General features: G+C 46.3%; 77 protein-coding genes. 62 read left to right on the plus strand and 15 right to left on the minus strand.

All coding sequences use genetic code 11. The annotated features are described in order from the left end of the window. Window positions 1-161 precede the first annotated feature (161 nt). Both KNQ15_RS07870 and KNQ15_RS07875 read left to right on the plus strand, forming a co-directional pair. Complete coding sequence (locus tag KNQ15_RS07870) at window positions 162-1079, plus strand: ABC transporter ATP-binding protein (RefSeq protein ID WP_029340951.1); 918 nt, start codon at window positions 162-164, stop codon at window positions 1077-1079. Beyond that, a complete protein-coding gene (locus KNQ15_RS07875) occupies window positions 1057-1800 on the plus strand; it encodes an ABC transporter permease (protein WP_029340952.1) in 744 nt (247 codons plus the stop codon). The genes KNQ15_RS07870 and KNQ15_RS07875 overlap by 23 nt, the downstream gene beginning before the upstream one ends. Window positions 1801-1859: 59 nt before the next feature. On the opposite strand, the gene KNQ15_RS07880 is transcribed toward KNQ15_RS07875, so the two are convergent. After that, window positions 1860-2501: a YczE/YyaS/YitT family protein gene (locus tag KNQ15_RS07880; protein ID WP_029340953.1), complete on the minus strand. Its 642-nt coding sequence runs from the start codon at window positions 2499-2501 to the stop codon at window positions 1860-1862. A 170-nt stretch (window positions 2502-2671) separates the two neighbouring features. Between KNQ15_RS07880 and KNQ15_RS07885 the strand changes: the two genes are divergently transcribed. The 14 genes from KNQ15_RS07885 (at window position 2672) to KNQ15_RS07950 (ending at window position 16047) form a co-directional block, all read left to right on the plus strand. Continuing rightward, window positions 2672-3235, plus strand: a complete 564-nt coding sequence (locus KNQ15_RS07885) for a glycerol-3-phosphate responsive antiterminator (RefSeq protein WP_214728716.1) — start codon at window positions 2672-2674, stop codon at window positions 3233-3235. A 195-nt stretch (window positions 3236-3430) separates the two neighbouring features. Further along, window positions 3431-4255, plus strand: a complete 825-nt coding sequence (locus tag KNQ15_RS07890) for an MIP/aquaporin family protein (RefSeq protein ID WP_029340954.1) — start codon at window positions 3431-3433, stop codon at window positions 4253-4255. Window positions 4256-4285: 30 nt separating this feature from the next. Beyond that, a complete protein-coding gene (glpK, locus tag KNQ15_RS07895) occupies window positions 4286-5776 on the plus strand; it encodes a glycerol kinase GlpK (protein WP_029340955.1) in 1491 nt (496 codons plus the stop codon). Between the two features lie 133 nt (window positions 5777-5909). Beyond that, a complete protein-coding gene (locus KNQ15_RS07900) occupies window positions 5910-7565 on the plus strand; it encodes a glycerol-3-phosphate dehydrogenase/oxidase (protein WP_029340956.1) in 1656 nt (551 codons plus the stop codon). A gap of 144 nt (window positions 7566-7709) precedes the next feature. Continuing rightward, window positions 7710-8390, plus strand: a complete 681-nt coding sequence (locus KNQ15_RS07905; protein ID WP_029340957.1) for a DsbA family oxidoreductase — start codon at window positions 7710-7712, stop codon at window positions 8388-8390. A 38-nt stretch (window positions 8391-8428) separates the two neighbouring features. Then, window positions 8429-9418: a lipoate--protein ligase gene (gene lplA / locus KNQ15_RS07910; protein WP_023467375.1), complete on the plus strand. Its 990-nt coding sequence runs from the start codon at window positions 8429-8431 to the stop codon at window positions 9416-9418. Between the two features lie 50 nt (window positions 9419-9468). After that, window positions 9469-10356, plus strand: a complete 888-nt coding sequence (locus tag KNQ15_RS07915; RefSeq protein ID WP_214728718.1) for an SDR family oxidoreductase — start codon at window positions 9469-9471, stop codon at window positions 10354-10356. A gap of 124 nt (window positions 10357-10480) precedes the next feature. Continuing rightward, window positions 10481-12028 carry a fatty acid--CoA ligase family protein gene (locus KNQ15_RS07920; protein WP_047396260.1) on the plus strand — a complete coding sequence of 516 codons (1548 nt, stop codon included), beginning with the start codon at window positions 10481-10483 and terminating at the stop codon, window positions 12026-12028. A 67-nt stretch (window positions 12029-12095) separates the two neighbouring features. Continuing rightward, window positions 12096-12530 carry a methylglyoxal synthase gene (gene mgsA, locus KNQ15_RS07925; RefSeq protein WP_029340960.1) on the plus strand — a complete coding sequence of 145 codons (435 nt, stop codon included), beginning with the start codon at window positions 12096-12098 and terminating at the stop codon, window positions 12528-12530. A gap of 96 nt (window positions 12531-12626) precedes the next feature. Continuing rightward, a complete protein-coding gene (locus KNQ15_RS07930) occupies window positions 12627-12782 on the plus strand; it encodes a hypothetical protein (RefSeq protein ID WP_167507527.1) in 156 nt (51 codons plus the stop codon). 134 nt (window positions 12783-12916) lie between these two features. Then, window positions 12917-13579 carry a response regulator transcription factor gene (locus KNQ15_RS07935; RefSeq protein WP_023467381.1) on the plus strand — a complete coding sequence of 221 codons (663 nt, stop codon included), beginning with the start codon at window positions 12917-12919 and terminating at the stop codon, window positions 13577-13579. Then, window positions 13576-14958, plus strand: coding sequence for a HAMP domain-containing sensor histidine kinase (locus tag KNQ15_RS07940; protein ID WP_214728720.1), 1383 nt, complete (start codon window positions 13576-13578; stop codon window positions 14956-14958). Before KNQ15_RS07935 ends, KNQ15_RS07940 begins: the two co-directional genes overlap by 4 nt. Before the next feature lie 110 nt (window positions 14959-15068). After that, the gene (locus KNQ15_RS07945; RefSeq protein ID WP_029340962.1) at window positions 15069-15542 is read left to right on the plus strand and encodes a competence protein ComK; all 474 of its coding nucleotides are present in this window, start codon (window positions 15069-15071) and stop codon (window positions 15540-15542) included. A gap of 97 nt (window positions 15543-15639) precedes the next feature. Further along, window positions 15640-16047, plus strand: coding sequence for a hypothetical protein (locus tag KNQ15_RS07950; RefSeq protein ID WP_023467385.1), 408 nt, complete (start codon window positions 15640-15642; stop codon window positions 16045-16047). 43 nt (window positions 16048-16090) lie between these two features. Here the strand turns inward: KNQ15_RS07950 and KNQ15_RS07955 are convergent, their stop codons facing one another. After that, window positions 16091-16432, minus strand: a complete 342-nt coding sequence (locus KNQ15_RS07955; RefSeq protein WP_029340963.1) for a hypothetical protein — start codon at window positions 16430-16432, stop codon at window positions 16091-16093. A gap of 60 nt (window positions 16433-16492) precedes the next feature. Continuing rightward, window positions 16493-16870, minus strand: a complete 378-nt coding sequence (locus KNQ15_RS07960) for a truncated hemoglobin (protein ID WP_029340964.1) — start codon at window positions 16868-16870, stop codon at window positions 16493-16495. 138 nt (window positions 16871-17008) lie between these two features. Here KNQ15_RS07960 and addB point away from each other — a divergent pair, with 138 nt between their 5' ends. The 9 genes from addB to KNQ15_RS08005 all read left to right on the plus strand — a co-directional run bounded on the left by addB (window position 17009) and on the right by KNQ15_RS08005 (window position 32568). Next, window positions 17009-20440, plus strand: coding sequence for a helicase-exonuclease AddAB subunit AddB (gene addB / locus KNQ15_RS07965; RefSeq protein WP_214728722.1), 3432 nt, complete (start codon window positions 17009-17011; stop codon window positions 20438-20440). After that, window positions 20437-23988 carry a helicase-exonuclease AddAB subunit AddA gene (gene addA / locus KNQ15_RS07970; protein WP_214728724.1) on the plus strand — a complete coding sequence of 1184 codons (3552 nt, stop codon included), beginning with the start codon at window positions 20437-20439 and terminating at the stop codon, window positions 23986-23988. Before addB ends, addA begins: the two co-directional genes overlap by 4 nt. 206 nt (window positions 23989-24194) lie before the next feature. After that, window positions 24195-24572, plus strand: coding sequence for a response regulator (locus KNQ15_RS07975; protein WP_023467390.1), 378 nt, complete (start codon window positions 24195-24197; stop codon window positions 24570-24572). Then, window positions 24553-27096, plus strand: coding sequence for a HAMP domain-containing sensor histidine kinase (locus KNQ15_RS07980; protein WP_047396272.1), 2544 nt, complete (start codon window positions 24553-24555; stop codon window positions 27094-27096). Before KNQ15_RS07975 ends, KNQ15_RS07980 begins: the two co-directional genes overlap by 20 nt. Before the next feature lie 84 nt (window positions 27097-27180). Further along, the gene (locus KNQ15_RS07985) at window positions 27181-27561 is read left to right on the plus strand and encodes a DUF1516 family protein (RefSeq protein WP_029340968.1); all 381 of its coding nucleotides are present in this window, start codon (window positions 27181-27183) and stop codon (window positions 27559-27561) included. Between the two features lie 141 nt (window positions 27562-27702). After that, the gene (locus tag KNQ15_RS07990) at window positions 27703-28701 is read left to right on the plus strand and encodes a class I SAM-dependent methyltransferase (RefSeq protein WP_029340969.1); all 999 of its coding nucleotides are present in this window, start codon (window positions 27703-27705) and stop codon (window positions 28699-28701) included. 105 nt (window positions 28702-28806) lie between these two features. Beyond that, the gene (locus tag KNQ15_RS07995; protein ID WP_214728726.1) at window positions 28807-30297 is read left to right on the plus strand and encodes a phytoene desaturase family protein; all 1491 of its coding nucleotides are present in this window, start codon (window positions 28807-28809) and stop codon (window positions 30295-30297) included. Then, window positions 30294-31775, plus strand: a complete 1482-nt coding sequence (locus tag KNQ15_RS08000) for a phytoene desaturase family protein (protein ID WP_214728727.1) — start codon at window positions 30294-30296, stop codon at window positions 31773-31775. Before KNQ15_RS07995 ends, KNQ15_RS08000 begins: the two co-directional genes overlap by 4 nt. Next, window positions 31735-32568, plus strand: coding sequence for a phytoene/squalene synthase family protein (locus KNQ15_RS08005; RefSeq protein ID WP_214728729.1), 834 nt, complete (start codon window positions 31735-31737; stop codon window positions 32566-32568). Before KNQ15_RS08000 ends, KNQ15_RS08005 begins: the two co-directional genes overlap by 41 nt. A gap of 421 nt (window positions 32569-32989) precedes the next feature. Here KNQ15_RS08005 and KNQ15_RS08010 read toward each other — a convergent pair whose 3' ends face one another. The 7 genes from KNQ15_RS08010 to KNQ15_RS08040 all read right to left on the minus strand — a co-directional run bounded on the left by KNQ15_RS08010 (window position 32990) and on the right by KNQ15_RS08040 (window position 39690). Then, complete coding sequence (locus KNQ15_RS08010; protein ID WP_214728731.1) at window positions 32990-34462, minus strand: phytoene desaturase family protein; 1473 nt, start codon at window positions 34460-34462, stop codon at window positions 32990-32992. Window positions 34463-34477: 15 nt separating this feature from the next. Beyond that, entirely contained in the window at window positions 34478-35554 is a 1077-nt protein-coding gene (locus tag KNQ15_RS08015) for a glycosyltransferase family 2 protein (protein WP_214728734.1), read from the minus strand. Further along, window positions 35551-36252, minus strand: a complete 702-nt coding sequence (locus KNQ15_RS08020) for a lysophospholipid acyltransferase family protein (protein ID WP_029340975.1) — start codon at window positions 36250-36252, stop codon at window positions 35551-35553. The genes KNQ15_RS08015 and KNQ15_RS08020 overlap by 4 nt, the downstream gene beginning before the upstream one ends. Beyond that, the gene (locus tag KNQ15_RS08025; RefSeq protein ID WP_214728735.1) at window positions 36221-36976 is read right to left on the minus strand and encodes a carotenoid biosynthesis protein; all 756 of its coding nucleotides are present in this window, start codon (window positions 36974-36976) and stop codon (window positions 36221-36223) included. Before KNQ15_RS08025 ends, KNQ15_RS08020 begins: the two co-directional genes overlap by 32 nt. A gap of 136 nt (window positions 36977-37112) precedes the next feature. Next, complete coding sequence (gene pssA, locus KNQ15_RS08030) at window positions 37113-37859, minus strand: CDP-diacylglycerol--serine O-phosphatidyltransferase (protein ID WP_174316042.1); 747 nt, start codon at window positions 37857-37859, stop codon at window positions 37113-37115. Window positions 37860-37880: 21 nt separating this feature from the next. Continuing rightward, the gene (locus KNQ15_RS08035; RefSeq protein ID WP_047396293.1) at window positions 37881-38348 is read right to left on the minus strand and encodes an aminoacyl-tRNA deacylase; all 468 of its coding nucleotides are present in this window, start codon (window positions 38346-38348) and stop codon (window positions 37881-37883) included. Beyond that, window positions 38308-39690 carry an MATE family efflux transporter gene (locus tag KNQ15_RS08040; RefSeq protein WP_029340978.1) on the minus strand — a complete coding sequence of 461 codons (1383 nt, stop codon included), beginning with the start codon at window positions 39688-39690 and terminating at the stop codon, window positions 38308-38310. The genes KNQ15_RS08035 and KNQ15_RS08040 overlap by 41 nt, the downstream gene beginning before the upstream one ends. Before the next feature lie 194 nt (window positions 39691-39884). On the opposite strand from KNQ15_RS08040, the gene KNQ15_RS08045 reads away from it, so the two are divergent. Next, window positions 39885-40658, plus strand: a complete 774-nt coding sequence (locus KNQ15_RS08045) for an enoyl-CoA hydratase/isomerase family protein (protein ID WP_214728736.1) — start codon at window positions 39885-39887, stop codon at window positions 40656-40658. Between the two features lie 57 nt (window positions 40659-40715). Here the strand turns inward: KNQ15_RS08045 and KNQ15_RS08050 are convergent, their stop codons facing one another. Together KNQ15_RS08050 and KNQ15_RS08055 are read right to left on the minus strand one after the other, a co-directional pair. Then, a complete protein-coding gene (locus tag KNQ15_RS08050; protein WP_047396296.1) occupies window positions 40716-41867 on the minus strand; it encodes a cation:proton antiporter in 1152 nt (383 codons plus the stop codon). A gap of 143 nt (window positions 41868-42010) precedes the next feature. After that, the gene (locus KNQ15_RS08055) at window positions 42011-43798 is read right to left on the minus strand and encodes a glycoside hydrolase family 13 protein (RefSeq protein ID WP_214728738.1); all 1788 of its coding nucleotides are present in this window, start codon (window positions 43796-43798) and stop codon (window positions 42011-42013) included. Between the two features lie 455 nt (window positions 43799-44253). On the opposite strand from KNQ15_RS08055, the gene KNQ15_RS08060 reads away from it, so the two are divergent. From KNQ15_RS08060 to KNQ15_RS08090, 7 genes are all read left to right on the plus strand, one after another. Then, window positions 44254-45510: an extracellular solute-binding protein gene (locus KNQ15_RS08060; RefSeq protein WP_193749045.1), complete on the plus strand. Its 1257-nt coding sequence runs from the start codon at window positions 44254-44256 to the stop codon at window positions 45508-45510. Between the two features lie 126 nt (window positions 45511-45636). Further along, complete coding sequence (locus tag KNQ15_RS08065; RefSeq protein ID WP_214728739.1) at window positions 45637-46992, plus strand: carbohydrate ABC transporter permease; 1356 nt, start codon at window positions 45637-45639, stop codon at window positions 46990-46992. 1 nt (window position 46993) lies between these two features. Then, entirely contained in the window at window positions 46994-47827 is an 834-nt protein-coding gene (locus KNQ15_RS08070) for a sugar ABC transporter permease (protein ID WP_035409327.1), read from the plus strand. A 22-nt stretch (window positions 47828-47849) separates the two neighbouring features. Then, window positions 47850-49373, plus strand: coding sequence for an alpha-amylase family glycosyl hydrolase (locus tag KNQ15_RS08075; protein WP_214728741.1), 1524 nt, complete (start codon window positions 47850-47852; stop codon window positions 49371-49373). Window positions 49374-49407: 34 nt separating this feature from the next. Continuing rightward, window positions 49408-50439: a LacI family DNA-binding transcriptional regulator gene (locus KNQ15_RS08080; protein WP_214728743.1), complete on the plus strand. Its 1032-nt coding sequence runs from the start codon at window positions 49408-49410 to the stop codon at window positions 50437-50439. Between the two features lie 227 nt (window positions 50440-50666). Continuing rightward, a complete protein-coding gene (locus KNQ15_RS08085; RefSeq protein WP_214728745.1) occupies window positions 50667-52967 on the plus strand; it encodes a glycoside hydrolase family 65 protein in 2301 nt (766 codons plus the stop codon). Window positions 52968-53154: 187 nt separating this feature from the next. After that, window positions 53155-54006: a YitT family protein gene (locus tag KNQ15_RS08090; RefSeq protein WP_023467413.1), complete on the plus strand. Its 852-nt coding sequence runs from the start codon at window positions 53155-53157 to the stop codon at window positions 54004-54006. Between the two features lie 50 nt (window positions 54007-54056). On the opposite strand, the gene KNQ15_RS08095 is transcribed toward KNQ15_RS08090, so the two are convergent. Next, window positions 54057-54866, minus strand: coding sequence for a Cof-type HAD-IIB family hydrolase (locus KNQ15_RS08095; protein WP_029340982.1), 810 nt, complete (start codon window positions 54864-54866; stop codon window positions 54057-54059). 198 nt (window positions 54867-55064) lie between these two features. Here KNQ15_RS08095 and KNQ15_RS08100 point away from each other — a divergent pair, with 198 nt between their 5' ends. From KNQ15_RS08100 to KNQ15_RS08170, 15 genes are all read left to right on the plus strand, one after another. Beyond that, a complete protein-coding gene (locus tag KNQ15_RS08100) occupies window positions 55065-55259 on the plus strand; it encodes a YjzD family protein (RefSeq protein WP_023467415.1) in 195 nt (64 codons plus the stop codon). Window positions 55260-55322: 63 nt separating this feature from the next. Further along, window positions 55323-56456, plus strand: a complete 1134-nt coding sequence (gene iadA / locus KNQ15_RS08105; RefSeq protein WP_214728746.1) for a beta-aspartyl-peptidase — start codon at window positions 55323-55325, stop codon at window positions 56454-56456. A gap of 13 nt (window positions 56457-56469) precedes the next feature. Next, a complete protein-coding gene (locus tag KNQ15_RS08110) occupies window positions 56470-56958 on the plus strand; it encodes a thioredoxin family protein (protein ID WP_214728748.1) in 489 nt (162 codons plus the stop codon). After that, entirely contained in the window at window positions 56951-57730 is a 780-nt protein-coding gene (locus tag KNQ15_RS08115; protein WP_214728760.1) for a phosphatidylserine decarboxylase, read from the plus strand. Before KNQ15_RS08110 ends, KNQ15_RS08115 begins: the two co-directional genes overlap by 8 nt. Before the next feature lie 50 nt (window positions 57731-57780). Continuing rightward, on the plus strand, window positions 57781-59130 hold the full coding sequence (locus KNQ15_RS08120) for an ArsB/NhaD family transporter (RefSeq protein WP_195865607.1): 1350 nt from the start codon (window positions 57781-57783) through the stop codon (window positions 59128-59130). 136 nt (window positions 59131-59266) lie between these two features. Then, complete coding sequence (locus tag KNQ15_RS08125) at window positions 59267-59851, plus strand: YqeG family HAD IIIA-type phosphatase (RefSeq protein WP_029340987.1); 585 nt, start codon at window positions 59267-59269, stop codon at window positions 59849-59851. A 143-nt stretch (window positions 59852-59994) separates the two neighbouring features. Next, window positions 59995-61104: a ribosome biogenesis GTPase YqeH gene (yqeH, locus tag KNQ15_RS08130; protein ID WP_023467421.1), complete on the plus strand. Its 1110-nt coding sequence runs from the start codon at window positions 59995-59997 to the stop codon at window positions 61102-61104. Beyond that, the gene (gene aroE, locus KNQ15_RS08135; protein WP_214728750.1) at window positions 61104-61892 is read left to right on the plus strand and encodes a shikimate dehydrogenase; all 789 of its coding nucleotides are present in this window, start codon (window positions 61104-61106) and stop codon (window positions 61890-61892) included. The genes yqeH and aroE overlap by 1 nt, the downstream gene beginning before the upstream one ends. Window positions 61893-61894: 2 nt before the next feature. After that, entirely contained in the window at window positions 61895-62188 is a 294-nt protein-coding gene (gene yhbY / locus KNQ15_RS08140) for a ribosome assembly RNA-binding protein YhbY (RefSeq protein WP_023467424.1), read from the plus strand. Next, a complete protein-coding gene (gene nadD, locus KNQ15_RS08145; protein ID WP_029340989.1) occupies window positions 62185-62754 on the plus strand; it encodes a nicotinate-nucleotide adenylyltransferase in 570 nt (189 codons plus the stop codon). The genes yhbY and nadD overlap by 4 nt, the downstream gene beginning before the upstream one ends. Further along, window positions 62744-63319, plus strand: a complete 576-nt coding sequence (gene yqeK / locus KNQ15_RS08150; RefSeq protein WP_029340990.1) for a bis(5'-nucleosyl)-tetraphosphatase (symmetrical) YqeK — start codon at window positions 62744-62746, stop codon at window positions 63317-63319. The genes nadD and yqeK overlap by 11 nt, the downstream gene beginning before the upstream one ends. Further along, a complete protein-coding gene (gene rsfS, locus KNQ15_RS08155) occupies window positions 63316-63663 on the plus strand; it encodes a ribosome silencing factor (RefSeq protein WP_029340991.1) in 348 nt (115 codons plus the stop codon). Before yqeK ends, rsfS begins: the two co-directional genes overlap by 4 nt. After that, window positions 63663-64391, plus strand: coding sequence for a class I SAM-dependent DNA methyltransferase (locus KNQ15_RS08160; protein ID WP_029340992.1), 729 nt, complete (start codon window positions 63663-63665; stop codon window positions 64389-64391). The genes rsfS and KNQ15_RS08160 overlap by 1 nt, the downstream gene beginning before the upstream one ends. Window positions 64392-64619: 228 nt before the next feature. Continuing rightward, window positions 64620-65228: a helix-hairpin-helix domain-containing protein gene (locus tag KNQ15_RS08165; protein WP_214728752.1), complete on the plus strand. Its 609-nt coding sequence runs from the start codon at window positions 64620-64622 to the stop codon at window positions 65226-65228. Further along, window positions 65228-67390 (plus strand): DNA internalization-related competence protein ComEC/Rec2, encoded by a 2163-nt coding sequence (locus tag KNQ15_RS08170; protein WP_214728754.1) that lies wholly within the window; start codon window positions 65228-65230, stop codon window positions 67388-67390. Before KNQ15_RS08165 ends, KNQ15_RS08170 begins: the two co-directional genes overlap by 1 nt. A 36-nt stretch (window positions 67391-67426) precedes the next feature. Here the strand turns inward: KNQ15_RS08170 and KNQ15_RS08175 are convergent, their stop codons facing one another. Next, a complete protein-coding gene (locus KNQ15_RS08175) occupies window positions 67427-67588 on the minus strand; it encodes a YqzM family protein (RefSeq protein WP_023467431.1) in 162 nt (53 codons plus the stop codon). Between the two features lie 100 nt (window positions 67589-67688). Here KNQ15_RS08175 and holA point away from each other — a divergent pair, with 100 nt between their 5' ends. Beyond that, entirely contained in the window at window positions 67689-68690 is a 1002-nt protein-coding gene (gene holA, locus KNQ15_RS08180; RefSeq protein WP_023467432.1) for a DNA polymerase III subunit delta, read from the plus strand. 13 nt (window positions 68691-68703) lie between these two features. Continuing rightward, window positions 68704-69147 carry a GNAT family N-acetyltransferase gene (locus KNQ15_RS08185; RefSeq protein WP_251137637.1) on the plus strand — a complete coding sequence of 148 codons (444 nt, stop codon included), beginning with the start codon at window positions 68704-68706 and terminating at the stop codon, window positions 69145-69147. A 126-nt stretch (window positions 69148-69273) separates the two neighbouring features. Here KNQ15_RS08185 and rpsT read toward each other — a convergent pair whose 3' ends face one another. Continuing rightward, a complete protein-coding gene (gene rpsT / locus KNQ15_RS08190) occupies window positions 69274-69534 on the minus strand; it encodes a 30S ribosomal protein S20 (protein ID WP_023467434.1) in 261 nt (86 codons plus the stop codon). Window positions 69535-69766: 232 nt separating this feature from the next. Here rpsT and lepA point away from each other — a divergent pair, with 232 nt between their 5' ends. The 12 genes from lepA to rarD (KNQ15_RS08250) all read left to right on the plus strand — a co-directional run bounded on the left by lepA (window position 69767) and on the right by rarD (KNQ15_RS08250) (window position 83954). Next, complete coding sequence (lepA, locus tag KNQ15_RS08195) at window positions 69767-71590, plus strand: translation elongation factor 4 (RefSeq protein WP_023467435.1); 1824 nt, start codon at window positions 69767-69769, stop codon at window positions 71588-71590. A gap of 58 nt (window positions 71591-71648) precedes the next feature. Further along, the gene (gene hemW, locus KNQ15_RS08200) at window positions 71649-72794 is read left to right on the plus strand and encodes a radical SAM family heme chaperone HemW (RefSeq protein ID WP_214728756.1); all 1146 of its coding nucleotides are present in this window, start codon (window positions 71649-71651) and stop codon (window positions 72792-72794) included. Window positions 72795-73108: 314 nt separating this feature from the next. After that, window positions 73109-74143, plus strand: a complete 1035-nt coding sequence (gene hrcA / locus KNQ15_RS08205; RefSeq protein WP_029340999.1) for a heat-inducible transcriptional repressor HrcA — start codon at window positions 73109-73111, stop codon at window positions 74141-74143. Window positions 74144-74167: 24 nt separating this feature from the next. Beyond that, on the plus strand, window positions 74168-74725 hold the full coding sequence (gene grpE, locus KNQ15_RS08210) for a nucleotide exchange factor GrpE (RefSeq protein ID WP_029341000.1): 558 nt from the start codon (window positions 74168-74170) through the stop codon (window positions 74723-74725). Between the two features lie 48 nt (window positions 74726-74773). After that, complete coding sequence (gene dnaK, locus KNQ15_RS08215) at window positions 74774-76600, plus strand: molecular chaperone DnaK (protein WP_029341001.1); 1827 nt, start codon at window positions 74774-74776, stop codon at window positions 76598-76600. Window positions 76601-76732: 132 nt separating this feature from the next. Beyond that, window positions 76733-77839 carry a molecular chaperone DnaJ gene (dnaJ, locus tag KNQ15_RS08220; RefSeq protein WP_023467442.1) on the plus strand — a complete coding sequence of 369 codons (1107 nt, stop codon included), beginning with the start codon at window positions 76733-76735 and terminating at the stop codon, window positions 77837-77839. 25 nt (window positions 77840-77864) lie between these two features. Then, window positions 77865-78812, plus strand: coding sequence for a 50S ribosomal protein L11 methyltransferase (prmA, locus tag KNQ15_RS08225; RefSeq protein WP_029341002.1), 948 nt, complete (start codon window positions 77865-77867; stop codon window positions 78810-78812). 4 nt (window positions 78813-78816) lie between these two features. Further along, window positions 78817-79563: a 16S rRNA (uracil(1498)-N(3))-methyltransferase gene (locus tag KNQ15_RS08230; RefSeq protein ID WP_029341003.1), complete on the plus strand. Its 747-nt coding sequence runs from the start codon at window positions 78817-78819 to the stop codon at window positions 79561-79563. A 5-nt stretch (window positions 79564-79568) separates the two neighbouring features. Further along, window positions 79569-80903: a tRNA (N(6)-L-threonylcarbamoyladenosine(37)-C(2))-methylthiotransferase MtaB gene (gene mtaB, locus KNQ15_RS08235; protein ID WP_214728758.1), complete on the plus strand. Its 1335-nt coding sequence runs from the start codon at window positions 79569-79571 to the stop codon at window positions 80901-80903. Window positions 80904-81428: 525 nt separating this feature from the next. Continuing rightward, window positions 81429-82124, plus strand: coding sequence for a 23S rRNA pseudouridine(2604) synthase RluF (gene rluF, locus KNQ15_RS08240; protein WP_029341005.1), 696 nt, complete (start codon window positions 81429-81431; stop codon window positions 82122-82124). A gap of 47 nt (window positions 82125-82171) precedes the next feature. After that, window positions 82172-83053: an EamA family transporter RarD gene (gene rarD, locus KNQ15_RS08245; RefSeq protein WP_231925698.1), complete on the plus strand. Its 882-nt coding sequence runs from the start codon at window positions 82172-82174 to the stop codon at window positions 83051-83053. 16 nt (window positions 83054-83069) lie between these two features. Further along, on the plus strand, window positions 83070-83954 hold the full coding sequence (gene rarD, locus KNQ15_RS08250; RefSeq protein ID WP_029341007.1) for an EamA family transporter RarD: 885 nt from the start codon (window positions 83070-83072) through the stop codon (window positions 83952-83954). The last annotated feature ends 150 nt before the right edge of the window (window positions 83955-84104 follow it).

Consider the following 84104-nt stretch of genomic DNA (forward strand, 5'->3'; position numbering starts at 1 on the left):
TACGATACCGGGGTTTTCGCTTTTTTTCTATGTTCGATTTAAAATCCGATGGATTTTATGTGTCAACCACACCTTATGGTGATGAGCCAGAAATGAAACTTATCCTTTAAAATCACGTACACTAATAGCATAGACAAAATATGAATGAGGAGGAAGAGCAGATGTTAAAGATTGAAAATATCTCAAAGCGTCTCGGGAAAGAGCAAATTTTAAAAGACGTCAGTTTTGAGGTATCCCCAGGAGAAGTGTTCGGCTTCCTCGGACCGAACGGAGCAGGGAAGACGACGACGATTCGCATCATCACGGGACTACTCGAGCAGGATGCAGGGAAAGTCACGGTCAATGGATTTGATGTCGTAGAAGAGCGTTCGAAAGCGTTGACGCAAATTGGAGCAATCGTGGAGAATCCAGCGTTTTATCCTTATCTGACAGGAAAACAAAACTTGGTTCATGCAAAAAACCTCATTCCGGGACTCGGTCAAGTTGATTATGATGCACTAGCACGACTCGTTGGTCTCGAAGGAAAGCTTTCAAAAAAAGTCGGAGAGTACTCACTCGGAATGAAGCAACGACTGGGAATTGCTCGTGCCTTGCTACATAACCCGCGCGTCTTGATTTTAGATGAACCGACGAATGGTCTGGATCCATCCGGGATTGCGGAGCTTCGTGAATATTTACGCCAAATGGCGCGTGAACAAGATATCGCGATTTTAATTTCAAGCCATATGTTGAGTGAGATGGAACAAATCAGTGATCGTTACGCGATCATCGATCAGGGTGTCATCAAGTCGGTCGAGTCCGTTCGTAATGAAACCGGAGCGAAAATCGCTCTACGTGTCAATGCGGAAGCGATGACAGATGTACTCGATGCCCTTCGCGTCGCAAACTACCCATCAGAAGTACTCGAGAATAAAATCATTATCACCGCACCGGAAAGTGAATGTCCAGCTATCGCTCGACTCGTCGTGCCGATTGCCGATTTACATGAACTGACCGTTAAACGCTTGACGCTCGAAGAACAATTCCTGCAAGTAACGAAAAAAGAGGGGGATTCACATGCTTTCGCTCATACAAAATGAATGGATGAAATGGTGGACGACTAAAAAAGCGAAAATCGTTTTAGCGCTATATGTCGTTATTGCAGTTGGTATTATCATCATTGCAAAGACGAATGATTTTGAGTTCACACGTTATGATTATTATTCATTAACGTTCCTTTTACTGACATCTCTATTAGGAATCATTACGATTGTCTTCACGGCAGAAGCCATCGGGAATGAAGTACGTTATGACACGATGAAACACTTATTAATGAGTCCGTATTCCAGAATGACGATTTACTTCTCGAAATTGATCTTCTCGATTTTGATCATGTTATTTCAATTCGTGTTCATCGCTGCGATCGTCTACGCAGGCTCATTTGCGTTTTCAGAAGCAGGAGATCCAATTCTGTTCCGAGATACGATCGTCGAAGTTGTCAGTCCGATTTTTACAATATTCATGACGTTATTCTTCTCATTGTTATTCCGTTCTGTCGGAATGATCATCGGCTTCACCGTACTGGCTCAGTTCTTTACGAGCATTGCGGGTAACTTACTGATTGGCTTCAAGCCAGCAATCGCTAAGTGGATCATATTCATGCATTTAGACTGGTCAATGTATTTCAAGGATTCTATGACCTATGGTACGAGTGAAGCGATGGGAACATCTTTGACATTCTCCGTCTTGTTCGTATTGGCACACATCATCGTCTTGTTAGGTGCATCGATTCTTGTCTTCCAAAGAAAATCATATACGTAAATGAAAGAGCTCCTGCTGATAGATAAATTCGTCTATCAGCAGAAGCTCTTTTTCAGTATTCAAGAACTTGTTCGTTTAGGCGGACGTGCTGTAATCGGGAACAATTGCTGGAACCATTCGATTAGTGGACCGTTCAATAAGAGGAAAATGAAAGTTCCGACTCCGATGCCGATCAGTTCGCGTTCAATTAGTGAAAAGAGGCAAGCAATCACAAAAGGAATGCCGAGGCTGATCGTTGCTCCGAGCGATGTACTTTTAAAACGACTGATGAGTGACTTCATCAAGTAATCCGGTGGCATCAATACGAATCCGATTTGGAGATAGAGGGCGAGTCCAAGTGAAATCAACGGCATGCCGATCAACATGTACACGGCGCGCATCCACAATCCTTGTGGTGTATAAATCAATTGATGGATCGATAAGAAGAAATCAATCGCGGCGCCGAAAAGGACGACGAGTGCAAAACTAAGGACGATCGTCCACCAACTGAAGCGGCTTCCGAGAAAGAGTGTTGCAATCAAGGCGAGTACATGTAGGACGATGATCGCTAGTCCAACGGTTAACGGTGAGATTGCCGCGACGGCTTCACTCGCTGAAGTCCAAGGTGCACTCCCGATCGAGGCGGTCACCATGAAGCTGTTTCCTAAGGCGTTAATTAAAATAGAAAATAAATAGATGACAATCCGTTTTTGCTGACTCATTGACGTGCACAGACGGTAGGACTGCGCGTTCACCTCCTGAAAATAAATCGTTTCGTTAAGCTATACCCTAATCGTAGCGCTCTTTTCACTTATTTTCATGAAAAGAGCATTGCCTATTCCTTATGTTTCACGACATACTTAGGACACATTACGAATCAGGGGGAGAACGTATGACATATTTTGGACAGAAGATCCTGCCTTCCGTTAGAAAATTAGAAGACTTTGAAAAGATGCTGAAGAGTCCATATGAATATGGGGTCTTACTCGAAATGCACGTATCGCGTTTAAAAGCAGTCTACGAGATGGCGCATCGTTACGACAAAAAAATGTTTTTGCACATGGATCTCGTTCAAGGATTAAAAAATGATGAATACGCAACGGAATACGTCTGCCAAGAATTGAAACCGTATGGTGTCATTTCGACGAAGGCAAGCGTCATCTTGAAAGCACGTCAAAAAAAGGTCAAGACGATGCAACGCATGTTCTTACTCGATTCGAGTTCACTCGAAAAGAGTTATCAACTTATGGAACGGACGCAACCTGATTACATCGAAGTGTTACCAGGGTTAATGCCAAAGTACATTCAAGAAGTGAAAGAAAAGACGGGACGTCTCATTTTTGCAGGAGGACTCATCGATACGGTCGAGGAAGTTGAACAAGCGATTGAAGCAGGTGCCTCAAGTATCACGACATCGAATAAGGATTTGTGGCGTCATTTTGAACCACGCTCCTAATCGGGGTGTGAGGAAAATCATTCGGATTATTTGACAGCGTTTTCACTGGTTGTTATAGTGATATCAAGTTGATACAAAGTGACGGAGAAAAGGGAGATTCACGTGTGAGTCCTGCTTGAAGAAAATTCAAGCATGAACTGACGTGGATCTCCTTTTTATGTTGCTTTTTTCACATAACAAAAAGGAGGAATACACATGTCACCCTTACTAGCGGAATTTTTAGGTACAGCCTTGCTTGTCGCGCTTGGAAACGGTGTTGGTGCAGGCGTTAGTTTGACGAAATCGTTTGCGAAGGATGCAGGCTGGATCGTCATCACGTTTGCCTGGGGTTTTGCTGTGGCGATTGCAGCGTATGCCGTCGGTCAATTCAGTGGAGCACACCTTAATCCAGCAGTAACGCTTGGTTTAGCCTTTGACGGTTCATTTGCATGGGCGGACGTACCAGGCTATATCGTCGCTCAAATTGCCGGCGGGATACTTGGTGCAAGTCTTGTTTTCGTTCATTACTTACCACACTGGGCGGAGACGAAAGACCCAGCAACGAAACTCGGCGTCTTTGCGACGTCACCAGCGATTCCACATACATTTGCCAATCTAATGAGTGAAATGATTGCGACATTCTTACTTGTCATCGGGTTGTTATCGATCGGAGCGAATAAGTTCTCAGATGGTTTAAATCCATTGATCGTCGGTTTCTTGATCGTCAGCCTCGGTATGTCATTCGGAGGCACGACAGGATATGCGATGAATCCGGCGCGGGACCTTGGTCCACGTATCGCTCACTTCATCTTACCGATTCATGGAAAAGGATCTTCGAACTGGGGATACTCATGGATTCCGGTTCTCGGACCAGTTCTCGGTGGAAGTCTTGGCGGATTGTTTTATCGTTCGGTCTTCACAGGAAAAGATACACCGGCTTTTTGGGTTGTAGGACTTGTGACAATCGTCATATTAGGCTTATGCTATAGATTCGGTGTTCGTCCGAACAAAACAACGTCAGTGGAGTCAAAGTCAGCTTAACTTATTTAGATACAAAAGGATGGGGAAGAGATGGAGAACTACATTTTGTCATTGGATCAGGGAACGACGAGTACACGTGCGATCCTGTTTAATCGTGCCGGCGAGATCGTCCATTCAGCACAACAGGAATTCACGCAGTATTTTCCGAAACCAGGTTGGGTCGAACACAACGCAAACGAGATTTGGGGAAGTGTCCTTGCTGTCGTGGCGACTTGTCTGACGGAGGCGAACGTAAAGCCATCGCAGATTGCTGGTATTGGAATCACGAACCAACGTGAAACAGCTGTCGTCTGGGAAAAAGAAACAGGGAAACCGATTCACAATGCAGTCGTGTGGCAATCGAGACAAACGGCTGAAATCTGTGAAGCGCTTCGAGCAGCCGGTCATGCCGAGCTCTTCCGTGAGAAGACAGGTCTATTGATTGACGCTTATTTCTCTGGTACGAAAGTCAAATGGATTTTAGATCATGTCGAAGGAGCACGGGAACGTGCTGAACGTGGTGAACTATTGTTCGGTACGATCGATACGTGGCTCATCTGGAAATTATCCGGCGGAAAAGCACATGTGACCGACTATTCGAATGCAAGTCGTACGTTGATGTATAACATTCATGAATTAAAATGGGATGACGAGTTACTCGGCATCTTAGATGTCCCGAAAGCGATGCTTCCAGAAGTACGACCATCTTCTGAAGTGTACGCAGAGACAGCAGGGTATCACTTCTTCGGAGAATCAGTTCCGATTGCTGGAGCAGCGGGCGATCAGCAAGCCGCATTGTTTGGTCAAGCGTGTTTTGATACAGGAATGGCGAAGAACACATACGGTACAGGCTGCTTCATGTTGATGAACACAGGGGAAGAGGCTGTGAAATCAGATCACGGATTGCTGACGACGATCGCGTGGGGCGTCGATGGAAAAGTGGAGTATGCTTTAGAAGGAAGTATCTTCGTCGCAGGATCTGCGATTCAATGGTTACGTGACGGCTTACGTCTCATTGATGATGCCAAAGAATCAGAAGGATACGCAACACGCGTCACGTCTTCAGACGGTGTCTACGTTGTACCAGCATTCGTTGGTCTCGGTACACCTTACTGGGATTCAGACGTTCGTGGTGCCGTCTTCGGTTTGACACGTGGTACGGAAAAAGAACATTTCATCCGCGCGACACTTGAATCACTCGCTTATCAGACACGTGACGTCTTATCGGCGATGGAGCAAGATTCAGGGATTGAGATGAAAACACTTCGCGTTGACGGTGGAGCGGTTAAGAACGATTTCTTGATGCAGTTCCAAGGTGATATCATTCAAGCACCAGTTGAGCGTCCGGAAATCAATGAAACGACGGCGTTAGGCGCAGCGTACCTTGCAGGTCTTGCTGTCGGATTCTTTGAGAACCGTGAACAGATCGCGACGCAATGGAAAAAAGAACGTCGCTTCGAGCCAAGCATGGCGAAAGAAGAGACGGATGCGCTCTATGGTGGATGGCAAAAAGCTGTTCAAGCTACGATGTTGTTCAAATGATGTGAGATATGTTATAGTAAGGTCAAGTTAATAAATCGGTCGGAGAATATGGAGAGACCACAGCAGCAGTTGACATAGTCAGCGTGTTTGTTGTGGTCTCTTTTTTTTCGAACCTAAACAGGAGGAACTATTCATGGCTAACCAACCATTCTCAAGCAAAAACCGTGCAGATGTCTACAATCGATTAACACGTGAAGAACTCGATCTACTCGTCGTAGGTGGCGGTATCACAGGTGCGGGGATCGCCCTCGATGCGGCGTCACGCGGTATGAAGATTGGCCTCGTCGAAATGCAGGATTTCGCGTCCGGTACGTCTAGTCGTTCAACGAAATTAGTCCATGGTGGTCTACGTTATTTAAAACAATTCGAAGTTCAAATGGTCGCGGAAGTCGGTAAAGAACGTGCGATCGTTTACGAAAACGGACCACATGTCACGACACCAGAGTGGATGTTGCTTCCGATGCATAAAGGCGGTACGTTCGGACCATTCAGTACGTCGATCGGTCTTCGTGTCTATGACTTCTTAGCAGGTGTTAAACGTTCTGAGTGGCGTTCGATGTTATCTGCGAAAGAAACATTGGCAAAAGAACCACTCGTCAAACAACAAGGTCTTAAAGGTGGCGGATACTACGTCGAGTACCGTACGGATGACGCTCGTCTTACGATCGAAGTCATGAAAGAAGCGGTTGAACACGGTGCACGTGTCGTCAACTATACAAAAGCAGAAGAAATCATCTATGATGCTGGGAAAGTCGTCGGAATGCGTGTGACGGATCTTTTGACAGGTGACGTGCATGAAATCCGTGCGAAAAAAGTCGTCAACGCGACAGGTCCATGGGTCGATGAATTACGTGAAAAAGATGGCTCTAAAGTCGGGAAACAACTTCGTTTGACAAAAGGTGTCCACGTCGTCATCGATCAATCGAAATTCCCACTCAAACAAGCGGTCTACTTCGATACACCAGACGGTCGGATGATCTTCGCGATTCCACGTGATGGAAAAGCATACGTGGGTACGACAGATACGTTCTTCGATAAAGATACAGCACATCCGAAGTTCACAGTCGAAGACCAAGACTACGTCCTAGACGCGATTCACTATATGTTCCCAGAGGTTAAAGTGACAGCAGAAGACGTAGAATCAAGCTGGGCTGGTGTACGTCCATTGATTTATGAAGAAGGAAAAGATCCTTCTGAAATTTCTCGTAAAGATGAAGTTTGGCAATCTGAGTCAGGTCTCATCACGATTGCTGGTGGGAAATTGACTGGATACCGTAAAATGGGCGAGCACGTCGTTGATCTCGTCGCTAAACTTTTGAAAAAAGAAGAAAACGTCGCATACGCACGTTGTTCGACGAAAAACATGCCAATGTCTGGTGGACACGTCGGCGGAGCAAAAGGATTTGCTGAATTCCTTAAAGCTCAAACAGCAACGAATGGTCTAACGACAGAAGAAGTTCAATTCCTTGCAAAACGCTACGGTTCGAACTTACCGAAAGTACTTGAATATGCAGCAGCATACGATGCGGCAACGACAGCTCTTCCACGTTCTGTCTATGCACAACTCCACTACAGCATCGAACATGAAATGGTCGCTCGTCCGATCGACTTCTTCATCCGTCGTACAGGCGCTGTCTTCTTCGACATCGCGTGGGCTCGTACTCACAAAGACGCGGTCATCAAAGAGATGAAATCTGTCTTGAACTGGACTGCAGAACAAACAGCTGCTTACACGAAAGAACTCGATATCGAAATCGAAGATGCAGCGCATGCACTCGTGACAGAATAAGTTTTAAAATGGTAAAGAACCAAGATGCAATGTCTTGGTTCTTTTTTGTATGAAGTCAAGGAGGTCTTGGGCGGAAAGATTGCAACTCTGCCTAGAGGCGACTATGCTTAAAGTATGATATCGCACAAAAAGGAGAGAACACAGATGAAAGTAGAAGTATGGTCGGATTATGCATGTCCGTTTTGTTATATTGGGAAGCGTCGCCTAGAACAAGCGATTGCGAATGAAAAGTTGGATGTCGAGGTCGAATTTAAAAGCTTTGAACTCGATCCAGATGCACCAGCAGTACCAACGCAAGGATTATACGAAATTCTTGCTTCAAAATATGGAACGACTCTCGAGCAAGCACGGAATATGTCGCAAGGTGTCGTTGATACGGCACGTCAGGAAGGCTTGCACTATGAGATGGATCGTGTCATCCCAGCCAATACATTCGAGGCTCATCGCCTGACTCAATTCGCTAAAAAACATGGTAAGATGAATGCAGTATCAGAAGCCTTGTTCACAGCGTATTTCATGAATGGAGAAGATTTAAATGACCCAACCATTCTGACACGGATTGCAGTAGATGCTGGACTTGCTGAAGCAGACGTCACAGCGTTTCTCGCTTCAGAAGAACTGGCGACAGATGTTCGAGAAGAAGAAGCAATGGCGCAACAACTCGGTGTTCGTGGTGTACCGTTCTTCGTCTTCGACCGGAAATATGCCATTTCAGGCGCACAACCAGTAGAGGCATTCGAACAAGTCTTCGCGAAAATTCGCCAAGAACAAACACTTGAAGTCATCGCTGAAGGTGACGCATGTGGTGTTGACGGCTGTAACTGATCAATTATGATTCCATCACAAAGGAGCACGAAACCCTTATGAAATTCATCTTCCATCCTGAGATTCGCGATGCGCGAATCAATCTCGCTGTTGAAGAATTCATCTTGAACAACCTGAACGTCAATGAAGAAGACTATTTCTTGTTTTATATCAACGGTCCGTCGATCATCGTCGGAAAAAACCAGAACACGAACGAAGAAGTCAATCTGAAGTATGTTGAGGAAAACGGCATCCACGTCGTCCGTCGTCTTTCCGGTGGTGGCGCTGTGTATCATGACGAAGGAAACTTGAACTTCAGTTTCTTGACGAAAGATGACGGAGATTCGTTTAACAACTATAAAAAGTTCACGGAGCCGGTTGTACAAGCGCTGCATAAACTCGGTGTCGAAGCGGAGTTATCCGGACGAAACGATATTCATGTCGGAAGCCGGAAAATCAGTGGGAATGCCCAGTTCACGACTAAAGGGCGGATGTTTAGTCACGGGACACTGATGCTCGATTCAAACATTGAAGAAGTCGTCAATGCGCTTGTCGTCAGTGAAGAGAAGATGCGCTCTAAAGGCATTAAATCAGTCCGGAGCCGTGTCGCGAATATTTCGGAATTTCTGTCAGAACCATTGACGATGGAACAATTCGTCGATCATCTCCTTGCTTCGATCTATGAAGGGAAAGAGATTGAACGGTATATTTTGACAGAAGAGGACTGGGATAAAGTACGTGCCATCTCGGCAGAACGTTATGGCAACTGGGAGTGGAATTTCGGAAAATCGCCGAAATTCGATGTCATCCATAAAAAACGATTCCCGATCGGGACGATTGATTTCCGATTAAACGTTAAAAAAGGCATCATTGAAGAAGCGAAGATCTACGGCGACTTCTTTGGTGTCGAAGATGCGGAAGAAATCGCACGGGCGCTCGAAGGTTCACGTTATGACCGTGCGTCTCTTCGCGAAGTGCTCGGTCGCTATGAATTGAAAAAATATTTCGGGGCTGTCGAACTTGATGAGGTCCTAGACGTTTTAGCGTAAGTCTTTATGGGAAAACTCTTTCTATCAACTGCATAGGGGGAGTTTTTTTCATGGGCTATAATAAAGATAATTTTTTAGAAGGTTCGTTGACGGACTTTATTGATTTTGAACGGATTTCAGAAGGGTTACCAAAAACGGAGGATCAACAACCGTTACCATATTATGAGCGTGATGATTATAAGGCAGCAGGTAAACTGGAAGGAAAAGTAGCAATCGTCACAGGCGGAAACTCTGGGATTGGACGCGCTGTCTCGATTGCTTATGTCCGGGAAGGTGCAAAAGTCGTCATCGCTTTCTACGGTGATCAAGAGGGCGCGGAAGAAACAAAAGCACGTCTCGAGGAACTAGGAGGCGAAGTCCTGCTCTCTCAAGGGGATATCGGAGATGCGGAGTACTGTGAAACACTCGTCCAAAAAACAATCGATCGTTTTGGTCGCTTAGATATCGTCGTCAATAATGCGAGCATGCAAAAACCTGAAGATAGTCTGAAGGACATCACAGACGAGTCGATGGAAAAGACGTTCAAGACGAATATCTTCGGAATGATGCGTCTTGCACGTGCTGCGCTACCGTACCTTTCACTCGGTTCTGCCATCATCAATACGACATCGTCGACGGCATACGAAGGGAACGCGCTTTTAATTGACTATTCTGCGACGAAGGGAGCCATCGTCAGCTTCACGCGGAGTCTTTCAATGAACTTAGCGAAAGAAGGAATTCGTGTTAATGCCGTCGCACCAGGCCCAATCTGGACGCCGCTCATCACAGAAACGTTCCCACATGAATCGGTCAAGACATTCGGGAAGAATACACCGATGGATCGTCCGGGACAGCCAGCTGAAATGGCATCGGCATATGTCTTCTTAGCGTGTAATGATTCAAGTTATATGACAGGACAAGTTCTTCATTTAAACGGTGGCGTCATCGTCAACGGTTAAAAAGAAACTCGGTGAAAACGTTTCCAAAAAGTGTTACACTATCCATACGGTCGCTTTTGACTACGTATGGATTTTTTTTACGCAAAAAATGAATAGTCATTCATTCGAAAGGGGAATTTTGCTCATGCTTGGATTGATTCAATCCGTCGAAGAAACCGCTCGAACACATCCGGACTCAACCGCGTATGTGTTTGAGGACACGCAAATCAGCTATCGTGAGTTCGTCGAGAAGTTTCACCGGGCAGCCGGTGCGCTTGAAGCGAACGGAATCCGAAAAGGCGATCATGTCGCGCTGATCTTAGGGAATAGCCCAGCATTCCTAGTGGCATATTACGCCATCATGAAACAAGGGGCAATCGCGATTCCAATCAACCCTACATATACACCGGATGAGATCGGGTATATCCTGATGAACGGTGATGTGAAGGGGATTTTAGGCATTGCGCCGCTCGTCGAAGCTGCAAAAGATCGTCTCGTGCATTTACCGAATCTCAAGATTGTTGTCTCTGTTCCTTACGCGGATCAAGAAGGACCAAACGAAACACATCAACAAGTGACGTTCATCACGCTCGATCGCTGGCTCGAAATCGAACATCCATTGACAGAAGTGACGAATGAACTGGACGACATCGCTGTCATTCTCTATACGAGTGGAACGACAGGAAAACCAAAAGGTGCGATGTTGTCACACCGTAATCTGACATCAAATGCGCGCTCGATTGGAGATTATCTACATGTATCTAGTAGCGATCGAACACTTGCTGTGTTACCGATGTTCCATGTCTTTTGTTTGACGGTCGTCGTCAATGCTTCACTCGCACATGGAGCGTCAATCATCATCGCTTCTCGTTTCTCACCACAGGAGACGTTCGAGTTAGCGAAAAAAGAACAGGTGACAATCTTCGCGGGAGTGCCAACGATGTATAATTTCTTACTTCAAACCGTGAAGGCCCATCCAGAATATGCGACCTATTTTGAATCAACACGTTTGTTCGTCTCAGGGGGAGCGAGTCTTCCAGTGCCGCTTCTTGAAGCGTTTGATCGGACGTTCCAGTGTCATATCCTCGAAGGATACGGTTTATCGGAAGCATCACCCGTCACTTGTTTCAATCCGGTCAATGGTATTCAGAAACCAGGATCGATTGGTACGTCGATCGTCGATGTCGAAAACAAAGTCGTCGATGAACTCGGACAGGAATTACCAGATGGTCAAGTCGGAGAATTGATCGTTCGTGGACCGAACGTCATGACGGGTTATTACAAGATGCCGGAAGAGTCGCAAGCGACGTTACGCGACGGCTGGCTGTTTACGGGTGATTTAGCTCGTCGAGATGAGGATGGATACTTCTATATCGTTGATCGCAAAAAGGACATGATCATCGTCGGTGGTTACAACGTCTATCCACGTGAGGTCGAAGAAGTGCTTTATCAACATCCAAATGTCATCGAAGCAGCCGTCATCGGCATACCGGACGAGGAGATGGGCGAGGCTGTCAAAGCATTTGTCGTTGCCCGTGAGACGATGACAAAAGAGGAAACACAGGCGTTCTGTGCTACATCACTCGCAAAATATAAATGTCCGACACAGATTGAGTTCATCGATCAATTACCTCGTAATACGACCGGAAAGATTTTACGGACCGTATTGAAGAAACAACCGACGAATTCATGAGTGGAATCAAGAACTTCAGGTTTCTGAAGTTCTTTTTCTGTGCATAGACAAGAAGGAGGGGATACAGATGAACATCGCATTGATTGCACATGATGAAAAAAAGGATGAGATGATGGGCTTTACACGAGCTTACGCCGCATTCTTCAAGAAAAATACATTGTATGCGACAGGAACGACCGGACAACGAATCATGGAAGCAACCGACTTGCACGTCCATCGCTGTAAGTCAGGTCCACTCGGTGGTGATCAGGAAATTGGCGCTCTCGTGGCGCAAGGGAAAATCGATATCGTAATCTTCTTACGGGATCCACTGACGGCGCAACCACATGAACCGGACGTCTCGGCACTCATTCGATTATGCGACGTATACGATCTGCCGCTTGCGACGAATGTTGGAACTGCTGAAATTTTAATCAATGGACTCGAACAAGGACAATTCGATTGGAAGGAAATCATCCGAAAACGTCATGAACTGGAACAAAAAAAGTTTTTAGACGATTAATTTCATGAGAACGCTTCTCATTTTCGATTGAGCATGCTATAGTCAGTTTGAGGATGATACTGATTATCAATTGCGATGGAAAAGGTGGCGAAGAAAATGGAGATTCTATTAATGACGGGTGTAACGGTATTGCTAGGAGGCGGCGTTGGATTCTTGACGCACGTCGTAAAAATGGAACGTCGTCAACAGGCAACAACTGTGACTTCAAAGAACGAGCAAGTAGCGTATCCAGCGCTCCGTCTCGTCAAATAATAGAAAATTTACGACTTCGCCTTTCTTTTCTTTTGAAAAGAAAGGTTTTTTTGAATTATTATCCACTCTCCCATAATTTTGCGGAATTCCTTTGATACACTGAAACAAAGCACATTAGTCGAGGAGTGAGAGCCATGCATACAATCTATTTAGTTGATGATGAAGTGAACTTGAATCGTGTACTCGTGAAATATTTGGAGCAAGAAGGATGGCAGGTGAAATCGTTTACGTCTGGTGAGGCGGCAGCCTCTGCCATCGTTGAAAAGCCTGACTTATGGATTTTAGACATCATGCTACCGGATATGGATGGTTTTCAATTGATTAAACGGATCAAGGCACATGATGAGACGACACCTGTCATTTTCATCTCGGCTCGGGATGAGGATATCGATAAAATCATTGGTCTTGAGATGGGATCGGACGATTACATCGCAAAACCGTTCCTTCCGCGAGAACTCGTCATCCGCGTCAAAAAGATTTTGGCACGAACGTATGCGACACCAAAGAGTGGTGTCATCCAATACGGTGATTATATGATTTATCCAGAGAAACGAATCATCGAAGAGAATGGTCAAGAAATCGATTTGACGTCGAAAGAATACGATTTGTTGATTTTATTCGCCACACAAATTGGGACGCCGATGTCACGCGAGCAGATTCTCGTCAGCGTCTGGGGTGACGATTATTTCGGTTCAGACCGAGTCGTCGATGATCTCGTTCGTCGCGTCCGTAAAAAATTATCGAAGCTTGAGCTCGAAACGATTTACGGTATCGGTTATCGCTTGGTGTCTGCATGAAAAACCGCAGTCTTGGATTCCAGATTTGGGCGATGTTTCTGCTCGTCATCGTCACGCTTTCTGCGGTCATTCTCCTGGTCATCCGGTCATCGATCGGAAATTTCATCGATGAACAGGTCTATGCGACACTTGAGAATAGCGAAGTCTTCTTCTCGAAAGATGCTTCCGTCATCGAGATGCTTCAAGATAATCCGATTGAATTTGACCGCCGGAAACAGGAGTCCCGTTCTGTGAATATCCTACTTCTTTCTAAAAACGGAAAGCTCTATTACGGTGGAGCGCCACAACAGCTGATCAATCAGATGTACCGTGATGCGATTGATCAAAAAACAGTTACGGCAAAGTATACGACGCGTCTTGATAAAGAAGATGTCTACTACAGTATTCGAAAAATCGAGGATAGTGGTGAAACGTACTATCGTGTCTCCTATGTTTGGGATGCGTATCGACAAGAACTGATTACGCAGTTATTCTCGAAAATCGGATTCGTCGTCATCATCGGAAGTATCTTTACGCTATTCATTGCGTTTTGGTTAGCACGACGTTTGACACAACCACTCGTTGAAATCGAGGGAGCGGTCGGTAAAATCGCGGCTCAAAAATGGGATACACCACTTCCGCTTGACCGCGGGGATGAAATCGGACGACTCGCACGATCCGTCGATGCGATGCGGATGGATCTTGAAAAGCAGGATAAGGCACAAAAATCATTACTTCAAAACATCTCCCATGATTTGAAAACGCCAATCATGGTTATTCGAAGTTATGCCCAGTCCATCTCAGACGGGATTTATCCAGATGGTGATTTGACCGGATCCGTATCCGTCATTGATGAAGAGGCGGAGCGGTTAGAGAAAAAAGTCGCGGCTCTACTTTATGTCACGAAGCTCGACTATTTCGAGCTCGATCGTTCGACCTGGGACAATGTTGACATCGACCGGATGGTGCATCTGTTGAAAAATCGCTTTTCTGGAACGAAGTCACTGGAATGGCATGTCAGCGGAGAAGCAGGAATTGTTCTTGGTGAAGGAGAGCAGTTACGTGTTGCGCTAGAAAATGTCATGGACAATGCGATTCGTTATGCCGAAACACGAATCGATATCCGATTGTCCGGAACAGCGGATCAGGTGCATATCGAAATCGAAAATGACGGACCACCGCTTGACGCCTCCTCGCCACTGTTCCATCAATTCTCACGTGGCAAGGAAGGAAAGTTTGGGCTTGGTCTCTATATCGTCAAACGGATCGTTGAGCGTCATGATGGAACGGTCGCAATCGAAAACCGTTCTGCGGGAAATGGAGTCGGAAAAGTTTGTGTGATTTTTAATTTCCCACGTCATTTTATTGAGCAAGAGGAAAAAAAACCAAAAGAATTTTAAAAACGGGATCTTTGGATCTCGTTTTTTTCGTTAGGAAATAATCGTTCCGTTCATGCAAAGTAAAAGGAAGTTTGATATAACCAATATAATCCAGGAAGGGAGCGAAGGAGATGTCATACCCAATCACGGAAGAAACGTTAGCCTTGATCCCGCGATACGGTCAATACGGTGAACCGCAGACACTCGTCATCAAGGAACATTCTGAAAGTATTTTAGATGGTCATCCCATTAAGTTGATTGAAGAATCCTGTTTGTATTTTGGTTCGTCGATGCGTGGAAGAATTGAAGCAGCGCGGCATATTCTTGGTCCGAACCGAAAGACACCTGTTTTAGTGGATTGGCAAGCACAGACGATTTTCTTTCCAACGACCGCAAAAGAAAAGGCAGAATGTATTTGGATTAATTTTAAACAGATGAAGACTGTTCAGAAAAAATCGGGTAAAGTACAAGTCGAATTTCAGACCGGGCAATGTATCGATACCGATGCATCTGCGTACAGCATCGAGCGACAACGGATTAAAACGCTGGAACTGGCGTATGAAATGCAACGTCGTTTTCAGTTGCCGGAGTTTAAGAATCGGTGAAAAGTGGAAACACATAACAGGAATCTTACTTACGTAAGGAGAAACAGTAGAGAGAGAAATCATAGGGAGGTGAAGCGGTAACTTTTACCGCGACACGATGAATGAATCATACGAATGGTTAAATCGCCGAAAACTACAGCCTGGATTTGGTGCGACTGGAGGCAGACGCTTTATCAGTTCTCGTATCGTGCGTCCGGAAAATACACCGGGTAAACGAATCAAAGGAATTAAACGGGCACGACAATTGGTCGTCGATGATGCTGGAAATCGCCGTTGGGTAACGAAACGCATCGTCGTGACGGATGCTGCGAAACACGTCACGATGAACCGTCGGACATCTATCGCCTTGAAGGAGACGAATGAGTCGCGCCTTGAGCAAGTCAAACAAAAACTAGCATCTAACAAAAAGGTCTTATTACCGATTTTGGCGGCAACAGGGATCGCTGTCGCAGGTGGCGTTCTTGCTTACGTTCTTCGTCGGAAGAAAAAACAATCTGATCAATAAAAAATAAGCCGTTCTCCAATCGGAGGATGGCTTATTTCATGCATTATAAGAATCGTTTTCGTAAAGAAGTCGAGAGTGCTTTGTCTGCGATTTCTTCTAGTTCCGTCAAGTTTGTCGGATCAAAGCTATCATTGTAGAAACGACCTACGAAGTCGACACGATCGTAATCGAGTTCCTTGAAAATCAAGTGTTTATGGTCGTCATAAAAAACAACACGATAGTAATCAGATCCACGTTCAAGTGTTACGAGACCTTTGATATGATCCAATTTTTTTTGTTCTTCGGTTTGCTCTTCCTCGAGCGTGTCATCCTCGTTCGTCGATGCTTCTGCTTGCTCGATCGCATTCTTTACGAGTTCAGGTCGTTGTTCTTGTTCTTCCGTCATGTTTTATCGCCTCCAACTATTATTTTACATGGAAATGGACAGATGAGAAAGAAAAATCCCTCAGTCCATCTGGTGTGCTTCACAAACGCGTAGTACATTCATCGCGCCAATTCGTAATCGCTCAAGTAGTTGGAGTCGTGCTTCTTCATTTGGAATCGTATCAAGAGAAGCTACTTCCATCAGTTCCAACCAACGGATGGCATGTTCTTTTTGAATCGGTAATAACCGGTGAATCATCGCTAAACTCGCCGGCGGTTGATCCGGGTCGCGCGGTCCTCCTGTCAATTGGATCAAGAAGACGAGTTGTGCCTGTTCGACACGTTGTCGATCTTCAGGGAATAACGGTCGCAACAGTGAATCATGGTAGACTTGATGATAGAACGAGCGAACCAAGGATGTGAGTATATGCTCGCCTCCGATGGTTTCGTAAAGTGACAAGAAGCATCACCTGCCTTACATAGGATGTGTCCTGATTATAGCAAATTTATACTTAGAAGACATGCGCCAAAAACAGTACATTTGTTCTTGTTTGTGAGATACTGATAGTAAAGAAAAAACGAGGAGGAGGTTTTCTTGATGAACCATATGCATATTGGTCGTGCCGGTAGTGGGAAAACGACACAATTGATCGAGCGCGTCATACAAGAACTCGAGCAACGACCGCTAGGGGAGAAGATGTATTTCATCGTTCCGGATCAGATGTCATTTGAAATGGAGCGGCGGATTGCGACAGATGACCGGATAGCAGGTCTTGTTCGTCTTGAGGTCATGAGTCTACGGCGCTTTGCGTTTCATATCTTACGCGATTACGGGAATCAAGCGATTCCATTTCTCGATGAGACGGGGACACAGCTATTACTGCGACAGGTCGTCGAGGAATCAGAAGACGAACTGAAGATTTTTAAACGAACTAAAAACATGCCAGGATTTTTCCAAGGACTTGATGAGCTCATCGCGTCGTTTAAACGCTCGCTGATTGAACCAGATATGTTGCGTCAAGTGAGTGATCGTTCTCTCGAACGGTCACCGAAATTGAACGATCTTGCTTTGATTTATGAGCGCTTTACGGAACGCATCGTCGATAAAGCACTCCATGCGGACGATTACTATACGACGTTACTTGAATTACTTCCAAAAGCACGACTGGATCAAGCGACGATCATCGTCGACGGATTTTATGAATTTTCGCTTCAGGAACAACAAGTACTGCTCGCCTTGATGCAACAAGTGGCTGAAATGCATATTAGTTTTACGATGGACCCAACGGATCCTTATGCGAAACAAACCTCTTTTGGTGTGTCTCAGCGATGCTACATGCAGTTGATCGGTCAGATGCAGGAGCTGTCGATTCCATACGAAGAAATCTTGTACGATCAACCAATCAAGTTTCAATCAGAAGGGCTACGACATTTGGAGCAGGCCTTGTTGAAGCCGGGATATCCCGCTGTCGATCATGACGTTGACGGCTTTCAGATGACAGCTGCAGTTAACCGTCAAGTCGAAGCAGAATCAGCCGTGCGGAAAGCGATTCAACTCGTTCGACAAAAAGGGTATCGTTTTCATGAAATGGCATTCGTCGTGCGACATCTTGAGCCGTATGCGGATCACTTGGAACGAGCCTTCCACATGTACGATGTTCCGTATTTCTTGGATCAACGTGAGTCGATGGTTCATCATCCGCTCATTGACTTGATTCAATCTGCTTTAGACATCGTGACGTCGGGTTATCGGGAAGAAACAGTCTTTCGTTTACTGAAGACGGAGCTCTTGCCGATTCCAGCAGAAGATGCGCGTCTAGCGCTCGATCGTTTCGAGACGTTCGTGCTCGAACGCGGCATCAAAGGATCGATGTGGCAACAACCATGGCAATTAAAGCGACGCCTAGCAGAGGAAGTTCGCTTAACGGAAGAAGAGCTTGCGCAAGAAGAAGAACTGAACGATTTACGAATCTTCGTCGTCGACTTGATTGAACCATTGCACCGTCGGTTGAAGCAGGCAAAGACAATGAGCGCGTATACGAAAGGTCTTTATCAATTCCTTGAAGAACAAAAAATTGCAGAACGTTTAATGGAATGGCGTAAGCAGGCACTAGAGCAGGATCAGTTACTTGTTGCTCGAGAGCACGATCAAGTGTACGAAGCGATACTCCATCTATTCGAACAGCTAGAAGCTGCTGCGCCTGAGCATACCTTGTCAACGGAACTGTTTGTTCAGATGGTCGAGACAGGACTTGAGAGCCTTCGTTTTGCACTTGTTCCTCCATCGCTTGATCAAGTTATCGCGACGGACTATGTCCGTGGACGATTACAACGAGTGAAAGTCGTCTTTTTACTGGGAGCGAATGATGGTCTGATTCCGTTCGTTCAAGATCAATCAAAGTTACTGTCCGAAAATGATCATGACTTCTTACATGAACATGGTATTCCGGTTGGAAAAGCGTCTCTTGACGTGTTTGATGATGAGCTGTTTTACCTGTATCAAGGGATGATGGCTCCAAGTGAAGCATTGTATGTTAGTTACGCACTTGTCGATGAAGAAGGAAAGGCGCTTCAGCCGGCAGCGATCACAAAACAGTTAAAACGACAACTGTTGCTCGATCGTCCGATCAAAACACACTTTGCAGAAGCTGGAGAACATGCACCGCAAGAACAACTTGATTTCGTGACGAGCCCAGATCGCGCGGCAGCAGCGACAGCGATTGAACTCCGGCGTCTGCAACGACGTTATCCGATCCAGCCAATTTGGTTCGAAGTGTATAATACGCTTCTCGAAAACGGACAGGGACGTGAACGGATGGGATTATTCTCGAATGCCTTGTTCTATCAAAATCAAGCGGAAGCCTTGCCGGAAGGATTGGCGCATCGTTTATATGGTGAGTCACTGCAAGCAAGCGTTTCGCGTTTTGAGACCTATAATGCCTGTTCGTATAAGCATTTTGCACGATACGGCCTTCGTTTACGCGAGCGAAAACTGTATAAATTCGAAGCACCGGACATTGGGAATCTGTTCCACGGTGCACTGAATGATCTGTCGCTCAGTATTAAAGCTTCTGGACGACACTGGCGCGAGCTCGATGGCGAGACGTGCGGAACACTTGCGAAGGAAGCTATTGAAAAGGTGACACCTGAAATTCAGAATGCGATTTTGATGAGTTCGAGTCGGTTCGGGTATATCAAGAAAAAATTGACGGATGTCGTCGAACAAACAGCTAAAATGCTTGTTGAACAAGCAAAACGAACAGATTTTGAACCTGACTTATTTGAAATCAGTTTTGGGAACGCGACGTTCCCGCCATTACGCTTTACATTGCCGGATGGAACAGAAATTGAATTCACGGGTCGCATCGACCGGATTGATCAGGCGACGATTGGTGATCAGCTATACGTTCGAATCATTGATTATAAATCAAGTGCTCGAGGACTTGATTTTGCGGAAATCTATTATGGGCTTGCGATTCAGATGTTGTTGTATTTGAAGACGGTCGTGGAACAGTCGGAGCTGCTTTATCAACAGCAGGCAAAACCAGCTGGTGCGTTATATTTCCACGTCAAAAACCCCATGTTGCGGGGCGATTTATCGGCTGACGAAGAAGAACGCAACCGACTGTTACTCGAGTCCTATCAAATGCAAGGCGTCATCCTCGAGAATGACGAAGTACTACGAGCGATGGATCATATTGCGTACGATGAACGAAAAAAATCACCGCTTGTCAAAGTGACATTCACGAAAAACGGACTGCATAAGACGCAGACGAAAGGTGTCGTACAGGAGGAAGATTTATCAGCGCTGATGGATCATGCATGGGAGGCACTAAAAGACAGCAGTCAAGACATCTATGATGGGGATATCGCTATCAATCCATTTGATTATCAAGAGCGGACTCCGTGTAGTTTTTGTGAGTATCGTTCAGTCTGTCAGTTCGATGAATCGCTTGGGAATCAGTATCGCCCATTAAAGCCGATGTCTGAAAAAGAGGTACTGGAACGGTTGAAGGAGGAAGAAGAATGAGCGTGCGTTGGACGGAAGAACAACAACAAGCCATTTCAGCTAGAGGTGGACATATCCTAGTCTCAGCGGCAGCCGGATCAGGGAAGACAGCTGTTCTCGTCGAACGGCTGACGCAACGATTGATTGATCCCAAAGATGAGTTGTCGGCAGATCGAATTCTAGTTGCTACCTTTACGAATGCGGCAGCACGTGAGATGAAGACGCGGGTCATCGAGGTCATGGATCAGCGCATCAAAGAGGCACCGGACGATTTGTATTTGAAAAAACAGCGTCAATTGATGAACCGGGCACAAATTACGACGATTCATTCGTTCTGTTTGTCGATTCTCCGCGAAAATTATTACCGGATTGGTCTGGATCCTGCGTTTCGAATTGCCGATGAATCTGAATTACTGTTATTACAAGACGATGTCTTAGAAGCGGTCTTTGAGTCCTTTTATGCTTCTGAGGACCCGGGATTCTATGATTTGATTGATAGTTATACGTCAGATCGGGATGATCAAGCGATGCTGACACTGATTTCGAATCTCTATCGGTTTTCCCGTTCCTTACCGGATCCGGAAGCCTTTTATGCACATTTAATCAGTCAGTACGATCAGCCAATTGATCCGGATGATTCTCCACTTATGCAACGACTAGTCGAATTAGAGTGGGAAAGTCTCTCAAATGTATTGGGACGTTACCGAGAACTTGCTTTTGAGCTGGAGCAGTCTGGTTATGCGGAAATGGGAAACATGATGCGACAGGACATTGCTCCTTTTACCTCACTTGAGACGTCAGCACGCCAATGGTCGATGGTTGCGCTTGCTTTTCAAGCAGTAGAGTTCGGTCGCTGGAAGAGTCCACGTGGGGATGAAGGAATCAAGCCGTTTCAAGCAGAGCGGACGCGACTCGTAGCGGAGTTCAAGAAAATGAAAGAGCTATTCGTCCAAAAGACTGGTGTTGATTATTTAGAAGACTTACGATCGCAGCTTCGACATGTGGAAACGATCGTAACACTCGTACGTCAATTTGCAAGTGATTATCTTGAAGCGAAACAACAACGTGGTATCGTCGATTTTTCGGATCTTGAACATTTTGCATTAGAGATTTTGACGGACGAAGGACAACCGTCAGACGTGGCAAAACTTCTGAAGGAACGCTTCGTCGAAGTACTCGTTGACGAATATCAAGATACGAATGAGGTTCAGGAACGCATCATCCAATTGGTCTCGAAAACGGATGAGGCGACAGGAAATCTATTCATGGTCGGTGATGTCAAACAATCCATCTATAAATTTCGTCATGCAGAGCCAGGATTGTTCCTTGAGAAATTCAAACGATTCCAACAGACCGACGTGGGAACACGGATCGATTTAACAAAAAACTTCCGGAGTCGTCTTGAGGTGCTGGATGGAACAAATCAAATCTTCCGCCAAGTGATGGATGAGACCGTCGGGGAGATTGATTACGATGAAGCCGCGCACCTTCGACTCGGGAATCTGAATTATCTCGAATCGGAGCAAGTGGCGCCTGAATTACTCTTGATTGATCCACTTGATAGTGAAAAAGAAGAGGTTGAAGCACGAGCGATTGCAACACGAATTTTAGAACTCGTTGATTCGATGCATCCACATCTAATTTACGATGCGAAAGCAAACCGATTCCGGACCTGTGAATACCGCGACATCGTCGTCTTAGCACGGTCGCGTGGTAAGCGTGTCCAAGCGCTTGTCGAAGTGCTCGAACAGTATGAGATTCCGGTCTATGCGGATACGACGGGCGGATACTTCCAAGCGACGGAAATTCAAATCATGATGGCATTGCTCAAGACGATCGATAATCCACTTCAAGATATTCCATTCGCGAGTCTGTTACGATCGCCGATTTTTGGAGTGGCAGATCGAGATTTAGGACGGATTCGAGCAAAACAAAAAGAAGGAAGCTTTTATGAGGCAGCGCTAGCGATGGCGGCAGAGGAATCATCACTCGGGATTCGAATAGATGAAATCATCCGTCAGATTCAATCATGGCGAACTGAAGCGCGTGGGAGTGCTCTTCCGGCTTTCATTCGATCGCTCTTTGATCAGACCGGCTATTTTGAGTACGTCGGCTGTCTCGCCGGAGGAAAAAGTCGTCAAGCCAACTTGAACGCCTTATATGAGCGAGCGAAGCAATATGAGACGTCCGGTTATCGTGGATTATATCGTTTCCTTCGTCTGATCAATCGATTAATTGAACGAGGAGAAGACTTCGCAGAAGCCCGTTCGCTTGGAGAAGACGAGGACGTCGTTCGCATCATGACGATCCACCAATCAAAAGGACTCGAGTTCCCTGTGACGATCGTCAGCCAATTGACGAAGCAATTCAACAAACAGGATCAGATGCAAGCGATTCAGTTGCATAAGACGTATGGCATTGCCCTAGATGCGATTGATCCAATTCGTCGTTTAAGATCTGGGACCCTTCTGAAAGAAGTCATTCGCCGGGAAATGGATCGAGAGATGAAGGCGGAAGAGATGCGCGTCTTGTATGTTGCGATGACTCGAGCGAAGGAAAAGTTGATTCTCGTCGGCACAGTCAAGGATTTAGAAGATCAAATGGCGACTTGGCAGATGACGCCACCAGATGAAGTCTTACTACCTGAAAATGACCGGCGCCAAGCGAAGAGTTATGCAGAATGGGTCGTTCCGGCAGTTTTACGCAGTAGTTTACTACGTCCGGATGAGACGGATTGGTCGATTCGCGTGATGTCTTTAGAGGAGTTAACACCGTATCAAGAAATCTCAACACTCGTGGAGCAACTCGAACACGTCCAGAAGCTTGAAAAAATCGATGTGCCGATTAATTCGCAAGTCAAAGAAATCGTCGAAGCGGCATTTTCGTATCAGTATCCGCATGCGCTTGCGACAGAGACGGCAGCAAAACAGACCGTCACGGAACTGAAGCGAGCGGAACAGCTGGAACGTGCAGCATTTGAAACGACATATCGCCAGACGACCTATTACCGAACGCCTCAATTCCTCGGACCAGTTCTCAGTGGGGCGGAACGAGGAACGGTCTTACACTTAGCGATGCAATTGTATGAACCGGACGAATCGATTTCGCATCAAATTGATCAGTGGGAAGCAACGGAACGCATTACGCCGATTGAAGCGACGACGATGCGGGAAGCGACAGCACAGTTACAAGGGTTCCTCGACTCTGAAATCGGACAATTGTTCAGCGAACGATTACGGACGAACCACGTCTATCGTGAGTTGCCATTCACTTATAAGATCGGGGCATCGCGTTTCCGGAAAGATTGGACAGGTCCAGTGGATGACGCAGTCATGCAAGGAATCGTCGACTGTTTGATTCAGGATGGAGAATCATATATCTTGCTCGATTATAAATCGGATCAAATCGTTACGACGGAAGTCGGACAAACACCTGCAGACGTGTTACGTGAACGATATGCGACCCAATTGAATCTGTATCAAGAAGCGCTAGAAGCGATTCTTCATATTCAGATTACACGGAAGGTCATCTATGCGTTTGCTTTAGAAGAAACGATTGATTTAGTTTAATTTAATTTTGATACGATCGAGACCTTCCTCGTTCTCCTACTTAAGGTAGAGATGAGGGAGGTTTTAGTATAGGACGAAAGAGGGATGAGGAATAAGGAGACAAAATCAGTTTCTGAAGTGATTTCCGTTTCTTATTATGAAGGAACTGTGTAGAATAAAGAAGATATGTCACTTTAGTGGTGGATAATTTTGGGAGGTTTTAATAGATGGCACGTATTTTATTAGCAGAAGACGAAGATGTCTTACGAATGTTAGTACTCGATACACTAGAAGATGAAGGATATACGATCGACGAAGCGACAGATGGAGACGAAGCGTATCAAAAAATCATGAACGCTGAATATGATCTCGTTTTACTCGATTACATGATGCCTGGAATGACAGGGATTGAAGTCATCGAAAAAGTCCGACAACATCCGGATAAGCAACATCTAAAAATCATGATGTTGACGGCTAAAAGTCAACAATCGGACCGCGAACGAGCGGAAGAGATTGGTGCGAATTACTTTTTCTCAAAGCCATTTAGTCCGTTAGAACTGATTGATGTCGTGGGAGGAATACTGAGTGATCACCAAGTGGATTAATCGAAAAATCGGGCGCCAACTCATGGCTTCCTTTTATGTCGTATTAGCTACATTGATGATTTCATCATTGATCGTCTACAACTATACCGATACGAAACTGCAGGCGACTCGGGCGAAATTAGAAGATATCCGTGATCGGAGTGCACGTGCGGGTGCCTTATGGGAAGAGTGGCAGGATGTCCAGTTCAATATGCGTGGTTATGCCTTGATGGGGAATGGAGAATTGTACAATCAAGTCATGGCTCAGCAAGATAAGATTGATCAGGATACAGAATGGTTCGAAAAAAATGCGATTTATGATCAGGGAAAGGCATTCGCCCAGTCCTCGAGAGAATTGTATGGTTATTATTTCGATGCCATTTTGCCGCTTATTCAATCTTATGTCAAAGCGAAAGAATCCGGAGATGTCACGGAATCGTTCTTAAAAGGAACAACACTTGCTGAACTGCCACTTGGTCAGCGATTGTTAGCTGAAGGTAAGATTCAATTAGATGCTCAAGGAAACATTGATGTACTATCAGAGATCAATAAGAGCGAGCTAGCACTCGGCGGTTATCGTGAATTTTTAGAGGATTGGGCACAACGGACGAGCGCCCAGCTGGAACGGGAAATCCGGACGACACAGCTGATTTGGTTAGCGAATATCGTCGTCTTACTTGCCATCTTGATTTTCTTTATTTATCCGTTTATTCGCCGCATCACGATGGAATTATTATCTCTCGTCAAGAACAGTCAACGGCTTGCAAACGGTGAAGATGTTTCGAGCGTCAAAGTACCGAATCGTAAAGATGAAATCGGAATTCTGGCGTTATCCTTCAATCAGATGGCAAGTTCGATTTCCGAGAACAAGCAGCATTTATTAGCGAAAAATGAAGAATTACAGGCGCAACAGGAAGAACTGCAAGCCCAACAAGAAGAATTGCAAGCACAACAGCAAGAGCTTGAAGAAGCGTTAGAGCTGACGATGCGCAATGAACAGCATCTCCAGTACCGGAATGATTTAACCGAGACACTTGCGGCACGTGAGTCGTTGACCGCTTATCCCGAAATCATCGAGAAGCTCGTCACAATCACGGATTCGGAGATCGGTGCATTGGTGTTCGTGGATGAGGAAGATAGTTATTCTGTCGTCACTTATGGGATGACGGATGAACTGGCAGAACAGTTGCTCCAAAATGATGCGTCACTGTTGAAACGAGCAGAATCGCTTAAGACCCCAGTTCATTCTTCTAAACAAGTCGCGAGCAATCATCCATTACCGTATCCGTACTATATGTATGAAACGGCTGTGCCGATTCTCGATCCAACGGCAGATGATATCATCGCGTATATTTACCTTGTCCGCTACCGCGATCAGTTCACGAATGAACAGATGCGAGACGTCATGTCCTTCTCCCGTCAACTGTCACTATCACTCTTGCGAATGCGTTTATTTGACGAGATGACAAAAGAAAAAGCGAAAACGGAGCGAATTCTCGATTCGATTCGAGAAGCGGTCATCTATCTTGAACCTGGGAAAGAAGAGGTCTTCGTCAATCGACCGCTGTACGATCTGTTCCCGGAATTACGATATGGAGTCCACACGGAGCAAGAAACGCTTCAAACATGTCTTGAAGTCATTCGATCTGTCGTCGATGAACCAGAAGTCTTCAGCAGATACGTCGATTCAGTTCTCCGTGGAGAATTACCGACGGATAGTCTACAATTCTCGATTCGAAACGAGACGGTATTCATTCAATTTTATGTCGAGGTGATCCAGATTCATCAGGTGCATAAAGGAACGATGCTTGTCATGCGTGATGTGACGAAAGAGACCGAAATGGATCGTTTGAAATCGGAACTCGTTTCAACCGTCTCTCATGAACTTCGGACGCCACTCTCTTCGATTTACGGCTTTACAGAGCTCATGCTCAACCGGGACATCGAAGAATCGCGCCAAGATCGATATTTACGGACGATCCATTCCGAAACGGAACGCCTTGCGAATCTCGTCAATGATTTCTTAGATGTCCAGCGCATGGAATCAGGAACACAATCGTATAAAAAAGCATCGGTGAACGTTCATGCGATTGCCGAAGAGACGACACAGTTCTATGCAGCTTCGACACAAGCTCATCGGATTACGTTCCGTCACGAAGGAGATCAGTTACCCGTCATTGAAGCAGATGAAGAAAAAATCAGACAGTTGCTCAATAATTTATTGAATAATGCGGTGAAGTATTCACCATCTGGCGGTGCGATCGATGTCGTACTGACGACATCGCTTGATCAAGTCATTCTTCAAGTTCGGGATGAAGGAATTGGGATTCCAGAACAATCGCTCAGTCGTCTCTTTGAAAAATTCTACCGCGTCGACAACTCAGATAGTCGAAAAATTGGTGGTACGGGTCTCGGTCTAGCTATCTGTAAGGAAATCGTCACCGGTCATGGTGGAGAAATTCACGTGGAATCGGTCGTAAGGGAAGGAAGTCTCTTCACTGTCAAATTCCCACTCGTCCAATCCACACATGTGACAATCTCCTGAAAAAACCATATATCAACAAAATAACACTAGGTGTTCGTACGGAAATCAGATACGATGAGATAGGAAAAGAAAGGAGGAAATGAAATGCCAATCACAGCATTCGTTCACACACACGTCTTACTTTGGGTACTTTTATTGGTCACGTTCTTCGTCGCCTTTTCGATGTACAAGAACAATAAGAAAGCCGCAAAAGGCATTCATATGGCGTTCCGTCTTCTACTTTTATTGACGTTCGCGACAGGTCTTTATCTGTACATCAAAATCATGGGGATGTCTGAAAACCCAGATCCACTCTACCATGCGAAGATCACAGCAGGATTACTAACGCTCATCTTCGGAGAGTTGACACTTGTTCGGCTTAAAAAAGGAAAAGCTTATTCCGGTTTCGTCATCGGATTCGCCGTGCTCGTCCTTGTGACAGTATTCCTTGGTTATTCACTCCCATACGGTATGAAGTTCTTCTAAGTTCATACAGAATCAAAAGAGTCCTTTTCGACCTCATAGGTTGAAAAGGACTCTTTTTGTCATGTCCGTTAGTAATTTTTGTTTACAAGTGGTTGTTATTTGGGAAAAGGAATGTATTACACAGTAGAGAGGGGAACGCTTGTGGCACAGTTGAAGGAATGGACGAAGGTTTTCCGGGCACGGAAATGGATGAAACGCGCAGAACCGGTGTTACCACTTTGGCATGGGTATATCGGTTATAAATATGGATTATTCGATGCTCTTCAAACAGGAGCAACGCAAGCAGAGGCACAGCTACGGATGCAGCGTCCGCTGACACAGGAAGCGCTATCCCGCTGGTTCGAAGTCGGCGTCGCAGTCGGTCACTTGAAGAAAAAAGATTTACGCTATACAGCGACTCGCCATGTTCTTCCGGAACTCTCTCAATCAGACGACCGCAGTATCGGATTTATGTTATCGGAAATGATGGAGCTGCACTTACCAGCACTATTCTCTTATCCTCAATTCTTAGAAGAGGGTCAACAAAAGACCTTTAATGGAGAGGAACATGGAGACGTTGTAGCCGAAACTTCAGCTCTCGTTGAGACTGTCGCTTTCCCAGCAGTACGTCACATCATTCGGAATCGTAATCTAACTTCACTTCTTGATATTGGTTGTGCCTATGGCGGGTATCTCCGTAAAATTCACGAGGCATTGCCGGACTTACGACTCGCCGGAATTGATATTGAAGAATCAGTCATCGCCGAAGCAAAACGGCGAGATACGAGCGGAGAGATTGATTTTGTCGTCGGGGATATCAAAACGTTTGATGTCAAAGAGACATATGACGGTGTCATGATGAATAATATTTTGTATTACTTCCCGCAACCGGAACGACTTGCACTATTAGAAGGAGTTCGTCGTTTCGTCAAGGATGATGGAACAGTCATTCTCGTCACACCATTACGTGATAGTTCACATGGCGCACCTTTCTCAGCAGCATTCAATGCCTTTATGACGTTGCATGAGAATCTGTATCCATTACCGAGTAAGGAAGAATTGAAAGAAGATCTATCAAAAGCTGGGTTTGAAAACATTTCGATCACACCATTCTTAAAAGAAGGTGCCTGGTATATCGTCACTGCAAACGCCACTTCCTAAGCGAAGTCTGGCGTTTTTACAGTTGGAAGACAGTTCAAATTTGTCGCTTTTACTATGTGCTTAGTATAATAGTTGAAACGATGAGAGATAAAAGGAGAGATTTGGGTGAAGCGACGCGTAGCAGTGATAGGAGCAGGACCTGGGGGACTTGCATGTGCCTTGTTATTAGCAGGAAAAGGAGTAGACGTCACCGTTTACGAAAAACAAACGCAAGTCGGTGGACGAACTTCTGCCGTTAAGCTAGGTGACTATACATTTGATCGAGGACCAACATTCCTTAATATGCCGCATATTTTAGAAAACGTCTTTCACGAAGCCGGTTTACGGTTAGAAGACTATTTAGATTTAAAGGCACTTGATCCAATGTACACGCTCTATTTCAAAGGCGGAACGGAGCAGTTCACGATGACGACGGATCGGGACCGGATGAAAGAGACGATTGAACAACACTTCCCTGGAAACGGAGAAGGATACGATCGATTCATGGCAGAGCAAGCACTTAAGCTTGGAAAACTCATGCCCATCTTGCAGACACGTCACGATCGGCTGACGGATTACTTATCACCACGTGTCTTAACAGCACTTCCGCGTCTTTCGCTCGGTCGATCCCTCTATGACGTGTTATCCGATTATTTCACGAGCGAAGAACTGAAGTATTCTTTTACATTCCAAGCGAAATATTTAGGCATGTCAGCTTGGGAATGTCCAGGTGGTTTTTCGATCTTGTCTTATATGGAACATGCTTACGGTGTCCACCATCCGATTGGCGGGATGCATCAAGTACCGCTAGCAATGCAACGTGCGATCGAGGAGCTGGGCGGAACCGTACAGTTAGGTGCGGGCGTCGAACAATTGATCTTAAATGGAAAAACTGTCGAAGGAGTCATCCTTGAGTCAGGTCAACATGAGTTATTCGATGAAGTCATCATCGGTGCCGATTTCGCACATGCGATGAATCATTTGGTGCCGGAAGGGGTTTTGAAAAAATGGTCCCGACCAAAAATTGACCGTAAAAAATTCTCATGTTCGACGTTCATGTTATATCTTGGTGTCAACCGGACGTTTGATGCACCACACCACACGATTTATTTTGCGGAGGACTATGAGAAAAACGTTCGTGAGATGACACAGACGCTTGAGCTATCTGATGACTTTTCATTCTATGTCCAAAATCCATCCGTGATTGATCCAACGCTAGCACCTGAAGGCAAGTCTGCTATGTATGTACTAGTGCCGGTACCGAACAATTACTCTGAACTTGATTGGTCGATCGAAGGACCGAAACTACGTCGTCGTGTTCTTGACGCCCTTGAAACGCGTTCGCCGTATCAAGGGATTGAAGCAGCAATCGAAGTCGAAGAGATGTTCACGCCAGACGACTGGGAAGCGATGGGGATCCATCAAGGCGCGACGTTCAATCTCGGTCATCAGTTGACGCAGATGATGTATTTCCGACCGCATAATCAATTTGAAGAGCTCGATCATCTGTATCTCGTCGGAGGTGGCACACATCCAGGTAGCGGATTACCAACGATCTTAGAATCCGCGCGTATCACGGCAGAACTTGTGCTCAAAAAAGAAGGGGTGCGGACATGAAGATAGGATTCGTAGGAGCCGGTGTCGGTACACTGCATGCAGCGCTTTTGCTGACAGCAAGACATCCCGGAGTCGAGATTACGATTTTTGAAAAAGAAGCGCATGTCGGTGGTCGATTACGATCCGTCGATTTTGAATCAGGTGGCCGCATCGATGAAGGTCCGACGATCGTCCTGATGCCAGGCAAGTTAAAAGAGCAGTTGGCAGAAGCCGGCGTGACGGGAGTAGAACTTGAACGGGTCGATCCATTGTATGACCTTCACTTCGACGACGGTACCGTCGTCACGAAAGTAGCCGATGTCGTGGATCAAGCGATCGCAATCGAACGTCAATTCGGTGAAGGGCGTGGATTTTATGAATTCATGCATCAAAAAGAAAAGGATTATGAGACGAGTGTATCGAAATTTTTAGAACGTGGTTATCGTCGAAAGACAGAGTTGTTGCACCCAGACATGATGCGTCCATTATTACAGATGCATGCTCTAGAAACTGCACATGACCATTTGAAGCGATACTTCAAGAGTAAATATTTGCGCATGGCATACAGTTTCCCGACATTTTATATCGGCGGAAATCCTTATACAACACCATCGATTTACGGTTTGATTCCGTACCGGGAACAAGCAGAAGGTGTCTGGTATGTAAAAGGTGGCTATTTCTCGCTTGCTGAACGCATGTATGACACATTAGTCGAACGTGGTGTCCGATTCGTCTTCGAGGCACCCGTTGAACGAATCGTTGTCGACCAAGGACAGGCGAAAGAAATCATCTTACAAGATGGAACACATGAAGCCTTCGATCAAATCGTACTAAATGGAGAGTTTCCATTGATGGAACGTCTTGTGGAAGGTAAACAACCTAAAACCTATACGCCTTCAGGCGGTACGCTACTGCTGTATTTCAAAATGAAAGGGAAAGTCGATTTACCAGTGCATCGCTTTTTGATGCCAAACGACTTGGAACCGCTCATGACGAATATCTTTAAAAAGGGACGATTACCTGAACATCCGGCAGTCTATCTGTTCCATCCAAGTCAGATTGACCGTAGTTTGACAGGAACGGACGATAGCGTCGTCTATTCATTAATTCCTTCTCCACGTGGCTATGGTGTAGAAGATTATGAAAAAGTAGAGTTCGTTGAGACCGTACTTGAAAAAATCGAGCATCATCATCCGGGATTCCGGGAAAAGATACAAGAAATGAAGATTCGTACACCGAATGATGCACAGGCCTTTGGATTGTATCAGGGAGGGAGTTTTGGGATTGCGCCGACGATTCGCCAATCCGCTGCCTTAAAGACACAGGCAAAACCGTATCCGGATATCGATCGATTATATGCCGTCGGTGCATCGGTGCATCCGTGTGGAGGAGTACCAGTCGTCATGATGGGCGCAACGATACTTGTAAACCGAATGGAACAAGAGATGGGGTGGAAACATGAATTCAGTGACGATCCAGAACGCGTATATCAAATGTGAGGAAGTCATTCAGTCCGGATCTAAAACGTTCTATAAAGCCTTCTCACTCTTACCAAAAGCAGATCGACAAGCTGTTTATGCCATCTATACATTTTGCCGATTCCTCGATGATACCGTCGATGAATCAGAGACACCAAAAGAGAGCTTAATGGCTTTCTTGAATGAATTCAAACGATTCCGTAATGGCGAAGTACTAGATAAACCGTTATGGATTGCTTTAGCAGATGTATTTGAACGTTATGAAATGGATGAGACACCATTTCTTGAGCTCGCAGAAGGGATGCGTTGGGATATCGAGAAAAATCGTTATCAAACGCTTGAGGAGACAGAGCAATACAGCTACTACGTAGCGAGTACTGTCGGTTTGATGCTGTTACCCATCCTTGCACCGCAACAGCCTGATCTCCGTAAATCAGCTATCGATCTTGGAATCGCGATGCAACTGACGAACATTTTGCGCGATGTCGGTGAAGATGCAAAACGCGGCCGCATCTACTTGCCCCATTCATGGATGGAGACATACGGTGTCACAGCGGAGTCGTTACTCGCTGGTCGTCCTTCAGGAGACTTCATCGGTCTCTGGGAAGAGGTTGCCCTTCGAGCAGAGCATCTATATGACGCGGCGATTCCATCGTTTGAACGATATCCACGTGAGAGTCGGCGTGCTCTAAAAGCTGCTGCCTTCCTATACCGCGGTATTCTTGATGCAGCGCGGGATAATCACTATGACGTCTTTACGAAACGCGCGTACGTCAGCCGTTGGCAAAAAATGAAGTTACTTGCTACGATTTAATACATGACCATAGAAAAAAGACCTTGGCGGGGACCAAGGTCTTTTTTCTATGGTCTGAGACCGGGGAGTCTCAGATTACTTCTACACCAGAGCGAACATCTGGACTACGAGATAGGTCTGTTTCGACCACGGGGATGGTCTTTTCTTTATCGAGCTATCTGTGGACCATTCGGATGAGACGATCTAAGGGGGAACGTCGTAAGTCATGCGAATGGACACACGATGAGTCACGTGATGAAATGGGTGGGTCCCATTTGATTTCGCTGGTTAGAAAAAGTAAGTTCTTCAACGCTCTTGACTCGGGGAAGTCACCTTGCGCTTGATTGAGGATGTGGGGTCAATCACTACCTCTTGAACTCGAAGTAATCGTATCAAATCTTAGTTGTCCGTACAAGTGATTGATATGCAATTCACATAACGTTCACAGGGTAGCGGCGACAGCAGAGACGATTCGTTCACTTGCTAGTTTTCCTGAAAGCGTCACCATTGGACTACCGCCACCAGGATGCGTTGATCCACCGGCAAAAAACAAATTGTGAACATTCTTTGAACGGTTGCTCGGACGGAGGAAAGACGACCGGATGCCATTGGATGACAAGCCATATAACGAGCCGTGATAAGCAAAGAAGGTTTGTTCGATATCCTGTGGTGTGATCCGTTGTTCGAAGACGACATCAGATGAAATATCAATTCCAAATGACTGCAATCGTTGATTGATCAGTTGATCATACGTATCAAAATCAATCGCATGTCCAGTATCCGTTGCGGGTGCATTGACGAGCACGAATAAGTTGTCACCCGCTTGTCCCATTTCTGGTGCTGTGACGGAAGAATTCGAGATATAGATCGTCGGCTCCTCAGCGTAACGTTTTTCATCAAAGAGTGCCTTGAACTCAGCTTCGTAATCCGAAGAGAAGAAGACGTTATGATGAGCCAGTCCTTCGATCCGACGTGAGAGACCGATACATCGGACGTAGGCAGAAATTGATGGTTCGACTTGAGCAGGTGTCGGATTTTTAAAATCAGGTCGTGCCGTTTCTGAGATCAGGCGTGGATATTGTGTCAATAAATCGCCGTTCATGACGACGAAGTCGACCGGTAGATATTCCAAATGATTCAATTCGATTTCCGTTGCTTGTCCATCTACGACTTCGATCTGTGTCACCTCATCGCCAAGACGGAAGACGACACCTAGTTCTTTTGCACGTCGAGCGAATCCTTCTGCGATTGTTGTATTGCCGCCATTCGTGAAGTAGACGCCGTCATTTAGTTCTAAATGAGCGATGAGACTGAAGGTAGCGGGTGTTTGATAGGGACTACTCCCGATATAGGTCGCATAACGATCGAGTGCCTGAATCAACCCTTTATCCTTAAAGTAGTGCTTATGCAGCCCATGAAGGTTTTGGAAGGGATGCACTTTCAACATGTCTCGCCAGAGGGAGGGGCGGATGAATGAATCTATATTCGTAAAGAATTGTTGTTTTGCAATCGTATGCAACTTCGCCACTTCTTCTTGATAACCTGTAATATCGTTTTTCGCCAACTGACCGTTCGTGAAACGATCTACTTCTGTCCGCATCGCTTCACGTCCAGACGAGAACGTTAAGGTGCGTCCGTCAGAAAAGTGATTGACCGTGTGACGCTCAAGTTTCGTGAATGTAAAGTATTCATCAGGATCCGCACCGGATTCAAGAATGACGGATTGAAAAACTTCCGGCATCGTGATCGTGTTCGGACCAAAATCGAAGCGATGTCCTTCTGTGACGATCGGCATCATTTTGCCGCCGATATGTGTATTGCGCTCGATGACCGTGACGCGAAATCCTTTTGCAGCTAATGAGATGGCAGCGCTTAGTCCGCCAAGACCAGCTCCGATGACAGCTATATGTTTCATGATACTGATTCCTCCTTATGAATAGGTCCTACCCTTCCATGTGATTTCCCGTTTCCTAAAGCTTCGAATCATCGCACTTGCTAGCAAAATGACATAAAGGAATACCGCCAGTGGATGGAGCCACCAAACATGTCGGATTCGTGCCGCACGATCAATCCGGAATCGTGCTAAGTAAAGAAGAGTCAGTGCACCACCCATCTGCCAGGATGGGTGAAGGATGAGATAAGGTAGGACACTTGCTTGAACCAAGTAAAAGAGTAGAAAGTATGATCCGACAACATAAGAATCGTTCATCCCACGAAAGACATTCTTTAGAAAACCTTGCCAGACCTCTTCATTCGTGGCGTACATATTACAAGAGACTGCTGGAGCGACTTCGACGAGCGTCGTCGTCCATCCGTATTTTTTAAATGTGCGACAAAGTTCTAAATCGTCAACGAGAGCCGATTGGATACTTTCATGTCCACCGACTTGATCATACGCACGTCGTTCGACGAGAACGACCATTCCGTTGGCTGCAGCAAACGCTGGATGCTTCACCTTGCGAAAAGGAATCGGAAGATGTTGTGCAATAAGAACATGTTGCATTGGAATCAAACACTTTCCGAGAAACGTCGGTACAGGAAAGGACGGGAAACCGGAAAGGAAAACGGCTCGTTCTGTTCGTAACGTTCCGTATAAGCGACAAATTGCATCAGATGTCAGTGTCACATCAGCGTCGAGAAATAACAAATAGTCCTCTGTCGTTCGTTTCGAGAGTTGATGACACGCATGGACTTTTCCTGCCCAGCCTGCTGGTAAGGGAAGACCATCAATCACTGTAAAACGGTCGTCTTGACCAATCCGATCGAGCAATAACTCGCGCGTCCGATCGGTCGAGCGGTCTTCATATAAGTAAACGTGCATCCCTGTTGTCAGAGCAGGTTCTAGTGCGTCTAATAATTTTCGTACATTACGCTCCTCATTACGTAAAGGGATGCAGATTGCTAGACTATCTGGTTGAACGGGATCCGTTAATCGTGGTAAAAAAGCTAAATTGATCCATGTATAGAGACAGACAGCTAGAGCGAAGAAGAGAAAGAACCAACTCATGACCGAAATGCCCGTAACCAGCGCTCCGTTCGCGCAGGAAGTGGTTCCCTTCTTGTAGAGATACAACGATATAAATCAATACGTTCCGCAATTGCATCTGCTCGAATGTCGTCGTATAAGGCGGTTAGTTCTGCCGTCAGTCGTTTTGCCTGGGCACTTGAACGTTCCTCAGGTAATGGATGAAAGCGACGCGTCCGGATATAGATGTCCGGTTGCTGTTCATGGCCATATGAATAATAAAAGGCGACGAGAGACACGTGATCCGTATGACGCGTCAAATGTGTGGCACCACTTGCTAAGCGAAGCGGACGGTCCTCTTGATGACGTTCCTCGCCTTGAGGAAACATCCAGACGCTGCTGCCATTTTGAAGTCGTTCTTTGGCATAATGAAGACTTGTCTTGATATCAGCGAATGATGTCCGATCAACAGAGAAAGCTCCAAGACGAGAGAAGAACGGGAAGCGAGCAAGCCCTGCTTGGTCAATCATGACGTAAGGATCGTGATGGAAACAGGTCTGATCCAAATGAAAAAGAATCATACCATCCCACCAAGAACTGTGCGTAGCAAGCATGAGACCGGGGACAGGTAGATCGTCTGCTCGATATAAGACACGGTGGAAATGACGTCGGATCAAAGCATGGTCAACATACGTATGAAATACGGATTCAGCTAATTTGCTTTTGTTTGCTTCTTTCAACGATAACCCCTCGTTTCACAATGAAATAGACGATGAATGCACTTAAGCTGACCAAAGTGACGCCATAGAGACCAGCAACTCCTGCTGTTACACCGAATAAAGTGTGCAACATCAAAAAGAGATACTGATTGTTTTGTTCGAGTGCGGCATCCGTCGCTTTGACTTGATAGCGATTGATGAAAAAGGAAAAGACGAGCGCCGTTCCATACCAGCCGAAGAAGTTCTGTGTCGGAATGTCGTAATACCAGCCACCGTCTTGCCAAAGCCAATACGATTTCACATTAGCAGCAACAGGATCAATCGCTAAATCGAGCCAGACGGCAAACAATGGAACGAGGATCAATGTACTATAGCGAAACGAAAACAAACGGGAGAAAGCGAGACTCGCCCCCATGACCGACAGCCATGCAGCCCCGATCGTAATCGGCACACTTAATAATTGAACACCGAAATCCGACTCATAACGATATGTTCCAAACGGCCAACCGGTATGGACCCCAATCGACTCGATGATGATCGAACCAAAGAAGATGAAGGGGATGACAAGACGACCCTTCGGTAAGATATGCCAAAAATAGAGTGCTGCGTATAAGCCGGAAGCGAATAAAAAGACGGCATTGGCCCACTCGAGCCAAGGGGGGAGTAACGAAAAACCAACTAAGATCAAGCCGATGGTGAACCAAATTGAAAAGAAAATCCAAAGACGTTTATGAAACTGCTCCATGCGTGACATTCCTCCATTTCCAAAATAGCTTCTGTCATAAGTATACCCATATATCTTGAAAACGAGCGAGGGAGAAGCGGTCCTATAAAAAAAGTGGTCCGGCTTCTCGCAAGAGAAACCGAACCACTTCCTACCATCATCCGTTTGAATGTTGCTTTTGCTTCTTCTTTTTGATGAACGAGAAAAGGAGAAACGCGATATACAACGGAACAGCAACGAACCAAAACGTCGACCATTCATTGCTACGAGCAATCATGACATACGTCACGTATAGCAATGTAAAGGTGATGACGAACGTATGGCGCGGAACGGGAATGTCTTTAAAACTTGGAATCTTGACACGACTGACCATCAAGAAGGCAAGACCTGTGAAGACAAGTGGAACCATCAAGTCGTTCATTCGTCCACTAAACAACGTAACGACGGCCAAAATACCACCTGCCGCCGTAATCGGTACACCTGAAAAATAAGCAGATGCCACATTCGTTGCGGATAAATTAAACCGGGCAAGACGGAATGCGCCGAACAACGGGAACAGAGCAGAAATTAGTAAACCAACTTCTCCGAATTCATAGAAATACGTATAGTAGGCCATCATTGCAGGTGCGACACCGAATGTCACGATATCTGCTAATGAGTCCAGTTCTTTTCCGAAGTCGCCTGCTACACCAAGCATCCGAGCAAGACGTCCGTCCAGACTATCAAGCATCATCGCGATGACGATTAGTAAGGTGGCATTTTGAAAATCACCTTTTGCCGCCATGACGATGGCTAAAAAACCACAATACAGATTTCCGAACGTAAATAGGTTAGGTATTGAATTACGAACACGATCTTTCCACAAAATGATTCCTCCTGCCACTTCATCGATACTACTCATCATACCATAATTAGGAGATGGAATTCAGCCGTTCGTAAAGAGAATCCCCTGAGTGAAAGATAAAAAATCATGAGGATTCAACCGAACTTGATGTCCACGTTTTCCGGCGGATACGATGATGAATGGTTCATGGATAGCACGATCCGATAAAAGAACCGGAAAGTTCTTCTTAGCACCGATGGCAGAGACACCACCTCGAATATAGCCAGTCAGGTCTTCTAACTCCTTCATCGGAACAAGCGCGACTTTTTTCGAATGCAATGCTTTAGCTGCTGCCTTAAGAGAGAGTTCTTCTTCCCCCGAAATGACGACAAAGACATATTTATTTTCGACCATTTTCAAAACAAGGGTTTTAAAAATGGTCGAAAGGGGGTAATTAATCTTTCTACCGACGGCTTCAGCAGATAAATCATCAAGATCAACAGGATAAGTGAGGGATTCGAAGTCAATCTTAGACTGCTTCAGAAGCCTCTCGACGTTCGTTTTGCTCATGTGTTTCTCCTTTGACGAGTGAGTATTGGACCCATTTCCGTCCGTGCCAACGTTTCATGGCGAAAATGCCACGGAACCATTCGTCAGCAGAGAAGGCAATCCAGATTCCAAGTAAACCAAGACCGAAACCAAGACCAAGTGTATAACTGAGGACGACCGCAATTCCCCACATCGATAGAATACCGATGGCGACAGGGAAACGGACATCTCCTGCCGATTTAAGAGTTCCCATGAGTACGATGTTCATCGCGCGACCTGGTTCAAGAATGACGCTTGCCCAGAGTAGTGGGATACCGATTGCAATGATTTCAGGACTCGATGTGAACACTGATAGAATCGATGAACCGAATGAAGCGAGAGCGACAGCTGAGATGAAGCTTGCGAAGACGGCAATTTTCAATGTTTTCACAGCACGTCCATATGCTTGTTCAAATTGTTGAGCGCCAACTTGGCGTGCGACGAGAAGTTGCGTCCCTTGCGCGATCGCAAGTGTAAATAGGAAACAAAGCATTGTGATGTTCGATACATACACACGAGCGGACAATGCTGCTTCACCAATCGTTGCGATGAATCCTGTGATGATGAGTTGTGAAAATTGATATGAGATTCCTTCACCGGCAGATGGGATTCCGATGTTCATGATCCGTTTCACATCTTCCCGGTCGAAATGAATCAAGTCTTTTACTTTAAAACGTAATGAGAGTTTCCGGTAAACGACGAAGAATAAGACAAGGACAGCGATTGTCCGAGCGATGACGATCGACCAGGCGACACCGGCAACACCGAGAACGGGAATGCCGAAGAGTCCAAGAACAGCGATGACGTTACCAAAAGCACTAACGAAATTCATGAGTAGCGTGACATACATAGCATTTTTCGTGAATCCATGACTCCGGAGAATCGCACCGAGTGTCAGAGAGATGGCTTCTAAGAAAAGGAATAGACCAACGATCTTAATGAACGTTTCGCCATAGACGAGCGTCTCTCCTTCTAATGAGAAAAATCCAAGGAGTTGTCTTCCGAACAATACGACGGTCAGAGAAACGATGAGACCGGTATACAAGTTAATCGCAAAAGCAGAACGAGCAGTTTGACGAGCGTTTTGTGTTTTTCTTGCACCGAGGTACTGACCAATGATGATCGTTGCACCGACCGAGGTAATGTTAAAGAGAATAATGAAGATGTTCAAAATTTGATTGGATACACCGACTGCCGCAGCAGCGCTATCTGAGTAATAACTTAAAATCAACGTTGCAATGATCCCAAGGCTCATGTGCAATGCGATTTCAATAAACAATGGCCACGTGATGTGGAATAAGCTTGGTTGCTTGACTGTTTTCATAAAATAAATCCCCTTTGTTTCATAAAACGAATAGTGTTTCTTTATCTTTTTGAAACTATACGCCTTCGATTTTCATAATGAAAGAGGGTTTTTTGTGTTTCATTAAAAAAAAAGAGATTTAAAAGGATTTTCATAAAATATCACGAATACATCATAATGAACAATCATTCATTTTTAAAAGGTAGGGGAATCCGATGAAACGAGAAATGAATTATGCCGTCAAGGATCAGGTTGCGACGTTAACCCTTGCTCGACCGAAACAACTGAATGCATTAACTTCGAATTTATTGGATGAGTTAGCAGACGCTCTAGAAGAAGCGAATCAGGATGAGGAAGTACGTGTCATCGTCTTGACAGGCGAGGGACGTGGGTTTTGTGCAGGTCAAGACTTGAAAACTGTCTCACCTGAGCTCGATCATGGTGAATATTTACAACAGTATTATCATCCTGTCGTTCGTGCACTCGCTAAATCGAAGAAACCGACGATTGCTGCCATCAATGGTGTAGCGGCAGGGGCTGGGTTATCACTCACGCTCGCTTGTGATTTTCGACTAGTCGACAAGGAAGCGAAATTATCGCTTGGGTTCATTAATATCGGACTTGTCCCAGATGCGGGTGCTCCGTATTTCTTGCCTCGGCTAATTGGTGCAGCAAAAGCAACAGAGCTTGCGTTACTCGGTGACACGATTTCAGCAGACGAAGCTGTTTCGCTCAACCTTGCGACACGAAGCATCGAATCAGAGCAATTTGTAGAAGAGGTCACAGCGTTTGCTCGTCAACTGGCGGATCGTCCGACGAAAGTAATCGGATATATCAAGCAGCTACAGGCAGCGAGTTATGAAAATAACTTGGAGGAAATGCTTGCTCAAGAAATCATCTACCAGTCACGCGCTGGGAAAACGGAAGACCATCGTCATGCTGTTGAATCCTTCATCGAAAAAAAACGCCCTGTTTTTGTCGGACGATGAATCGAAGACATATATAGAAGAAAGACGTCGGAATCGCACGATGCGCCGACGTCTTTTTCACTTCAATTTCTTTTTGATTTTTCGTGCGGTCGCATGTGTACGATCCGTTAAGGCAGTAGAGATACGGAACAATAGAATTCCAAGAAAAGCGGAAACAAAAATATAAATTCCGGTCAACGTCACGAATGCGCCACTAGCGAGCGTGATGAATAGAATCGAAAATTCACCGCGTGGTCCAAGACAAAAGCCTGATTCGATCGCATGATAATTGGATAGACCGAACGATTTTCCACCGAGATAACCGACTAAGAATTTCGAGACGACTCCCCAAATGACAAGAGCGAAGAAAAATAGATCAATGGGTAACCCCTCAGTCAACTCGAATGACATTCCAAACGTGATAAAGAACAAGGGTAATAATAAGTCTTGGAACGGAGTGACTAGCCGTTTAAGATAACGCGTCTCATCCAGTTCGGTTAACAGAATACCGATGATGAAGGCACCGAGTACTTCGGATAGACCAAATAAGATTCCAATTCCAGAAAACAATAAGATTAAGCCGATGATCCCGATTCCAGCATCCGGGTGTCGATAGAGGGAATCGACTAACCGTCCACGTCTTCGAATAAATAACGTCATGATCATCAGAGCAATGAAGAAGAAGGCGAACCCGAGAAAGATGATGCTGATTTTGGCAACCGAGAACGTCTCAGTCCCTAAAACGAACGGTGCCGTCGTCAGTAAGATTGGTGCCATCAAATCTTCGAAGACGAGTAAAGACAGCACGAAGCGATTCACGTCTTGGTGTTTATCTGGTTCACGGTCGAGTAGCCGAGCAGAAATTGAAGAACTCGTCGCATACAAGACACAGCCGATCAAAAACGATTCGGCGACTGAAAAGCCAAACGATAGGGTCAACAGGATTGTTCCACCGAACGAAAGTAGAATATCGATGACTCCTGCTTTCCAAATGGAACGGAGCTGAATCAGCAAGTCCGCCACTGAAAATTTTAGACCGAGTAAAAAGAATAAGACGATGATGCCCGCTTCTCCTCCGAGTTTCAGCTCTTCGGGAGGGTCGTAATAGAAGCCAAGGACGATTCCGATCAAGATGAAGGCCAGAATACTTGGGACGTGGAATCGTTCACTCAAGTAACTGATCGTAAACAAGCCGATGAGGATGAGACCGGCGTAAAAGAAAATTTCCATGGAGGATATCCTCCTTTCTGTACCCTATACCCTAATTCGCAAGCATTCATTAACTCGTTTCTATCCTGGAGAACGGATACAGAAGAAAAAAGCCTGGACACAAAACTTCTTTATAGAAGGTAAGTGTCCAGGCTTTTAGATGGTTATAAGACTTGAACGATCGTTCCCGAATACGCAGGGAGAGAGACATCAAGCGTCTGCTGGTGCGTGTTCGTCAATAAATCAAGCCCCCGACCAGCTTGTGGAGCGGTCAACGAAACAGAAACATCTGAGTTGTTGAAATAGATATAATACAATCCTTCCGGACTCATGCGACGCATGATGATCGTATTTGTCTCATCATTCGCGTGAACGAAAGAGATATGTCCTTTGTTCGCAAGTGTCTTATGTTGTTTTCGAAGCTGCAACAAGTGTCGCGTATAGGCGAATAACTCCTGATCCTGCTCCTCTGGATCCCACGGCATACATTTCCGGCAGCCTGGATCTTGATCCCCATCAAGACCGATTTCATCTCCATAATAAATGACAGGACTGCCCGAGAACGTCAGCATCGAAAGTAACAAGAGACGTAACTTACTCTTATTATTCCCTGCACGCGTCAATGCACGCGGTGTATCGTGAGAACCGATCAAATTAAAGGTTACTTCATTGACATTCATCGTGTTTGAGAACAATACATGCGACATATCGTTCGCATACGAAGTTGCTTTAGTCTTATCTAAGGCAAAGAAGTTCAAGGCGGCATTCGTAAATGGATAGTTCATGACGGCGTCAAACTGGTCACCGAGCAACCATTCCTGTGAGTCATGCCAAATTTCACCAAGGATATACGTGTCAGGGTTGACCTCCTTGACGACTTGACGGAAATCACGCCAAAATGCGTGATCGACTTCGTTGGCGACGTCGAGTCGCCAGCCATCGATTCCGAATTCTTCGACCCAGTAACGAGCGACGTGGAGCAAGTAAGACTTTACTTCATCATTCTCGGTATTGAATTTCGGCATCTCAGGTACGAAAGCAAACGTATCGTAGTTCGGCAATGGTTCTGTCACGAGCGGGAAATCACGCAGGTGGAACCACTCTTTATAGGTGGAGTGACTACCATGTTCACGGATGTCAGCGAATGCTTTATGGTGGAAGCCGGCATGATTGAAAACGGCATCTAACATGATGCGAATCCCGTGTGCGTGTAACAGATCGACCATTTCCTTGAATTTCTCTTTCGTACCGAATTGTGGATCAATTTCTAAGTAATCGATTGTGTCATATTTATGATTCGATTTCGCCAAGAAGATCGGGCAGAAGTAAATACCAGTGATACCAAGTTCAACGAGATAATCGATGTGGTCGATGACTCCTTGGAAATCTCCACCGAAAAGATTCGTCGTTGTCGGTGCTGTACTATTCCATGGAAGTGTACCAGCTGGATCATTCGTCGCATCGCCGTTTGCAAAGCGATCTGGGAAGATTTGATACCAAACTGTATCCTGGACCCAATCTGGTGCAGTGAATACGTCGACTGCATTAAGGAAAGGAACACAGAAATAGTAGCCTGTATCATCGAGCGGTTTTTCATCGAACCAGCCACGTTCCGTGAATACATGACTTGTTGCACCGTCATGGAGACGGAAACCATATCGTAGACGACGGAAGGGAGGAACAACATCGATGAACCAGTAATCGTATAACTCATCTGATCCACTTCGCTTCATCGGTGTTTCAAATGTATTCCAGTAGTTTGATTTTGAGGGATCGAAGTTCCAATCGGCATCATCTGGGTTTTCAGTATGCCAATCGTATGGGTCGCCCCAAATCAGATCGACGCGATCAACGTCATTTTTTTTCGTTTGTAAACGGATGTGGATTGTTCGCTCATCGTACTTATAGACGAATGGAGACATCGCACGGTGGAACACAGCTTCTTTGAACATGGCAGTCACTCCTTAACGCAATCGCTTGCATCGTATTGATTATGTCTTCGACCTAAGAATAGTAAAGCGCTTTCTTAAAGTCAATTGCAATCCCGTGAAATCAAGGATTCCTGATAAAAGTCGAGAGTCTAATGCAATCGTTTGCATCATATTGTGCAAAATATAAAAATGAAAACGTTTTCTTTTTTACTGCTTCTCTGACCTGGTATTTGATTCAAATAATGAAAATAGAAATAAAAAGTTTTTGAAATGTAAGAAAATAATTGAATAAAAGGACTTGTCAAAAGGATTTTAGATTGTATAATAAAAATGTAAAGGTGATGCAAACGTTTTCATAAAACGCTTACAACCACTCGGTTGTTATCATGAGAAAATGGTTGTGCCTTTATGCAAACGTTGTGCATTAAAACTTATCATTCATAAGTTAACTTGGGGAGGAAATTTCAATCATGGAAATGAAAAAATTCGTAGCAGGTCTTTCTGTATCTGTCATGGCAATCGGTGCTCTTGCAGCATGTGGCGGTGGATCGGATTCTGAATCATCATCTTCAGATTCAGGCAGTAAAAAACCAAGCAAGATCGTCATCTGGGAAGACACTGAAAAAGCTGAAACAACTAAAGCTGCAGCTAAAGCGTTCGAAGAAAAAGAAGGCGTCAAAGTTGAAGTTAAAGAAGTCAAGATGACGGATCAACAGAAGAAAGTAGCACTTGACGGACCAGCAGGTAAAGGACCGGACATCATGCTTCTTCCACACGACCAAATCGGTACAGTCGTTGACCAAGGTTTGATCGCGGAACTCAAGGATGGCGAAAAAGCACTTGAGCCATTCATCGATACAGCGAAATCGGCAGTAACGTTTGATGGTAAAGTCTACGGATATCCGAAAGCAGTTGAAACACCAATCCTCCTTTTCAATAAAGATGAATTAAAAGAAGCACCAGCTTCAATGGATGATCTATACAAGATCTCAACAGAGCAAAAGAAAGACGGGAAATACGGATTCCTCGCGCTTTGGGATAACTTCTACTTCGCACACGGTCCAATCGGTGGATACGGTGGTTATGTCTTCAAAGACAACGGCGGCAAATTGGATCCAGCAGATATCGGCTTGAACAACGAAGGTGCTGTCGAAGGTATGGATTACATCGGCAAGTGGTACAAAGAAGGTCTCTTCCCGAAAGGTCTCATCGGTGGTGGCGGTGGTCAAGCACTTGATCAACTCTTCGGTGATAAAAAAGCTGTTGCTGTCATGAACGGTCCATGGGCAGTTGCGAGCTATAAAGAAAAAGGCATCAATCTTGGAGCTTCAGCACTTCCGAAACTTCCAAACGGTGAGCCAATCAAAACATTCGTTGGTGTAAAAACATACGCGATTTCAGCATACTCGGAAAATGCAGAGTGGGCTGAGAAGTTCTTGGCATCACTCACAGGTGAAGAAAACGCTAAAGCAATGTTCGAAAAATACAATGAGATCCCACCAGTCACTGCTCTTCAAGAAGATGCAGCAATCAAGGATAACGAAGTCGCAGCAGCAGTCTTCGCACAATCACAAAACGGTGTGCCAATGCCAAACATCGCTGAGATGGGTCAAGTTTGGGAACCAATGGCAGCAGCACTTCAGCTTGTTGCAACAAACAAACAAGATGCACAAAAATCAGCTGATGATGCTGTCAAACAAATTAAGCAACAAATCGAAGCAAACAATCAATAAGCGTAAATGGAACGCGTGAATCCATGAAAAAGAGATAAAGAGAGGGGGATCTTGGATTCCCCCTCATCTTTATGGTTGGAAGAGAAGCCTGAGGTCAGACATGACCTTTGGAAAGGAGAACGGACGATGGCTGCGATTGCAACACCACACCCGACGAATCCAACGCCTGAAAAAAAGACGAACCACCGCACGATTGCGGCGCTGATGTCGATCATTCCAGGAGTAGGACAACTATATAATAAACAATTCCTTAAAGGCGCGACATTTTTTGTCGTCGTACTATCATATTTTCTCGTCAACTTTGAACTGTTCTTTAAAGGAGCAGGAAATGGTCCTGGCGATCGCGGAGCGATCTGGGGCTTGATTACACTCGGTGAGGTACCAGGCGTAAGAGGGGATCACTCGATCTTTCTGATGGTCGAGGGCATCATTGCCTTGATTTTACTTGTCTTTGGTATCGCCATTTACGTCTGGAACTTTATCGATGCGTATCGAATCGGTAAGTTACGTGACATGAACCTTGAAGTGCCATCTTTGAAGATGCAACTACGGAACTTCCGCGATAACGGGTTCCCGTACGCGATGTTGATTCCTTCATTAGTACTTCTGGTGTTCACGGTCGTCTTACCGTTGATCTTTACTTTCTTGATTGCCTTTACGAACTACAAATTCAACAACTCGCCTCCAGCGAAGTTAGTTGACTGGATCGGTATCCAAAACTTCTTGAATATCTTCACGGTCGATATTTTCCGTGATACATTCGTCAGCGTTCTCGGCTGGACGCTTGTCTGGACCGTCGCTTCGACGACGGGTGTCATCGCGATCGGTATCGGACTTGCAGTCTTGCTGAACCAAAAAGGACTCAAAGGAAAACGATTCTTCCGTTCCATCTTGATCCTGTCATGGGCAGTACCAGCCTTCATTACGATCTTGATCTTCCGCTCGATGTTCAATGAGACATTCGGTGTTTTCAATACGACGTTATTACCAGCGATTGGTCTTACTGACGGTGTCGACTGGATGACAGATCCGACGTATACGAAGCTTGCCTTGATCGGGATCCAGTGGTGGTTAGGTTTCCCATACATCATGACACTGACGACGGGGATCTTGCAGTCGATTCCAGAGGATCTCTATGAAGCAGCAACAATCGACGGAGCAACTTCTGGCGAGAAATTCCGTTTGATCACATTGCCGATGATTCTTTTCGCAACAGCACCGATCTTGATCACACAGTATACGTTTAACTTCAATAACTTTAATATCATCTATCTATTCAACAATGGTGGACCGGCAGTACCAGGTCAATCAGCTGGTGGAACGGATATCTTGATTTCGTGGATTTACAAATTGTCGCTTGGCTCGAACCCGCAGTATGGATTCGCAGCAGCGATCACGCTTGTGTTGTCGTTCTTCATCATGACGATTGCCGTCATTCAGTTCAAGCGTTCAAAATCATTCAAAGATGAGGATATGATCTAATATGAGAAAACAAAACCGAATCAACATGGCGTTGTCATATCTCATTTTGACGATCGCCTCCATCATTATCGTTTATCCACTCCTTTGGGTCGTTGGTACTTCACTCAACCCTGGGAAAAGCATTACATCGGATATCTTCCCAAGTAATCCGACCTTGATCCACTACTTTGATTTGTTTGATCCAGCAAAAACGGATTATGGCATGTGGTATCTAAACACAATTAAGATTGCCGTCATCACGATGGTCGTCTCAGTCGCTCTAATCACGTTAACAGGATACATTTTTTCGCGCTATCGCTTCGTCGGTCGGAAAAATTCACTCATCTTGTTCCTCGTGTTGCAGATGGTACCGCAATTCGTTGCCATTATTGCGATTTATGTCTTGCTCAATATGTTAGAATTGTTTGATACGCATCTGGCGCTCATCCTGCTCTATTCGGGTGGTGCGATTCCAATGAATACGTATCTTGCAAAAGGATATTTTGATACGATTCCAAAAGAACTTGATGAGGCGGCACGGATGGATGGTGCCGGTCACTTACGAATCTTCTGGCAAATCATCTTACCGCTCGCAAAACCGATGGTCGCCGTCATCGCGTTGTTCAACTTCATGGCACCATTCAACGACTTCATTTTAGCATCGCTCGTCCTGCGTTCTCCTGAGAAACAGACACTTGCGGTCGGGTTGTACAACATGGTGTCGGAGCAGTTCGACAATAACTTCACGTTATTTGCGGCAGGTGCCGTATTATCAGCAGTTCCAATCGTTCTTCTCTTCTTCGCATTCCAACGCTTCTTCGTGTCTGGATTGACGGCTGGTGGAACAAAAGGATAATCATAAGGGGGAAATCAGCGGCATGAGACGAGGCATAATGCTTCTCCTCTTGCCGCTTCTCTTGTCTATCGGGCTTCAACCGATGACGGGTGAAGCAGCAGGTTGGGAAAAAGAACGAATGTATTTCATCATGGTGGACCGGTTCGAGAATGGCGATCCGAGTAATGACCGAGAGGCGGATCCTGAAAATCCAAAAGCGTTCCAAGGCGGCGATTTAGCAGGCGTTACGAAACGTCTCGATTACATCAAGGAAAAGGGCTTCACTTCGATTTGGTTGACGCCGATCTTTAAGAATCGTCCGAATGGTTATCATGGATACTGGACAGATGATTATTACGAAATTGATCCGCACTTCGGAACAAAGGAAGAGTTTAAACGTCTCGTCAAGGAAGCGCATGATCGGGATATCAAGGTCGTCCTTGATCTTGTCGTCAATCATTTAGGACCAAATCATCCAATGGTGAAAGAAAAACCGGAGTGGTTTCATAAAAATCAACCGATCATGAATTGGAACAACCCGTCGGAAGTCGAGAATAACTGGCTGTTCGATTTACCGGACTTCAATACAGAAAATCCGGAAGTCGTCGATTATTTAATTGATGTCGCGAACTACTGGGTCGATGAAACGGGTATAGACGGATACCGGCTCGATACGGTACGCCATGTGCCCGCCACATTTTGGGAAACGTTCATCCCAGCAGTAAAAGAAAAGCATCCAGACTTATTCTTATTGGCTGAAGTATTCGATGGAGATCCGCGAAAAATTGCATCCTACTCGAAATTAGGTTTTGATTCCGTGACGAACTTCCCGTTTTATTATGGAGTCAAGGATCAGTTTGCTCGCAAAAATGGTTCAGCGGAAGAACTCGATTCAGTTTATAATCGAGATACTACGTTTAATCCGAATCCCAAGGGACTTGCAACCTTCATAGATAATCATGATGTCAAACGCTTCATCACGGAAGCAAAGATTGGTGGAGCAGACGAAGAGGAGCGGCAACTTCGACTAGCATTGTTCGCACTCTATGCTGCACCAGGGATGCCGATCGTCTACCAAGGAACAGAGGTGGCGATGCCAGGTGGTGAGGATCCCGGAAACCGGATGATGATGACATTTGATCAGAACAAGAAGATGCAACAGTACGTAAAAACGTTGAACGAGATGCGTCAGGACTACCCAGCGTTTGCAACAGGGAAGCAACGCTTGATCGCAAAAACCGATCATATGGCAGTCTACTCCCGGGAGACGAAACAACAACAAGTCGTTTACGCGATCAATCTTGGAGAAAAAAAGACGAGCTTACGCGTGTCTGCGAAAGAAATTGGTGATGACCAGCGTCTAAGAGGACTTTTATTCTCAGATTTGGTGCGTCAGGATGGTGACGCCTATGAGATCACGCTTGATGCAAATAGTGCGAACAGCTATGTCATCGAAAAGTCACAAGTCAACTGGTGGTCGATCGTCGCAATTGGTGCGATTGCTCCGATTTTAGCGCTCATACTTCTTCTCGTTCACCGTAAACGCATGCAACGTCAAACAAAATAAAATACTTAACTAGGGGAAATGTGAGGTGAAGGGGATGCAGGTAACAATCAAGGATGTAGCACGGGAAGCGAATGTCGCACCCTCGACGGTATCACGCGTCATTGCGAATAGTTCACGTATCAGCCAAAAGACGAAGGAACGGGTGCGACAGGCGATGGATGAGCTCGGATATTATCCAAACGTTCATGCACGCAGTCTAGCGAATCGAACGACACAAGCGATCGGTCTCGTCATGCCAAGTGCTGCAACAAAAACGCTACAAAACCCATTCTTTTCGGAGGTCATTCGAGGAATTAGTACAAAAGCGCATCAAAATGGCTATTCGTTATATATGACGACAGGTGTCTCGGAAGAAGAGGTATATGAAGGTGTCGTCTCGATGGTTCAGGGCCGTCGCGTCGATGGCGTCGTCGTATTGTATTCTCGTACGGATGACAAAGTCGTTCAATTTCTGCAGGACTCGAAGTTTCCGTTCGTTGTCGTCGGTAAACCATTCAGTGATTCATCACACGTCACGTATGTCGATACGGATAATTACTTAGCGGGTCGCGAAGTAACGAAGTATTTACATCAACTCGGGCATGAGTGTATTGCATTCGTCGGTGGGGCACAGGATTTAGCTGTGACACAAGAACGTGTCGGTGGTTATAAGACAGCTCTCATGGAAGAGGGAATTCTGATTCACGATTCTTATATCGTCAGCGCCCCATTTATGACTACGGGTGGTGCCGAAGCAGTCAAACGACTGATGTCACTTGAACATCCACCGACTGCCGTCGTTGTTAGTGACGATATGATGGCACTTGGTGTCATGAGTACACTGAATGAGATGGGTATCAGTGTGCCGGATCAAATGGCCGTCGTCAGTTTCAATAACTTGTTCATCGCAGAATTCTCAAGCCCACCGTTGACTTCTGTTGAAATCAATATCTTTGGACTTGGTTTTGAAGCGACGAATTGTTTGATTGAACAAATCAATGAAGATGCGACACCTTATGGGAAGCGCGTCATCGTTCCGCATTATCTCGTTGTCCGTCAGTCATGTGGCGGAAAATCTGAAGCATGAAACAGAAGTCTATTTTTAAGCCGATTGGTTTGAAAATAGACTTTTTTTGATTCAAAAGGATGTCGATTTCTAGTAAAAGGAAGCGGTTGCAGAAAAAGAAATTTATTTTCGTGCAAACGATTGCATTGATGCTTTTTATGTGTACAATAAAGAATGTAGAGTATAGATGAAACGCTTACATGATCAGATTGACTGACATGCGTAGCATAAAAAGGAGCGACTTGACGATGAAACGACTTTTTGAGGTCAATGAGTGGAAAATTACAGAGCTTGGTTTTCATCCAGAAGATAATCGACTAGCAGAATCGATGACATCGATCGGAAACGGTCATATGGGAATGCGCGGTACATTTGAAGAAGAATATACTGGTGACACGCATCAAGGCATGTATGTCGCAGGTGTTTATTATCCCGATAAGACACGTGTCGGCTGGTGGAAAAACGGTTATCCGGAGTACTTCGCGAAAGTACTCAATGCTGTCAACATCATGGGTTTGAAAGTATCTGTCAACGGAAAAGCTGTTGATTTGAATACGTGGGAAGTCGTTGACTTCAAACGTGAACTTGATATGCAACATGGTGTATTGACGCGGGCGATGTTGTTGAAGCATGGAGAAGAAGAGATAAAAGTCGAATCCAAGCGTTTCTTCTCAATCGTCGATAAAGAAATCGCTGCCTTGCAATATACGGTGACACCTGTCAATTTCGAAGCAGAAATCGTCATTGAATCGTATCTCGATGCGGATGTTGAAAATGAAGACTCGAACTATGATGAGAAGTTCTGGCTTCCTGTCGAACACGGAATTGAAGAACGGTTCGGTTATGTGACATCAAAAACGAAAAAGCTCGATTGGCATGTGACGGCAGCGATGATCACGGATGTCGAAGGCGCACGATGTGAAGTCGTCGATGGCAATACGCAGTACGTCGCGAATCGTTTTACGAAACAAGCCGCAGTAGGTGAGGGTGTCACAGTCGAAAAATTCGTCGCACTCGTAACGAATCGCGACCATGAAATGGATGCATTACTGGAGCAAGCGATGAAACGTGTTCACGTCGCATTCGAATCAGGCTTTGAACCATTGCTTGCGACACATGAAGCCGCTTGGTTGCACCACTGGGAAGAAGCGGATGTGAAAATTGAAGGTGATGTCGAGGCACAGCAAGGGATTCGATTCAACATCTTCCATATGTTCCAAACTTACACAGGTGAAGATTCACGCCTGAACATCGGACCAAAAGGATTCACGGGCGAGAAGTATGGTGGTGCGACGTATTGGGATACGGAAGCGTACTGCTTGAACTTCTACCTTGCGACGTCGAAACCGGAAGTTGCTTGGAATTTACTCAAGTATCGCCACAACCAATTGCCGCAAGCGAAAGAAAATGCGGATAAGAATGTCGGCATGAAGGGTGCGCTTTATCCGATGGTAACGATGAACGGAGAAGAGTGCCACAACGAGTGGGAAATCACGCATGAGGAAATTCACCGGAATGGTGCGATCGCACATGCGATTTATAATTACACGAACTACACGGGAGACACGTCGTACCTTGGACAATACGGGTTTGAAGTGTTAGTCGAGATTGCTCGTTACTGGGCAAGTCGCGTCAATTACGTGCCGCATAAGGATGTCTACATGATTCTTGGTGTGACGGGACCAAACGAATATGAGAACAACGTCAACAACAACTGGTATACGAATCTGATTGCGGCATGGTGTCTCGAATATACACAGACCGTTCACCGTCATTTAGCGCAAGAAGAGCCAGAACGTCTGCAAGAACTCATGCATCAATTAGCATTGACGGATGAGGAGTTGGCGAAGTGGGCAGATATCGACGCGAAGATGTATTATCCGAAAGATGAAGCAGCACCTGGGATCTTCATGCAACAAGATGGTTTCATGGATAAGGAGCAAATCTTGGTCGCTGAACTCGATCCGAAACATCTCCCGCTGAACCAGAATTGGTCATGGGACCGGATCCTGCGCTCTGTTTTCATTAAACAGGCAGATGTCTTACAAGGTCTCTACTTCTTGACGGATCGCTTCAGTCTAGAAGAGAAAAAAGCAAACTTCGATTTCTATGAACCACGTACGGTCCATGAATCGTCACTATCACCATGTATCTATTCAATCATTGCAGCAGAAGTCGGGTATGAGGAAAAAGCGGTTGAATTGTATCAACGTTCGGCTCGACTTGATCTTGATAACTACAACAATGATACGGAAGACGGGTTACACATCACGTCAATGGTTGGATCATGGATGTCGATCGTCCACGGATTCGCTGGATTACGGGTGGCGAACGATACGTTATCCTTCAAGCCGATGTTGCCAAAAGGCTGGACGAGCTATACGTTCCGGATGCAATGGCGCGGTCATCATATCCATGTCCATGTACAGCCAAATGCCGTCGAAATCGCCCAAACAGAAGGCGAAGCATTCAGCTTAAACGTTCATGGAACAACTGTTGAAGTTCCGGCAGGAGGACAGATTACAGTTCCTGCTTCGATGACAGTATAAGAGAGAAAAAAGAACCGATTTTTGAGTCGGTTCTTTTTTTGTGTGTAACAAGAATCAGGACACCTTTGTCACAAATGAAAACGCCATCATGAAAAAGAACATCAATCTTTGGAAATCTTGACTATCCGGCGACATTTGAATGTGCTAAAGTGTTTCAAGATAGTTATGAATGAGAGGAGAACGGCGTGTGACAGCAGTAGTAAAGGAAAGTATGTTAAAAGTGATCGTGGCTTCGATTGGGGGATTCGTCATCGCCGTTGCCATGAACTGGTTTTTGATTCCGAGTGGTGTCTATTCGACTGGATTTACAGGACTTGCCCAAATCCTGACGCAAGTCCTTCAAAATACAGCATTTGCGTTTGGTGAAAACGTCTGGTTCTTGGCGTTGAACATCCCTTTGATCGTGCTCGCATGGATCATGTTAGGTCGGAGTTTTACAATCATTACGTTGGTTTCGGTCTTGGCAACGACGATTTTCATTGGTCTTATTCCTCAATATGCTGTCATACCAGGTGATCAAACACTGAATGCAGTGTTTGGAGGGGTTTTGCTTGCGATCGGTACCGGTATCACGATTAAGTTCGGTGCTTCGACGGGTGGGTTTGATATCGTCGCCCTCATCTTTGCTCGTTTCTCCGATCGCAGTGTCGGCTTGTATCTGTTCGTCTTGAATTTCTTAATCGCATTATTAGCAGGAGCGTTGTTCGGTTGGTCGACTGCTTTATACACAATCGTCTTCATCTACGTGACGTCTAAGGTCGTCGATGAGATTCATACGAGCAATCAGCGTCTAACGATTTTCATCGTCACGAATCATGCGGATGACATCACGACGGCTTTGCATCAGCACATCATTCGAGGCATCACGCAAATTCCTTCGATTGGTACGTATTCTCGAGCTGAAAAAGCGACGTTGATGATGGTCATCGAGCGTCATGAATTACGGGACATTGAACGGATTTGCCGGGAAGCGGACGAGACGGTCTTCATCAACGTCGTCGCGACAGACTCGGTTGTCGGATACTTCCGAAAAGGATAATGAAAAAGGCACTTGCTCTGCAACATGTAGCAAGTGCCTTTTATCTGTTTTCATGCGAGCCCGAGGACGTGTCTCAAGTAATAGGCGATCCCGTCATCTTCATTTCGCTTCGTCGTGCCGTTTGCCAGATGCTTCAGCGCGGGGATGGCATTCCCCATCGCTACACCGTGTCCAGCATATTCGATCATCTCTAAATCGTTTTCCTCATCACCGAAAGCAATGATTTGTTTAGAGTCAATACCAAGGTGATGCGCGATATGGGCAAGACCGACCGCTTTACTTGTACCTTTTCGCATCACTTCGACCATGAATTCAGGCTTCACCCATTGACGATTGAGTACCGTCTCGGCATGAATACCAGATAATTCGGAGCGGATCTCATCGACGTGTTCTCCTTTGGCATGAATCAAAAGAGAGGTTGGTTCATGCATAAGCACCTTTCGTAAATCTCCGGTCGTGACGGATAAGGCATGGTCAGTATAGAATTCGTAGATGCCAACCGGATCATATTGAAAATAGACATGATCCGTGACTTCACAGACGATGTTCTGTGTCTTCGTCTCAGCGATGGACTCTAAAATATGTTGAACGGTTTTTAATGGAATTGGATGATGCTGGACTTCAAAGTGGGTGTCTTGTGGGTGATGGACGAGACCACCGTTAAAGTTAACGATTGGTGTCGTTAAACCGAGCTGTTCGTAATATTTCCTGGCGTGACGAAACGGTCGTCCGGTTGCGATGACGACTTCGTGACCATTCGCACGCGCGCGTTGCAGCGCATTGATGTTCGTAGCGCTGATTGTCTTATCATCTTTTAAAAGAGTGCCGTCGAGATCGACAGCGATTAAGTGACGGGTCATGATGGAATCCTCCGCTTTCTTTTCGTTAATTCTACTGTAGCATATGAAGCGATTGTCCTTCTTATGAAACGATTAAGTTTTTCAAGGAAAAGAAAGCGCTTGAAAAAATTAGAGAAAAGCTGTTGCTTGGTTTAAAAAATGGTATACTACAAATCGTAGGATAACTCTATAGTACGTTATGGAAACGGAGGGGAAATCATGCGTTTTCTCGTTACATTCTTTTGGTCATTCTTACTCGTGAACACAGCTGTGTTCATCGTATCGGCAGTTGATGCAGTAACGTATAGCTTCGGATTCGCGACAGCTATGTCTGTCGTCACTTCACTTGTCGTCTTCGCACTCGATGCCGTCAATGAAGATTTAGGTCTTGGTCAAGGGACTAAGGCAGAATAAGGAAAAGCGAGATGTCGTCACATGGGCGATAGGCTCGCTTTTTGTCTTAAGGAGGAATGATCGATGATCGTCATCGAACAGGTTCTGTGGCAACAGATGCCGCAAAATATCTACATAGCAGGAAATCAGATCATCGGAATCGGTTCCTATACCATAGATGAAGCAATGATTACGCATCGGATCGATGGTCGCGGCAAACAGCTAGTTCCTGGATTCATCGATGGACACTTACATCCAATCGGTGGGGGAGGAGAAGGCGGATTTGCGACGAGAACAGCATCGCTGACCGTTCGAGACATATTCGAAGGTGGTGTCACGACGGTCGTTGGATTACTCGGAACGGATGGTTGGACACGAACGGGAATCGATCTACTGGCACATATACGAGGATATGCTGCATCTGGTATCCGCCCCTTTCTATTAAGCGGAAGTTATATGGTTCCACCGGTCTTCCTGACGCAATCGACAGGACATGATATCGTCCTCATCAATGAAGTGATCGGTATCGGGGAAATTGCCATCAACGATCATCGGTCGACACAACCGACAGCCCATGAACTCGCACGATTAGCGTCAGAAGCCCGAATTGCCGGCATGGTCAAAGGCGTGTCGGGAACGATGAACGTCCATATCGGAGACGGGAAACAAGGACTCGATCTATTACATGAAGTGATTGACACGACTGATATCCCCATCGGACAATTCCTTCCGACGCATATCAACCGGAGTGAACGTATTTTTGAAGCGGGACTCGCCTGGGCGAAACGAGGAGGAAGGATCGATTTCACGACGTGTACGACGGAAAGCTTCATTGCGGAAGGCGAAATTCCAGCAGGACAGGCTGTCGCCCGTGCTTTAGCAGCAGGAATCCCACCTGAACAGATTACGATGTCGAGCGATGCTGGTGCCAGTCTTCCAGCATTTGATGATGCAGGTCGTCTAGTTCGGATTGATACAGGAAAGCCTTCTTCTCTGATACAAGCCGTGCGCGATGCAGTGGCGCATGGTGTTGCTTTTGATCAGGCAATCACGACGATCACGCGACATGTCGCGGATGCATATGGTATACCGGGCGGGCGAATAGCGGTCGGAGAACGAGCGGATCTGTTACTGATTGATGACGCTTTGCAAATCGATACGATTCTTGCGAATGGTCATGCTATAATGGTTCAGAAAAAATGGCTAATACCAGAATGACGGAGGGATAGACGTGTCAAAGAAAACAAAACGTAAAAATACGAAAAAACCGCAATCCAAGGCGAATTGGATTACAGCGGGAGTCATCGGCTTAATCGTATTGGTGGGAGGATTACTTCTTGTCTTCACGGATCGAGAAGATTCTGCATCGAAGAACGGCAATCTAACGGCTACACAAGTCGCAGATAAAGTAAAATCCGGTGATGAATTCTATACGTATTTCTATCAAACGGGTTGTTCCCACTGTGAAAAAGTAAAACCATATCTCGTCCCGCTTGGTGAAAAACAAGATATCCCATTCGAACAGATCGACCTTGCTGTCGAACAGTCGGCTTGGGATACGTTTGGTATCGAGGGTACACCGACTGTCGTTCACTTTAAGGACGGTAAGGAAGTTGGACGTGTCGCAGGTGAGCAAACGGAAGACAGCTATAAAGAGTTCTTCGCTGGAAAAGACGTAGAGGACTCAAAAGAAGAATCATCTGGTGATCTCAATGATTAAAAAATGGTTTTACTCTCGTGTGTTCGAATTAAATGGACACCCGCTTGTTGCCAAACAACTGAAACGTTTTGCGATGAGCCGTATCAGTCGTCCGTTTATCCGTCCGTTCGTTCAGGCATACGATTTAAATATGACAGAAGCGACTCGGAGCCTTGAAGAGTATTCGAGTTTACATGACGTCTTCGTTCGTCATGTCAAACCGGAAATGCGACCGATCGATCAAGCAGAAGGCGCATTCGTCAGTCCGTGTGACGGTGTGCTATCCGTCGTTGACGATTTGACGGCTGATAGCCGCTTTACCGTCAAAGGACAATCGTATACGGTATCCGAGTTACTCGGTTCCCATCATGAAGCACAGCAATATGTCGGTGGACGTGTAATGATCTTTTACTTAAGTCCGCAAAACTACCATCGTGTTCATGTACCGATGGATGGAACGGTCCGGACGAGTTATACGCTCGGTCGCGATTCGGCACCAGTAAATGAGATTGGTCTCACACATGCGCTTCGCCCATTGACTCGGAACTACCGTCGTGTGACACGCATCGTCCAAGGGAAACATGCTCTTGAACATGTCATGGTCGGTGCACTCAACGTCAACTCGATCGTTCGGACGAACGAGTCGAAGGACCTTCGTCGCGGGGATGAGTTCGGATACTTCTCATTCGGTTCGACGGTCGTCCTGATTTGTCCGAAAGATGCATTGACGTTAGACAGTCAAGCAATCGGACCAGTTTTAATGGGGCAACGCCTCGGACAATGGCATTCATGAAAGCGAGACGCCCGTTTTGGGCGTCTCCTTACGTTTAGGAGGAATGAATCATGCCGGCACTGGCATTAGCAGAAATCGGAAGTACACAGGTCCAAACGTATATCGCACTCATCATTTTTTTAGTGACCTATGGCTTCATCATCAGTGAAAAAGTAAGTCGGGCGATCGTCGCCTTGCTTGGAGCTCTCGCGATGGTCATCATCGGCATCGTGGATCTCGAGACTGCATTATTTGAATACATCGAGTGGGGAACGATCGTCTTATTGATTGGCATGATGATTCTCGTCACGATTGCCAACCAATCTGGCTTGTTCGAATACATCGCAATCCGTGCGGCGAAGACGACGAAAGGTGATCCGATCAAGGTGTTGATTCTACTGTCTGCATTGACGGCACTTGGATCTGCTTTTCTTGATAACGTCACGACGGTTCTATTGATCGTTCCAATTACGTTTTCGATTACGAAGATACTTAAGATTGCGCCGTTTCCGTTCTTGCTCGCAGAAGTATTGTTTGCAAACATCGGTGGGACGGCGACCTTGATCGGCGATCCACCGAACATCATGATTGGTGCTGCGAATCCACACTTAACGTTTAACGCCTTTTTAGTGAATCTCGCACCGATTATTCTCGTCATCACGGTTGTAACGATTGGCATTCTGTACTTCATCTTCCGCAAACAACTGCATGTCGAAGCGGAAGATCGACAGAAACTGATGGAAATCGATGAGAAGAGTTATATTGTCAGTCGCAAATTGGTCACGCGAAGTAGTATCGTCCTCGTCAGTACGATTGCGTTGTTCGTGTTGCATCCGGTGCTTGATCGAATCGGACTCCATCTCGAAGCACCGGCCATCGCGATCCTTGGAGCGACGGTCCTAATGTTGCTGACGATCGAAAACGATCATCAGCTCGAAGGAATTTTTGCCCGCATCGAATGGACGACGATCTTTTTCTTCGCCGGACTGTTCGTGCTCGTCGGCGGGATTCAGGAGGCGGGTATCATTCGCTACCTTGCGGAAAAGACGATTGATTTGACGGGCGGTGACATTCAGACGACAGCGACTGCTGTGCTTTGGTTGTCCGGTATCGCCAGTGCGACGATCGATAACATCCCGTTCGTCGCGACGATGATTCCACTCATCAACGATGTGGCTGCTGGGATCGGATTGTCACCAGCAGATGCGAAAGTGGACGTGTTATGGTGGTCCCTCGCACTCGGTGCCTGTCTCGGTGGTAACGGAACATTGATTGGTGCGTCGGCGAACGTCATCGTCGCGGGTCTTGCAACACGACAAGGTGAAAAATTCACCTATATGCGCTTTTTGATTTACGGAGCACCGATCACGATCGTAACGTTGATTCTATCCCAACTCTATCTGTGGATTCGGTATTATTAAGAAAACGGAAGGTCCGCCTTCCGTTTTCTTTTGTGCGTCGCTCTTACTACCTGATTGTGCTATAATCGAACGATAAGAGCATAACTGTTTCTTAAACTTAACTATAGAGCTAGACCATTATCTGGAGGTTTTATTCTTGTTCAAACGACTTTATCCGAAACATTTCGTGGCTTCGATCTACGATATCGACCTTGAAATGCTCAAACGAAACGGTGTCAAAGCTATTTTGACCGATCTTGATAATACACTCGTCGCATGGAATATCGCAGATGCTCCAGACGAATTGGTTGCTTGGCTGGATATGGTGAATAATCAATATGGTTTCGACGTCATCATCGTATCGAACAACAATGGAGATCGCGTCAAGAAGTTCGCGGATCCGCTCGGATTGCACTACATTGCGCCTGCTCGAAAACCGCTTCCTATCGGGTTTAAACGGGCATTGACGGAATTCGGTTATCACGCGAAGGAAGTTGTCTTTTTAGGAGATCAACTCTTTACGGATGTACTCGGTGCAAACTCCGTTGGAATCGAAGTCATCCATGTTCAACCCGTCGTTAAGACGGACGGTGTCGTCACGAAATTCAATCGCCTGATGGAACGTGTCATTTTCCGCCGGATGAAACGCAAAGGAATCTATAAATTGACACAACGCGTCAAAGAAGATCCTTCTGTGCTGGAACATCCGATCGAAACACTTCGTCAGGATAAGCAACAATAACCCTGTCAGATCGGTAGATGAAAGGGAAGGCAGCAGTCGCAACATGTACGGCGAGAGGTCGGAAGTTACGCTCTTGGAGTAGCGAGCAGGGCGCTACGGTGAAAAGAGAAGGGATATCGTTCCCGCATGCGGCTCAACATAATATGATCGAAGAAATCCACTGCGCTGGTTGTGGTGTCGCCATTCAAACGGAAGACACAAAAGCACCAGGATACGCACCTAAATCTGCACTTGATCGTGAAATGGTCATTTGCCAACGTTGCTTTAAATTAAAGCACTACAATCAAATTCAAGATGTATCGTTATCGGACGATGATTTCGTTAAAATCTTAGACGGAATCGGTCAAAAAGATGCACTTGTCGTTAAAATCGTTGATATCTTCGATTTTAATGGAAGCTGGTTACCGGGATTACATCGGTTCGTCGGTAAAAACGACGTCTTACTCGTTGGGAACAAAGCCGATTTATTACCGAAGTCACTAAACCCGAATCGTCTCATGAACTGGATGCGTCAAGCATCGAAAGAACTCGGATTACGTCCAGTCGACGTTCATCTGATCAGCGCGAAAAAAGGGCACGGAGTTGATGAACTTGCTGAAAAAATCGATTATTATCGAAAAGGCCGCGACGTCTATGTCGTTGGTTGTACGAACGTCGGGAAATCGACGCTGATCAACCAAGTCATCAAACGCTTCGGTGAAGAAGATGAGGCCGTCATCACGGTCAGTCACTTCCCAGGTACGACACTTGATTTGATCGATATTCCACTCGATGATAACTGTAACCTGTATGATACACCAGGGATCATCAATCACCACCAAATGGCTCACTATGTGGATGCAAAAGACTTGAAGCTGATTACACCGAAAAAAGAGATCAAGCCACAAGTCTTCCAAATCCATCCGCAACAGACGCTTTTCTTTGGAGGTCTTGCGCGATTGGACTATATGGAAGGGAACAAGCGTTCATTCGTCATCTACATGTCGAACGAATTGAAAGTTCACCGGACGAAGCTTGAAAAGGCAGACGATCTATATGCGAACCACAACGGTGAGCTGTTGTCTCCGCCAAACGAAAAGACGCGTGAGATGCTACCGCCGCTTGTCCGTCATGAATTCAGCCTCCGCGACAACATGAAGACGGATATCGTCTTCAGTGGACTCGGGTGGGTTGCGGTTCACGGAAAAGGTGGACGTGTCGCTGCTTACGCCCCGAAAGGTGTCGCTGTATCCTTACGTGAGGCGCTCGTCTGATGCGCTTTGCCGTCATCGGTCATCCGATTGCCCATTCACTTTCACCTGAGCTGCATACAGCTTGGCTGGAAGCGGCTGGGCTTTTCGGCTGTTATGACCTCATCGATGTAACGGAGCAGCAATTGCCGCAAATCATTACGAAATTACGCACACATCAGCTAGACGGAATCAATGTGACGATTCCGCATAAAACAGCAATCATTCCGTATCTGGATCGGCTAGAGCCGGCAGCTCAAAAAGCAGGCGCCGTGAACACGGTGTACCGGCAGGATGGGCAGTTGATTGGTGCGAATACAGATGGAATCGGATTCGTCCGCGCGTTGACAGAACGTCGTCCTTCATTTCAAAAAACGCTCGTTCTTGGTACGGGCGGTGCGGCGCGAGGTATTATTGCTGCGTTACCCGGAGATGTGACAATCACGAATCGTACAGAAGAACGCTCTAAGGCAGTTGCCGATGAATTTGGAGCAAACGTTCTACCATGGCAAGAAACCTTTGATTTAACGAGTTACGACGTCATCATCAATACGACTTCTGTCGGGATGGCGCCATATGTCGAGGCGCGTCCAATCGAATTGACCGAGACGCACGCCTTGATTTGTGATATTATTTATCGACCGACGCCGACCCGTCTATTGCGTGAAGCGACTGAAAAAGGTCTCGACACACTTGACGGCGTCCCGATGTTCGTCTTACAAGCGGCTGAAGCATTTGAACGCTTCACCGGACAAGCACCTGACCTCGCACTTGGCGAGCAGGTGATACGAAAGCAATTGGAGGAATTTTAATCATGTTAACAGGTAAACAAAAACGTTTTTTACGCGCGACAGCTCACGATTTAAACCCGATTTTCCAAGTCGGTAAAAATGGAGTCGGCGAAGCGATGTGTGCTGATTTGATGGATGCGCTCGAAAAACGGGAACTCTTAAAAGTACAAGTATTACAAAACTGTGCGGACGCACCGAAGGATGTTGCACAAGAACTCGTCGCAGGAACGAATGCTGAACTCGTTCAAGTCATCGGAAAAGTCATCGTTCTTTATAAAGAATCAAAAGAGAACAAGACGCTCGAATTACCACGATGAAAATCGGACTGATGGGCGGAACGTTCGATCCTCCGCATATCGGTCATCTCCTGATTGCCGAACAAGCGCAGGAACAACTCGAACTCGATGCGGTCTGGTTTTTACCGGCGAATGTGCCACCGCATAAACAACGTACTGTCACAGACGCAACCAAACGTCTACGTCTTGTTGAAGAAGCGATTGCATTGAATCCTTCCTTCTCCGTCTCAGCGATCGAGTTTGAGCGCGAAGAACCTTCCTATACGTATGATACGATTCGTGCACTCAAGCACCGGTACCCAGAGCATGAGTTTCTGTTTCTCATTGGAGCGGATTCACTCGTTAGTCTCGATACGTGGTATCAAGCCGAACAGTTATACGAGGAAGTCGTCTTTGGTGCCGTCGCTCGACCGGGCAGTCGGTATCTGATTCCGCGTGGCGCCCGTGTGAAAGCAGTCGATATGCCATTGCTAGAAATTTCTTCGACGGATATCCGGCAACGGGTCGCGCGCGGACGGAGCATTCGCTACCTTGTACCGGAAGCCGTTCGACAACGGATTGAGGAGTGGGATCTATATGCGCCTTGAAGAAGCACGTCAAATCATTGAGAACACGTTGCCTGAACGACGCTATGTGCATACATTAGGTGTCGTCGAGACAGCGCGACACTTGGCTCTCAAGTATGGAGTCAACGAAGAAGAGGCAGCGCTCGCTGCCATGCTCCATGATTATGCGAAATACCGCGATACGAATGAGATGCGTTCGATTGCCGTTGAGTTGAATCAACGTGTTTTACTCGATTATGATGACGAACTGCTTCATGCGCCAGTGGGTGCGGAGCTTGTCCGTCGAGAACTTGGTCTTGATTCAGACGTGATTTATCAGGCCATCGCAAATCACACGACGGGGGCACCCGGTATGCCGTTGCTTGATCAAATCATCTTCGTCGCGGATGCGATTGAACCGAATCGCAGTTATCCAGGTGTCGAAGCGCTTCGTGAAGTAGCGGAGCAGGATTTGACGGACGCCGTCATCGCAACACTCAGTCAAACGATTCATTTTTTATGTAAGAAACAAGCCATCATCTTTCCGCGAACGATTGAGACTTATAATGCCTTCGTCGCGGCCAAACGAAAGGGGACCGTCCTATGACAGTCGAACAAGAATTACAATTAATCGTAAATGCCATCGACGATAAACGCGCTGAAGATATCGTCGTCCTGAATATGTCTAGCATCTCACCAGTTGCCGATTATTTCGTCATCTGTGAAGGGAATTCAGAAAAACAAGTACAGGCGATTGCACGTGAACTCAAAGAAATCGCGCACGAACATAACCTGCCGATCAAACGTCTCGAAGGATTCGATGCGGCACGTTGGGTGTTAGCGGATCTTGAAAATGTCGTCGTTCATGTCTTCCACCGTGACGATCGTGATTACTATAACCTCGAAAAACTCTGGGCAGATGCTCCAAAGGTTGAAGTCGAGGTCAACTAATGGCATACGAACAGTTCGCCTACATCTATGATGAATTGATGCAAGACGTCCCGTACGATCAATGGGTCGACTGGGTCAAAGCATATGTTCCGACTGGAAGTACGATTGCTGATATCGGATGTGGAACGGGTACGGCGACGCTTGCATTAGCGGCACACTATGAAATGCTCGGGATCGATTTATCGGAAGAGATGCTAGAAGTCGCGCAAGAGAAGGCGATGGAAGAGGGATTACGCATTCAATTCTGGGCGCAAGACATGCGCGAAATCGAATTGCCGACACCTGTCGATGCTGTGACAATACTATGCGACTCCTTGAACTATCTCCGGACGGAAGAGGATGTCAAACAGACGTTTACACATGTAGCAGCAATCCTCAAAGAGGGTGGACGTCTCTTATTCGATACACATTCTCCTTACAAGATGGAAACGTTGTTCAATGGAAAGACATACGCGACACATGCCGAGCAAAGTTCGTATATCTGGTTCGCGGATCCTGGTGAAACACCGCTTTCTGTCGTCCATGAACTGACTTTCTTCATCGAGGAAGAGGACGGTCGCTATGAACGTGTCGATGAGACGCATCATCAGCGGACGTATCCTCCGGCACAATACGTGACGTGGTTACGCGAAGCCGGATTCCGTGTCCTTGCCGTCACAGGCGATTTTGGACCGGAAGCTCCTTCCGAGACAGCTGAGCGGATTTTCTTCGTTGCTGAAAAAATGTAAAAGTGATCCCATCCGTCTTCTTTAAGCGATACACGTTCGTGTTGCTTGAAGGAGACGGATTTTTTGTTCGTCAAACAGATGCTAATTCAAAGTAACGGTATGGATGTTATGACATTCATCCGACATAACACATAGTATCGTGTTGTAAAAGAGTGGTTAGTGCGTATTCCTTCGTTTCCTGAAGTCCGTAGCGACCTGTTAGAGTCGTGGGAAAAGGAGGGATTCGTCTTGACCGTTCCACGTTTGCAACAGATCGCAGGTCTCGTCGTCGTCCTGCTACTCATCGTTTTATTGTTCGTACCATTACCCTCTTGTTCGAATGAAGCGATGGTCGATCAACCGTCCTTAACGGATAAACAACAAGAGGCAAAAGCAGAGCCAGCAGAAAAGGAGACCTCGATTCGTGACAAACTCATCATGGTCGATGTGAAAGGGGCGGTAGAAGCACCTGGACCCTATCAATTCCACCTCGGTGATCGAGTGAAGGATGCAATCGAAAAAGCAAAGACGACTGCGAAAGCGGACATTCGACAAATGAATCTTGCGGCACGTCTCATTGATGGACAGGAAGTCATCGTGCCGGTAAAAAAGACGAAAGATCAGCCGAAATCAACGAAACGCTCAAAAGCAGAGATACCAAAAGGATTGATTGATCTCAATGCGGCAACAGCGGAACAGTTGATGGAGGTTCCGGGAATCGGTCCTGCCAAAGCAGAAGCGATCTTGACCTATCGGGAGGAGAAGGGAGGATTTGCGACGTATGAATCACTCGGAGATGTGAAGGGTTTTGGGGAAAAGACGTTAGAGTCGCTTAAATCCTACCTGATCGTCTACTGATGCCGCTATATGCCCTGTTTGTGCTCTTACTCGTTGTTGCCATTAAAGAATCAATCTGGTGGTTAGTAACGTTGATGTTGTTTGCTGTCATGAAATCATGGTCTTTTTCAATCGGTCGTCTCTTCTGTTTGCTCATTCTGAGTTGCCTTTTCATCGGAATGGGTCATCTGTCACCTGAACCGCATGACGTCTCGTCTGTTGACATTTTATCAGGTAAGCGTAATGGGGATCGAATTCGCTATGAGGCAGAGAGCAACGATCAATCGGTTCTGTTGACGGCGACGATTGCAGAAGAAGAGACAGGATACGAACGAATCGGGTACTCCTGTCGTCTCAATACGGAGCCGCTCGACGTCCGGCAACAATCGAATGCGGGAGGTTTTGACGAACAGCAATTCATGCATACACATCGTTACGCTGGAAAGTGGGAAGTCCGTTCATTTGATTCCTGTCATCCGACACCTGGGTATGCGGCAGAAGGAAGACGGGTACGTGAAGCATGGTTGAAACGGATTGAAGAATTGCTACCAGAAAAGCAAGCCTTCTACGTCGAAGCGCTCGTGTTTGGTGAGGATCGACTAATGGATCAAGTGACGCTCGAACGGTTTAAGAAATTCGGCTTATTACATGCAATCGTCATCTCAGGATCACATATCGCTTTTTTAGTATTTAGTCTGCTGTATGTCTTACGAAAAATCAGAATGACCAAAGAAAAACGACTTGATATCGTTCTTATCTTACTGCCGATTTACGGATGGTTGACGGAGTGGAGTCCACCAGTCACACGAGCTGTTCTTGTCGCGATCATTCTGTTGCTCGGTCGTCGTTTCCATAAACCGTTAGATCCGGTGGAGGTCATTGCGGGGGTCGCCGCTTTTCAATTGGCGATTCAACCAACTGTCATTTACGATATCGGATTCCAATTGACGGTCGGACTGACGCTGTTTCTTGTGCTGTCGAGACGACTCATGGGTTCGGTTCGTCGTCCTTGGAACTGGCTGCTCATCAGTGCTTGGGCACAGTTTGGAACCCTCCTCTTTTTGCAAGGTATTGAACAGACGACTGTTTCCATTTGGTCGCCATTGTTGAACCTATTGATTGGTAGCTGGATTGAATGGGTGATTCTTCCGGGATCATTCATTCTTGCGACCCTTCCGTTCTTACCGATTCGTTCAACGTTTCAGATCGCGCATCAGTATGCGATTCAATGGATGGATCGAGCGTTACGACTGGCGGAGGATCTACCGTTGGCGATGGTTGCCGTTCCAGCATTTTCTCCTATCGTCTTGACGATCGTCGTTGTCGGAACGGGGATTGCTTGGTTCATTGCTGAGCGGAGATGGTGGGGGCATGCTCTCCCATTGATCCTTTTACTTGCGGCATGGGGCTACACGGAGTGGCGCGCACCCGAACAAATCACTTTTTTAGATGTCGGGCAAGGCGATAGTATCGTGCTTGAGAAAGCAGGAGAGACATTCGTCGTGGATACGGGTGGCGTTTATCAACAAACGACGCATCCACTGCTTCGTCCGTTTGATCCAGGTAGTCATATCGTCGCGCCCTTTTTATTCACACGAGGAGAAGCAGAAATCGACGGTCTCATCGTGACACATGCTGATCACGATCACGTCGGTGGACTTCTAGGTGTACTGCGTCAAGTTCGCGTGAAAACCATTTATTTAGGTGCGTATGACAACACGGATGAGAAGCGAAACGATTTGATTCGTTCCATCGAAGCAACTGGGACGCGTGTTGAGTTCGTTCAAAAGGGACAAACGATTCGTCCTTGGTTGCAGGTTCTTGCACCGACTGGACGAGAGGAAGAAGAGAACGATCGGTCTATCATATTACTTGCACAGATCGCCAAGCAACGTGTTTTGTTGACGGGCGACGCTGGTTTAGCAATCGAGGACGAGTTAACGATTGATCCGATCGATATTCTAAAAGCAGGTCATCATGGGTCGTACACGTCGACCGGTGAAGAACTCTTGCGGAAGACGAATCCGAAAATTGTCATCTTGTCAGTCGGACGGAAAAATCGATACGGGCATCCGCATCCGGACGTCCTCGAACGAATCGGAACAGATCGAATCGTCTTTCGAACGGATGAGGACGGGAGTGTAACTTGTTCTTCAGCGGGCTGTGAACCTATGATAAAATAAAAAAACAGCAACCCCCCAAGGTTGCTGTTTTACTGATTATAGACTTAAGAACTTAATTGCGACACCGATGATGAACAAGACTGCGAAGAAGCCGAATGATGCACCAAAACCAACGGCAGAGTCGAGCGCATCGTTGCGTTTTGATTGAATATCGTTCTCGAACGCGTTTTCACTTGGTGGGCGTACTGAATGTGCCATGCTGCATTCCCCCTTAATAGATTCCGCTTCTAGTATAGCGGAATAAAAGAGGATTATCTATGATGAAGTTAAGAACAAACTGTGAAATGTGGTGGGAATGATGAAAACTCCTTGGCTCGTCAACGGAAAATTAGCGAATTTATACTTATTATATGGAACAGAACGACACCTGTTAGAAGAATGGGAACGGGAAATCGTGAAAGCGGCTCTTCCGGACGGAGAACGCTTTGATTATATGAAAATCGATTTGAACGACCAACCGCTTGATGCAGTACTCGATGAGGCGGAGACAGTACCCTTTTTAAGTGACTATCGCGTCGTCGTTGCAAAACCTGCAACGTTTCTGACAGGGGCAAAAGATAAAAAACAACATAACCTCGAACGGTTAGCGGATTATATCCTACAACCGGCGGACTACGCAGTCGTTGTCTTGATTGTCGAAGCAGAAAAGCTCGATGAACGAAAAACCGTCGTCAAACGATTGAAGGAGCGCGCGACGGTGTTAGAAGCGAAGAAACCGACGACTGAAGAGTTGTTCCGCTTCGTCCTGGATGCCGTCAATGATAAAGGCTACCGGATGGAACGCCCGGCAATCGAGCGGCTTATTTTCTTGACTGCTGAAATGTGGGGGACATTAGCGCACGAACTTGAGAAGTTGATGTTGTTTGCAGGAGATCGACCAACGATCGAAATCGAGGATGTCGATTTGCTTGTTCCGCGGACATTAGAGGACAACGTCTTTCAATTAACGGACTACTTGATGAAGCGTCAACTGGAACCAGCGATTCGCTTGATTCGCGACCTTGAAAAACAAGGACAGGAAGTGTTGGCCCTTCTTGGACTGATGGCACGCCAATACCGGATGATGCTGCTGTCGAAACGATTAGCAGAACAAGGATACGGAGAACGACAAATCGCATCAAAAGTCGGAGCTCATCCATATGCGATCAAATTGGCATTACAGTCTGCCAAACGGTTTACGTTTGCACAGCTCGAACAAGCACTCATCGCCATCACGACGACAGATGAAGGCATGAAGACGGGGCGCGGCGATAAGAAGATTCTATTCGATGCGTTGATCGTTCGCTTAGCGACGCTATAAGAGGAGGAAAATGATGATGGAAGTCCAAATCATTAGAGCAGAAGAAGTCATCCCATTACGGCATGACGTATTGCGCCCGCATCAACCACGCGAAGCGTGTATCTACCCAGACGATGCCTTGCCATCGACGTTTCATCTCGGCGGGATAAAAGGACAACAAATCGTCGCAATCGGTAGCTTCTCGGAACAATCGCATGCACAAGCGCCAGGAGCGACATATCAGCTTCGCGGCATGGCATCGAGTGAAGATGTGCGTGGTGAAGGCTATGGTCGGGCGCTGATTGAAGAAGCCCGTCGTCTCTTGAAAGAACGACACGTGACAGCTTGGTGGTGTAACGCCCGCGTCACGGCACTTCCTTTTTACGAGCGTCTCGGACTTGAACGTGTCGGAGAACCCTTCCTCATTGAAGGGATCGGTCTTCACTATGTCATGATCGACCGTCTAGACGACAAATGAAACAACAAATGGCGGACGAAGGAATCGTTTCACACGAGTCCTTCGTCCGCCATTTTAGATCATATAAAAAATCGCCACTGGAGATACCTCCTAGTGGCGACCCATCACCGTATTCTTCGGAAAGAATTAAAGTGCGTTTACGAGTTTAGCGAGACGTGATTTGTCACGACCAGCTTTGTTGCTGTGGATGAGACCTTTAGCAGCAGCTTTGTCGATTTTTTTAGAAGCTGTAGCGAAAGCAAGGACCGCTTGGTCTTTGTTACCTTCAGCTGCGAAAGTTTCGACTGCTTTAATCGCTGAACGCATTGCCGATTTACGTTGTACGTTAGCGACGCGGCGTTTTTCAGCTGTTTTAACGCGTTTGATTGCTGATTTAATGTTAGCCATGGATGATTCACCTCCAATAAAACTCATTCGAGATTTATATTCGCATATCTGCAGTTATCGTTCAACAGAACAAACACAATTGTAGCAAACGTTTTTCTTAAAAGCAATACGACGTCTAGGGAATCTTCACATTTTGTTTTTCGGGTAAAACAAAACGAGATAGTACAGTGAAGCGCTTTTTGGTATAATGAACCGTATGTACGTTTGAAAATAAGGTAAGGTGACTCTAAACATGACGAATGAAGACCGTTTAAAGCGGCAGAAGAGTATTCGTAATTTCTCGATCATTGCCCATATCGATCACGGGAAGTCGACACTCGCTGACCGGATTTTAGAAAAAACTGGCGCGCTGACATCGCGCGAAATGAAAGACCAGACACTTGATGCCATGGATCTCGAACGTGAGCGTGGAATCACGATTAAACTGAATGCTGTTCAATTGAAGTATACAGCAAAAGATGGAGAAGACTATATTCTTCATCTCATTGATACACCGGGACACGTCGACTTCACATATGAAGTCTCGCGTTCACTTGCAGCTTGTGAAGGAGCTGTCCTCGTCGTCGATGCGGCGCAAGGAATCGAAGCGCAGACGCTTGCGAACGTTTACTTAGCACTCGACAACGATCTCGAAATCCTTCCGATCATCAACAAAATCGATTTACCTTCTGCGGACGTCGAACGCGTCCGTCAAGAAATCGAAGATGTCATCGGACTTGATGCATCTGAAGCCGTTCCGACTTCTGCGAAGGCAGGGATCGGTATTGAAGAAATTCTCGAACAAATCGTCGAGAAAGTACCAGCGCCGACGGGTGATCCATCTGCACCACTCGAAGCATTGATCTTTGACTCCTATTATGACGCTTACCGTGGTGTCGTAGCATCGATTCGAATCGTCAACGGAACAGTTAAAGTCGGCGATAAGATTCGGATGATGTCGACAGGTAAGGACTTTGAGGTTCTGGAACTTGCCGTTGCGACACCAAAACCATTACGTCAGCAAGAATTGACGGTCGGTGATGTTGGGACGTTGTCTGCTTCGATCAAAACGGTCGGCGACGTACGTGTCGGGGATACGATTACGCTTGCGAAACAGCCAGCTACTGAAGCACTGCCAGGATACCGTAAGATGAATCCAATGGTATACTGTGGACTCTATCCAATCGATGCTGCGAAATACAACGATTTACGAGAAGCGCTTGAAAAACTACAACTCAGTGACGCGGCGCTTGAGTTCGAACCAGAGACATCACAAGCACTCGGATTCGGATTCCGTTGTGGATTCCTCGGGATGCTCCACATGGAAATCATCCAGGAGCGGATCGAACGTGAATTCAACATCGATATGATCACGACGGCACCATCGGTTATCTATCACGTGACGACGACAGCGGGTGAAGTCTTGCACGTCGATAACCCATCGAAGATGCCGGATCAGCAAAAAGTCGAATTCATCGAAGAGCCGTTCGTTAAGGCTGCTGTCATGACACCAAATGACTACGTCGGTGCGATCATGGAGTTGTGCCAGAAGAAGCGTGGGACATTCGTTGACATGCAATATATCGATACGACACGTGTCAAAATCACGTATGAGTTACCGTTATCTGAGATCGTCTACGACTTCTTCGATCAGTTGAAATCGAGTACGAAAGGGTATGCGTCACTTGATTATGAATTGATCGGCTACCAACAGTCGCGTCTCGTCAAGATGGACATCCTGCTCAACAACGAGAACGTCGATGCGCTCAGCTTCATCGTTCACCGTGACTTTGCGTACGAACGCGGAAAAGTCATCGTTGATAAGTTGAAAGAATTGATTCCACGGATGCAGTTCGAAGTGCCGATCCAGGCCGCTGTCGGAACGAAGATCGTTGCTCGTTCGACGATCAAGGCATTACGGAAGAACGTTCTCGCGAAATGTTACGGGGGAGATATCTCTCGGAAACGGAAGCTGCTCGAGAAGCAAAAAGAAGGTAAGAAACGCATGAAGATGGTAGGCTCAGTAGAGGTACCGCAAGAAGCCTTCATGTCCGTTCTATCCATGGACGAAGATTAAACAGGTGGGGGGCGCTTGCGTCCCCTTTTTGGTTTTTATAGAGAAAGGATGAGGCGAAATGGGAATACGCGCCGCATATGTCCACATCCCTTTTTGTGAACATATTTGTTATTACTGTGATTTCAATAAAGTCTTTTTAAAGAATCAGCCCGTCGATGAATACCTCGACGCACTCGAACGCGAAATCGAACTGACGCTGAAACAATATCCGACGGATCATCTCGAGACGATTTTCATTGGTGGCGGCACACCGACTGCTTTGAACGAACCACAGATGCAACGGCTGATGGAAATCATCCAGAAGCATTTGTTGCCACTGACAGGTGACGATTTAGAGTACACGGTCGAGTCGAACCCGGACGGTGTATCGGAAGAAAAACTCGATATCATGAAGGCGGGTGGTGTCAACCGCGTCAGCTTTGGTGTCCAGTCGTTTGACGACGGATTGCTCGAACGGATCGGTCGGACGCACCGCGAAGCGAAGGTCGCGCAGACGCTCGATGCAGCCGCGAAACGGTTTGACAATATCTCGGTCGACTTGATGTTCGGATTACCGAACCAAACGCTCGATCAGGTCCGCTACGACGTCACGCGGGCACTTCAATTGCCGATCACGCATATCTCATCCTATTCATTGATTTTGGAACCGCACACGGTCTTTGCGATTCAGGAGCGAAAAGGAAAATTACCACTTCCGACGCAAGATCTCGAGGCGGAGATGTATCAAGTGATGATCGACACGATTGAAGCAGGCGGATATGCGCAGTATGAGATCTCGAACTTCGCGGAAGCTGGAAAAGAGAGCCGGCATAATCGTGTCTATTGGGAAAACGATGAGTACTACGGATTCGGTGCAGGCTCACACAGCTACATCAATCAGACACGTCGTGCGAATATCGCACCGATTCCGCACTATATCAAGGCGGAAGGGTTACCGGTTCGCAAAGAGACACCACTGACGAACGTCGAGCGGATGGAAGAAGAGATGTTCCTTGGACTTCGAATGAAGGATGGCGTATCACTCGAACGATTCCGGACGAAATATGGAGTAGCGTTTGAAGATGTGTTTGGTGACGTCATGAAACGGTTGTTACCAAACGGTCTCGTCGAACAAACGGAGACACATATCCGTTTGACGCCAGCCGGGGTTCCGCTAGCGAACGAAGTCTTCGCAGAGTTCATCGGTGAAGCGCAGGTTCAATGAGTTTTAAATAAATGAAAAGAAGCGGTGTTTCCTTAAAAGAGGAATACCGCTTCTTTTCATTTATTTGATTTCCTTAAAAAATAGGCAGTCGTTCCGATGACCGCGATGAACAGCCAGACAAAGACTCCTGCCATTGCCAATAATTCAATCATCCGATTCATCCTTTCCGTTCTTTGTTTCACTGTATCGCAGAATGGGAAACTGTTCAAAGGGTCACGCAATTCGGTTGACATCGGACGGACAATTCCTTATAGTAAAAGATGTAATTAGCACTCGTTAAAAGTGAGTGCTAACAAAATAAGGTGGTGAAGAAGGTGCTGACGGATCGTCAATTGTTGATTTTACGTGCAATCGTCGATGATTACATCAAGACTGCTCAACCCGTCGGCTCACGGACGCTCTCCAAGCGAGACGACGTGACGTTCAGTTCCGCGACCATTCGTAACGAGATGGCGGACCTCGAAGAGATGGGTCTGATTGAAAAGCCACACACTTCCGCAGGACGGATTCCTTCCGAACTCGGATATCGTTTTTATGTCGACCATCTGATTCGTCCGGAAAGCATCACACCAAAAGAAGCACAGGCATTGAAATCACTCTTTGCCCATTCCGTGAATGAGAATGATCGGTTGATTCGGCACACAGCAGACCTGTTGAGCGATTTAACCCATTACACGACGCTTGTACTTGGACCAAAAGAAGACGGACAACGCCTGCATCATTTAGAATTGATTCCACTTGCCGAGGGCCGTGTCGTCATCGTTCTCGTCACGGAGACGGGGCATGTCGAACACAAGACATTGCAATTGAATCAAGCGTTGTCCCAAGAAGCAGCGAGCCGCCTGATGGAACGTCTGAATCAGACGTTACGCGGTACGCCGCTCTCAGCCTTACGCAGTCGCCTGCTTGAGGAAATCCGTCGCTTCCGTTCAGAGCATTCTGAACAGACGGTATTGCTCTCGAAGGCACTTGATCTCGTCTTGACGGATCAAGAGGAGCGCCCGTTCATCTATCTGGGCGGGAAAGCCAACATGTTCGATCAGCCCGAATTTCAGGACGTTGCCAAACTACGACCTGTTCTCGAGTTGATCGAACAGCAAGAAGCCGTTCTCGATTTCCTCCGACCGAATCTCGATAATCAAATCTTGATCACGATCGGGAGTGAGAACAATGTGGATGCATTAAAAGATTGTAGCGTCATCCGGGCCCATTATTCGGTCGACGGTGTCTCGATCGGGACACTCGCCTTGATCGGACCGAAACGGATGGATTACAACCGGGGAATCAACTCGATCATCCATCTACTTCAAGCATTCCAAACCGAATTGCATAAGAACAATTTGGATTGAATATAGAAAGGGGCTCGATTCAGAGTGGAAGAAAAAGAACAGAATCAAAACCTCCAACAAGAAGAAAACGTGACAGAGCCGACTGAAACCGTCGAAGTCACAGAAGAAGAAGTCATCCAAGCGGATCTCGTCGAAGACGAGAAACCAGACTTCGAAGCACAACTCGCAGAAGCAAAAGCTTCAGAGTTACGCCTCCGTGCGGACTTTGAGAACTTCAAACGTCGCAACCGTGTCGAAGCGGAGAACCGCGCGAAGTATTCTTCACAAGCGATCGTCGAAAAGCTATTGCCGCTCGTCGATAACTTGGACCGTGCGCTCCAAATCGAGACAGAAAACGATGAGACGAAATCCGTCTTGACGGGTGTCGAGATGGTAAAACGTCAACTCGTTGAAACGCTTCAAAATGAAGGCGTCGTCGAGATTCCAGCTGTCGGTGAAGCGTTCGATCCGAACTTACACCAAGCAGTCGTTCAAGAAGCGAGCGAAGAACACGAATCAGGTATCGTCATCGCTGAATTCCAAAAAGGGTACAAATTGCACGATCGTGTGATTCGTCCGAGTATGGTCAAAGTAGCTGAGTAATCAGCTTGCACTTTATTATTCCAATCATTGAAAGCGAGGAAATAGATCATGGCAAAAATCATTGGTATTGACTTAGGTACAACGAACTCATGTGTCGCAGTAATGGAAGGTGGCGAACCGGTCGTCATCGCTAACGCAGAAGGAAACCGTACGACACCATCTGTCGTCGCATTCAAAAACGGTGAGCGCCAAGTAGGGGAAGTCGCAAAACGTCAAGCGATCACGAACCCGAACACGATCATGTCGATCAAGCGTCATATGGGTACGGACTATAAAGTAGAAGTCGAAGGCAAAGACTACACACCACAAGAAGTCTCTGCAATCATTCTTCAAAAATTAAAAGCACAAGCAGAAGACTACCTCGGTGAAAAAGTCACAGAAGCTGTCATCACAGTACCAGCTTACTTCAACGATGCAGAACGCCAAGCGACAAAAGACGCTGGTACGATTGCTGGTCTTGACGTAAAACGGATCATCAACGAGCCTACAGCGGCAGCACTCGCATACGGTCTCGAAAAAGGCGAAGACCACACGATCCTCATCTATGACCTTGGTGGCGGTACGTTCGACGTGTCGATCCTTGAACTCGGTGACGGTGTCTTTGAAGTTGTTTCAACTGCTGGTGATAGCCGTCTCGGTGGAGATGATTTCGACCAAAAAATCATCGATCATCTCGTAGCAGAATTCAAAAAAGAAAACGGCATCGATCTTGCTCAAGATAAGATGGCGCTTCAACGTTTAAAAGATGCAGCTGAAAAAGCGAAAAAAGACCTTTCAGGTGTTTCTTCAACACAAATCAGCCTTCCGTTCATCACAGCTGGCGCATCAGGTCCACTTCACTTGGAAATGACGCTTTCACGCGCGAAATTCGACGATCTCACAGCAGATCTCGTTGAACGTACGATGGAACCAACACGCCGTGCTATGAACGATGCAGGTCTGACACCAGACAAAATCGACAAAATCATCCTCGTTGGTGGTTCGACTCGTATTCCTGCAGTTCAAAAAGCAATCCAAGACTTCACTGGTAAAGAATCGTTCAAAGGGGTTAACCCGGATGAAGTCGTTGCCCTCGGTGCAGCGGTTCAAGGTGGCGTATTGACAGGAGACGTCAAAGACGTCGTTCTTCTCGACGTAACTCCACTCTCACTCGGTATCGAGACAATGGGTGGCGTGATGACGAAATTGATCGATCGTAACACAACGATCCCGACTTCAAAATCACAAGTCTTCTCAACTGCAGCAGACAGCCAACCAGCTGTTGACATCCACGTCCTCCAAGGGGAACGTCCGATGGCAGCAGATAACAAAACACTTGGTCGCTTCCAATTGACGGACATTCCACCAGCACCACGTGGCGTGCCACAAATCGAAGTTAAATTCGACATCGATGCGAACGGTATCGTTAACGTTTCTGCGAAAGATCTCGGAACGAACAAAGAACAGTCGATCACGATCCAATCATCAAGCGGTTTGACTGAAGCGGACATCGAGCAAATGGTCAAAGATGCAGAAGCAAACGCGGATGCTGACAACAAGCGTAAAGAAGAAGTCGAATTACGCAACGAAGCAGACCAACTCGTCTTCGCGACAGATAAAGCAATCAAAGACCTCGGTGAGCAAGTCGCTGACGCTGATAAAGAAAAAGCAGAAGCTGCAAAAGAAAAAGTAACAAAAGCTCTCGAAGGAACAGACATCGAAGCAATCCGTTCTGCAAAAGACGAATTGTCGACAGTTGTTCAAGAGTTGACACAAAAAGTCTACGAGAACATGGCACAGCAACAAGCTGGCGCTGAAGGCGCACAAGCTGGTAGCCAAGACGATAACGTCATGGACGCTGAGTTCGAAGAAGTCGACGAGAAAGACAACAAGTAATTCATCCGACCGATTTTTCGGGCGCTAGAGAGAGCCAAAGCGTATCCGCGCTTTGGCTCTTTCCATGTCGCACGAAGTTCGGTAAAATCAAACAGTATGAAATGAATCGGAATAGAGAGAGGAAGACTGCACGTGGAAAAACGCGATTATTATGAAGTACTAGGCGTCGCGCGCGATGCCTCATCAGCGGAAATCAAACGCGCGTACCGTAAGCTTGCCCGGACGTACCACCCAGACGTCAATAAGGAAGCCGATGCGGATGCAAAATTTAAGGAACTATCGGAAGCGTATGAAGTGTTATCCGATGACAATAAACGAGCACGTTACGATCAATTCGGTCACCAAGATCCATCACAAGGTGGCGGTGGATTCAGTGGAGCAGAAGGATTCGGCGATATCTTTGACATGTTCTTCGGTGGCGGACGTCGTCAAGATCCAAACGCACCACGTAAAGGACAGGATTTACAATACGTCGAGGAAATCGACTTCATGGAATCGGTCACAGGCGTCGAGAAGACGATCACGATTCCAGTCGAAGAAGATTGCGGTACTTGTCATGGTTCAGGTGCTAAACCAGGAACACATCCGGAAACATGTAAACGATGCGGTGGTTCGGGGCATATCAACGTCGAACAAAACACGATGTTCGGTCGTGTCGTCAACCAAACGACATGTTCGACATGTCATGGCCGTGGACAAATCGTCAAGGAGCCATGTGAAACATGTCGTGGAGCCGGTCGCGTTCGTAAAAACAAAGATGTCCGTGTCAAAATTCCAGCAGGGATCGACAATGGGCAACAAATCCGCTTAGCAGGAAAAGGGGAAGCCGGTGTCAACGGTGGACCAGCGGGTGACTTGTATGTCGTCGTTCGTGTCGCAGCACATGAATTGTTCGAACGTGTCGACGATCATATCGTCATGGATATGCCACTGACATTCGCGCAAGCAACACTTGGCGATGAGATCGAAGTGCCAACTGTTCACGGTAAGGTCAGTCTGAAGATTCCAGCCGGAACACAGACAGGATCACGATTCCGTCTCCGCGGAAAAGGGATGCCGAACGTTCGGTCCGGTCACCATGGCGACCAGTACGTCAATGTCGTCGTCATTACACCGAAGAATCTGACGGAACGTCAAAAAGAACTCTTACGGGAATTCAATGAAATTAGCGATGAAAAAGGTGTCGAAGAGCAACACGAAGGTGTCTTCAGCCGGATCAAGACATTCTTTACAGGGTGATCACTACAGAGGAGCGTGACAAGAAATGAAATGGTCAGAGATCTGTGTCCATACGACACAAGAAGCCATCGAAGCAGTTTCAAACATCTTACATGAAGCGGGAGCAAGCGGAGTCGTCATCGAGGACGTCGAAGATTTCGAGATGATGTCCCACCGCGAAGATAACTTCGGTGAAATTTGGGATGAGACGAAACGAGACGAGTATCCGACACAAGGTGTACTCGTGAAGGCGTATCTTGCAGAAAGCAGCGATTTGACGGACACGATCAAAGGCATCGAACATGATATCCAGCAGTTGACGAACTTCGGTTTGTCGATTGGCACGGGTGCTGTCACGCTGACTCAAGTAGATGAAGAAGATTGGGCTCATTCATGGAAACAATTCTATAAGCCGGTCAAAATTAGTCGCCATCTGACCGTCGTCCCAATGTGGGAAGATTATACACCACAACCGGATGAAAAAATCATCGAGCTCGATCCAGGTATGGCATTCGGAACGGGAACACACCCGACGACGGTCCTCTGTATTCAAGCGATTGAGAACTACTTGCAAGAGCAAGACCGTGTCGTCGATGTCGGAACGGGATCCGGTGTCCTAGCGATTGCAGCTGCGAAGCTTGGGGCAAAGGATGTCTTTGCACTCGATTTAGACGAAGTCGCTGTCAAATCAGCGACGGAAAACGTCGCTTTGAACGAAGTCAGTGAGCAGATCACGGTCCGTCAAGGCGACTTGATGAAGGAATTGAGTGAGCCGGTCGAGTTGATCGTCGCGAACATCTTAGCGGAAGTCATCCTTCTCTTCGTCAAGGATGCTTATACATTGACGTTACCAGGCGGTCATTTCATCGCTTCCGGTATCATCAGTCAGAAGAAGGATATGGTCGTACAAGCGATGCAAGAAGCAGGTTTCACAATCGTCGAGACGACGAAGCTTGAGGACTGGGTCGCGATCATCGCGAAACGGGAGGCGTAAACGCATGCAACGGTATTTCGTCGAGCCCTCGATGCGTCAGGGAGATGTGTTTCATCTCCCGAAAGACGACGCACACCATATGAAAAACGTCATGCGGATGGAAGTCGGCGGAGAGATTCTTGTACTCGACGGGACAGGTCTTTACCGGTGCCGCCTGGAAGCACTCGATAAACAAGTGGCTTCTGCCCGGATCGAAGAGACGCTACCGATCGAGACGGAGTTACCGATTCGTGTGACGATCGCCCATGGATTGCCAAAAGGCGATAAAATCGAACTCGTTGCCCAAAAAGCAACGGAACTCGGGATCCATCATCTACGGATTTTCGAAGCCGACCGTTCCGTCTCGAAATGGGATCAAAAGAAGGTTCCGAAAAAGATTGAACGACTCGAAAAAATCGTCAAGGAAGCAGCGGAACAATCGTACCGTGCCCACTTGCCGACAGTCGACTTCGTGGCGTATGATGAAGTCTTACAGGATGCATCGAACTACACGGCTTGTCTGGTTGCCTATGAAGAATCAGCGAAACAAGGGGAGGCCTCCGTCCTCGCTACGACGCTTGCTGGGCTGCAAGAGGGCGATTCCCTTCTTGTCGTCATCGGACCTGAAGGTGGGTTCGCTGAAGCAGAAATCGCACGTTTGACGGAGGCTGGTTTTAAAAAAGCCGCTCTAGGGCGCCGCATCTTACGGACGGAAACGGCGCCATTTTATGTCCTTTCCGCCGTCTCGTATCATTTTGAATTGAAAGGGTGAACGAAATGGCAACTGTTGCCTTTCAAACGCTTGGCTGTAAAGTCAACCATTACGAAACAGAAGCTGTCTGGCAACTGTTTAAGGACGCTGGCTACGCACGCGTTGATTTTGCTGATCATGCGGACGTGTATGTCGTCAATACATGTACGGTCACGAATACCGGAGATAAGAAAAGTCGCCAAGTCATCCGACGGGCGATTCGCCAAAATCCGGATAGTGTCATCTGCGTAACGGGCTGTTATGCCCAAACGTCTCCTGCTGAGATCATGGCGATTCCTGGCGTCGATGTCGTCGTCGGAACGCAAGATCGGCATAAAATGATTGGATACATCGAACAATTCCGAGAAGAGCGCATGCCAATCAATGCGGTCGGAAACATCATGAAAGCAAAAGTCTATGAAGAATTAGATGTACCGGCCTTTACGGACCGGACACGGGCTTCGCTGAAAATTCAGGAAGGTTGTAACAACTTCTGTACGTTCTGTATCATCCCATGGGCGCGTGGTCTCATGCGGTCTCGTCAACCAGAAGATGTCTTGAAGCAAGCACAACAGCTCGTTGATGCGGGTTACAAAGAAATCGTCTTGACGGGAATCCATACAGGTGGATACGGAGAAGACTTGAAAGACTACAACTTAGCAAAATTACTTAAAGCACTCGAATCTGTCAATGGACTTGAACGCTTACGCATTTCGTCGATTGAAGCGAGTCAAATCACGGACGAGGTACTTGATGTCCTGAAGGATTCGCCGATCGTCGTTCGTCACTTGCACGTTCCGATCCAGTCGGCATCGGATACGGTCCTTCGCCGGATGCGCCGGAAGTATACGATGGCAGAATTCGGAGAACGGATCACGCGTCTGAAGGAAGTCCTTCCTGACTGTGCGATCACATCGGATGTCATCGTTGGTTTCCCAGGTGAGACGGAAGAAGAGTTCATGGAAACGTTCAACTTCATCAATGACCATAAGTTCAGTGAGTTGCATGTCTTCCCGTACTCGAAACGGACGGGAACACCAGCTGCGATGATGGAGGATCAAGTCGAGGAATCGATCAAAGAAGAACGCGTCGCGCGTTTGATCGCTTTATCGGATCAACTCGCGAAGGAATATGCTTCGAAATACGAAGGAGAACTGCTTGAGATCATTCCGGAAGAATTCTCGGAGGAAGCAGGCGGTCGTCTCGTCGGTTACACGGATAACTATCTGCGTGTCGCAATCGAAGGCGATGAGTCAATGATCGGACAACTCGTTCGTGTCAAAATCACGAAAGCGGGCTATCCGATGAATGACGGTCAATTCGTCCGCATCATGCAGACATTAAAAGATGCTGCGGTCTAATGATTCGTAAAAGCGATCTTGATATACGCATATAAGAAAACAGCCTCGAAATAGGGGCTGTTTTCTTACGTTACTATATAAGGTGCTTTAGATTTTTAAAACAACTTGTAATCGATTCATTTTAGAAAATGATTTTATGTTATGGTTTTTATAAGTAGATGATTACCAGAAATAAAGCCTTGTAACAGTGGCATATTACTTCACATACAAAGAAATTTTCCAAAATGAAAACAAACGGATTATCAGTTCTATCAGTCACCTTAACAGTATTGATGTTCATCGTTTTATTTAATCAAGATGCAGTTGCGCATAGTTCAATCATTTTGGTCGTGCTAATAATAAGTATTACTTGTTTGACGTTTTTAAACATAGATAAGAAAAAACAATGAATCAATCATTGCATTGAAGACTAAGGACGACATGCATTGCTTTTCTTACTTAGAGAAGCATCGCATGTTATTTTGTTTTCATTTCAGGAATGCGCTACACTGAATACAGTTCAATTAAGGAAAGAGGATATCATTCATGCGAATCAACAAATTCATTAGTGAAACGGGCTTTTGCTCAAGGCGTGCTGCCGATAAATTAGTCGACGCAGGTCGTGTGACAATCAACGGTCTGACGGCAGAACTCGGCTCGCAAGCTGAAGAGACGGACGTCGTCGAAATCGACGGTCAACCACTCCAAACGAAACCAAAACCTGTCTACATCGTCTTAAATAAACCAGTCGGCATCACATGTACGACGGAGCTTGATATCGAAGGAAACATCATCGATTTCGTCAACCATCCGAAGCGGATTTTCCCGATTGGTCGTCTCGATAAGGATTCAGACGGTTTGATTCTGTTGACGAATGACGGTGATGTTGTCAACCGGATCTTACGAGCGGAAAACAATCACGACAAGGAATATATCGTGACCGTCGACGCACCGATTACGGATACGTTCATTCAAGGCATGGCGAGTGGAGTCGACATTCTCGGTACGACGACGAAAGAATGTATCGTTGAGCCGCTCGAGACACGGACGTTCCGGATCATTTTGACACAAGGGTTAAATCGTCAGATTCGCCGTATGTGTAAAGAGTTCGGCTATCGGGTCAAACGCCTGCAACGCGTCCGAATTATGAACATCGAGCTCGGTGATTTACCGATCGGTTCTTGGCGTGATTTGACGGAAGCGGAATTACGCGAATTGTTTACGACGCTTGACGGGCAATAAGGTTCAATGAAAGTCGCCATTGGCGGCTTTCTTCATACATAAGGGGGATGACCGTGGATAAACGGGGTATGAGTGCGACATTCGTCGCCTACGTAATTGGTGGACTATTACCGATCTACAAAGTATTTGCAACTGGTATTCCAGCATGGACGGTCGTTTCAATTCGGATATTGAGTGCGTTCATCTTCGTGACGTTATTACTGCGACTGACGAAGAAATTCCGATTCGTTCGTCAACTGTGGCAAAACAAACGCCAGCGCTATACCGTGCTTGCAGCAGGGCTTGTACTAGGTGGAAATTGGTCGCTCTATCTGTACGCCATCGGGGAAGGCTATATCGTTGAGTCGTCACTCGGGTATTACATCAATCCGCTCGTCAGCGTCTTGTTCGGTTTGATCTTTTTTAAGGAACGTCTGACGCGTCCGCAAATCATCGCCATCTTATCAGCGATCATCGGTGTGATGATTCTAACGCTCGGTTATGGTCAATTTCCGATCATCGCCTTCTCACTTGCCGTCTCGTTTGCTTTTTACGGTGTACTGAAGAAAAAGGCGGCAGCGGAACCATTATCCGGATTATTTCTAGAGACACTGGTCACGCTCCCGTTCGCTCTCTTGACGCTTGGTGTGACAGATAGTCAACCGCTTGCGATGCCAATGAGTGCGCTGGTTGCGATCATCATGCTCGGGATCGCAACAGCAGTCCAATTGATGTTATTCGGATACGGGATGCCGAAAATCCCGTTCGTCTACGTCGGGATTCTCCAATACATTGCTCCGACGTTGACGCTACTACTTGGAATTTATCTATTTAATGACGTCTTTACGACGATTCACTTCATCGCCTTCCTGTTCATTTGGATTGCCGTTGCTTTATTTACGATCAGCGGTTTATCGGCAGGAAAGATGCGAATGAAGAAAGTGTCATAACGAAAGAAGGGAATACATGAATCTACCTGGATTCTTCGCGACACTTGTCGCGTATATCATTTGGGGACTCTTACCGCTCTACTGGAAGATGCTCGCCAATGTACCGAGTGAAGAGATACTGGCACACCGGATTATCTGGTCGTTCTTATTTCTGCTCATCTTATTGTCGTTTCAAAAAGCTCTTGGGAAATGGAAGACGGCGTTACGCGATCCGTTCACACGTCGACTCTTTTTCTTGAACGGACTGATCATCAGTCTAAATTGGTTCATCTATATTTGGGCCGTCAATCATCAATTCATCGTTGAGGCATCGCTTGGCTATTACATCAATCCACTCGTCAGTATCGTCTTCGGTGTCTTTTTCTTTCAAGAAAAGCTCTCACGGATTGAATGGATCTCGATTGTCCTTGCGACAATCGGCGTTTTGATTTTGACGATTGGTTACGGTGAGTTTCCATGGATCTCGATCGCTCTTGCCTTAAGCTTCGGCTTTTACGGCGTCGTCAAAAAGCGGCGACCGCTGGAATCAACGGTCAGTTTGACGCTAGAAACGATGGCGCCGCTTCCGCTGGCTTTGATCTTCCTCGGGTATTGGCAAGTACAAGGGTCGTCTTCGATGACCGAATCCGTCGGTACGATGACCGGACTCATCTTGACCGGGATCGTCACCGCCGTTCCACTTTTGTTATTTGGATTCGGGGCACAACGAATTCCGTTCACGTGGGTCGGATTCCTTCAATTCGTCGCACCGACCTTGTCACTTGGACTCGGTGTATTGCTCTATCACGAGCCGTTTACTAAAACGCACATGGTGGCGTTTACATGTATTTGGACAGCAGCGATCGTCTTTACGCTCAATGGTGTCTGGATTCGGAAAAAACAGCTCCGAAAAGTCGCGTAAAAAGATAGAAGTCTGACCTCTTGCGTGATAGAATAAAAACAGAGTCTAAGGGATACCCTTAAGGAGCATTCCTGTTAGGAAGATTTCTGAGGCCTTGAATTAAAAAAAGCCCTCTTTTATGATGATTGAGTGGTCACCCGATAAAATGAC

The organism is Exiguobacterium sp. s168 (assembly GCF_018619035.1).
GTDB lineage: Bacteria > Bacillota > Bacilli > Exiguobacteriales > Exiguobacteriaceae > Exiguobacterium_A > Exiguobacterium_A acetylicum.

Bases quoted from the DNA above. Each gene is read 5' to 3' on its own strand.
- KNQ15_RS07870 (WP_029340951.1), top strand. From the start codon at position 162: ATGTTAAAGATTGAAAATATCTCAAAGCGTCTCGGGAAAGAGCAAATT.
- KNQ15_RS07875 (WP_029340952.1), top strand. From the start codon at position 1,057: ATGCTTTCGCTCATACAAAATGAATGGATGAAATGGTGGACGACTAAA.
- KNQ15_RS07880 (WP_029340953.1), bottom strand. From the start codon at position 2,501: ATGAGTCAGCAAAAACGGATTGTCATCTATTTATTTTCTATTTTAATT.
- KNQ15_RS07885 (WP_214728716.1), top strand. From the start codon at position 2,672: ATGACATATTTTGGACAGAAGATCCTGCCTTCCGTTAGAAAATTAGAA.
- KNQ15_RS07890 (WP_029340954.1), top strand. From the start codon at position 3,431: ATGTCACCCTTACTAGCGGAATTTTTAGGTACAGCCTTGCTTGTCGCG.
- glpK (WP_029340955.1), top strand. From the start codon at position 4,286: ATGGAGAACTACATTTTGTCATTGGATCAGGGAACGACGAGTACACGT.
- KNQ15_RS07900 (WP_029340956.1), top strand. From the start codon at position 5,910: ATGGCTAACCAACCATTCTCAAGCAAAAACCGTGCAGATGTCTACAAT.
- KNQ15_RS07905 (WP_029340957.1), top strand. From the start codon at position 7,710: ATGAAAGTAGAAGTATGGTCGGATTATGCATGTCCGTTTTGTTATATT.
- lplA (WP_023467375.1), top strand. From the start codon at position 8,429: ATGAAATTCATCTTCCATCCTGAGATTCGCGATGCGCGAATCAATCTC.
- KNQ15_RS07915 (WP_214728718.1), top strand. From the start codon at position 9,469: ATGGGCTATAATAAAGATAATTTTTTAGAAGGTTCGTTGACGGACTTT.
- KNQ15_RS07920 (WP_047396260.1), top strand. From the start codon at position 10,481: ATGCTTGGATTGATTCAATCCGTCGAAGAAACCGCTCGAACACATCCG.
- mgsA (WP_029340960.1), top strand. From the start codon at position 12,096: ATGAACATCGCATTGATTGCACATGATGAAAAAAAGGATGAGATGATG.
- KNQ15_RS07930 (WP_167507527.1), top strand. From the start codon at position 12,627: ATGGAGATTCTATTAATGACGGGTGTAACGGTATTGCTAGGAGGCGGC.
- KNQ15_RS07935 (WP_023467381.1), top strand. From the start codon at position 12,917: ATGCATACAATCTATTTAGTTGATGATGAAGTGAACTTGAATCGTGTA.
- KNQ15_RS07940 (WP_214728720.1), top strand. From the start codon at position 13,576: ATGAAAAACCGCAGTCTTGGATTCCAGATTTGGGCGATGTTTCTGCTC.
- KNQ15_RS07945 (WP_029340962.1), top strand. From the start codon at position 15,069: ATGTCATACCCAATCACGGAAGAAACGTTAGCCTTGATCCCGCGATAC.
- KNQ15_RS07950 (WP_023467385.1), top strand. From the start codon at position 15,640: ATGAATGAATCATACGAATGGTTAAATCGCCGAAAACTACAGCCTGGA.
- KNQ15_RS07955 (WP_029340963.1), bottom strand. From the start codon at position 16,432: ATGACGGAAGAACAAGAACAACGACCTGAACTCGTAAAGAATGCGATC.
- addB (WP_214728722.1), top strand. From the start codon at position 17,009: ATGAACCATATGCATATTGGTCGTGCCGGTAGTGGGAAAACGACACAA.
- addA (WP_214728724.1), top strand. From the start codon at position 20,437: ATGAGCGTGCGTTGGACGGAAGAACAACAACAAGCCATTTCAGCTAGA.
- KNQ15_RS07975 (WP_023467390.1), top strand. From the start codon at position 24,195: ATGGCACGTATTTTATTAGCAGAAGACGAAGATGTCTTACGAATGTTA.
- KNQ15_RS07985 (WP_029340968.1), top strand. From the start codon at position 27,181: ATGCCAATCACAGCATTCGTTCACACACACGTCTTACTTTGGGTACTT.
- KNQ15_RS08000 (WP_214728727.1), top strand. From the start codon at position 30,294: ATGAAGATAGGATTCGTAGGAGCCGGTGTCGGTACACTGCATGCAGCG.
- KNQ15_RS08005 (WP_214728729.1), top strand. From the start codon at position 31,735: ATGAATTCAGTGACGATCCAGAACGCGTATATCAAATGTGAGGAAGTC.
- KNQ15_RS08010 (WP_214728731.1), bottom strand. From the start codon at position 34,462: ATGAAACATATAGCTGTCATCGGAGCTGGTCTTGGCGGACTAAGCGCT.
- KNQ15_RS08015 (WP_214728734.1), bottom strand. From the start codon at position 35,554: ATGAGTTGGTTCTTTCTCTTCTTCGCTCTAGCTGTCTGTCTCTATACA.
- KNQ15_RS08025 (WP_214728735.1), bottom strand. From the start codon at position 36,976: ATGGAGCAGTTTCATAAACGTCTTTGGATTTTCTTTTCAATTTGGTTC.
- pssA (WP_174316042.1), bottom strand. From the start codon at position 37,859: ATGATGAGTAGTATCGATGAAGTGGCAGGAGGAATCATTTTGTGGAAA.
- KNQ15_RS08035 (WP_047396293.1), bottom strand. From the start codon at position 38,348: ATGAGCAAAACGAACGTCGAGAGGCTTCTGAAGCAGTCTAAGATTGAC.
- KNQ15_RS08040 (WP_029340978.1), bottom strand. From the start codon at position 39,690: ATGAAAACAGTCAAGCAACCAAGCTTATTCCACATCACGTGGCCATTG.
- KNQ15_RS08045 (WP_214728736.1), top strand. From the start codon at position 39,885: ATGAAACGAGAAATGAATTATGCCGTCAAGGATCAGGTTGCGACGTTA.
- KNQ15_RS08050 (WP_047396296.1), bottom strand. From the start codon at position 41,867: ATGGAAATTTTCTTTTACGCCGGTCTCATCCTCATCGGCTTGTTTACG.
- KNQ15_RS08055 (WP_214728738.1), bottom strand. From the start codon at position 43,798: ATGTTCAAAGAAGCTGTGTTCCACCGTGCGATGTCTCCATTCGTCTAT.
- KNQ15_RS08060 (WP_193749045.1), top strand. From the start codon at position 44,254: ATGAAAAAATTCGTAGCAGGTCTTTCTGTATCTGTCATGGCAATCGGT.
- KNQ15_RS08065 (WP_214728739.1), top strand. From the start codon at position 45,637: ATGGCTGCGATTGCAACACCACACCCGACGAATCCAACGCCTGAAAAA.
- KNQ15_RS08070 (WP_035409327.1), top strand. From the start codon at position 46,994: ATGAGAAAACAAAACCGAATCAACATGGCGTTGTCATATCTCATTTTG.
- KNQ15_RS08075 (WP_214728741.1), top strand. From the start codon at position 47,850: ATGAGACGAGGCATAATGCTTCTCCTCTTGCCGCTTCTCTTGTCTATC.
- KNQ15_RS08080 (WP_214728743.1), top strand. From the start codon at position 49,408: ATGCAGGTAACAATCAAGGATGTAGCACGGGAAGCGAATGTCGCACCC.
- KNQ15_RS08085 (WP_214728745.1), top strand. From the start codon at position 50,667: ATGAAACGACTTTTTGAGGTCAATGAGTGGAAAATTACAGAGCTTGGT.
- KNQ15_RS08095 (WP_029340982.1), bottom strand. From the start codon at position 54,866: ATGACCCGTCACTTAATCGCTGTCGATCTCGACGGCACTCTTTTAAAA.
- KNQ15_RS08100 (WP_023467415.1), top strand. From the start codon at position 55,065: ATGCGTTTTCTCGTTACATTCTTTTGGTCATTCTTACTCGTGAACACA.
- iadA (WP_214728746.1), top strand. From the start codon at position 55,323: ATGATCGTCATCGAACAGGTTCTGTGGCAACAGATGCCGCAAAATATC.
- KNQ15_RS08115 (WP_214728760.1), top strand. From the start codon at position 56,951: ATGATTAAAAAATGGTTTTACTCTCGTGTGTTCGAATTAAATGGACAC.
- KNQ15_RS08120 (WP_195865607.1), top strand. From the start codon at position 57,781: ATGCCGGCACTGGCATTAGCAGAAATCGGAAGTACACAGGTCCAAACG.
- yqeH (WP_023467421.1), top strand. From the start codon at position 59,995: ATGATCGAAGAAATCCACTGCGCTGGTTGTGGTGTCGCCATTCAAACG.
- aroE (WP_214728750.1), top strand. From the start codon at position 61,104: ATGCGCTTTGCCGTCATCGGTCATCCGATTGCCCATTCACTTTCACCT.
- yhbY (WP_023467424.1), top strand. From the start codon at position 61,895: ATGTTAACAGGTAAACAAAAACGTTTTTTACGCGCGACAGCTCACGAT.
- nadD (WP_029340989.1), top strand. From the start codon at position 62,185: ATGAAAATCGGACTGATGGGCGGAACGTTCGATCCTCCGCATATCGGT.
- yqeK (WP_029340990.1), top strand. From the start codon at position 62,744: ATGCGCCTTGAAGAAGCACGTCAAATCATTGAGAACACGTTGCCTGAA.
- rsfS (WP_029340991.1), top strand. From the start codon at position 63,316: ATGACAGTCGAACAAGAATTACAATTAATCGTAAATGCCATCGACGAT.
- KNQ15_RS08160 (WP_029340992.1), top strand. From the start codon at position 63,663: ATGGCATACGAACAGTTCGCCTACATCTATGATGAATTGATGCAAGAC.
- KNQ15_RS08170 (WP_214728754.1), top strand. From the start codon at position 65,228: ATGCCGCTATATGCCCTGTTTGTGCTCTTACTCGTTGTTGCCATTAAA.
- KNQ15_RS08175 (WP_023467431.1), bottom strand. From the start codon at position 67,588: ATGGCACATTCAGTACGCCCACCAAGTGAAAACGCGTTCGAGAACGAT.
- holA (WP_023467432.1), top strand. From the start codon at position 67,689: ATGAAAACTCCTTGGCTCGTCAACGGAAAATTAGCGAATTTATACTTA.
- KNQ15_RS08185 (WP_251137637.1), top strand. From the start codon at position 68,704: ATGATGGAAGTCCAAATCATTAGAGCAGAAGAAGTCATCCCATTACGG.
- rpsT (WP_023467434.1), bottom strand. From the start codon at position 69,534: ATGGCTAACATTAAATCAGCAATCAAACGCGTTAAAACAGCTGAAAAA.
- lepA (WP_023467435.1), top strand. From the start codon at position 69,767: ATGACGAATGAAGACCGTTTAAAGCGGCAGAAGAGTATTCGTAATTTC.
- hemW (WP_214728756.1), top strand. From the start codon at position 71,649: ATGGGAATACGCGCCGCATATGTCCACATCCCTTTTTGTGAACATATT.
- dnaK (WP_029341001.1), top strand. From the start codon at position 74,774: ATGGCAAAAATCATTGGTATTGACTTAGGTACAACGAACTCATGTGTC.
- prmA (WP_029341002.1), top strand. From the start codon at position 77,865: ATGAAATGGTCAGAGATCTGTGTCCATACGACACAAGAAGCCATCGAA.
- KNQ15_RS08230 (WP_029341003.1), top strand. From the start codon at position 78,817: ATGCAACGGTATTTCGTCGAGCCCTCGATGCGTCAGGGAGATGTGTTT.
- mtaB (WP_214728758.1), top strand. From the start codon at position 79,569: ATGGCAACTGTTGCCTTTCAAACGCTTGGCTGTAAAGTCAACCATTAC.
- rluF (WP_029341005.1), top strand. From the start codon at position 81,429: ATGCGAATCAACAAATTCATTAGTGAAACGGGCTTTTGCTCAAGGCGT.
- rarD (WP_231925698.1), top strand. From the start codon at position 82,172: ATGACCGTGGATAAACGGGGTATGAGTGCGACATTCGTCGCCTACGTA.
- rarD (WP_029341007.1), top strand. From the start codon at position 83,070: ATGAATCTACCTGGATTCTTCGCGACACTTGTCGCGTATATCATTTGG.